Origin of the sequence: Bradyrhizobium lablabi (assembly GCF_001440475.1) — a bacterium.
In the GTDB taxonomy this organism is placed as follows: domain Bacteria; phylum Pseudomonadota; class Alphaproteobacteria; order Rhizobiales; family Xanthobacteraceae; genus Bradyrhizobium; species Bradyrhizobium lablabi.
In genome coordinates, this window is the sequence record NZ_LLYB01000118.1 from 1 (window position 1) to 88,808 (window position 88,808).

Consider the following 88,808-nt stretch of genomic DNA (forward strand, 5'->3'; position numbering starts at 1 on the left):
CGGGCCGCCGACGTCTCGACAAAGTGTCCGACATTAGTCCAGAAATAGGCTCCTGCAGCGCAGAGGCCAACGAGGACAATTACGAGCAGTAAAACCCACGGAACGCGTTTCGACGAGGTGTGCAATGACGACGGCAAGTCCGAACCGGTCGCTTCTTCCATCATCTCCATCATCCCTCGCTCGATATCAGCATTGGCTTTGCTCGCTGACGCGCTATGACACGATGGTCAAGAGCTGCAACGAGCCGCAACCATCGACAAGCCTTTCTCCGCAAGTTGCCCTCTTCGTTTTGCATCCCCGCCTAATGATCGGCGCGATCTGATACTCGTGGCGCATGGTCGGCTCCTACATCATAGCGCCACTGCAAAGCAATAGTTCTCGTCTTCGTCCGTCATCGCGCAGCATTTCCTCGCCATTCAGAAAAAGCCTGCAAACAATCTTCCATTTGCCGGCGCGCGTATGCGAACCAATCGTTGTTTCCTGAATTATCATTCCGACTCGTATCGAGCCAGGCATCCCCACTGCCCCTGGCCCGCAAGTCCATCCCTTGGCGAGACGCGCCACTTAGAGTTCTACGAGCTGGCAGCCGAGTCCAATCTTCATGCGCCGGAATAGTCGGCTCGTGCCCAAATACTCTTGAAGCTATCTGGCCGGGCGCAGTCGAATACGGAGCACAACGCCGTAGCTCAATTCCACAGCAAAAAATTGGAAACAAACCCGCTCGGCGGGTCCGGTGGTCGGCGTAAATCTGCAGGATCAATGACGTCGGTCCTCTCGCCTACGCGACCGGCTTCCTGTGGACGATCGTCAATCGTCACCCCAACGACGAACTCGGCCAAGTTCTTGCCTGGGCCTATCCGGGCAACCCTGAAAGCCATCGGCTGAGCACGACGTTAATGATGCAGATCAAAAAGTCGCGGTTCAGCTGCGTTTCCGCCGAGAGATGCGCGCGCAAAGAGCTGAACGGCTGCGGCGCTCGCGAGTGACCGACGCCCGATTTCCGGAATGATAGCAGCATGGGCAGAGTTCTTCTAGATGCCGAGGAGGCCTCATCCGAGCAGGCCACGATCCTGCATCGATAAGCAACGCCTTGCGACCTGGTCAACTACTAACGTTAGCAGTTGGTGGAGATGACGGACACATGGCAATCGGCGGTTAATGAAGGTCCGCGGCGGGGCACACTTTAAGGACTGAGATGCAACATAGAACTGGCCGCTCCAACGGCCCTGATGGATGTGCCAGCGCGTTTGTAGTCGTCAAATCGGCTCCAGTCGCGATCGCTCCCTTTTTGTGGTACCCATGATGCACTTTCTGGCGCGATCGCCGAGCGCACAGGTTGCAAAGGGGCTTTCGGCCTGTCAGTTGCCTCGTCTCTCGGTTAACGCGATGCCAGCGAAGTATCATGGAGCGAACGCGTGGTCGCTGGCGCGCGAGCCCTGTCTTCTGATTACTGCCATCTCTCGAAGGAGACGTCCTCTTCGCCGTCGAATGCCGAAATCCTCATGCTTGTAGTGGAAGAGGTGGGTCGCTCGCAGCGTATTGGTGGCGAGGACAGCAAGGCGCCGCCACCCGTCCTCACTATCTCGCGGAGCAAAGAGGTCGAATAAACCCGGCCGCTTTCGACACGGCGGCAGCGCAGCAGAACTGCCTTGGACCAGTCGACTAGCTCGGCCGCGTTATGGCGCACTCGACACGTGCGTCGCCGATCAGGCCAATAGCTCGCCGGCCGGTGAGGCTCGGGAGGCTCAGCGGGTTGACGGGCCGATTGCTGCCAAGCATCAGCCCCGCCTCCAGACACTAGAAGGTTAGGGGGCGCTCCGGGCAAGTTACGCCGGAGCGCAATCTATTCGAGATTAGCAATTCGGATGTGGAGTTCACTATGCATGGTTACTTTGTCGTGGCGACCGCTGTGACAGACGTTTTCAGCTTTCGATCAACTACGAAGCAAAGAGGGCTTGCTCTCGCACTCTCCCTAGCTGCGAGCCTCGTCGGCAGTCCGGCGCCGGCACAGAAGGCCAATGGGCTTAAGCCAGAACGCAACATTCCAGATGAGGTTGCTAAAAGAGGAATTGAGAGGGACTCTGATTGCGCCACAAAATTCCAAACCCGCCAGCTCAAACGAGCAACGCGTCTCGTCTCTAGCTCAGCGCTAGCACAAAATTCCAGTGTGCCTGCCGCAAAGCGCGGCAGTGCGGATGAAATTGCTAAGAACAGAACTCAAAAGGAGATCGACCCATTCGCAAAGTTCGAGAACCTCCGCGAAAAAGGTATGTGGCTCAATATCCCTGGTCCTGCCGATACGATAGATCAGGATAAAGCTGGCGTTAGATCCGCGCTGGCAGACGTCGGGATCGGCTACGTTGGGGGGACAGTAGTCAGCGTCATAGACAATCAACTGCCAAATGCAGCCAGAGCCACCACCGCCAATCAGCTATATATGGGCCAGAATCCGACATTTAGTACCGTAAGTTTCATGATAGTGACCTACGATCTCAGCCGCTTTGGAATTCCCGATGGTCAGATCATCGTGGGAGCCGAGCAGCAATACTGGACATGGAAACCCGGCGGGCCAGATAGAGCAGGTCTCAATACGTTGGCCTACTACCAGACGTTCTTCGACAGAAAACTCGAACTCAAAATGGGCTATCTCAGAAATGTAAATGAGTTCGCAGGCACATTGGTTGGAGGGAATGCAGGAGCAAGCGTTTTGGCGCCCTCGTCGAATATCCTGTATCAAGCTGGCATGAGCAACAATGCCGCGCCTACGCCAGCTCTCAACGTGAAGTACAATTTTAATGATCACCTATATGACAAGGTCTCAATCCAGCGTTCAATCAGTCCAGACGGTCAGTATGCGCAGATCATCGAAAATCCCACCGGCTTAAGCTGGAGCACCGCCAACACGGGCATTCTTTTGCTTGATGAAGTTGGCTACAAGAACAAGGCTGCTCCGGGCGTACCTGAGACCTGGTTGCGGGCGGGCGCCGGTTTCAATAACAGCAGCTACAAGAACTTGCAGTATCCGCAGCAATCGAGAGCCGAGGCGAACAGCGTCTACTACGTCGCAGCGGACAGGCAGCTCTGGCAGGCTGATGTACAGGGCTCGGCATCTCGTGGTATCTATGGTGGGTTCTCGGTAATGTGCGCTCCACCTGACTTAAACAAAGTCAGTCAATATTACGAGCTTCGTCTCTATGCGAAGGGACTGTTTGACAGCCGGCCCAGTGATCAGATTGCTATTGTTGCCACTAACACCGTCTGGAGCAACTTTGCAGTGGACGCTGCCTTGGCTAAAGGGAATCTCGTGCATCGCGACAGCACAGCGATCTTGGGTACCTATACCGCGCATCTGACACCCGGGATATATGCAAGTGTAGGACTGGCATACATCAACAACCCGACGAGCATTACACACACACGCCAAACGGGACATGCTCTGAATTTGTTGGTGTCTACCTCGATATTCTTCTAAGTCCTCAAGGCTAGTCGCGTGGCCCTAAAACCGAACTGTTCATGAAAGGCAACGATTATTGGTTCCGGCGCGATCTCGAATCTCATTCGGGAAGCGTTCTATGCGGCTGCTTGAGGNTTCGACACCCAGCGCTCTTCTGATCACAATCGTCGGATCCGCCCCGCGAGGCNCGACAGGTTCGAGTAAGGCCCATGAGCATCGGTCAAAGGCCAGCGCCAACACTGTCCGATTCACCCCAGAGAGTGTTGCAAAAGTCGAAAGTCGCAGGGTTCAGAAATTGTCGCGAAAAGCACTAAGCAGCGAGCGATCGCTGATCGTATGATCTCAACCGCATTATTGAAGTCGCCTGTGAAATCTTGCGTGATGCAGTGAGGTCCCTCACATTTGTATACGGAAGTCGCGCCCACGGCCTGCAGAATTGCGGTCATCTGCGAAGATCGACCTTTGCTACACAATCCCCCGCAGCGGACGCGCGTCCTTAGTGATGGTCTTCGGCTTGGGGCCAATAGCCGGCGTTCAGTTCACCCTAATCACGGGGGACCTGCCGCGGCTGAGGATTGTTGGCGGGGTTGGTATCGTACTTCGATATTCGCGTGACGAGCCCGCTAATGGTGAGCGGTTGCAAGTCCGCCTCCAGCGCGTCGGCAATCTCCTTGGCATAGATCTCCCGATCGTCTACGTAGAGTGCAAAGGATTTCAAATACTTTTCTTTATTCGCTGGATTCTTGATCGTCGCCTTTGTCCACTGGTAGAGCGGATAGTTTTCGATGCCGTGCTCTTCTGCCGCGGCGACATACTCCACAAAGGCATCGAACTGGCATTTCGGCGCGGCGCGATGCTTGGCAAGGATATTGAACAGCGGTGCCAGTGCCGGAGCAGGGAGCTTTCGGCCTACCGATTCCGCGGTGGCGGAATCATTCACATCGAACCTGACCTGATACTGCCAGTGAGAAGCCAGGCTATGCTCGCCTTCTGGTCGCACCCGATTTTCTCCTTTTGCCATCGCAAGGCGCTACCGCCTCCTCGCGAGCAGGTCCGGCGGCATGCATTGTGTCACAAGCTGCCGCAACGTCAGGCCAACCGTTGCGTTTGGAGCTCCTCATATTCACGGCTCTCGTTGGACGAACGAAAGTCAACCTCCTCCGGTTGATACGTGCCGCTGCCGATCTCCTCTGCCATCACTTGCCGGCACCTTGAGGCAACTCGCTTTCCCTCGAGTTGATTACCTCGGCCGTCGCGCATACGCGGTGGCCTAGCGCTGTACGTCCATTGCAGCGCCGACCGCGCTCTCGATGAGGCTCGCGAAACCAGATCTTCATCAGACCCGCACAGGCCGTTTGACCTCAACTAGTACAAGTCGAGAGCGCGGGAGCATAGTCTATAACGGCCGGATCTCCGTGAATGTGTGAACGCCTTATGGGCGGCTGCTTGGTGACCTTTACGCGCGTTACACTGCACCGGCCATCAATGCTGACGGGCACGTCACCCTCGATGGTGGCGCGACGAACGATGCGATGCTGGTCGCCGTAATCATTGACTGCATAATGGTGCGTGGCCCGGTTATCCCAGATCGCAACATCGCCCTCCCTCCAGTTCCAGCGCACGGTGTTTTCGGGCGCGGTGATATGAGACTGAAGTATATCAAACAGTTTTTGACCGTCATATTTGGGGATGCCAAGAAAACGCTGTACCAACGCGCCGAGCACTAGCGTCCGCTCTCCGGTCTCGGGGTGGACACGCACGACGGGATGCTCAGTCTCGAAGATGGTTCTGGTGAAGACCTCGTCAAAATGCTTTTTATCGACCTCGCGGACTCGGGCCATTCCGGCATAGTCGAAGACGTTGCTATGAACGGCCCAGAGCTCGTCTGCAAGCCGTTGCAGTGGTGGCGGCAGATCGAGATAAGCCGCGGCGGNTGTTCGACCACACCGTATCACCGCCGAATGGTGGGATCACAACGGCCCGCAGNAACCAAAATCTTGGGATAGGCATCGGCGAAGGTCCCATCGGCATGCCACACATCGGCCCGGCCACCACCGCGAGCGGAGTCAAGCTCGAGGAGCGATGCCGTTCCCTTGGCAACGCCGAGCATCGGATGCGGCACCAGCTTCCCGAAACGGGCGGCAAATCGCTCCTGCTCGGCGTCATCGAGATGACCTTGGTTGCGGAAGAAGATCACCTTGTGGTCGAGCAGCAAGCTGTTGATTGCAGCGATCGTCTGATCCGGCAAATCGCTCGAGAGCTTGATGTTTCTGATTTCCGCGCCAATGCGCGCTGCGCGTTTGACGACATCGGTACGCGGAATGACATTCTCGATTGAGATCGTTTCGTTCATGGGTGTTCCAGCCTTTTCGGTTTCTTCACCAAAGGAACTATTCAGCTGCGGGGCTGAATGGGGAAGGGCTGTATTGCTTAATCATCAGAACCCGCGGCAATCGGCGGCTTGGTGCGCTGTTCGTGCGACGCAAAATCGGCCGCGCACCTATCGTCCGTACCGTTGTCGATGGGATGCGCCCGAAACTCGCCGGTCTCCCGTGCTTCGGTGCAGAACTAGCTTGATTGAGGATCGACGTGCCGGCAGGTTCAAATTCGAAAGTTTCATCGAGACTGCCTTCGATCATTGGTTTGGTGAAACTTCTCTAGGATCGCGATAAGATCTCGTCCTTCCAAAAAGATACGAATCGCCTGGTGGCGTGCGGACCGCTGGTGACGTCACCGCAGACCTCGCATTTAGCGAGTGATCTCCAGCAAGCACCGTGCCAGCCGCGAAAACGGGGCCGCGAACGAGGCAAGAGCGCCAAAGAATCGGGAAAACCCGGCGCGACGGTCACCGGATTAGGCGATAATTCGACCAGATAGCTTGCTAGTCTCGATGGCAGCGCGCGCGAAGAAGCAGAGCCTAACGATACGTGAGGTGGGCGCCAACGCCACAGGGGCGTACGATCGTCAGCAATCCGTTCGGCCCAGCACGAGAGGCGATAGTCATCAGATGACCTTCCATCTTTCAACATCAGGCACGTCGGGTTCAAGACGGAGATGTCGGAGATCTGACAACCTGCAGCGTTGATCCAAAGGGATCTGGCGGCTGCGCGTGTTTTCTCTCGTGAAGCAAGGCGCACACCAAATTCCGGCACCATCGCGGCACCCCTGACCTCGATGCGGTGGCACCTGTCATTCTTCAGCTGCTCCGGCGATAGCCGACCGCTCGATGCGCGTAGACCATCGAGTTACGGGGTGCTGGTCGACAGTGCCGCCGGCACATTGTTTGCGCTCTCCGCGAGTGATCGAATATCGCGTCACGAGAACATCGCGATTCACGTTTGCTCAGGTTATTCTCGCGTGACCCCGCCTCGTTGCTAGTGTTCTGTCCCGCAACTTCGTAGCATGACTATTGCATGAATTCGGGGTATCCCGATGAAGGAGGTACCGATGCGCACCGAACGGGCGAAAGGCGATGCTGACTATTTCCAGCGACGAAGACACGCAGCTCACGGCCATAACACGGTCGCGCTCGCTGTCGCGGCGCTGACGCAGCGAACAGGGATCGTGCTGGCCTGCCAACGTGAGCCGAGCAACATCGTCTTGGCGACCCGGCTTGGTGGTCGGCCCCATAGGATCGGCAACTGGCCCAATGGCGTCATCGGAAATCACATCGCGATCATCTACGATGAGACGCCCACCAGTGGACCCGGCACGGTTGAGGATGAGGCTGTGGCCGAGCTGATCAGCAAGACACTTGCGCGCAGGCCTAAAGCAGCAATCCGTCGGAGTGTGCGCCCATCTAAAGGGACGGAAACTGCCAAAAAGTACCGTTCATTGCCTGTTCCAACTCTTCGGTCTGCGGCCTCGCTGTACCCGCAGCTTTAAACCCTCGACGGATGCTTTTTTGTCGAGAAGTCACGCTTCCGGAAGATTGGAAGGCGATAGAGGAGATTGCTCGCATGAGTGACGGGCTTCAAAAGGGCAATGATGCGGCCGCGATCGAGGAGCTGCTCCAACTGCTGATCGGCATCTTATCGTCAGCAACGCGACTTCCGCGCGGCCCAGAAAGCGATGCAACGTTACTGCAGATAGGGGAACTTCAAAGAAGTGTAGGCGTGCTCCTGCTTAAGCGGTTTTACGATGAAGCATAGCGAGATCTCATTGGTGTGGGGCAGGGGCTCCCTGCGGATAATCTGCTTCAACTTACGACGGAGCCGGAGGCCCGCAACGAGATGTCGGATCTCGCTGGTCGCTGATGGCTCCAGGCGAATCTACACCCAATCCATCGGCCGCCCAGAGGGGTGATAACCGAGATGGCGGGTCATCACCGATGGCGAGCTGTCCTATTCCAAAGAACTCTTCGATTTCTTGCATCATATGTCACGCACCGGGTGCCAAAATCCGAACAGTGCGCACTGTCGTGCTCCACGGGTCCTAGCATGACATGGAGTCGGCCCTTGAAGGAGCTCTTGCAGAAGCCCGAGCTGCACTCTCGCAGCGGCAGTCTCCGGCAGCCCTGACCAAGAGAGTGGAGGAGGCGGGCGGCTTAATCGAGCCGGCTGTGGTTCTCGGCAAGCCAAATATCAATTTCTTCTTCAACGTGCTGGTTTCTCAGATTCATAAAGCCGAAGCGAGGCGTGCAACTTCGGTTAGCTCGTGCAACCGAGGACTGGCCGGATGGCTTCATTGGAGACCTCAACAACAGTAGCTGATGCAGGCCGGCCGCAAGCAACGTGACGAATAGTGAACGAAGAATGTTAGCAAAAAAGCCCGATCGCCAAGGATTGCTGGCGAGTTGCGCTTGAGGCCGAGGTCCTCATCGACTTTGTGGTATGGCGAAGCGCGCGGTTCCGCGGCCCGCGCTCACAAAGCAGACCCGAACTTTGAGCAGACTGCGTGCTTATCGTCTCATGCGCTGGCTCCGCCGCGATGCTTATCCAGTGCAGTATCGAGGCACCTGATCAAGTGCTGTCCGGCGAAGGGCTTGGCCAGGAAGCAAATCGCTCCGGCGCTCAGCGCACGCGCGCGAACGCGATCATCGGGAAAGGCAGTGATGAAAATGAAGGGTGCACCGTAGCCATGGTCCCGCATATGTGCCAGCAGGTCCAAGCCGCCCATAATCGACATCTGCACATCCGCAATCACACACGATGTTCCGTTCAGGTGGGGCGAGCGCAAGAACTCCTCGGCCGACACAAATGTATGAACGATATAGCCGTGGGACTTCAAAAGGTTATTTATCGCAGCACGAACTGAACCATCGTCGTCGACGATGGCAATGAGCGGAGGCGTAGACAAGACGATCCCCTCTATCGCGGGAAAGGCGCTTGCCGAAGCACAGCCGCCTGGACAAAGGGTGCGCTTGCGGGATGAGATTGTAAACTCATACTTAGGCTTATTCGGGGTGGTTGGAACAAATTCCGAGGGCCTCAGCCATTCTGATTAAATCGGCCAGCGTCCGCGCGCCCATTTTCTTCATCACCCGCCCGCGATAGATCTTGACGGTAATTTCGGCGAGCTCGAGCTCTGCGGCTACTTGTTTGTTCATAAGCCCGGCGGCGACCAGTTTCATAACTGCCTGTTCGCGTGAGCTTAAGGTGTCGTACAAGGACTGCAGGTTCGCAACTGTCTTCTCAACCTCCCGCCTCTTGCGATCCCGTTCGGTCGCGGCGACGACGGCATCAAGCAGCTCCTGATCGCGAAACGGCTTGGTAAGGAAGTCGACCGCTCCACCCTTCATCGCCTTGACGCTCATTGGAATGTCGCCATGGCCAGTGATGAAAATAATCGGAATGTGAAGGTTCAACTTGGCTAGCTCGGTCTGCAGCTCGAGGCCACTCAATCCTGGCAGCCTGACGTCAAGGACGAGGCAGCTGGCGACCTCGGGAAGCTTGCCCTGCAACATTTCCTGAGCCGATCCGAACGCAGCAACGTCCAAGTTCACCGATTGAAAAAGATTCGAGAGCGAACGACGCATTGAGACGTCGTCATCGATCACGAACACGATCGCCCTTCCGCTGGGCTTCTCGACCTTTACGGTTTGGTGCGGCAAGTCGGAGCGCCCAGTCACGACACGACCTCCTTATGGAACGGTAGGACGAATTGAAACGTCGCGCCCGGCTCTTGCTTGCGAGCGATCGATAGGCTCCCTCCGTGAGCCTCCACAATCGAACGGCAGATCGAAAGCCCCATTCCAAGGCCGCTTGATTTAGTGGTAAAAAAGGGATTGAACACGCGATCCGCGTCGTCCTCGGTGATCCCTATACCGCAGTCAGTCACGGCGAGGTGCACGTGTCCCATATCGTCTCGAGATGACTGAATCATCAGTTCGCGCGGCCGGTCCCTGACCATTTGCATGGCCTCAATCCCGTTCATCACTAGATTTGTGATCACCTGTTGCAGTTGAACCCGGTCACCCAGGATCAGGGGGAGGGCCGGCGCCAACTCGGTCCGCAACTTCACCTGATGGCCGACAAGCTCCCGTGTCACCAGAGCGATTACCTCCTGGACGATGTCGTTGATATCGAGCGGCACCATCTCGATCTCGCCTTTCTTCGCAAGCGCGCGGATGCGGCGGATCACCTCGCTCGCCCGGATCCCGTCCTCGATGATCCACTCCACTGAGCGGCGCGCCGCGGAAAGATCAGGAGTTTCGCGACCAAGCCAACCCAGACAAGCCTCGCCATTGGTGACAATGGCGGCAAGCGGCTGATTTATCTCATGGGCGATGGAGGTTGTCAGCTCGCCGAGCGTCGTCACCCGCGTCACGTGCGCGAGCTCTGCCTGTGCCTTCCGCAGTTCTCGTTCGGCCTGATCTGCGCGGATGGTTGCGGTGATGTCGGTGCTGACGCCGCGATAGCCGAGGAAATTGTTGTCAGCATCAAAGAATGGCCTGCCGCTGGTTCGGACGTAAATTGGAGATCCCATCTGAGTGAGGGTGCGATAGATGAAATCGCGAAACGGAAGACGTGCATCGAGTGTCGCCCGATGCTGGTGCCACTTCTCGGGTTCTGCGTCGAAATCGCGCGCTATTTCCCAGCGAAGCAGTCCGACGACCTCTGAAGCCGGAAGGCCTGCTGCGCTGGTGTGCTCCGATAAAAGCGTGACCCGGTGGTCCGGCCCGGTCTCCCAGAGCCAGTCGGAGGCCGTTTCGGCGTAGTCGCGAAACCGCTGCTCGCTTTCGTGCAACGCAGCAAGAGCCCTTTCTAATCGTTCCCTAGCCGCATGTTGCTCGGTGACATCCATATGCGTTCCGATGAGCTCGCTGACGTTGCCGTCGCTGCCGACCACGGCGTGCGCAACGGAATGTATGCGCCTCATCGCGCCATCTGGAAGAAGGATTCGGAAATCATATTCGAAGTGTCCTCCATTGCCTATGATAGCCTGGCGCGGCACGTCCTGAAGTCGCGGCAAGTCGTCTGGATGGATACGCGACCGGATGGTCTCTATCGATACAGACTGTCCCGGGTCGAAGCCAAACAGACGATCGATTTCGGCGGAGCGATACACAAATTCGAGACGGTGGACGTCCCAGGACCAACTGCCCGTGTGGCTAAGATGCTGGGCTTCGGCCAGATAGGCCTCGCTACGACGCAACTGCTGTTCCGCCTGCTTTGCAGCCGTAATATCCGTCACTGCGCCGATAAACTCGATATCACCAAAGGCGGTTCTAGTGGCTCGTACCACCGCGTGGAGGTGCTTCACCGAGCTGTCCGGCATCAGCAGTCGGTATTCGTGCTCGAAATCCTCTTCGTTTTGGACCGCTCGTTCGATGGTCTCTCGCACGTCAGCCCGATCTTCTGGATGGGTTCGATCAACGACGAGTTGCGGCGTCGGTTTGGTCGACGGATCGTATTGGAAGATACGAAAGGTCTCCTTTGACCAGTGGACCTCGCCGGTGGCGACGTTCCAGCCGAAGCTGCCGGTGCGGCTCAATTCCTGCGCCTGGGCGAGATGGGCTTCGCTCCGCCGCAGGGCAGTTTCCGTCCGCTTTCGCTCGGTAATATCTTCGCAGGCAATGAGGACGACGAGCTTGTCGTCTGCCCCCTGCATAGCTTTGGCGCTCTCGCGCACCCACAGCACCGAGCCATCCTTCCTGATCTTCTGGATCTCCCAAGTGTGCGATTGGCCAACTGTTTCAATGCACAGACTGACGCGTTCGCGAACAAACGGACGATCGTCTTCCAGAAATACGTTCAACACGGAATGCCCGACAAGCTCCGAGGGCGCATAACCGAGCTGTGTGGCGCCGAACGTGTTCACGTTCAGGACCATTCCGGTGGTATTGACGATGAAGTGCATGACGGGGCTATGCTCGAAGATTTCGCGCCACTGTTTCTCCCGGTCGCGCAACTCAGCCTCGCCGTGCCGGAGCCTCGCTGCGGCCTCAAGCGCAACGTTCCTTTCTCGGCGGACCTTTTCGATTAGGTGCGTTCCGACAATTGAGACAACAACAAAGGCGACAATCACAGGAAGAGTCTGCGGATCGTCAACCCGTAGATTGAAAGGAGGCGGCGCAAAGAAGTAGGCCAAAACAGCGAAGGGGAAGACGAAAAGCATGGCAGATGCGATGAGGCTGCCCATCAGTGATAACACCAATATCATTTCCAAATAGCCGAACGCCGTCGCGGCGAAAGTGAAGGTACAACGAAGTTAGCGTCATCAACGCCCGCACAAAAAAACTGCGTGAGCTTGCGAACTTGAATCCAGTAAGCTGATCACCCATCAACCTAAACTAACGAAAGCAGCTAGAGAACTATACGAATGTTTTACGCTCTCTTGCGCTCGCACTGATTCAGCAGCTAGCGCTAGCATTGTCAGGCTGTCTCGGTACAATTAATCCATTTATATCAATGACTTGAGCGGAAGACAGGGTTCCGTGCTTTCGGGCTTTGATGACGCCGAAACAGACTTTCGTTTAAATGAATTGGCTGATCGAGGCGGCCATGAGGGCCCGTAGAACCCACACGGCAGTGCGCTTAGAACCAGTGGAGCGCGGCAGCCCGGCCGACACTTCGACCGAAAATAAGAAAATAAACCGAGCAACAATCAGGGAAAGCCTTGGGGGAGGTGTCTATCATTGGCCCGTCTAACTTAGGATTTGAAAAGGGCGTCGGCCAGGTGGCGTCGTCGACCTCACGGAGCCAGATCAGGACGCGATCCGGCGGCCTTGTTTCAATCCACGCGTGGATCTTGGGGAGGAGGCGCCTCGGCTTCGGGCCACACAAGGATCTCCACTCTTTTTTACCCCGAGACGTGCTGATGGACGCGTACAATCGAACTGCCATCGTGGGCCTTGACGACAGGATCCAGTCGGGCCGATCGCCCGATAGCGGCCTTGATCACAGGTTGACCCGATTGTAGGCGGTCGTGCACAGCCCATATCGTTCCGGTAAGTAAAGCCCGCTGCGCCGAATAGATTTCATCCAACATCGCCACGACAACGCGACCACCATAGTGAGCTCCGCTTCTGCATTGTTTGGTTTGATGGATTGCGCTCCGACCTGTTTGGCCCGCCCCTAGGCACCACGTCGCTACTAAGCGACTGATATCCAGAGCTATTCAGTGAAATCAAGCACTTGGGGCTACCCGATTGGCACACACGGGTGGTACACATGCCCCTTGCAATGGCTCGTCCCTGGAAGCACCCAAAGACAGGCATCTATTGGCTGCGAAAGCGCGTGCCAGATGATCTGCTACGTGTTGCCGGCAAGCGCGAAGAGAAACGGAGCTTGGGTACGCGCGATCCGGCGGCTGCCAAAGGTCTCCATGCTGCAGCTCTAGCCGACGTCGAGCTGAGGTGGTCAAACTTGAGATCGCCTCCAAAGGCTCTCAGCGAAAGAGAGGCATTTGATCTGGCTTTACCGCTTGGCGACTGGTGGATTGCTCAGCATCGAGATAATCCGAGCGCCCAAAAGACGTGGAAGACTGAATTCGGTGACAGGGTACTCGCACCACTGCCCGTGATCAAAGATGGCGACCTAAGTTCACTCGATAGGCCCTTGGCTGCGGAGGGCTACTTCGATGTTAGGCAGATGGAACAATGGTGCCTTCAGGGTGCATCCGAGCTTTCTGAAGCTCGCGGTTTGCAGCTCGATGAGACTGGTCGTCATTTGCTTGCCCGTTGCATTGCGCGAGTAATTCAGCGGGCGAGCCTTCGATTGAAACGGCTGGCAGATGGCGAACCATTCGAAGCCATTACACCGTTCGCGATACATCAGAGAGCGTCGCCCGCATCAAGCCGAGAAACGGTTTCTTTCTCCAAATTGGTCGAAGGATGGACCGGTGAGCGACGCCCAGGCCTGAAAACAGTTTACGAGTGGCAGAGGCTAATCAAGCACTTGGCCTCGTTTCTTGGAACGAGAACGCGTCTGCGTTGACTGCAGACGATTTGCTTAGGTGGAAGTCCTCCATGGTCGAAGCCGGATTGAGGCCAAAAACGGTTCGAGATGCAAAGCTCGCACCCGTGCGTGCGATACTGCAATGGGGAGTTCAGAAACTGCTTCTTGCTGAAAATGTAGCCGAAAAGGTCACTATTGATGTTCGTGCCAAGCAGGGGGAGAAAAAGCGGAGCTTCACGGACGAGGAGGACCGATTAATACTGCGAGCGGCGCTGAAGGAGAGAGACCCTGTCCGTCGATGGGTACCTTGGATCGGCGCTTAAGCGACTTCACCCTGCCGCCGAGCCAATAAGCATTGCCCTAGCTTCTCTTCCAATTCGACCTTATCTTTGAGCCAGTGCGTACCGTGGAGGAATGCGCCACCGCCGCCCGAAGTGATGAATTGTGTCACCCCGTCGTCACCGGCATAGCGGCTGTAATAGTGGGTATCTCCCGAAAGAACGATGGGCACTTTCATGTGATGCCTGGCCGCGCTCCACGCGATGTTGTCGACCACGCCAAAGGATTTCGAGCTCTGTTGCAGCGTGTAGAGCCACCCAGGCTCGGGACCACAAAGTATGACTCTTGAATCCTTCTCCATGCACTCGGCTATCTGATCAAAGTAGTCCTTCTGCGGCTGATCAACAGTGTCGTCGAGCTGGGCGTCCATTGCCCAGATCCACCATTTGTCAGTCAATTGCAGCGCAAAGTAACTCCTTCGTTGCCACGCACGCCAACCGCCAAGGTGCATGTGAGGAAAACGCCTAGTAAAGAATGCGAGAAGAGCACCAGTCCATCGTACCAGTCATGATTCCCGGGGATGGCGTATACCGGTGGGCCCTGCAGCAATTTGGGCGTCGGATCGGGGAACGCCCAATTGTACGGTTCGATCGGCTGTTCGCGATAGAACGTTGTCGGCGTGAGGGTAAGCCGTCATCATGGCGGCTGGGCGAGCTAAGAATGCTCGACGGAAAGATTTCGGTGAGCTTCGATGTTGTGGCGGAAACAGCAGATTGGCTTCGGCATCGCGCGGCGCTGCTCGGGGGGCGCCTTGGTGAAGCTATCAAGCGCTGGAAGCGCTGATTGCCTATCTCAAGCTCGAGATCGAGAACTGCGTCGCACTTTTTACTCGCGCGCTCCGAGCGGCGAAGTTGCGCTGGAGAGGGAATGATCACGAATTGGATGGGCAATCACCAAGCCGTCTCCGCTGACAGATTAGTGGCCTGTAGATAAGTCAAGAATTCGTGGCCAAGGCCGGTTATTTGAATCCGATCTCCAGATCGCCCGATCAAGCCGGCCGTCAGATGGTAGCGTATCACGCTTCAAACGTATTCTTCTCATAAAAATCTGGATGTTTGGCTTTGACCCCATNATGCGGACGATTCAGAAGGTGCGGCTTCACCGTTCGGTGCGGCGGCGAGTGCGGTCAATTCAGAGATCTGGCGCCAATAAAGTGCGATAGATTTGCTCGAAACCCGCCCCAAGCGAGCGACGGCTAGATGCCGTACTAAAATATCAATTTTATTCTCTGGATCAATTATGCCGAGCTCCGGGTGCAGCTCGGCTTCCTGTCATACCGAGTCGAGCCGCCCAAGACAGAAGCAGCCTTCCGGGGAACCTGGCCCTCGCCGTCCATCGTCCCCGGACGGCGAGGGCTTTGTATCAGGGGCGGAGCTGCGCGCGGGTGCGGTGCTTCAACACCACCACGAGCCCTCCCGCCATGCGGGCGGCTCTTCTCATGGCGTGAGAAGGGCGTTTGCCTGACACTGGCACCGTGGGGGAGCACGTCCTCTTCACCGTGCTCTTACGGAATCCACAGAGGCCGTGGAAACCACTAGGTTGGCTCCGCCGGGGGAGGCATTTCTTTACGGATCAATTTAGAAGGAGCGCTCACCAAGGCGGGATTGCTGAGCGCAAAGCGATGATCGACCGTAAGCACGATCTGTCGATCACAAAGCAGGCAGAGGTTTTCGGCGTCTCTTGGCCCGCTGTTGGCACGACTCTTGAGTGTCTCTCGCTCCACTTATCGTCTTGTTCAAATTTGCGGAGCCGACTCTGAGCCCGAGCCATCGGAGGCCCTGAAGGAGATCCGAAATTCGGATTCGAAAAGTCTGCCGTATGGTGATACAGGGTTTGAGCACAAATATTAGACAACAAATAATCACTTCTTGAGGTGCTTAGCCCCGTCGTCCATGTGTGAAATCGACTGAAAATGTCCATGTATCGCGGGCCGTTCCACATTTGCGAAAGATTCAGGATAGTGCCGAAAACCTCGGTATAGCTTTCCAATCCCTGCGTGTATTGGCTAATTACCTGAGTAGAATTGAATTGCTCTCATAAATCGCCTTAGGTTCGCGACGAAACGCGATTGGCGTATGCAGTCGGTGAACGCCGGTCAAGGCGTAGGAGGCGCAATTGAGTACCACGGTGTCCGATCCTGCAGGGGAAGGAGCGACGCGCCCACGAGTGCAGTGGAGGCTGCGCTGGGAGAGTCAGTTGACGCTTGCCGACCATACCGAACTCTCCGACTTCTTCCGAAACACTTACGGGCCGACCGGAGCATTCAATACGAAGTCATTTGAAGGCGCTCGCAGTTGGGCCGGTGCGAGGCCTGAGCTCCGTGCAATCGCCTACGACGATCGCGGTGTCGCGGCTCACATCGGCGCGCTGCGCCGCTTTATAAAAGTTGGAAAGACTGATTTACTGGTCGCTGAACTCGGATTGTACGGGGTGCGTCCAGATCTTGAGGGACTTGGAATCAGCCATTCCATTCGCGTCATGTACCCAGCACTGCGGGAACTCGACGTTCCGTTCGGTTTCGGCTCAGTCCGACCGGCGCTTCAGAAACATATCACAAGGTTGCTCGGCCGGCAGGGCTTGGGGAATATTCTGATAGGAGTTCGTGTGAAATCCACCCATCCGGATGTGTATCTGAACTTGCCGCCCACTCGGGTTGATGAGGACGTACTCGTCTTGGTTTTGCCAATTGCCCGGCCGATGGGCGAATGGCCGAACGGTACGATGATAGACCGGAACGGACCAGAACTGTGACACACCTGACCTACGTGTCCGAAGCGCCAATGGCTCCGGCGGATAGTGTTATCTGCCGGACCGGTGGTACGCCGCGAAGGGCCGGAGCTGATCCAGTGGATGGGCACAGAAGGGCACGAAATCGCAAACCACATGATGAATCACCCGAACCTACCAGATCCACCTAGCAGAAGTGGAACATGAACTCCTAACGGCGAGCGGCCATCGGCATGGCAAACTACGCTTCGTTACGGCACACATGCGTGCGCCGTATGGGAATTGGGCTGACGAAGTGCTCAACACGCCAGGGAATGCACTTCAATTTGGTAGGCCGCGGAGACTGGTCTCCGGCCCGGGGGAGGGGGCACTCAACAACAATGGCGCGGAGATGTCGCGTGGTTGTTTGAGGCCGATCACATCTGGCAGCGCATCGGCGCGGGCCAACTGTGCATTCTTCCGTAGACGTAGGTCGGGAATTCATGACTCCAGACAACAAGTATCAATCACTACAACAGGAACTGGCCTCCGATGATCGTATCCGTTCGGTGACGGCCGCCTTGCCGAGTGAGGCGTGTTGTTGAGAACTGTCCTTATGGACAGTGATAGGCGCAGCGCCCAAGTCGAACGGCTCGAAGTAGTGGACACAGGCCGACGGCGGCGCTGGTCCGAGGATGAGAAGCTCAAGATCGTCCTGGAGAGCTTACAGGCGCCGCGCCAGGTCGCGGCGACGGCGCGGCGATATGGCGTTTCGCGCTCATTGCTGCTCCGATGGCGACGGTCGTTTCGCCCCGAGAAGGATGCCGGCCATCAAACGGGCTTCGTACCGGCGATGGTGGTCGCGGAATCGGGGCCGACGGCTGGTCCGGTCGGGCCGGCCGGCGGCGGCGCGATCGAGATCGAGTTTGCGGCCAGGGCTCGGATGCGGATCACGGGCACGGTCGACGCGGCGACGCTGAAGGCCGCGGTCGCGGCACTGGCAGATGGACGGCCGCGGTGATCCCCGTTCCGCCCGCCGTACGGGTGTGGATTGCGACCGGCCACACCGATATGCGCCGCGGCATGAACTCGCTGGCCTTGCTGGTGCAGGAAGCCTTTAGGCGCGACCCGCACGGTGGCGACCTCTACGTGTTCCGTGGCAAGAGCGGCAAGCTCATCAAGATCCTTTGGCATGATGGGCTGGGCATGTCGCTCTATGCCAAGCGGCTGGAGCGCGGCCGCTTTCTCTGGCCGTCGTCGGCTGATGGCGTGGTGACAATCACCCCAGCCCAGCTTGGCTACTTGCTGGAGGGCATTGACTGGCGGATGCCGCAACACACGTGGCGGCCGCAGGCGGCCGGCTGATCGCTGTGATTTGAATCGACGGCGCGACCAGCAGCCCGGACAGAGACCGCGTCTTGTGATTCTCTGGTCGGCGATGGGCGCCGATGATTCTCTCCCCGACGATGTGACCACCCTGAAGGCGATGCTGCGCGCCGAGCGAGTGGCCCGCTTGGCCGCGGAGGCGGAAGCTCAGGCACGGACACTGCTGATCGAGAAGCTCAAGCTCACGATCAAGAAGCTGCGGCACGAGCAGTTCGGACAGTCCTCCGAGCGAGGCGCATTGCTGGACCAGCTCGAGCTGCAACTCGCCGACCTGGAGGAGAACGCGGCGCAAGCCGAGACCGCGGCGCAAATAGCAGCCGAGAAGATTGCGGTGCCATCGTTCGAGCGCCGCAAGCCAGCCCGCCGGCCGCTGCCGGAGCATTTGCCGCGGGAACGCCTTGTCTATCCGGTGCCTGCGACCTGGCCATGCTGTGGCGACAGCCGATTGCGCAAGATCGGCGAGGACGTCACCGAGACGCTGGAGCTCGTTCCGCGCCAGTGGAAAGTGATCCAGCACGTGCGCGAGAAGCTCGTCTGCCGGGCCTGCGAAGCGATCACCCAGCCGCCGGCTCCCTCGCACCCGATTGCGCGCGGGCGTGCAGGGCCCAAGCTGCTGGCCCATGTCCTGTTCGCCAAGTACGGCCTGCACCTGCCACTCAATCGTCAGAGCGACGTCTACCAGCGTGAAGGCATCGACCTCGATGTCTCGACGCTGGCAGATTGGGTGGGAGCCTCCGCCGCAACCCTGATGCCGCTGGTTGACGCGATCCGGAACCATGTCTTTGCGGCCGAACGCATCCACGCGGACGACACCACGGTGCCGGTCCTGGCCAAGGGCAAGACCCGAACCGGCCGGCTCTGGACCTATGTGCGCGACGACCGCCCGTTTGCCGGGCCAGATCCGCCAGCGGCCGTGTTCTTTTACTCGCCGGACCGTGGCGGTGAGCATCCGGAGCAGCATCTGGCGGGCTATGCTGGACTGATGCAGGCCGACGCCTACGCCGGGTTCAGCAAGCTCTACGAGACCAATCGCCAAGCAGGTCCGATCATCGAGGCCGCGTGCTGGGCGCACGGCAGGCGCAAGTTCTTTGATCTCGCGCGGCTCAGCAAGGCACCGATCGCGGCTGAGGCGGTCAAGCGCATTGATGTCCTGTTCGCCATCGAACGTGAGATCAACGGTCTTGCTCTGCAGGAGCGCCTGCGCGTGCGCCAGGAGCGTAGCCGCCCTCTGATCGTCGAACTGCAGGCGTGGTTGCGCGAACAGCGCGCCAAGCTCTCCAGGAACAACGATACGACCAAGGCAATCAATTACTGCCTCAGCCGCTGGCACGCATTTACCCGCTTCCTTGATGACGGACGGCTTTGCATGTCGAACAATGCCGCCGAGCGCGAGCTTCGGACTGTCGCCGTGGGCAGAAGAAATTGGACCTTCGCCGGCTCCGATGAGGGCGGCCGGCGTGCGGCTGCGATCTACACCCTCATCGCCACTGCCAAACTCAACGACATCGATCCACAGGCTTGGCTCGCGGACGTGCTGGCCCGCCTGCCGGATCATCCCGCCAAGCGCATCCACGAACTCATGCCCTGGAATTGGCGACCTCAGAACGTCGCTCACGCCGCATAAGCGCGGTCAGCCATCCGCTCAAGATGACCTAACCAGGGGCCGTCACCGGACGCGTACCGATGATCCGTGGGGCTCAACGGGAATCCATTCGAGCGCGAGCGTCACTCGCAAATGCTCAGGCTATCGCTTTCGCAAGGCGCGATTTCACACGCCCTCGAGGTCGGGTGCGCGGCCGGCGCTTTTACGGAAGTACTAGCACCTCACTGCAAGTGGCTCACAGTCATCGACGTTATGCCGCAAGCGATTGGTAGAGCTCGCCTGCGCACAAAAGAGTGGTCGCACATAAACTGGATGGTTTCGGACGTTCAGCAGTTTTCGACCACCAAGCCGTTTGATTTGATCGTAGTGGCCGAACTCCTTTACTATCTTGAGAACACGGTCGAGATGAGTGCGATCATTCGCAAGTTGGTGCAGATGCTGGCATCAGATGGACAGCTGGTTTTTGGGTCAGCCCGTGAATGCCACTTGCAGCCCTGGCCATGCCGCTGGAGCAGAGACTTGCATCGCCATGTTGAAGAAATCGCTAGTCGAAGTCGAGCGGGTTCAGTGCCAAGGTCAGTCGGCTAACGAAGACTGCTTGATCGCCTGCTTTCGGAAGCCGCATTGATCGTTAGCACTTGCCTCCTGAGCAAAAAGTCCATCAGAATGAAACGGGGCACAATTTCTGACACGAGGACGCTGGCCGGCCTTTGTGCTATGAATTTGCCTGCCGCGCCGATCGAGCGGAACGTCATGGCACCGGCCGCAGAATCTGTTCCGGAGCGGAGCTTGCGGCCGGTTACGGGTCGCAAATGTCGGCACCATATCTAACTCATAGCCGGTGCGGCCCCAGCCCAGGGTCCTTTCTCCCGGCCTGGTGTCGTTCGTTCTGCCGCAAGGGCGGAGCGGGCCCTCAGCCGGCGCCGATCGCGGCAGAGCGTGGTGCATCTGGCGCGCTCCGCCTCTCACCCGTTTTTCAGTGCTCGGTCAATGAGCGTCCGAACGCGTCGGACTGCGAGGAGGCCAAGCCTCGTTTGGACCGTACCGGACTTTACTTTATTGTCGAACGAGAATGAGTAATTCCAGCGGTCGATGCTTTCGCGTTCGAGGGTGTAAAAGACGCCGCGGTGAAAACCGCTATGGCTGGTTGATAAACTTGCGTCAGGCATGCACAGAGCTGAAGATACAATCGAGCGAGAAATCGCCGCAGAATAGTCAGTAAACGTGCTCACGCCGAGCTCGCATCACCACGGCCGTAGCCCCGGCTTGTCTGCATCAGGGCCGGGAGATGGTCAGGGTCGTTCTACGCGGCTGAGATGAGCGCCCGTAGTTGTCCAAGCTTGCGAGCTGCGGCCTCAGAGGCGGGCCGTCGTCTTGATGTACTTGTGCCCACACCACATCAACCCTGCGGCCGTTTTCTTCGACATAGAACTTCCATTCGTCGATCTTGATATCTTTGATAGCCTCACGATGGATCGCTTCCACAGCGTTCCGTCGGGGTTTAGTCCGCCGACATGTGTGATTCCTTCGTGAGTGTTCTTTCTGTTCGTCTTGTTGGTGCAACGAATGCGTGCGCGTTTGGCCATTCGAGTCTCCCCTAAATCTGCAAGCAGCTTAGACGAAGGCAGTCGATCAAGGCGGCCACCAATCCTGGTAGGTGCCCTGGAGTCCTTCTCCGTGATATAACTTGGCGGCACCCCGAGGATTACGCACCACCGCAAGTCCCGAAGGGCGAGGTGGTGAGCCTTGCTAATTCAAGGGCGAAGGCTGGCCACCAAGTTTGCGACGTGCGGTAGGACAGCGCTTTCATGGTCAATAGGCGAGCGCCGAGTCATCGCCGCTAACTTCGGTGGCAGCGCTGGCGTGGTAGGGACAGCGTTGGTTCTCGCTCACTCAAGGCGGCGAGTCACGTCCGCGCTGCCTCCGGCTCCGATAACGCCTGAGTCGCTGAGTCGGGAAGCAAAAAGACCCGGAAAATTCAGCCAAATGGCGTTCGGAACGGGAACGTTGCGGGAACGTTAACATGCCTCTAATAACGGGGTTCAAATCCGGGGTCTGGGTGATGGCAGCGGTCTTCGATGTGGCCAAGTACATAACTGAGCGCGCTGGCGAACTGTCAGCGATGAAGCTCCAGAACTCTCAAGCTTGGAGCTTCGTTTGGATGAGCAGCACCTATTGTCCAGCGATTTCAGGGCCTGCGCGAACGGCCCCGTATTGACGGAGCTGTACGCGCGTCATCGCGGCAGGTTCAAGGTTGATGCATCGCTTTTCGGGAAAGCGGATAACGGCCAACTCACACCTGACGAACGCGAGACCGTCAACAAGGTACTTGATTTCTACGGAGATAACACCGCGCACTGGCTCAGTAATCTCACGCATCAAGAGGCCCCTGGCTCGACGCTCCCGGCATACGCCTATCGGGCAAGCTTCCAATGCAATTATCGCGCAGGCGTGCCGTGCACGAATATTATTCGTCCCAGGTGGGTAAGAAGAGCGACGCACGCGCCCGAAAGAAGGCGCTTGCCCAAGAGAAGTTTGATTCTACCAAAGCCAAATTCGTTGCGAAGGTTAATGGCAGCAATCAGCCGAGGCAGCGCGCTGCAAATCTTCGAGACTGCGGTAATCACAAGCGAGAATGCGGGATAGATCTGAGCCATCTTGAACAAGATGGAGTTGCGATGAGCACCCAGTCTCAGAAAACAACTGCTGGATACTGATCGCCTCGGATAGCGCATACCCGAATGGATGCGTCTAACCGGCACGTCACGCCCACGCTCTGGCCTCAAGTCAAGCGCGGCAGGCGATGGATGTGAAGACGTTTTGGGACACCAAACTTAGCAAACAACTTCACAAGGCCTTTCACGTGCACGAGAAGTTCACGGCATATACCGGCGACCCGCGCGTGTTCACTTGGGAGAAGACCGTAGCCGATTTTCCTCCGAGCCATGCCGGTGCAGTCAAGGCACTTCCACTTGCGAATACGGGCATTGCCGCCGGAGCCAGGAGCGACGGCCGTGTCGGAGACGGCGCACTGATGATTGAGGAATGGCAATCCAGAAAGCCCGTCATATTGCATAACCATGAGGTCTACCAGCTCGCCACCGGCACGCTTGATCCGGTAGCGGGCTTGGGCGATCTCCTGATCGTGAGCAACTATGCTCTAATGACCCGTCACAGTCTCGTCGTCGCGGCCTTCGGCGACCACCTGTTGGCTCGGCGCTACGATGATTCGGACACGCATCCCGACATGGTCGTCCTGACCGGCCAAGCACTGGAGCCACCTGAACTGCCGCTTCCGGTACTCGCGCCAAGAGAAAAGCTAGTCCGGCGCAAAACGTCGGCACGCTTTTCGCAGACCATGCCGTGCCTGTGCCCGCAAAAGTTGCAGGCCGTGAGCTCGCGGCCGTGCCGGAGTTCGGGTTGGTGCAGTCACTGCTCAAAGATGCCAGGTTCCTCGAGGTCAAGGGTAGAAGCGCTGAGCCTATCGCGATGGAGGGGCAGTTCTCATAACGCGTCCGGCCCTGCCGGCCCGCCTGGTATTCGTCAACTCGATAGATAAGCGGCTTGTCGTCGCAATCGATAAGACGGGCGGGCGCTACTTCAAACGTCTTCAGGTCAAACAACCATTCGCGGTCCTGGAGAGTCTTAATCCTGACGGCACGACAGCCCCGGAACTGCTAAGCCTTGAACCACTCAGCCATTTCCCGAGTCGTCGGAGCTGCTCGAAGTGATTGGCGTTCTCTTTGAGCTGCCGGGTACTAGGAAGAAGAGCTGAAATCGGACCTGCAGGCCAAGTCGCTACCCGCTGTCTACTTTTACGGCGGAAACGGGCCGCCGGAGCGGTGCGGGTCCACTTGTCTTCAAGCTATAGAAAATCCAAATCGACATTCATTACCGGGTTGGGCAATGCCTTGCTCGACCCGCTGCACTAGGAACTCAGCCACACCTTCGGAGCTGTTCTTCTTGAAATAAGCCCATTCCACCCTCATCGAGTGACCCCGACCAATGCCCGCGGCGCGAGAGCCTCCCTGAGCGAAGGTAGCGCTGAAGGATCGCGACCTGGACTTGCATCCTACCAAAACAAGGAGGCGACAGCACGATTTGTCTCTGGCACAAACATCTTGTGAGCGTTTGTCGAAATCTTGTGAGCGTTTGGCGAATGAGCGTTTCGCGAAAATGCGCGTCCCAGTAGCGCTAGCAGACTCGCTTCGGTGCAGTCCGACACTCACGTCGGGATTGGCGGTACGCAGACATTGGCGGCAGCTTGATAAGCTTTAGCGTGGAGACGTATTACTTAACACTCGAGAAGGAGACGAGCATGACGCAGCAGCCGACGTATGGACAGGGCCAGGAAGCCGAAGCCCTCAAGGAAGCAATTCGCGAAGTCGCCGAGGCTCAAAAAGCAACGCAGCTTGCTGTCGTGAACGAGAAACTGACGCGAATCGCACAGTTGCTCGCCGCTGTCCAAGTCTAGATCGCATGTGAATTCATCCGGTCCCACCCTAAGGCTGGGCGGTGAGGCTCAGCCTTAGGTATATTTTTGTCGATTTATCAACGGGTGTTTTTATTGACTACCGACTAGCTATTCATTTGGACCTTCTGTGAGGGAGCATGTCATCTGTTGACGCTGATATCGTTGCTCGACGACTTCCTCATATCCTGGCTGCGCGAGAGCGACTTGAAAACCTCTGGGCTGCAGGTACCGATTACGCGCGGGATCTAGTCGAAGACGCGCGCTTGCATAACCGCCTGCTACATCTCGATATAGACTTGACTGGCGAATGCGAACTAAAATGCTTCTATTGCGATCGTACCTCTGATCGACATAGCGACATGCCTAATCGCGTTGAATTAAGCACTGCTGAACGACTTGATTTGATCGCACAGGCGCATGCGATGGGAGCCACAACAGTAGAATTCCCAGGCGCAGGGGAGCCGATGGCCGATCGCGAGTTTTGGCAAATCGTCGAGAGCGTGCAACAGCACGGCATGACTCCCGTAGTGTTCACCAGCGGATACCATTTAGATGGCGCGGCCGTAGAGCGCTTATTTCAGCTGAGAGCAACGGTGTTCATTAAGCACAATTCCCACGATGTGGCCATCCAGGATAAGATGGCGGGGGCGCGAGGATACGGCGCCAAATCCAATGCTGCCTTGCAGACGTTGCTCAAGCGGGGATTCAACCGATCAATTCCAACGCGAGTAGCGATCGATGCGGTGGTCACGCCGCAGTTTAACGAGGATTTTGCTGAGGTCGCGTCTCTTCATCGTTGGTGCCGTCTCAACAACGTTCACAACTATATAGTGCCATTGATTCCTGAGGGGCGAGCGGATCGATCTTCAGTGCTTATCGAGAGAACGCGTGCTGATCATATCAACAACATGATACGAAAGATTGACGAGGAGGAATTCGGTCTCTCGTATCGTCCGTCTCGACCCATGACTGGCGGTTACCGCTGCCGACAAGTCAATGTTGGGCTGTTCGTGAACCTCTTCGGAGAGGTGTACGATTGCAACGGCTTGGGGCGTTTTCTCGGTCATACCAAGTGCGACAGCCTTCAAACGATTTGGAACGCAACTTTTGCGAGGCACATCCGTGAACCGGTGCAGGACGGTTTCTGTCTCTTGCGGGAGCGAGTGTGGGATACCGTAAGCTCATCTGGCTTGGAACGTAAGCTGGAATTCTATCGGAACTTTGAAGCGAGCCATGGAGAAGATGAGGTGGTGAATCGTGGCCTCAAGCAGTTTCGGAAGGCAGCGATGCTCGCTTCAAAGGCATGATGAACGGTCCTTCATGAGTTTCTCGCGCGACCACCTACCTGTCGTAGTCGATTCGACAGTGCCTTGGATTCGGGATCGTTGGACGACCGACGCGACGCAGGTGCGCCATGAGCCGGCATTTGCCTTCATTAGCGTCCCGTTTGATTATGCAGTCAGCCATCGCCCGGGCTGTCGTTTTGGGCCCGAAAAGATTTTGCAAGCGCTTGATGCCAGTAGTACCTATTGCGTCGACAAGCGAGTTTCGCTCTCCGACGCCACCTTGGTACGGTGCAAACCCATAGATGTCGTGCATTCCCTAGAGCAGACCTATGGGAGCATCCGAGGAGCTGTTTCCAGCCTGCCAAGATGCGTTCGGCCGATCATTCTAGGTGGGGATCATTCCATCACTGATCCTGCAATCAGGGGTGTGTTGGATCGGTTGAGTGATGGAAAGCTAGGACTGATTGTTCTCGATGCGCACTTCGATATGCGGCTACCCGTTCCAGGAAAAGAGCATTCGGGTCACTGGATGAGAACCATTTCCGACGTCATCGATTATCACAACGTTGCTCAGCTCGGGATCAACGCTCCGATTTATTCAGAAGAGTATATGCGGTTGGCAGAAACAAACGGAATGCTTGTCCTGACACCTTACGATATCCGAAAAATGGGGTGGGAGGCCGCTGTTGGCGCCGCTCTCAAGCATGTCAGCGAGGGAGCGGATGGAGTGTATTTGTCGGTAGACATTGATGCTGTAGACCAGGCTCATGCACCGGGAACGAGCGTTCCAAATCCAGGCGGATTTCTAGCTTACGAAGTACTGGACGTAGTTTTTGAAATTGCTGCCAGAGCGCATTTGCTTGCTCTCGACATTACGGAGGTAAGTCCGCCGCTGGACCGCGACGAGATGACATCCAAGCTAGCGGCGCAGATCGCCCTTAACTTTATGGCTGGCGTAGTTCGAAGAGAGGCAAACCGCCTGCGGACGGCTACTGACTGAGCTCGTTGCACTATGGCCGAACATCTCATTCTGGCTTCCTCACAAACTGCCGAATTCGCAGCCCGGCGATTTCCTAGGCGCCCGTTGACGGTCATTCCGGACGCCATTGCCTTAGAGACGTTCTTGGCATCATGCCAAGCGTCTTCGCTCACCTTTTGCGGAACATGGCTGCAGCTTACCGTTGCTACGTCTAGATCTTTGGCTGAATGGGCCTGTCAAGATTCAACACGAGGCTGCGGGTTGTATTTGGCATCTGACGATCACTATTTGGATCAAAGTTACACGATCGATGGTAACGGTTCGGTTTGTGAGTTACTCGCTGGAGAAGTAGCTAGAGAATATCGGAGAGATGGCACGGCGGAATTCGTTATCGACGAGTTCCTAGCACATCTAACTGATGACAAACGGCCACGCCCCACTGGGACGGCTCTTACCGGTCACGGGGCGGAATATTGCGTCCAGTTTGGATCGAAATGGCTAAGTACGTTCAAAACGACATTTTTAAGCGGCCCCGTTATTCAACCGTGCTTTCAACTGGGAGCAGCGGTGTTTCTGAACTGTTGTTCGTCCATGCGACTTGGTGATTCCTGTGTCCCGCAACAATATTCGCTGGCCAGAACACTGTTCGCAGCTGGCTCTGTAGTAATCGGCAGTTTCAGAAATTTGCATATACTGCCCCAATACGGTGAAGCCTTTGCCCGGGCCTTGCTTGCAGGACAGCCGCTCGGCCATATCGTGAACAATCTGAATTTACAGGCGGACGCGTTGGAGCAGAGAGGCTGCGCTTTCCAACTTTTGGGAGACCCCTGTATTAGTTATCCTGCCAACTTGAGTTCATCTCAGGTTCGCCCTCCAACTGTGGCGTCTGCCAGCACTGCGCCCGCCGGTGTTTGTGATCTTGTTAGCAACGTTGCCTGGCTTGAACAGTTTGCAGACACCCTTTTGCATTGGATGCCTGAGAACCAACTGGTGACCGGGNTCCTATATACGCGTAACGCTTCTGACGAGCCGCGCCGGATGTATTGCCCATGNCCACGCGAGTTGGAGCGCTTCCGGCTAACGAGCTGAGCCTAGCTGTTCAAGACCTAATTGAAAAATTAGCCAAGATGCGCGCCGAGCTATTCGAGATCCTTACCCGTTTTATCCGCAAAGAAGGATGGATTCAGCTGCGATACGCAGCCCATTGTTGCCGGGGAGATACGGTTCGAGCTATTTGCGAGCGTTGTGGCGGAGTAAGTTACGTCACGTGCTATCAGCCGTTGGCCTCACACTTGCTGCCTATCGAACGGGAAGAGTGTGATCGATGTGGCACCACTAAGGAACACATCGGCGTAGAATGCCCACCGCACACTTTCCTCTCGCGCTTAAGCGAAGACCGCTTCACGATTAACCTATCGCAACTACCGGAGTTCGCGGAAGGAGCTATCTTCTTCCACCGGATACCGGATTTCACGGCAGTACCGTGGCCTCGTACGGGCGGCATCATATCAATCCCAACTGCGCGGCTGACCCTCAGGGGCCGCCTGACTTTGGTGGCTGCGGCTCTAGCGCCGCAGTTTGTTACGCTGCGGTATCACACGTTCTTCATCGATCCGAAACTGGATGAGTAGAGCCGCATTCCCAAGTCTTGCAGAGGGAACATGGGCCGCGCGATTATATTCGTTGAGGCGAGCACGACGGGAGCGGGAGCATGCGCCAATCAGCTGGCGCGTGCCGACGGCTTACATATTGTTCTGCTCACGCGCGAGCCGGGAAGGTATGGGCCCGAAATTCTGTCATTCGTCGATAAGATTTTGGTCTGCGACACGAATAACCCAATAGAGGTCTCGAACACAGCGCGGCAACAGAGCCAATCTTTCGATGTGGCTGCCGTCACCACAACAGCGGATATGTACGTTCCTCAAGCGGCGCTGGCTGCTAGGCTATTGAACCTCCCAGGGCTCAGCTATGAGGCCGCGCTCTCAGCCCGGAACAAACACCGCATGCGAATAGCTCTAGCAGAGCATGCAGCCGAGTACAATGTGCCGTTCTTTCTGGCACAGAGTCGAGACGATGCCATTTGCGGCGCGGCCCAGCTCGGCTTCCCGCTCGTGATCAAACCTCAGGAGGAAAATGATGGCTACGGCGTAAGGCGTATCAACAATCAACGCGAGCTTGAGGAGTATATAGAGATTGCGCTGGCTTGGTCGCGTAATGCTGCTGACCAACTAATGCCGAGGGGGGTCCTCCTTGAGGCCTATTGTTCGGGTACTGAGTTTAGCGTCGAAACGATCCAATATCCAGGCGGCCGCTGCCAAATCATAGGTGTTGCCAGTAAAGAGATGGTCGGCATCGATCGCAATCACTTCATTGAAGCGGGACATAGTTTTCCATATCTGGGTGCAGAGGCAATGGCGGCGATAGCAGCGACTCGGCGGGCGCTAGCCGCATTAAACATCGATCACGGCGCCGCGCACACCGAATGCCGGGTGAGCGGCAACGAAACACGCGTCATCGAAATTAATCCCAGGCTCGCAGGTGGCAAGATCGGCAGCCATCTTATCGAGATGGCAACCGGTCGGAGTGCAGTGCGTGCCGTTCTGGATGCGGCATTAGGTAAGAATCCTAGTTGGGCTCCTATGCGAAACAGCGGCGCTGCAATTCATTTCTTGTTTGCAGATGTTCCTGGCATTTTTCGCGGCATAGAGAATGTTGGTGAACTTCTGCGCATGCCGGGAATTACGACGGTTTCTCCGATCGCTAAACCAGGAGAGTATGTACATCCACCGAGCAGTAACCGAGACTACGTTGCAGAGATTCTATCGATTGGCCGTACAGCGACTGAGGCTCACGACCGAGTGATAGCGGCATTCCAGCGCACAAGGCTGCATATAGATTCGATCTAGTGTCGTTTCGGGATGCAACATTGCCGTGAGCCGGGGATACTGGGCGCACGGTTTCCGAATTAAGAGCGCGGAACGCACAGGCACTGCAAGCATTCTCGCGAGTGCAGTGGAGGCTGCGTTGGGAGAGTCCGTTGACGTTTGCCGACCATACCGAACTCTCCGACTTCTTCCGAAACATTTACGGGCCGACCGGAGCATTCAATGCGAAGCCATTTGAAGGCGGTCGCGGTTGGTCCGGTGCGAGGCCTTAGCTTCGTGCAATCGCCTACGACGATCGCAGTGTCGCGGCTCATATCGGCGCGCTGCGCCGCATTATTGAAGTTGGAAAGACTGATTTACTGGTCGCTGAACTGTAGGGGGCGTCCAGATATTGAGCGACTTGGAATTGGCCATTCAGTTCGCGTCATGTGCTCAGCACCGCGGGAACTGGCCGTTCCGTTCGGTTTCGGACCACTCGGCCGTAACGCACCGTCCTGGTCCCGAAGGGAAGCCTGGCGCCCTATCTCACACTTGGCGGATTGCGTATCTTACCGCAGATGATGGCTGTGTTTCAAACGATCCAACATCCGCCGTTCGCGTTTCTCGTCTTCGCCTGTGGTCGCGGGCATTCGATATCTCCCGGAAAGGATTGCTACGTACGGAGTGGTGCGCTGCTCACCTACGATCAGCGAGCTCAGAGGGTACCACGACCTTCAACATGTCATACCTGCCCCTCAAGGAACAATGTGATGTTCGCCAACGACTCTGGATGCAGTTGAAGGCCCGCAACTTGCTCGCGCATATACCTTGAAGACCACCGATATCCGTCGGCTAGCGTCTGCTGCCTCCAGGCGCCGCATGGACAGTCTCTGTCGCCATCCCGATCCTCTGCTGTCGGGCAAAAGACCAAGCTACCTTGGGTCGCAGACTGTCGGAGTGTCCGGCTCGCTGCCTCCGATCACGATCCGCTGGAAATAGCGATCACGATCTCCTGGAATGGTGATGACGATCGTCTGGAACGCACAGAGGGTGGGTTCGACGTCACGTCCGCTCCGTGCCCGCGGAGCGCGATTTTTGTCTCCCCGCATTCTTTCGTTAACCCAGAAATATCCGCAGAGTTGATCTTTTGACGTTCCGCCCGGCGATCCGGGACTGCATGCCGCGGATGTCACCATGGCCGACGGAGGCGACCGGGTTAACCGTGAACCTTGACTCAATATAGGCACTTGGCACGCCGTCGATCCAATCAGCGACAATCAGGGAGCGCTTGCGTCGCGCGTGACATTCTTTGTCGCCGCTTGTTCGCGTTCGGAGTGCGCTGGCAAATCTGTGGCCGAACCGCTGGCTGACTGCTTGCTGCCATCGCGGCTCGCCGAGCGTGAGAATCCCGGGAAGCTGCTGTGCGAAATTGCGCTTGACGAAGTCGCTGTTGTAGATGCAAGACGCGAGCGCGGGCCCTTTTCGCGCACTACGCGTAGGAGTCAGGATCGTTGATGCCGCACTCACCCGCGCGATTCTCAGCCCGGGCTAATCGTGATTCAAACGCGCCGCTATGGCGACGCTAGCCGCGGGGCGCACTTGGCGCGGCTCGTGCCGCCGCTTGCGGCCCCAAGCGTCGCGTGTGATAGATCGTCATCAAACACCAGCGTGTAGCGCATTTCCTCTCCCCCCCACACGCGAACAGCCCCCAAGTACGTTCCCGAGATGTTGTCGGAGACGAAGCGTCCGTCGATATAGAGGCCCAAGCGACCATTCCGTACGGTAAAATCTCCATCGCAATCGATGTAGGACAGCGCGACGCGTGCCTTTAGCGTCTCGTCGTCGTCAGTACGAACGGCCGGTTTGCGCGCCGCGCGCTCCATATTAAGTGCAACAAAGCACACACGTGGCGCATCGTTAGAGTTCGGCAACCACTCCGCGCAGATGCGATGCAGTTCGGAAGTGTCTTGCGGTAGCTTGGCCTCCTCGCCGTACACCGGCCGCGCGACGAGCACGAGCAGAATTGCGATGGTTCGGTTCATTTGCAGTTCCTTCAAAAGTCATCAGAGCGTATCGCGCCCGCAGGCCGGGAAGCGCCGGAGCCCCAAGCAAATTGACTAGTCGATATCGATCTCACGGCCAGTTTCGGCGAACTGCTACGTCTCCATGTCGTACCGGTCACCTACCTTATCTGGTAGGGCTCGCTATTCGATCTCGTTAAGCATGTGTTAACCACGTTTGCACGTGCCCGAGCGAGGGCGCCGCCCCGAAGTGATGGATGTCCCAATCGCTGTTGAACTAGCTAGGTCGGGCCGACGTTGCCAGAATGAACTTACGCCGCACTCGTAACGTGGGCAACGGGGTTGATCGTCATGCGATTGTGGTGAGCTTGGAGAGCCGCACGCAGAACCAACAATTGCTTATGCGCCTTCGATCGTCGGAAGCCCTTGTTGGCCTCGATCATGCCGGCCGCGACCGTTTGACTTGCATGTGACGCGAATGGTGCCCATCATGTTCTCGGCGGTCTTGGTACAGGCGAGCAATCGACGAAGCTCCTTCGGACGACAGTCAGGATTTCATCGAGGCCTTCGAGGAAGCTCGCCGCTACGCCGGGCCATTGCAGGTCCAGTCGATGCGCGAGATTGCGGATCAATTTCTCAGCCTTGTACGCCCGGCGGCGTGCCAGCGGATCTCAATAGCTTCATCAGCCGCTGCGCAGCGCGCGAGTTTCTTTGGGCGCAGGATCAAGACCTCGAGAACGAAGCCATTCTGGTCGACAGCGCGTCAGAGCCAATGTTGTTCGCCCGATCGCGATAACGACTTCGTCCAAATGCCGTTTGTCGCGGCGAGCGGGGGCGCGCTGGCGGATCCGATCGGAGAACGGCTGCCGAATTTCGGTTCCCGCAACGCCACGCCCCGCCAGCATGCGCAAGCTAAGTGAATCCGGAAATACAACCAAACGGCATAGCTGCTCACTTCCGGTGCGAGCGTTCGCGGCGATAAAGAGGGCCCGGGCGGTCGGCATGCCGGTCATCTATCCCTCGGCCGCTCCATTCCGTAACGTGACGGTGGCGACTTAACGAATCTCGGCGAGCGTCCGCTATATGTAGATCTGGGGCTGCCGCCTTGCCGACGCACTCGGCTAAACGTGGGTAATCGAAAGCTTCACCGGACCTCAACTATCAAGCAGGTCTTTCGCCACCTTGAACACTCTCATGCAAGCTATAGAGCCTCGTTACGAGGAGACAACCTGGCAAGGGCTTCAGGTCAATCGCAGGCAAAGCAGTCGATGCGCACGACATTGCGCCGCTGATCATGGGGGTCACTAGAATCCCCAATGGCTTATCCCCGAAGACAAACGCGGGGCCGTGCTTGCCATCGAGGCGGCCTTCTCAGCTTTTACGCTATAGCTATCGCTCGCCAAAAACTGCTGCAGCAAGTGCTGTTTGATCGTTGCAGCCTCCCGCTCTCCCTGTGAGTCTCCGCGATCTCCAGCGCAGAGCGCTGCTTCTGCCCGATGAACGTGGAGCTAGCAAGCACTTCATCAAGGACGTTGCGGAGCATGTGAACCGTAGCAGTGTCGTAGGCCATGTGCGAACATCCATCTCGATGAATCACCAAACAAAAAACATTGCGCTCCACTCCGAGCAGCAGCAATGGGTTGGATCGAATCGCTTAGCACGCTTTGATCGTATATTTATGACGGTTATCACCATGATTGCCGCCATACTACCGCCGGTGACGTTGCCTCAACGCCGCAGCATCAGCGCGACCGACGGGCTATTTCTATCCGCGAGCGCATGACCGTTTTGCCGGCCGGTCCGTCGGGCGGACCTTCCATGGACTGCCTTATTGCATGAGCAGTGCTGATGCACGCCCAAAAAGAAGCCTTCGGAGAGAGGAGATCACTAGGGAGAGGCGACTGACATGGCGCCGTCTCCTCGCGCTCTACCGATTGGTTTCGCGACTTGCCTGGCGAGCACGAGAAGCCTCTTCCTTTGCCACCGCCTCCGGTTCAAATCGTTTGCCGGAGAAGTTTGCTATTCTGTATGGTGCGCTGAGCGTCTTAGGCTTGCAGATCGCGCCAGATTTCCTGTGCCCACTCAGCACCTTCGCCATGCAAAGGTCTAACGTCTCGTCGGCTTCCAGTCCCCGAAAATTCATGAGACCTCATGAATGTCTCTGCACGTTTTGCATCCAAAAAATTCTAACGTCCCGCCGAAGCATTGCCCTGCGAGTTGTTCTCGAAGGTGTACGTTGCAAAATTTGAGATCGCGGATCACGCCACAATCGAGCATGTAGATGAGTCGTCCGCCATCAATCAAATTGCGCGCAAGACTGTCTGGCCCCCACGCGATAATCCCGTGAGCTGCTCTTTTCTCGATCTCAGCAAGCCATCACTTCGAATTATGAGCGACCAGGGGCTCTGGCGCTGGATAAATCTTCGTATATTCCGGGCGATTTCCATGTCAGATCTGTCGACGAAAGCTCGCTTCAACGTGGTCAACTGAGATTCGATTGACGCGACTGCCGATCTTTAGCTTCCGATGATCTCTGCCAGTCGATGAACTAAGGCATAAGTTATACTGGCTCGAACCAGGTTTAGTCTACCTCCTCGTAAAGAGGTCCTGGCCGGTCATTTTGTGAAAGTTCCAGTCCGATCCCACGTAGTACAGCTTCCATCGCGTTGGAATTTTGTCACCAGCCACACGGCCATTCCAGATCGTGATTGTTCTGCAGTTGGGAGCTGTGGGTGACGTCCAATTGACGTAGAAATCTATTTTGTTCGCCGCGACGTTGCCCGCCATAGCGTAAGGCTGTCCCCGGCAAGAAAATCCAGCCGCGTTGTTCACATAGGTTCCCGTGAAATTGCCTGTTGATGCGTCGATCGCCTGTATCGAAAGAATGGAGCCCCTTTGATTCACCCACGTAGAGGGGACTGCTAACTGCGCGTGAGCCGGTAGAGATACAAGGGCGAAGAGGAGCAGCACAAACAAGCGGGTCAAGGTGTTCTCCTGCAAATGCAACTGGCCTTGTTTAGTTATAGATCCGTTTCATGAAGAACACGTGACCAGTACAACACAATGGGAGAGATACACATTTGAGTCCGCCCACCTCCGACAGAACAGGATCGCCTTGGGTACGGCACAGCTGATCAGGCTCGCTATCTGCTGGATTGCGCCGGGCGGTCACCGACTCGTCCCTTGCTCTGCGGCTGAGCTCTGGAGTCGTCGATACGCTTTCCGAGCTTCAACTGCGCGACCAACCACCGCGGTTGCTTGCCTCGACCTGTCCAGGTCTCTGATGGCTGATCGGGATTCTGGTATTTTACCGGCGGATATGACCGACTCGGTGACGCCAACTGCCTCAGGCGCTCGTCTATACGCAGTTTTTCCTGCTGGATCTTTTGCTGCAAGAGTTGAGGGACCTCAACGTGCAACGTCCAGAGCTAGTCAACAGTCATCCGTTCCAGTTCGGCTCGTTTCACGACGTTCCTCCATCACGTCCAAGCTCGGCGACGATTCTAATGTATCACTCGGCGAGCTTTGGTCGCCGTCTGCTCCCGGTGAGCTTCGAATTCCGCTAGGAGCTTTCCGGATCTAGAGTTTCCGCCCGTCTGACCTGCTCTTGCAGCAAAAATAGCTCGGCAAACTGTTCGCCTAGATCGGGCGCGCACTGCTGCAATTTCAGCCGTTGTCTCTTCGTCCGGACGTTCTGCCTCACTTCTAAAACCTGCTCACACGCAACGATAGTATCGTGGCGTTTATACCCGTATAGTCCGTTTAACGAACTGACCAATGGCGGAGCTCAACCATTAAGCTCGGAAGGCGTCTTTACCTTGCCTGCCCCCCACGACGAGGGAGACGGAATGATCACAAATCACCAAGCCTTGTCCGCTGAGAGATTAGTGGCCTGCAGATAAGTCAAGAATTAGCAACCAAGATCGGTTATTCGAATCCGATCTCCAGATCGCTCGATCAAGCCGGCCGTCAGAGGAGGGCGTATCCACTCTTCAAACGTATTCTTCTCATAAAAATCTGGATGTTTGGCTTTGACCCCATNTGCGGACGATTCAGAAAATGCGGATTCATCGCTGGGTGCGGCTGCGAGTTCGGTCAATGCAGAGATCTGGCTGCTATATAGTGCGATAGATTTGCTTACCCGCCCCAAACGAGCGACGGCTAGATGCCTACTAGGACATCAATTTGCTTCTCTGGATCAATTATGCCGAGCTCCGCGTGCAGCTCGGCTCCGACCTTAGCTATCATAGGGCTTCGGTCTGGAAAGCCGGCCAGCTCCCGCAATTCTCGCGGTGACGCGCTCAGCACTTGCCGCGCAGGATCAAACTCCAAGCCGGTTGGCCCCTTAGGTATCGCCGCGTCGTTCGACCAATCCGAACGGGCCGCCTTGCTCGTTCGCATCGCCTTTCATCTCGTCGTATTCATCGATGAAGGCGAGCGCGGCGGGATCGGATTTCAGCGCGGCGGATGATCCGGCATGCGTCGAGACGAGCCGGCACGCCGGCCACTGGCTTTCGCGTTTTCGTCATCCGCTTGCCACGCGCGACTTTCGCGGTCAGCGTCGGCGCCTCGCCGAGCAGCGACATCACGCGTGGCTCAAACTGCTCGGTCAGGAACTGCTTTTTCGGTCCGCCATACAGGATAGGGCCCGGGCGCTGGTCGAGCAGCTGGCCGGCGCAATCGAGCGCCGCGTCGGTCTTGCCGGTCTGCACGCGCAACATGAGGATGACACGGCGCGAGGAGCCGCTGGCTACAACGCGCTCGGGCTCGATGACATAGGGCGCAAGCTTTGGATCACGCGGTCCCGGCACGCCCGCCGTTTGCGAATATATCCTGTTCTCCGCTGCTCATACGTCGGGCGGCATCTGCCGCGATGGCCTCGCTAACAGCGCGAGCCTCTGCCACAGCGCCTCTCCTTTCGGCGACAATATCTGCCACCCGTTCAATGATGGCAAATTAGAGCGATCTCGATTGTATTGCGGAACTGTAAGTCGCGCGTGACGCGCGCCGGCAGGCCGGCGGTCTCCGCGCGAAACAATCCGATCATGGCCTCGACGGTCGCTCGCCTCGTCGACCTCGATCAAGCGACTTTCGCGCACCGCGTTGCGCAACTCGATCTTGCGTGCCCTGGCGTCGCGGACTCGGCTATCGGCCGCCGTCTTTTGCGCGCGCCGGTCGCTGTCATTCCGAAAGCGGATGTAGTCCTGCACGACATCGACCAGAAAAAAACTGGTCGCGCCCGTGCTTCTCAATCCAGCCCTCCTTTGACAGTTGCCGGATGCGCTCGGGGCTCACCAAGAGGAGCCGCGCGGCAAGGGCAGATGTGATCAGTTCGCCAGATCTTCTCTGGCCAGGTTGAACAAATTGCGTCAGTCCGCTCAAAGATGTCGCATGAGCGCGGTCGGTGCTCACCGGATCTTCGGGATCGGATATGCGCTATCCCGGCTATGCTCGCCCGGCAAGAAGCCCTCTGTCCCGGATCCCCGATCAAGGTCGTGCGTCGGATTGATGCGTTGTTCGAGATCGAGCGCTCCCGGGCAAGAGCGCCGAAGGGTGTCTTAAACGCGCCAGACTGCTCAGGCGCGGCGGCCTTCGCCAAATGCATATGGCGGACAAGACCATAAGAGAGCTGCTTCAAGACAACAAACTGAAGACCGCTTCATCAGAGGCCCCTCTGCTTTCACGCTCGGTTACGTCAGCCCCTTGCTGTTACTGGCCGGGGGCTAGACGGGAGCGGAGACCCCCACGTGCCCGGGGGCGGGGTTATAGAGGGTCTTGCCCGAATGAACGGCGGTTGAGGATAGTCGCCGGTCTGGTCACGCGCTTCTGCGAAATGAAAGGAGATCGACGCGCCTGACGGCCGAGGGAAAGCGTGTCGCGCACCGCGAACAATGGAGGCGCCGGGTCGCTGTGCACGAGGCTAACGTTGTGCGGATGCTGACGCTGAACCCCTCAGTGCTTTTGCGATCTCGGTCGCTTGCACGTGCAGACGACCATTGTTCAGCGCTGCAAGCACAAACCGATTTATATCCTCAGCCCTAATCGAGCTGGGTCGATCGGCTTCTACGATCTGCCGTGTCGTGGCCAAAGCCTCTGCGAGTTCACCATCAATTCGGGCGAGGGTTGCTGAGAGGCCCGAGTCTTGATTGCGATCGTTTCGGTTTTCGGCGGAGCCATCGCACGATTTCATTGTACAGTCGTGCAAACGCGCTGCTCGACGGCGACAGACTGATGCACGCCACGGCGGCTTCGCGACTCGAAGGCCGCGACAGGTAAGTTCGTTCGGCCCCAGCATGGCGACGCAGGCGACGAGCTGCGATGGGTGAATGCCGATCCGATGGGCGATCCCCGATACACTCCCGCCGGGCTCCAGCGCCTCTGCCACGACTTGTGCCTTGAACTCATCCGACCAGCGTCGGCGAAGTTGTCGCGGGGCTCCCTCAAGACGCTCTGCGATCGCTTCGATCATATGGAAGGTTCTAGTTTCAGAACTAGGCGCAGACATAGAAGCTCACATCGGCTCACACACTCCGCAGCCGATAGCCGATCGCTCATCCGCTCCGCCAGATGGGATCTCTTTGCGCTTACCTTTGTCATAGGACTACTCCTAGTGCTTGCAATAGGAGTTGCAGCCAGCAGACCCTCTGAGCAAGGCGGCCCTCGCCGTAGTACAGCGCAAGTAGCTAGATCTCGTCGGGTCGAGAGTTCCGACAAAGGCATAAAATTCGGCAATACTAGTGACCGTGAACGATTGCGCGCGCCCTCAGGACATCTATGACGGCCTCCGCAAGTTGCTCGGGCGTCTGATCCATGGTCCTGAGATGAAATTCGGGTCTCATCGGTATTTCGTAGGGTGCATCGATACCCGTGAAGTTCCTGATCTTGCCAGACTTCGCCTTCGAATAGAGACCCTTGGGATCGCGCCGCACGCATTCTTCAAGCGGCGTGTCGACAAAGATTTCGATGAACTCCTCCCTAGCAACCAGGTTGCGCACCATGTCTCGCTCCGCTCTGTAGGGCGAAATGAACGAGCAAATCACGATCAGGCCACCGTCGGCCATCAACTTTGCGACTTCGCCGACACGTCGAATATTCTCGACACGATCGGCCTCGGAGATACCGAGGTCTCGGTTCAACCCGTGCCGCACGTTGTCGCCATCCAGCAGCATGGTGTGACACGACATTGCAAACAGCTTTTGATCGACGATGTTGGCGATTGTCGACTTGCCGGCACCGGACAGGCCGGTGAACCAGATGATGCAAGGCTTTTGATTCTTCAGGGCGGCCCGCTCGCTCTTTCCCACTGAAAGAGGTTGCCGAACAATATTGGTAGCCCGCCGCAGCGGGAACGCAATCATGCCGGCGCCAACGGTGCGATTGGTAAAGCGGTCAATGACAATGAACGATCCGGTCTTGCGATTGACCTCGTACGGATCGAAGGCCACGGGCAGTGCTGTCGCGACATTGCAGAAGCCGATCTCGTTGAGGCCAAGCTTTCTGGCTGCCAGGTGCTCACGTGTGTCGACGTCGATGCGATGCTTGATCGCGGTAATGCTACCGGCGACTCCGGTCCGAGTTCCAATGCGAAGGATGTAATTGCGTCCAGCAACGAGCGGATCGTTGTCCATCCAGATCAGATGGGCCGCGAACTGGTCGGTGACCTCAGGCCGCTCGTTTGGACGCGCCAGAAGATCGCCACGGCTGATGTCGATCTCGTCTTCGAGGGTAATGGTCACGGCATCGCCAGCGTCGGCGCGGGCAAGATTGCCGTCTTGGGTCACGATTCGCTTGACGCGCGTGGTCCGTCCAGACGCTGCGACAACAATCTCATCTCCCGCCGAGATGCTTCCGGAGGCGACTGAGCCGGCATAACCGCGGAAGTCCAGATTGGGCCGATTCACCCACTGAACCGGAAAGCGGAAAACCTGGCTCGCGACGTCGGATTGAATATCGATGCTCTCCAAATAGTCGAGCAGGCACGGCCCTTGGTACCACTTGGTTTTATCGGACTGGTTGATGACGTTGTCGCCGTACCGGGCGGAGATCGGGATCGGAACGACCGAGGTGAAGCCAAGACCGGCAGCAAAGGCCATATATTCGCCTACGATCCGATCAAATCTCTCCTTGTTGTACTTGACCAGGTCGATCTTGTTCACTGCCAGCACCACATGGCGGATACCTAGCAGCGAGCAGATAAAGGAGTGACGCTTGGTCTGGACCAACACGCCCTTGCGGGCATCGATCAGGATGATGGCGAGCTGGGCGTTCGAGGCGCCAGTTGCCATGTTGCGGGTGTACTGCTCGTGGCCGGGCGTGTCTGCCACCATGAACGATCGGCGCAGGATGGTAAAAAAGCGATAGGCCACATCGATCGTGATGCCTTGTTCCCGTTCAGCTTCAAGCCCGTCAACTAGCAGAGCAAAATCAACATCATTGCCGGTGGTGCCGTGCTTAGCGCTGTCGCGTGCCAGCGCCGCGAGCTGATCCTCGTAAATCACTTTGCTATCATGCAACAGCCGTCCGATCAGCGTCGACTTTCCGTCGTCTACCGAACCACAGGTGATGAATTGCAGCTGGTCCTTGCCGGCCTGGACACGGTCGATTGTTGCCTTGGAAGGCATTAAAAGTAACCTTCCCACTTCTTCTTCTCCATCGAAGCGGCTTCATCGGTATCGATCAAGCGCCCCTGGCGCTCAGATACGGTCGCAGTGTGCATTTCCGCGACAATGTCCTCAATTGTGGTCGCGTCGGAATCGATGGCCCCGCTCAGCGGATAGCATCCCAGCGTGCGAAAGCGGATCATGCGCATCTCCGGCGTCTCGTTGGATTGAAGACGCAATCGTTTGTCATCGACCATGATCGTTGCGCCTCTTCGCCGCACCACGGGTCTTTGCTTTGCGAAGTAGAGCGGGACGACCGGGATCTTCTCGAGCATGATATATTCCCAGATGTCGAGCTCGGTCCAGTTCGACATTGCGAATACACGCATGGTTTCGCCCTGGAGAAGTTGGGTGTTGAAGAGGTTCCAGAGCTCCGGCCGCTGGTTGCGGGGATCCCACACGTGCCCGGCTGAACGGAAGGAGAAGATCCGTTCTTTCGCGCGGCTCTTTTCCTCGTCACGTCGCGCTCCACCAAACGCAGCATCGAACTGATAGAGATCGAGCGCCTGCTTCAGGGCATCGGTTTTCATCACCCGAGTATGAAGAGCTGAGCCGGAATCGATCGGGTTAATCCCGCGCTCAAGGCCCTCTTTGTTCACATGGACGATGAGTTCGACGCCTAGCCGCTTGGCCGTCTCATCCCGGAAAGTGATCATCTCGCGGAATTTCCAGGTCGTATCGACGTGAAGGAGGGGAAACGGCAACTTCGCGGGATAGAACGCCTTGATTGCGACGTGCAGCATGACACTCGAGTCTTTACCGATCGAGTAGAGCATAACCGGATTCTTGAACCCGGCGATTACCTCACGCATGATTTCGATCGACTCAGCCTCGAGGCGACGCAAATGTTTCGGCAGCATATGGTTCTTCTTTGATACAGAATCGTTGTTCGTTAGATGCCGTTTGGCGCAGCGCTTCCGCTTGGGGTCCGATAATCCTGCCGCAGCAGCAAGCAGGACCGCACGACCGGAAGCCGCTTTGCTGCATATCGGTGCTAGTCAGGGGTAGGCATCGGCCTCGCTTTCAATCAAACGGAACTCGAGCGACCATCCGGACCGTTTCAATTCTTGCACCGCGTCTCCGTCCATCCCCGCTTTGGTGTTACGACTGGGAGCTGGCACCATAGACCGATCCAGCCGAGGGCATTCCCTCCTCAACAAGACCAATAATGACGGTGTGCTCGAGTTCTCGAGCTCCCGGGATCGGCCGCTTTCGCTTGCTCGCAAAGCTAGGGCCAAGTCGAGGATTGGCTCAACTGTACGAAGATAAACGGGCCGGCATAAAAAGGTTGGTAAAACCATACGGAGGTTTATTGGTAGTAAATGCCTACGCGACGTGAGCGACACTTGTCGCCCCGCGCCCGCGATGCTGCTTGCGTAGAGCATCGAACAAGCTGGCCCCATACGCCTTGGTTGGTGCTCGGCTTACAAATGAGAACCACCTCTTAGAGCGACGACAAAGCTTGATAGCCATCCTGATATGCCTGAGTTCTCTAAGGGCGTGTTCTCCTCTGCGGACTGAGATGTTCGAGCGCAAACGTGGCGGCGCTGCCTTGTTTCTTTCCAGCCGGATGAGATGCTGCGCTCGGTTGCCTAGCGCTAGAAGGGCCTGCGGAGATGGTTCCGGAATCTGGCGACGCGGAACAGCATTTGGCCCCCCCAAACGCGACATTCTGTTCTCTCCCGATCGCGGCGGTGGAGTTTTCTTGTTTGGTCGCGCAGGCGATAGCCGTCGCGAACGGTCCGGACCATATGGAGGCGATGGAGCAGGTGATCGAGCGTTGCAGCCGTCGTGCCGATCGTCCGCGGAGGCGTCCTGCCGCGCCTAAATTCAACTGGCTAGTCAGGATTATAGATGGTCGCAGGCTTGTTGCTGTGTTGGAAGAACAAGTTGGTGTTTGTCGACGGAGCGGCGCAACCGCAAGCGTCGAGGACGACGAGGCTTTTGGTGGTTGTCACTGCACGATCGTGCGACCTCCTGTGAGGAGCCAAAGACGCCGAGTTTGGTCATTTCAAAGAAGTTGGAAGCTGCGGTCATATTCCGTCTCGTTGACAACGCAGCGGCGATATACCGCCATTGCGCGATGTCTGGATAGCAGTGCCAGCTCTCATCCATCCACTGGAGCAGATCGATTTGTAAAGTCAATGCGATCCTTACTATTGGATGTGGTAGGGGAGGCTGCCTGCACTTTGAGATACTCTGTTCGCACCGACCCGCGCAACCCAAAATGTCACGGCAGCTCGAACCATGAATCGCGACCAGATCCGTATATCTCAAGAGACAACAATCTGGTCATGAAAGCGCGATTGGCGGACTTGAGAGCCGAGGATGTGTGTCAGATCTCGCTGAGCAATCTGGATGTAAGCGAAGCCAAGCGCTTTCAGGATGATAGCATATGGGGCTACTTCGAGCGGTTGCGAATGGAAGATCCCGTTCACTACTGTCAAGCCAGCCCTTATGGTCCATATTGGTCCGTAACGAAATACCGAGATATCGTAGCGGTAGATACAAATCACAAAGCGTTCTCGTCGGAGCAGGGTGTCGCTATTGTCGACGTGCCTGAAAAGCACTGGACTCAGAGTTTCATCAAGATGGCTCCTCCCAAACATGGCGAGCAGCGCCATACTGTAAGCCCGATCGTCGCGCCGGAAAACCTGATTAAGCTCGAAAGCTTGATCCGCCGACGGGTCAAGACGATTCTGGGCAGCCTGCCGCGCAATCATGACTTCAATTGGGTCGACATGGTCTCCATCGAGTTGACAACGCAGATGCTGGCCACGCTATTCGACTTTCCATTCGAGGATCGGCGGCTCTTGACCTATTGGTCAGACGTAGCTGTTGCAATCCCGAAAACGGGCCACGCGATCGACAGCTGGGATAAGCGAAGCACGATCTTGTCCGAGTGCCTGGAGTATTTCACGCAGCTTTGGAACGAGCGCATCAATGCCGAGCCGCGCATGGACCTGATTTCCATGATGGTGCACTCGCCTGCAACTCGACACATGGAGCCGAGCGAGTTTCTCGGGAATCTGATTCTGCTGATCGTCGGGGGAAATGACACCACGCGTAATTCGATTACCGGGGGCCTCCTGTTCATGAACCAGCACCCCTCCGAGCTGCGAAAACTACGCGATAATCCCGAGCTGGTATCGAGCGCGGTGTCCGAAATTATTCGGTATCAGACTCCCATCGCACATATGCGCCGCAACGCCGCGACCGATATGGTCGTAGGTGGGAAACAAATCAGGAAGGGCGACAAGGTCGTCATGTGGTACATCTCTGGTAACCGCGACGAAGAGGCCATAGAGAACGCCGACAGATTTCTGATCGACCGCAAGAACGTCCGGCAGCATCTCTCGTTCGGATTCGGCATCCATCGCTGCCTTGGTCGACATCTTGCCGAACTGCAGCTGAAAATCCTCTGGGAAGAAGTCTTGAACGCGCGGCTCGAAGTCGAGGTTGTCGGCGAACCCGATCGAATTGCATCTAACTTTGTGCACGGTTATTCCGCTCTTCCTGTGCGGATTAAAGCTTAGGCTGTGATGCGCTTGGGCCGTCAGGCCATGAAGATGAGGTTTGCGCCCGACCTGAATGAGCGGATAGCTTTCGTCGAAAATGAGAGCTTGGTCCTCGCGCCGCTATGCAGAACTCATTTTCATTGAAAAAGCAATGCTCGTAGATCGATCGTTTGCATCTCCGCGACCGAGAGACGATAGGTTCTGTTGTCGCGTGGGGAAGGCCGAATTGCTTCCTGGATGTTAGCTTCGGTTTCTAACCGGCGACCTACGAACAACTTTGACAAGCCACGCCTTCTCCGATCGCCAATGCTGCACGGTTTTTGAACGATTGTACGATAGCCAAGCACACGTGTGCCCATGCGTGCCGGGCGACCTCGATAGGACTTCGATAGAACGCATCTCGGCCGGGGCAAGACGCGCGCCGACGTCCAAAGTCCCGAGCTATCGTCCCCACTGCAATCGGATTGGCAATCTTTGGCAGCATTATCGCCGCGACGGAGTGTGGGGCCCATCCTCGTCGGGTGTCCGATAAAGGGCAATATCAGCAAGAGCACGGGCGAGCGCATCTATCACTCATCGGGGCAGGAGTATTACACTCAAACTCGGATTATCTGGCTCTCAGGCGAACGATGGTTTTGCTCGGAGGCAGATGCGCGGCCCGAAGCTGACAGCATTTGGCGTCTGAAACGGTCCGCAGCGGCGCTTTGCAGCAGTGTTATCGTCTACGGTGTCGCTTAGGCCGCTCGGCGATGCCGTCTTGCTCGGCAAGGAACGCCAAGCTCGCATGGAAGATGAAAGTTGCCACCAGCGGCTTCAGTTGGATGTGTGGAGGATTGGCCAGATGCGTCAGAGCGCGCCCAATCAACTACCAAATTCAGCAATTGATGGAACTGGCGGACACATGGCAACAGGATCAAGGACCCCGTGCGGCGACCGAATCAGGGAGGNTTGGATGCAACATATTAAAAGCTTTAATGCAATGCCTTTTCAGGATTGCGCGNTCATTGCCAGGGATGGAGTGAAGTTTGGTCAAAGTAAGAGCGACGACAAAGTCGCGGGTTGGAAAGCCCACGCTTTCCGCTCCTGACGATGATCCCTATCTGTGGTTGGAACAGATCGAAGGCGCGCGGGCGCTGAAATTTGTCGAGCGGCAGAATAGCAATACTCTGCAGGTGTTAGGCGGCGCCGCATTCGAGCGGGATCGCGATGCGCTGACCTCGATTTATGACCGACCGGACAATATCCCCTATGTCAGCCGGTGCGGCGACTATCTCTACAATCTCTGGAAGGATGCCAATAATCCACGCGGCCTTTGGCGACGAACTACTCTGGAAGAATTTCGTACGCCGAAGCCGTCGTGGGAAGTTCTGCTCGACATCGATCAGCTCGCTAACAGCGAAGGCCAAGACTGGCTTCTGAACGGGACGGCCTCACTGGCCGGGGATCATAGACGGACGATTTTGAGTCTGTCGCGCGGCGGCAGCGATGCCGTCACCTTGCGTGAGTTCGATACAGACGCGAAGGCGTTTGTCAGTGATGGCTTCGTCTTGCCGGAAGCCAAGGGAGCGGTCGAATGGCTCGATCCCGATACGCTGGTGCTGTCGAGCTCGCATGGGCAGCGCATGGCGACGACCTCCGGCTATGCGCGCACGGTGAGGCTGTGGCGGCGCGGTACGAAGGCGGATCAAGCGCCAGCGATCTTTAAAATCGCAGCCGATCATGTCGGAGTCGGTTGCAATGTCGACCACACCGTTGCGCCGCCGAGAATGTGGTTCGTCGATGGGGTGGACGCCTTCAATTTTGCCATCTGGCTCGGTGACGAATCCGGTCCCAAGACCAAAATCAATCTGCCAAGCAACATCTGGATGCTCCCCCATCGCGATTGGCTTGCCATCAAGCCGCGCGAGTCCTGGTCTGTGGCGGGGCGGACCTATGTCGCCGATACGGTGCTCGTCATCTCGTTGGCGGCATTCCTTGAAGGCAACCGTCAGTTCGAGGTTCTTTTCGAACCAGGCCCCCGCCGCGCTCTGCAGGGTTTCTTTTGGAGTGCCGGCAAGCTTGTGCTTTCCATTCTCAACGAGCTGCGGCCGTTCTTCGAGATCTGCACGCCATCCGACAAGGGCTGGAGCCGCGCGCAGCTGCGCGACCTTCCCAACAGCGGGGTCGTCGACCTCCGGCCCCTTGATTGCGATCCATCCGAAGACAATGGCGACCTGCTCGCCGGGAGCCAGGATCCGCTCACGCCAGCTTCGCTTATGCTGATCGAGAATAACGTCGGCAGTCCGATCGTGCTCAAGCAGGCGCCCAAGACCTTTACCGCGGATGGGCTGGTGGTCACCCAACACGAAGCCATTTCGATTGATGGAGAGCGCATCCCCTATGTACAGACCGGTCCGGCCGACGAGACGGGCGATGCGCCCGTCTATATGAGCGGCTACGGCGGCTTTGGGATCTCCGTGAGGCCGTACTACAATTCAGCGCTTGGCAAGCTTTGGCTCGAGCGCGGCGGCACCACGGTGCAGGCGAATTTACGCGGCGGCGGCGAGTTCGGTACGCGCTGGCACGATGCCGGCCGGCTCGGTGGTAAGAAATTGTCGCACGACGACTTCGCTGCCGTTGCCGCCGATCTCGTGCGTCGTGGGGTGACGGTGCCGAAGCGGATCGCAGCCCAGGGAGGATCGAACGGCGGCATCCTCATCACCAATATGCTGACGCGCTATCCGGAACGCTTCGGCGCGCTGTTCTGCACGATCCCGCTGATCGACATGCGCCGCTACACCAAGCTTCTGGCAGGAGCAAGCTGGATTGCAGAATATGGGGACCCTGACAAGCTCGACGACTGGGAGTGGCTCAAGACCTATTCCGCGTATCATGCCGCCAAGCGCGGCCAAAAATACCCGCCGATCCTGATTGCCACTACGCGGCGGGACGATCGTGTTCATCCCGGACACGCGCGAAAAATGGCCGCGAAACTCCAGGCGATGGGCTACGAGGCCTATTTCTACGAGCCGGCGGCTGGCGGCCATGGTTACGGCCGGGACAACAGGGAGCGCGCCGGCTTCGAGGTGCTGGGCTTTCGATTCCTGAAGTGCAAGATCGGCTGGCTTGACGGCGAGGCTTAGGCCGGCGTTTGTTATCCGACAACCTCCGGCGCGATTGTTGCATAACATTTCAGCGGTAGGCGATTGGAAAGAAGCTCAGCTTGACCAGCCCTTTCTGAGGCCTACGCCGTCCAGCGGCATAGGGGGCAGCCTTTCCATTTGGTTGCGCAGCCGCCAATTTCGAGGCCGCAACCTCAACAACGGTCATGGCGAGCTGGCTTGGCTGAGCTAGGCGCCCGTTCGCCCCACAAAGGAGAAACAAGATGAATCAGCGCGATGTCGCCGAAGTCAATCTTCACACCTACAAGTCTCGGATCCGCTGATTGGGAAATGCCAGCACTTAGTGAGGGAAGTGGCGATTCCCTATCAATGTGACGCGCTGAACGACCGCCATCCCGAAAGGACACCGATCCACGCGGTAGAGAACTTCCGTATTGCCGCCGGACGTGCGAAGGGAAAGTTCTACGGCCCGGTTTTTCAGGACAGTGATGTGGCAAAATGGCTAGAAGCGGTTGCTTAGTCGCTGTGCCAGATACCCAATCCGGACCTGGAGAAAGCCGCCGATGAGCTGATTGAATTGATTGCGGCCGCCCAATGCGGCGATGGCTATCTCAACACCTATTTCATGCGAAGGCGCCTCAGGACCGCTGGAGCAACCGAGCCGAATGCCATGAGCTTTATTGTGCCGGGCACTTGATGAAGCGGGTATCGCTTTCTTTCTGGCTACTGGCAAACGACGCCTGCTGGATTCGTTTGCAAGGTTGCTGACCACCTCGACACAGTTTTCGGCCCAGACCGCGGTCAGTTACACGGCTATGATGGCCATCCAGAAATTGAACTTGCACTGACGCGCCTCTACGAAGTGACGCAGGAGCCGCGATATCTGACGCCAGCCAATTATTCGTGGAGCAACGCGGCACAGAGCCGCACTTCGATGACATAGAATACGAGAAACGCCGGCATCTTGCCACGTCAGACAATCTGGCAGGCCCTGTTTGGTAAGAAATAAAGCCTATAGCCAGGCGCACCTGCCAGTTCGGAACAGCGGACCGCAACCGGTCATGCGGTACGGTTTGTATACCTCATGACTGCGGTCGCTCATTTGGCGCGTCTGCGCCAGAACCAGCAGCAACGCCAGGCTTGCCTGCGGTATAACATGGTGCAGCGCCAGATCTATGTCACCGGCGGTATCGGCTCGCAAAGCTTCGGCGAAGCGTTCAGCATGCCGATCGATACAGCGTACGCGGAAAGTTGCGGGTCGATTGGCCTGATGATGTTCGCGAGCCGTATGCTGGCGATGGAAGTGGACAGTCGCTATGCCGACGTGATGGAGCGCGCCTTATACAATACGGTCCTGGGCAGCATCGCTTTCGATGAGCGTCACTATTTCCATGTTAACCCGATTTCTATATTAACCCGCTCGATGTTCATCCCAAACCGCTGCGGTCAGATGGCATCTACAGTCATGTCACGGCGGTGCGGCAACGCTGGTTTAGCTGCGCCTGATGTCCGCCGAACATCGCACGCATTTTCACATCAATTGGTCATTACATGCGCCATGCTCCGACGCGCTCTATATCAATCTCTATATTGGCAACAGAGTGGCGGTATCGGTCGGCGGGCATACGCTGCAGTTGCTCATGAGCGGCAACTATCCTTGGAGAGACGAGGTGGAAATCGGTGTGGAATCTGCACAGCCAATCGTCCACACGCTCGCCCTGCGCCTGCCGGAATGGTGCAGCGCCGGAGACGACCCTGAACGGCGAACCTGTCAATTGCGAGTCGCGCAAGGGCTATTTGCATATTCACCGCACGTGGCGGCAGGGAGATCGGGTCAAACTATCGCTGCCGAGGGAAGTACGCCGCATATACGGCCATCCGCAACTTCGCAATTTAGCGTGCAAGGTGGCTATCCAGCGTGGCCCTTTGATTTATTGTCTCGAAGAGGCCGACAACGGGACCGAGTTACACAACGTGTGGCTTCCTGGGGCCCGGTTGCAACACACGCATTCTGAAGAAAGCGCGCTTTATCATTAGGACAAATTGGCAGGACAGCTACAACCGCAGCGGCTGACATTCATTCCGTGGTTCAGCTGGGCTAACCGCGGCGAAGGCGAAATGCAGATTTGTATCAATGAGCTTTGACGCGAACGCCTGAGTGGCGCGTCAAGCTGCGATCAAGTTTGGCCGTGATGATGCCGTATCGTCCCCGCAGCGGAGCTCACCCTTGCTTTCTTGACGGGCGGACCATCTTGCAGTGCGCCAGCCGTGTTCGGATTATCTACGCTGGCTGTCCGATACTCAGCTAGATTGCCGCCCAGAAACAAGACCTCGGTCTCCTCGGTCGGTATTCCCCTCATCCAAACTCGCAATTCCTCATCTCCAGGAGCATGACCGCGCTCTAAAATGCCGTTGATTTTTTTTGGTCGGCCAAGCGGTGACACTCGGTACCGTGTAGGTGTGTAACTTCTTAGCGTTCTCTGCAATTGCCTTTGCGCCGTGCTCGGTCTCGTCCCTTGAAAGGAGCAGTCGTGAGGGGTCCTCGCACAATGACACAAAAGCACTCTCTGTAACGCCTTGGGTGTGCAATGCAGCGAGGCGCGCCATATCAATTTCGTCCTCCCTTTCGTCGTCCGAGCAGATAGAGGCCTTAGCAACATGCGGGCTAGCGTGAGCACGCAAATCCGCTAAGGAACGCACATGCGCGATGGCACTCACCTCGTTATCTAGGAGCGGCTCGCAATCGATTTCCTCGTTCTGAAAACGATGTAGCGGCAGATACGATGATGCCAACACCTCCTCGAGAATGCGGTCGCCATCGATACTGCCCGCGGAATATCCGGTTGTTCTCGGCCACTGTGCTGTTCGCTGCTCAGCCAGCCTGATCTCGTTCCTGAGCGCCTCAACGTTCGCTCCGGCCAGTGATGCGGCAAGTTCGGCGCGCCCTCGGATGAACGATAGGGCTGGGCACAGTTCGCTTTCCTGGATAGCGCACGCTCCCAGATTGCCTTTCTTCATGATCGAGGGCGATCCAACTTCGGAATCTGTCAAAGCGGTGGCTGAATCAGACGTTTGGTGGATTGGCCGAACGTCACTTAGCTGCTGCTCAAATTTCGCTTGGCCCGCAGCCGGGTGTGCTGGTGACCTGGTTTGTCCGCTCAGGTCGCACGGCTGTTCCGGCGCCCGTTGATGCTGCCGCAGGAGACCGTAAGCTTGAGCGGAGTCTTCTGCCGTGTTCGGTGTATCGATATTCATTATGTTCCCCGCGAGCATAGGTCATCAGATCTTCTTTTTATAGGGGGGAGCGGCTTTCGAGAAGCTGACAAGTCAGAGAAGTAATGCCACTGACGCCCAAACTTTTCGACCGCTTCTCGCTCAGCTGCCATCACTGCGGAGGAGAGCGCCCCACGAACCTGCATCGGCGGCGCGGGTCCACCCTCAGCCCGCAACAGCACCACCACATGATGTCAGAGCCGTGCGGGCGAGAGGGCTCTCTCGTCTCCAGTCGCGCTCGGCGTCGTGGCTCGCTGTGGCGCCTGTGCCCAGGCACCCGCAAGATCTATCGAGCTCAGCCGCAGCGCAAGCAGCGGCCGGGCAATGCGGCATTGTAAAACGATGCGGAGAAGATCCGCGGATTGAAATCCAGCGGCCGGTGACCTTTTCTCCACGGGAAATTTGCTTCGCTCCAGGCCTGGAATGTTGACTTTTCTCTACGCGCGCTCAGTTTGGCGATGATAGTGCGCCGCAAACGATTTCGTCGCGGGGCTTTGCCGATAGCCCCTTGGTTGAGGTGCTCGCTTGAAGGGTTCTGAGGGAACTCCGCCGGTCGAGCACAATGAAGTGCATCGTGTCTCATGGATCCCCGCCATTATCGCTGCGTCATTATTCAATGGTCATTCCTCGATCTTGGGCTCAGTCTTCTCCAAAAATGCCAGTGCGGTCTTGATCTGCTGAAGTTGACGTCCGATCTTGGCTCGCTCGTCAGCGTCTTCGGTGACGCCCAGTTGCTCCATGAGCTTCTGTTTGCGCGCGAGCAAATTCTTGACGACTATGATCACCGAAACAGCGCCTTCGAAGGGCGGGGCCACCGGACGCTACCGAGCACGTGCAAAGTCCGCCCCATCACCGCCCCCTCATGTGTCGTCGTGCATGAACGAAGCAAGCAGCGTGCCGATTTGAAAACTCGAGGTTCTACAGCTTCGTACTGGGTGTACGTAGCGTCAATTTTTAGACATTGGTCTCAAAGCTGATAAAGCGGCGCCGTTTGTGTCCGATTCTTCGCAAAGTTTGAAAAACGGTGGATGCACCGGGCGTCGGCAATGACCGGTGCCGTCTCGGCGCAGCAGCCTCCAGTTCACCGATGCGCCGCGGTACATATTGGCTCACGCTGATTCGTCTAGTCAACTTCTCGAAAGCTAGCGCTCCTAAATGAGAAGGTGGTGCTCCAGACGGCGACTGCCGTCAGACCGCAAGGCCAATGGACGTAGGAAGACCGGATGTCTTGGACTCACTGGAAATCGGGGTCGCCAGACATCTACAGCGGTCTTCAGTCACTGGTTAATCTGAATGCGCACACAGCGCAAGTTGCGTGACGATCCGACTCTGCGCCGATCTGGACGCCGCCAAACCGGCCGTACGTCGTCCGGAATCGTCCCACCCGATAGCGGTTCAGAGGCATGTCACGCAGCGACCCGATTCTGTTTCGTCGTCTCCTGCAGGACTTTCACCCGCACATACCCAGCTGCCGGACGCGGGCAGGGGAGGGCGATTGGTCGGCGTCAAGCCAGCCGCGAGCTATCCGACAATTTTGGTTCGACATGGATGGTAATCCACTAAGAGGCTTCGAATTTGCATGAGCGGTTTAATCGGCGCGAATGCGGGAGGACTGCGTCGCTGATCAATCAATGCGGCAGAACCCACCTGACAGTGAGATCTTCTGTCGCCAGCACTCGCGTGCATATTGTTGATGACGAGCTTTGAAATTCTGCCGGCAGGACACGATTTGAACTTTAAGGCCCCGTACCCAAGACCAAAGCGACCTTGAGGACCCAGGAAATCACACCATCGCTATTGCGGCAAGGATCATTCAGCCTTCGGCCGCCAGTGCAGCAGTTCAAGTGCCCGCGCGATACGCAAGATGTTGCGCGCAGGTCACCATCCTTCACATCCGTAGCAGCTACGACAGGATTCCTGCACTGTCCGCACCGCTACACGCGCCAAGATAGTTGGATCCGATTCACCCCCTGCGGCCAAAATTAAGATCTTCTCAGCAAGGCATGCCTTCAACGAAGAGGTCCGCCTCGCTTCGGGCACCATCCGGACAGCATGCTCCAGAACACCCCTCAAGTCAGCACACACGTTATTTTGTGAGGATTTTGCAGGCGTCATGATGCTACTCCACAAAATGGAACCTGTTCATGGGGACGCGGCCTACCAGCCAGTGTTCCCGAAATACCTAGCACTCTGTAACTGATGGCCCCTTCCGCCGAGTGAGTGTGGCGGTCGGGTTGGCAACGGTCACACCGATGAATACAAGAGATATGATGAGCTGATGTGACACTTGGACCAAAGGATAACTGTGGCTCGCTTCGATGTAGTGCCACTCGGTGCTGCGACCCGCGCAATGTTGCCATGCTGGTGAGCTCCTTGCCGCTATCAGGGACGATCATCGCCGGAACAAACGCGCAATGCAATCACAGCATTGAGCTCGCCCCGACCCGCAAGCCTGGCGGCCAACGTATCAAGGATAAGCAAGAAATTCGCGCGTGAAGTCATCGACAATGGCCAGGATGCGGAAGCCAAAACAGATCTCAACTTCTAACTGGTCGAGGGCGTCCGGGCTCGCATCGCGCTCTTGGGGAGCTCAGTTTATTGAGCGGGGAAGCGCTCCAGCACCCTGGGGCGGCGCGCAGCCGGCCAAGGAATCGCTTGAATGCTCTTTTTGATCGCGTCCCGATCAGCCAACAGCTTACCTTCGTCCACCACCAGATCGTCGTCTCGTCCATCCCGATAACAGTCCAGAGAAGAATTCGATGCGCTGGCTGCCTCCGCCTCGTTCTACGTGCAAGCTTGCGCCACAACCGGTTGCCGCTCACCACACCTAGCCCAAATCCACCCGCCATCGCACTACTGTTCACCCGAAGATGTGCTCGATGCCTCCTTTAGGCATACGAGAAGCACGTAATCGTATCGTCATAAGCCTTGGATAGTGTGATCAAATCTCCCTGGCGCTTCAGCGAGGTAACGGCTATCCTGCACAGATTGTGTCTGGACGAGGCGTTCTATCGACAGAGACGCTGCGATGAGNTGGCATCGATCGATACAAACCTCGCGCACAGCAATCATTCGAGATGGAGGCGNCAAGGCAAATATACGGTAGCTCCCTGAAGAATGGCACGATTGGTTAGTTTTCAAAGGTAGGTTCTAAACTAAGTATTGGGATCCGGGATGACTTCGATTGATGCTAGCTTAAGTGAGGTCAATCCGTGCGGAACGACATTTGGCGTGTTCGTAGTTTGCTTCAAACCGAGCTTCCTGATGCGGAGCGAAAAATCGTTGAGAAGCGACCTGCTTGAACACCGTTCCGCCTTTAAACGGCTCTTAGCGACCATACTTCCCTTGACGTTGAGGCTCCAAACTCAATTCGGAGCCTGTGCCGCTCAAAACGTGACTAAACGATTTGAACGTCTTGTTGACGGAGAGCAACTCGCGACTGGGACTGGCTTGTATGCGGCCCCCAAAAAGGAGATTGGTCTGCCGCTGATGAGGCATGGGTAGACCGCGGATCGCAGAATTAATCAAACGCGCGGAAAGCAAGACAGAACGGTCGTGCATTGAGCTTCGCTACAGCTGCGGCCGAACCCGGACGAGACCGCGGAGCATTTGGGACGGCGCGAAAATGACCGACCGCGACCACGTTACGACGGCCATGGAGAAGTCGGGCTGAGTGCAGGCGGGAGGCGATTCGCTTTTCGGGCTAACCCACGCCGGCTGCGCGCTCAAGAAGTGCGGCCTCCAGATCAAGCGTCTGTGAGCCGAGTGTCGCGGTCGCGACACGCTGTCTGGCCCAGGACATGCACAGGAGGGAAAATAGCGGAGATAAATCAGCTCGGCGTTTGGCACGAGCTTTGAAGGGAAGAAAGATGTCCCGTCGCCTGCCCAAGGAATCGGAGTTTATGGCCTACAAGATAATCGCCTCCCAGTGCACCGTCTGCGGCGCATGTGAGTTTGAATGCCCGAACGCAGCAATCAGCCTCAAGAACGACATATATGTAATCGATCCGAAGAAGTGCACTGAATGCGAGGGGCATTGCGACACGCCGCAATGCGCCGTTATCTGCCCGGTGCCCGGCACGTGCGTGCAGGCATAAGGAGCGGCCCATGAGCGGGTCCGCTGCGCGCAGCAAGATTGAAACATTATCCGCGGCGTTTCTGATTGGCGGCCTCGCTGGTGCCAAGCTGCGTGTGACTTATGCGATCGCCCATGCAGCGAAGAGGGCGCGCCGCCGTCGTCGGACATGGTCGGAGTTCATGAACAGCGCGCCGATGTCGCGAGTGCTTCACGGCATCGATCAGTCCCCTGCGTTGCCGGGCGCCGGCTGATTCCGGGAAGACGTACAAATAACAAGTCGAGATCCCTACATAAAGGACCTAGACAAACACAAAGAAGCGAGCAGCAAAGTTCAACGCGATCATCAACGCCGGGATGAGTTCGAGCGCGCCGACCACAACCGCAAGAAGTTGCTTCGTCGGCATCCGGTCGCGCACTCAAGCGGCGCGGTGTAGGCGCGAATGCCCCGTAAAACTTAGTCGCGATGAGATCGGCGGGTCTGCTGTAGTCTCCGTGTAGATGGACAGGCCGCGAACAGAACTCTCCCGAAGGTAGCGAATGCTGGCTGGTGGACAACACTGCCTTGCGAATGCGGGAAGAGCGGAGGGAGGAGTGGAATGATTATGGTCGTTCCGCTCTCCGAGATTAAATCGAAACTGTCTGCGCCCAGAAGGCGACGCCTTCAATTAGCCAAGTTGCGGGCGGCCGGCGCGCTCCTGGGCCTCGACGGCGGCGACCGCCGTCATGTTGAGGACGCCGCGCGCGGTCACCCCGGGCGTTAGGATATGCGCCGGCCGCGCCGGACCGATCAGGATCGGTCCGACCGGAAGCGCATCCGCCAGGACCTTGATCGTCTGATAGGCTATGTTGGCCGCATCCAGCGTCGGCATGATCAGGATGTTGGCCTCGCCTTCCAACCTCGATTGCGGCAACACTATCCGTCGTGCAGCGGCCGACAGCGCGGTGTCGCCCTGCATCTCGCCGTCGGCCTCGAGCTCTGGGTGCTTCTCCTTCAGAAGCTGGGTCGCGCGGCGCATCTTGTGCGAGGAATCAGTGTCATAGCTGCCGAAGTCGGAATGCGACACGAACGCGACCTTCGGCTTGAAGTTGAAGCGCTGGACGTGCAGCGCCGCCAGCGACGCCATTTCCGCCAGTTCCTCCGCGCTTGGGCTGGGACGCACCTGAGTGTCGGCGATGAAATAGGAGCCCTTCCTGGTGATCATCAGCGCCAGCGCCGCATAATCGCTGGTCCCCGGCAAGAAGCCGATGATCTCGCGCACATGGCGCAGGTGGCTCATGTACCGCCCCTCGACGCCGCATAGCATGACATCGGCTTCCCCACGCACCACAGCGAGCGCCGCGATTACCGTATTGTTGGTGCGCACCACCGTGCGCGCCGCATCTGGCGTGGCGCCGCGGCGCCCTGCGATGTCGATATAGGACTGCACATAGGAGCGATAGCGCGGATCGTCCTCGGGATTGACAAGGTCAAAATCCTCGCCTGCCTTGATCGAGAGGCCAAACCGGTTGATGCGGGTTTCGACCACCGAGGGCCGCCCCACCAGGATCGGCCGCGCCAGCTTCTCTTCGAGCACCACTTGCGTGGCGCGCAGTACGCGCTCGTCCTCGCCCTCGGCGTAGATGACGCGAACCGGCTGCGTCTTGGCCTTGGCGAACATCGGCCTCATGACGAGGCCGGAGCGGAACGCAAACCGCTCGAGGAGTCCGCGATACTCGTCGAAATTCTTGATGGGCCGCGTCGCAACGCCGGAGTCCATCGCAGCCTTCGCCACCGCCGGCGCGATGCGCAGGATCAGGCGCGGGTCGAAGGGGCTCGGGATCAGCGATCCCGGCCCAAAGCCCTGCGTCTCGTTGGCATCGCAACCGCAAGCCACCGCGTCCGACGGAGGATCGCGCGCAAGCTGCGCGATTGCATCGACCGCCGCGTGCTTCATCTCCTCGTTGATCTCGGTGGCGCCGACATCGAGCGCGCCGCGGAAGATGAAGGGAAAGCACAGGACGTTGTTGACCTGGTTCGGGAAGTCCGAACGTCCCGTGCAGATCATCGCGTCGGGACGGCCCTTGCGGGCCTCGTCCGGCATGATCTCCGGCACCGGGTTAGCGAGCGCCATCACCAGCGGCTTGTCGACCATCTGCTTGACCATTTCCGGTCTCAGCACGTTCGGCGCTGACAACCCCAAGAAGATATCCGCACCGGGGATGACATCCGCAAGCACCCGCGCATCAGTGGTCTGCGCATAGACGGCCTTCCAGGGATCCATCGAGGTATTGCGGCCTTCGTGGACAACGCCATCGATGTCGCAGACCCAGATGTTCTTGCGCTGCGCCCCCAGCGACACCAGCAGGTTGAGACAGGCGATCGCGGCCGCGCCGGCGCCGGAGCAGACGATCTTCACGTCGGGCAGCTTCTTGCCGTTTAGAAGCAGCGCGTTGACGATCGCAGCGCCCACGATGATGGCGGTGCCGTGCTGGTCATCATGGAAGACTGGGATCTTCATGCGCTCCTTCAGCTGCGCCTCGATTGAAAAGCATTCCGGTCCGCGGATATCTTCGAGATTGATGCCGCCGAAAGTCGGCTCCAGCGCCGCCACGGTGTCGACCACCCGCTCGATCGTGTCGGCCTTGATCTCGATGTCGAACACGTCGATGCCGGCGAACTTCTTGAACAGCACCGCCTTGCCTTCCATCACGGGCTTGGACGCCAGCGGGCCGATATTGCCGAGGCCGAGCACGGCGCTGCCGTTACTGACCACGGCGACCAAATTGGCACGCGCCGTCAGCGAGGCGACCTCAGCGGGGTCTTTGGCGATCTCATTACAGGCGGCGGCAACGCCGGGGGAATAGGCGAGCGCAAGGTCGCGCTGGTTGACGAGCGGCTTGATCGCCTGGATTTCGAGCTTACCGGGTCGCGGCAGCCGGTGATAGGCCAGCGCCGCCGAAAGGAGATCTTCAGAATGGGATGACATGCTACTCTCGTGTTTCCTGACCCCACGCTTCTAGTTCTATGCTCGTCTAACCAAGGTCAGTTGTCCGGTGGATGGAGCCGGATGTGAAGCACGCCCGGCAGCCTGGATGCAACATCGGATCGTACCCCCATCTACAGGCCCCATGGCTTCAAGGCACATCAGCTAGGGCGGTCTGCGACGCGCATGCAGAAGACCATAGAGCGGAAATCGCACGAGCGCTGTGGCTTGAAGTGGTCAGGCAATCGAACAACGCCTGCGGGACGGCCGCGGCGATCTCTCTGGCTGGTCGGCCCAAGAGGATTGGGATCAGAATAGCGAGGGAGGTCAGGCGCAATGTGCGCACGCACCAGCGTCGCCAAGAGCTGAGCAGCGGTCAGGCTTCGCGACGATGGTGATTCACACCGGCTGGCCAGCCTTGCAGCTGGGGCGCCTCAACACGTGCCAATTCCGTCAGCGGGCCCCGTGTCGCAATGTTTTCGCGGTCTTGTGGGGCAAATGCGATGCAATATCACGCGCGCCCGACCTTATTTTTGTTTCGAACAGGATCAAACGAGAACGGTAGACACGCTCGATGTCGGGTTTGCAACAACAGTCCGGTTACCCGCGCGAACGTGGCTATGTACTTTCAACTGCGTTGTTTTTTTGCGCTCACGCGCGGCTGGCACGGTCGTTGCAAAACTCTTGGCGGAGAGCCGCCGTCGCAACAGGAAACTTAAGGATATCAGCATGAGTCTCGCCACGTCCCAGGGCATCGCAGAAATCAAAGCCCGCAACAAAGAGCTGATTCAGGAGGTGCTGAAGGTCTATCCGGAGAAGACCGCAAAACGGCGCGCCAAGCACCTCAATGTTCACGAGATCGGCAAGTCGGACTGCGGAGTCAAGTCTAACATCAAATCCATCCCAGGTGTGATGACGATCCGCGGTTGCGCCTACGCGGGCTCCAAAGGTGTGGTCTGGGGACCGATCAAGGACATGATCCATATCAGCCACGGTCCGGTCGGCTGTGGACAGTACTCGTGGGGCTCGCGGCGTAACTATTACGTCGGCACGACAGGCATCGATAGTTTCGTGACCTTGCAGTTCACATCCGACTTCCAGGAAAAGGATATCGTGTTCGGCGGCGACAAGAAGCTCGTCAAAATCATTGACGAGATCCAGGAGCTGTTCCCGCTCAACAACGGCATCACCATCCAGTCGGAATGCCCGATCGGCCTGATCGGTGACGACATCGAGGCGGTCTCCAGGGCAAAATCGAAGGAATATGAGGGCAAGACCATCGTGCCGGTCCGCTGCGAGGGTTTCCGCGGCGTGTCACAGTCGCTCGGCCACCATATTGCCAACGACGCAGTGCGCGATTGGGTCTTCGACAAGGTCACGCCCGAGAGTAAGCCGACGTTCGAGCCGACGCCCTACGATGTCGCGATCATCGGCGACTACAATATCGGCGGCGACGCCTGGTCATCCCGAATTCTGCTTGAGGAAATGGGCCTGCGCGTGATCGCGCAGTGGTCCGGTGACGGGTCCCTGGCCGAGCTAGAGGCAACGCCAAGGGCGAAGCTTAACGTGCTGCATTGCTACCGCTCGATGAACTACATCTCGCGTCACATGGAGGAGAAATTTGGTATTCCCTGGTGCGAATACAACTTCTTCGGGCCCTCCAAGATCGTGGAGTCGCTGCGCAAGATAGCCGGTTATTTTGATGACAAGATCAAGGAGGGTGCCGAGCGGGTGATCGAAAAATATCAGCCGCTGGTGGACGCAGTGATCGCTAAATATCGCCCGCGCCTGGAGGGCAAGAGCGTGATGCTGTTCGTTGGCGGACTGCGTCCGCGCCACGTGATCGGCGCCTACGAGGACCTCGGCATGGAGGTCGTCGGCACCGGCTACGAGTTCGGCCACAATGACGACTACCAGCGCACTGCCCAGCATTACGTCAAGGACGGCACGTTGATCTACGACGACGTCACCGGCTACGAGTTCGAACGCTTCGTCGAGAAGATCCAGCCTGACCTGGTCGGCTCAGGCATCAAGGAAAAATATGTCTTCCAGAAGATGGGCGTGCCGTTCCGCCAAATGCACTCCTGGGACTATTCGGGTCCGTATCATGGCTATGATGGATTTGCGATCTTCGCGCGCGACATGGACATGGCCATCAACTCACCGATCTGGAAAAAGACCAAAGCGCCGTGGAAAAACGTCTCGAAGCCGAAGCTGATGGCTGCCGAATAACCCAGAGTGGCCCGGCTCTCTGCTGAGAGCGCGAAGCCAAAATTGATCACTATTTTCGAAAGGATCCTACCAATGGCGCAGAGTGCAGAACACGTGCTCGATCATTTCGAGCTGTTCCGCGGTCCGGAATACCAGCAGATGTTGGCCAACAAGAAGAAGATGTTCGAGAATCCCCGCGATCCCGCGGAGGTGGAACGCGTCAGGGAATGGTCAAAGACAGCCGAATATCGCGAAAAGAATTTTGCGCGGGAAGCGCTCACGGTAAATCCAGCCAAGGCGTGCCAGCCGCTAGGCGCGGTGTTCGCCTCAGTTGGTTTCGAGGGCACGCTGCCCTTCGTGCACGGCTCTCAAGGCTGCGTGGCCTATTACCGCAGCCATCTATCGCGGCACTTCAAGGAGCCAAGCTCCTGCGTCTCCTCGTCGATGACGGAGGACGCTGCGGTATTCGGCGGGCTGAACAACATGATCGATGGGCTCGCCAACAGCTATAATATGTATAAGCCCAAGATGATCGCGGTCTCCACCACCTGTATGGCGGAGGTGATCGGAGACGACCTCAACGCCTTCATCAAAACGTCCAAGGAAAAAGGCTCGGTGCCAGCTGATTTCGATGTACCGTTTGCGCACACGCCAGCCTTCGTGGGCAGCCACGTCACCGGGTACGACAATGCTCTCAAGGGCATTTTGGAGCATTTCTGGGACGGCAAGGCCGGGACAGCCTCGAAACTCGAGCGCGCGCCCAACAAGAAGATCAACCTCATCGGCGGCTTTGACGGCTACACGGTCGGCAACATCCGCGAGATCAAGCGCATTTTCGAATTGATGGGCATCCAGAACACCGTTCTTGCCGATAATTCCGATGTGTTCGATACACCGACCGACGGCGAGTTCCGAATGTATGACGGCGGCACGGCTTTGGAAGACGCCGCCAACGCGGTTCACGCTAAGGCAACGATCTCGATGCAGCAGTGGTGCACGGAAAAGACGCTGCCGTTCATCGCCGATCATGGCCAGGAGGTCGTGGCCTTCAATTATCCGGTGGGCGTGTCCGCAACGGATGAGTTTCTCATGGCGCTGTCGCGCATCAGTGGCAAAGACATCCCGGAGGAACTGGCTCGAGAGCGCGGCCGCTTGGTCGACGCGATGGCCGACTCTAGCGCGCATATTCACGGCAAGAAATTCGCGATCTATGGCGATCCAGATCTCTGCTATGGGTTGGCTGCCTTCCTGCTCGAGCTTGGCGCCGAGCCGATCCATGTGCTGGCCACGAACGGCAACAAGGCCTGGGAGGAGAAAATGCAGGCGTTGTTTGGGAGCTCGCCATTTGGGCAGAACTGCCATGCCTATCCGGGGCGAGACCTCTGGCATATGCGCTCGCTCTTGTTCACCGAGCCGGTCGACTTCCTGATTGGTAACACTTATGGCAAGTATCTGGAGCGCGACACCGGTACGCCGCTGATCCGGATCGGTTTTCCAATCTTCGATCGGCATCACCATCATCGCTCTCCGCTGTGGGGCTATCAGGGGGGCATGAACGTGTTGGTGAAGATTCTCGACAAGATCTTCGACGAGATCGACAAAAAGACCAACATTGCCGGCAAGACCGACTATAGCTTCGACATCATTCGTTGATGACGAACGGCGCACGCCATCGTCGGCAAACGTCGGCGATGGCCTAAGCGCAGGATGGACTGATCTTCGCGAACAAGCGCGGTTGAGAGGAGAGACGGATGAGTTCGCTATCGGCCACGATCCAGAAGATCTTCAACGAGCCGGGCTGCGCCAAGAACGCCAACAAATCGGATGCCGAGCGCAATAAGGGCTGTGCCAAGCAGCTGCAGCCGGGCGGTGCCGCAGGCGGCTGCGCCTTCGACGGTGCCAAAATTGCGCTGCAGCCTTTTACCGACGTCGCCCATCTCGTGCACGGTCCGATCGCCTGTGAGGGTAATTCCTGGGATAACCGCGGTGCGGCGTCGTCTGGCGCCAGCATCTGGCGTACCGGATTCACCACTGACATGAACGAAACCGATATAGTATTTGGGGGCGAGAAGCGTCTCTACAAAGCAATCAAAGAGATCATCAAAAAGTACAACCCGCCGGCCATTTTCGTCTATCAGACCTGCGTTCCCGCCATGATCGGCGACGACATCAATGCGGTTTGCAAGGCGGCTTCGCAAAAGCTTGGCAAACCGGTCATTCCCATAAATTCGCCGGGCTTCGTCGGCCCCAAGAACCTCGGCAACAAGCTCGCCGGCGAGGCCTTGCTCGAGCATGTCATCGGCACGGAAGAGCCGGACTACACCACGCCCTACGACATCAACCTGATTGGCGAATACAACCTCTGCGGCGAGCTTTGGCAGGTCAAGCCGCTGCTTGACGAGCTCGGGATCCGCATCCTCTCCTGCATCTCGGGGGACGGCAAATACCGCGAAGTCGCCTCTTCGCACCGGGCCCGCGCTGCCATGATTGTATGTTCGAAGGCGATGATCAATGTCGCGCGCAAAATGGAGGGTCGTTACGGCATCCCGTTTTTCGAGGGCTCGTTCTATGGCATCCAGGATTCTAGCGATTCGCTGCGCCAGATTGCTCGTCTGTTGGTCGAGCGCGGGGCGCCTTGCGAACTGATCGAGCGCACCGAGTCGGTAATCGCGCGCGAGGAGGCACGCGCCTGGGCGACGATCGAACTGTACAAGCCCCGCTTTGCCGGTAAGAGGGCACTACTGATCACCGGTGGTGTCAAATCCTGGTCCGTCGTGGCGGCGCTGCAGGAGGCGGGGCTCGAGCTGGTCGGCACCAGCGTCAAAAAATCCACCAAGCAGGACAAAGAGCGCATCAAGGAGCTCATGGGGCAGGATGCCCTCATGATCGGGGACATGACGCCGCGCGAGATATACGAAATGCTGAAGGACGCGAAAGCAGATATCATGCTCTCCGGCGGCAAATCGCAATTTGTTGCGCTGAAAGCGGCGATGCCCTGGCTCGACATCAACCAGGAACGCTGCCACGCCTATATGGGCTACATCGGTATGGTGAAGCTGGTCGAGGAGATCGACAAGGCGCTGTTCAACCCGATGTGGGAGCAGCTGCGTCGACCAGCGCCGTGGGAGGAGGTGGCCAAGAATAGGCAGACCAACGGGATGGCGCAGATCGACGTCCAGGCTGTCGATGTCGCCGCCGATCCGGAGACGACCCGGCGCGCGAAAAAGGTCTGCTTCTGCAAGGAGGTCGATCTCGGCACCCTCGAGGATGCGATCCGCTCCCATGGCTTGACCAGCGTCGAGGCAGTCAGGCAGCACACCAGCGCGTTCGGTGGCTGCTGCAAGAGGCGTATCGAGGACATCCTGACGAAAATGCCGGTGTCCTCGCCGCCTGCCATGCTGCAGGCCGCGGAATAGGCCGGCGTCATGGCGATCGTCACCACGCCGAAGAAGGCCTGCGCGGTCAACCCGCTGAAGATGAGTCAGCCGATTGGCGGCGCATTCGCCTTCATGGGTTTGCGTGGAGCGATGCCGCTTCTGCACGGCTCGCAAGGGTGCACATCTTTCGGGCTCACGCTGTTCGTGCGGCATTTCAAGGAGGCGGTGCCGCTGCAGACGACTGCGATGAGCGAGGTGGCGACCGTGCTCGGCGGTTATGAAAATGTCGAGCAGGCTATCCTCAACATATACAATCGTGCCAAGCCGGAGATCATCGGGATCTGCTCGACCGGAGTGACCGAAACCAATGGCGATGACGTGGACGGCTACATCAAGCTGATCCGCGAGCAGCATCCGCAGCTCGCAAAATGTCCTTTAGTCTTTGTCTCGACGCCCGATTTCAAGGACGCGTTCCAGGATGGCTGGGCAAAGACAGTGGCATGCATGGTCGAGGTACTGGTGGAGGCGCCTCCGGTTGGGGTGGAGCGCGATCCCGCGCGGGTGAATGTCCTCCCCGGATGTCACCTGACGCCGGGTGACCTCGACGAACTTAGGACGATCCTTGAGGATTTCGGCCTGAAGCCATCCTTCCTGCCTGATCTCGCGGGATCTCTGGACGGGCATATCCCGGACGAGTTTACGCCAACGACCATTGGTGGCATCGGGGTTGACGAAGTAGCGGGCATGGGCCGGTCCAGCTGGACCATTGCCATCGGTGAGCAGATGCGGCGGGCGGCAGAAGCCATACAGGCCAAGGCTGGGGTGCCGTTCCGCCTGTTCGAGCGGCTGTGCGGCCTCATCCCCAACGATGAATTCATCGCTTTCCTGAGCGACATCAGTGGCCGCCCTGTGCCAGCTAAATATCGGCGCCAGCGCGGCCAGCTCAGCGATGCGATGCTGGACGCGCATTTCCATGTCGGCGGCCGCAAGCTCGCGATCGGTGCCGAGCCTGACCTCCTGTTCGACCTGTCCAGCATGCTTCACGAGATGGGCGCGCAGGTGACGGCGGCCGTGACGACCACGCAGTCGCCGGTGCTGGAGCGGATCGGAACCAACGAGGTGCTGATCGGCGATCTCGAGGATCTGGAAGAGCTTGCTAGGACGAGGAATTGCGACCTGCTGATTACGCATTCGCATGGCCGCCAAGCGGCGGCGCGGCTGAAGATTCCGTTTTATCGCGCGGGATTTCCGATGTTCGATCGAATCGGCGCGGGACACCAGCTATCCGTCGGCTATCGCGGCACGCGCGATGTGATCTTCAGCATCGCCAATCTCGTGATCGCCGACCGCGAGGAAAATCATCAGCCGGCGCCCGATAGCTGGCGGACCTCGAGACGGTCCTTAAAACCCGGCCGCCGCAGCTTCGTTGACGCAACAGAGGGTTCGATGGCATGAAGGTCGCATTCGCTACCCAAGACTTGAGGCGCGTCGATGCGCATTTTGGCTGGGCCAAGTACATCGCAATCTATGATGTTGGGCCGGTCGGGCACGTATTTCTGAAGGCAATTGAATTCGACGGCGATCTCAAGGAAGACGGCAACGAGGACAAGCTCGCGCCCAAGATCGAGGCAATCAAGGATTGCGCCATCCTCTATGTCGGGGCCATCGGCGGCTCCGGTGCCGCGCGGGTAGTGGCGAACAATATACATCCGATCAAGGTGAACAAGCCCGAGAACATCCTGGTGCTGGTCGAGAAGCTTCGGCACGTGCTGAAGGGTACGCCGCCACCCTGGCTGCGCAAGGCGTTGGCAAAGGACCAGAAGCGCACGCTCGATTTCGAAGAATGAGGACGACATGACTGAAGCCGCGGATATCGTGCAGACCGATCGCGCGCTCGGTGCGCCATTCGTGAGGGAACTGATCAAGATCTGGCGCGCCCAGGACGTCCATGGCGCGTGGGACGGTAAGAGCGATCTCGATTTGCTCGAACCGTATATTCTGGACAAGGAGAAACGGCGCGCGCTGCCGATCGTCGGCGATCCGGATCCGGATACGGTCTGGCGGCTGGAGCTGTTCTTCAATGCAGTCGCGCTCTCGATCGAGAAGGCGACGGGTGTGATGATCCAGCCGATGCTGAGGATGCACCATGAAGGCTTTGGCCGCATGGTGCTGATCGGCGGCCGGCTGATCGTGATGAACAAGCAGCTGCGCGATGTGCATCGCTTTGGCTTCGACAATCTCCCACAGCTCGCCGCCGAGGGTGGCAAATACGTCGAAGGCGGCATCGAGATGACCCGGAAATTTCCCGACGTGGCTAACTATTGAGAGCAGCTCATGAGCGACCTTGAAATGCTTAAAGCGGAAATAAGAAAGCTATCGGTCAAGGCGACGAAGGCCAAGATGGATCTGCACGATTTGTCGGAGGAACTTCCCGTCAACTGGACCTCGATCATGGCGGTAGCGCAGAAGGCGCACGATGCCTTTGCCGAACTCGAGCGTAAGCGCGAGGATCTCAAGGCGCTGGAAAGGGCCTAAAGGGTATCCGATCATGTCATTTGCAACGCGCGATGGCCGCGACTGGACGCCGAACTACCTGATCTCAATCGATCCCAAGAAGTGCATCGGTTGTGGCCGCTGTTTCAAGATCTGCGGCCGCGACGTCATGACATTGAAGGGGATCAATGAGGAGGGCGATCTTGTCGACCTCGACGATGACGATGAGATCGAAAAGAAGATTATGGTGATGAATGACCAGGGCGCTTGTATCGGCTGCGGCGCCTGCGCCCGGGTTTGTCCGACCAACTGCCAGACCCACCAGCCCGCCGCAACGGAAGCCGCTTGACAGCGCCTCTGTCCGCCAGTCTCGCGGGCAAGCGCGACTTTAACGGAAAAGCCTCGCTGGGAAGGGACTCTTCCATGTGCTGCGCTCGGGATAGAGCCCCTCGGCGCCGATCCATTCCCGCCAGCTTGCGGGTGCCGAGCCGACCCCAAGTTAGAATCATGTTCTCGTCGCCCGCAGGTATCGAAACTCGAATCGAAAATGCCGGCTCGGATGGCTCAACATCTGCGGCATATGGAACCGGATATCGCCCACTCTTAACTTCATTCCGCTGTCGCGAACGAGCCGTGTCCAATCCGTTTTGCTCGTAAAGGTCCTGCCGTTCTCTTCGGCCTCACCCACGCTCGTTCCCAGCCGGGGTGGCTCTTGGTCCGTGCCGTATGGTTCCACCACACCATTTCCGACCGAGATGGTAGCGGATCCAGCACTTTGGATTCTATCGCACTTGACTCGGCTTTGGCGGTTCGGGCGGAGGTTGATCTTTTGGCACGAATACTTTGCAGGAAATAGCAATGCTACCGCCTCGTACCGCATTCAGGGTAATGGTTGTGTCGGTGCTCGGATCTCGTCTGATAAAAGATGTTTTGGTCCCGATCAATATTCTCGCGCCGCGAGCGAGTCTTTCTGAGGTGCTGCCGCGGTGAACCGTGAATTCGGTTATCACTGGGAGGGCGACATCGTAGCTGTGATAGCTTACGGTGAAACTTATTCCAGCTTTTTGGCGACGGCCGGTGCACTGCAACCCATCGCGGCTTGCTATACATTTTGCCCAGTTTTCGGCGACTCCCGGACCGAGGTACTGCTCGGAAAGAAAACCTGCTGCCGTTTCGTTGTGCTGACGATCAGTCCTTAGGCAGTTCAGCCGCTTCCAGGCATCGATTTCGTCGGTGTTACTATGATCGGCGACTAGCGTGCTGTGCGAGCCTTGTATGGTGACACCCGCGTAGCCACCGCCTTCGCTTGCCTCAGTTTGCCGGGTTTTTGACATTTGAAAGTGACGCTGAATTTGGCTGCTGCTGGCGCTGCACGCCCAATAATGCTCTGCGGCTTGATAACCTCGGTCGTTTGTACCAACCTGCTTTGTTAGTAGTGCATCGGACAATATGGCGTTGCAAGTATCCACGCCTTCAGCCTGTAACGCAGTTGGATAGGCGGTGAGCAAAAAACAAAGCGAGGCCGCGTTGAGACAATAGGCTGAGGTGCCATTTCTCGCTCTCACAGAACTGCGGAATTCGTGAGTATTGATCGGAGCAGCGGACGCTCGTCGAGCGAGCCGACCAGCGCCGCGATTACGTCCATCAGCGTGATCCGCTGCCGCTCTATGTCGCTTGCGAACAGGTCTCTTGCATCGGAGGCTCGTCCAATGAACCGACTGTGACACAGGTCAGCGGATGTCGCGGCGCAACTACCACATGCATCGAATGATTTCCTTGTAAGGCCGACCTGCTCGGGCGTCATTGATCAGACTAGCAAGCTGGTAAAGAACGGTTCTGTGATCTCAGTGACTGGCGGCTCCTTCTCGTCAGAAGTGAGGACGGTGACAAATTCGTTTTTGCAGTTCCAGCAGCGCCAAAGATGGTGGATTTCCTGTCCATTGACGCGTTCATACCACTCGAGGTGGACTAGTCCAGAGCCACACTGAGGGCATTTTTCGTGATGTGCTATTGAGCCCGGTACCATGTGGAACGTCCCTCATTTTCCAGGTGGAGAATACGATTCCTGGTAGTCTCGGGAAATGATCTACATCAACGATTTGCTCTTTTTGGGGCACGCGCAGCGCGCCAGGAATATCCGGGTGTCAGCTCCGGAGCGAATTTCGGATTCAACTCGGCCATTCCCGAACTCGCAGAAGGGGCATTCGCGTCGATTTTGCTGCTTCTCGGCCATGGCCGTCTAGCGACAGAAGACATTCAGACAGGCGCACGAGAAGTCGATCGATATGAGCCAACTGCGGATATCAACTCGCGCGACGGGCAAAGACTAGCGTAGCTCCCAGTGCGCACATGATGACNACCCGACACCTGTCGCATCTTGGCAAGGATTAACGGTCGAAGGCCGGCTCTCNGCTCTCGCAGCCAAATGGGTCGCAACCAAATCGACACTGGTGTTGAGTGCAACCGAGATGAGCCCAAGGACGATGAACTGCGCGGCGACGTTCGCGGATGGGTCGACAAACTGGGGAATGAAGGCGAGAAAGAATGCGGCCGTCTTCGGGTTTAGTGCCTCGACGATGATGCCGTCGCGGAAGGCCCGACGCACCCCGGTCGTCTGCATCTCGGTCGGCTCGACGATGCGCGCTTCGCGCCAGGTCTTGAGCCCGAGCCAGATGAGATACAGGGCGCCCGCGATCTTCAAAAAAGTGAATGCCTCGGCGCTTGCGATGACGAGCGCTGATATGCCGACGGCGCCGCCGAACACGTGCACAAGGCCGCCGAGACCTAGGCCAACACTCGATGCCAACCCTTCCGTTCTGCCGCCGACAAGCGTTCGCGCCACGATATAGAAGATTCCTGGCCCCGGCGTGATCGCCACAAGCAGCGACGCTGCCAAGAACAGGAAGAACGTCTGGAAGTCCAGCATCGCCCACCCCTCTAATCGCGTCAACCAGTTCGTCTAGGGCCGGTCTTCGCACACGATGACTGCTAACCTCAGGCCGGAATCGGAATGAGGGAAGCCACTTCCCGATCTTGCGGCTTTTCGTAAGCCGCAAGGCCGGCGGCGACGCCGATGCGGTCAGCCTCCGGCCGGTTCTGGCTCATCTTGCGCTTGCCCTCGAACCTGGTGACCGGAATGCGTACTCCGATGATCCCTCGCAGCTGGGAGGCAACGAAGTCGGTGGGGGCATCGCTGACGGCCCAGGGCTTCGCGCGCGACTTCTCATGGGTGTTCGTTAGCAACGTGACCACCTCGAGCAGACGTTCGGGCTCATGGAAGAACTCAACCGGCCCGTACGCGTGGACGGCGATGTAATTCCATGTCGGCACTACCTTCCCGGTTTCTTGCTTGGTGGCGTACCATGAGGGTGTCACGTAGGCTTCCGGACCCATGAAGATGGCCAGAGCTTCGCCGGTCGGAGCCGAACGCCATTGTGGATTGGCCTTCGCCAAGTGCCCGTACAGCACTCCGTGCTCTCCTTCGGTCTCATCGAGGAAGAGCGGCAAGGGCGTCGCTATCGGCCCGTCCGCGGTGGCCGTGACCAGGTTGGCGAGGCCGGCGGACCAAATGGTCGCTCGGATGCTTTCGACCTCGTCATCTTTAAAGGCGGGGGGCACATACATGGCGGTTCTCCTCTTTCGGTCCTGGGATAGACCCAGCCTGGTGCGGTTAGAACTGCCAGTTATTACTGATTTTGATGGTCCAGTTGGAGGGGCATGGCGACTAGGACAATCGCCGCGAACGAAGCTGATCGACCGCCTGAGCCAGAAGCTGACAGCCGCGCTCAATCTGGCGCGCCTCCAGTGCGGCGTAACCCATGACAAGCCCGATAACGTCCGGCCGCTGCCGGCGGCTAGGATGGGGGTGAAAGAGTGGGGCGACCGGATAGATGCCGACGCCTTTGACGCGAGCAGCCTCGATCAACGCTGCTTCGGACGTTTGGGGCAGATCGCGAAACCAGACCACCACATGCAAGCCGGCGGCTGCGCCGTCGATTTGGACTCGATCGCCAAATCTGCGGCGCAAAGCGTCGAGCAGGACTTGCCGTCGCTCGCCGTTGCGCCGTCGGACTCGCCTGACGTGCCTGTCGTATGCACCGGTCTCGAACATCGTCGCGAGCGCTTCCTGCTCGATCAGCGGCGTGTGCCTGTCCATGATCTGCTTGGCCGCGGCGAACAGGGACTGGAGTTGAGAGGGCACCACCAGATAGCCGATCCTCAGCGTAGGCGAGAGCGTCTTGGAGACTGTCCCTAGATAGATGACGTCCTGGCTAGCTGCGAGCGCATGCAGCGGGGGGACCGGCTTAGTGTCGTATCGGTACTCACTGTCGTAGTCGTCCTCGATTACATAGGCGTCGAACTTTCTTGCCCAGGCGAGCAACTGGTGCCGACGCGCGATCGGCATGACGCCGCCCAGCGGAAATTGATGCGACGGCGTCACGTACGCGAGCCGCGCTTCGGTCTTCGCAAGCTGCTCCGTGTCCATTCCGTCGACGTCGACTGGAATCGGCACGGCGGCAGCCCCGTTCGCCGCAAAGACGTGCCTTGCCATCAGGTAGCCAGGGTCTTCCATGACGAACCGATCGTCGGAGTTGAGCAGCAGTCGCGCACACAAATCGAGCCCTTGCTACGAACCGTTCACGATGATGATTTGATCAACGTCGCATCGCACGGTCCTCGAACGCCAGAGATAGGCCTGCAGCGCCATCCGCAGCCGCCGGGAGCCGCAAGGATCGTTGTAGGCCAATCTCGCGGGCCGCCGTGTCATTGCAGCGACCACGGCTCTTTTCCACGCGAGCACGGGGAAATCCGATGGTGAGAGGTCACCATATCGAAAATTTGCGAGGAGGTTGCGAGATTGCTCCTCCGAGCGCGGCGCGACCTGTCTCAAACGCTCACCGTACCCCGACAGTCGCACCTTCCGTGACAACGGCCGCGACGTAGTGCGCACGCGTCCCCTCTCGATAACAGCTTGTGCAACGCGCGGTCGTGCGCCATGGCGGATCTCGATGAAGCCTTCCGCCGCGAGTTGCTCATAGGCGATCGTCACCGTACCGCGAGATACGCCGAGTTCCGCGGCGAGGGCGCGGGACGACGGCAGCAGCCCATCGGCGCCGTACACGCGCCCCAGGATCTGATCCCTAAGCGCTTCGTAGATCTGACGCGCTCCCATTCGCGGGGTGCGGTGCCCAGGGGGCGCCTTGATCTGTGCCATCGAAAGTTCGCATAACTAGGCTTGCTTGATAAGCCACTCTCTAGCTATTCGCCTTTAATGCCAAGCTGTTCTGAGGAGTTAGTGGCGCAGGCAAGCCGGGGGGCGCTATTCCGGGGGGGTGCCTCAGAATCCAATCCAGCGTCTTCGTTTCGGCGACCACTTCGTGCGTACTAGTCAACGGCGGCCGGTGCGGTTGCAAGCGCCATACGGCGCAAATGCAGTTCGCCCCCGGTAGCAAATCGTAATCTTTCTGCTAGTGCACTTTCAATGAACTCAGGCGCTGCATAGCGGCGATTTTCACCGAATTATGGATTGCCTCGGGAAAGCCCTTTGGCAGGTCGCTTTCAATTCTGCCGAGCGCAGCTTGAGCGGTGAAGGCGACACGTTCAATTGATTCTTGAACAAGCGTTTTCGGTACGCCCGCGGCTTCGCCTATCTGCAAGAAATGCCGGCCGTCTACTTGGGCAATCTTGTAGTGAATGTTTGTCCCTACCGACATCGCGAGCTTCGTCTGCTTGCGCTGAATTTGACCGGCGTCCAGACGCGGCTGTGCCGTGAGCACGTCGTAAAGCGTGTCAGATGATAGCGCCGCCGGCGTGATGAAGATGCTGAAATTCTTCGCATAGTCATCGCTCGCGACGATCAGCCAAGAGAAGATTTGCGCTCTGAGCAGCGCCGCCTGATCATCCGCTCCTGGCCACGACCAGCCTGCTAATCGGACAGCAGCGACCGGCTGTGGGCTATCCTGGCCGCTGCGATACGCCCACATGTACGATTTGGTCCGCGCGTCCCGTCCGTCTCCCTAACCTGAGTAGCGCCTGGCCGTCAGCTTGGGATCAGCTTTTCTGACTATCATTCGGAGCACCCCTGAGCAGCTTGGTGTTGCGATGGGACTTGCGCTGAAGGAAAGCGAACGGCCATGTATGATCGGATCAGTAACTTATCCACACCGCCGACCCAAGCTGTCGAACCGAGTCAGTCGGTGGACAGTGACAGCTTTATGGAAACAGTTGCGGATCTCGCGCTGCGGCGGAGCCCGCTGCCTGGGGACTTGCCCGACATGGGGTGCTGTGTCAGCAAGCCCGATGTCTCGGAATCAAACAACCCGAGTACATCCGGTCCAGTGAGGCCGAATGACCCACTGTTCGACTACAGGGTGGCCGAATTGGCGGACGCGAATGTAGACGGCATATGCGTTGGGCTGGCTGCGGAATGGCTCGGCAATCTCCAGTACAGCCCAAGATCCCGAATGACTACGCTAACGCCCGGATCGGACGGGCACGACTCAGCGGCTGTGTGGCAGCAGCGCTATCAAGATATCAGGGAGGACTTGCGAAACGAAGGAGCAGAACCTCCTCAGGCCAACAGTGACGCAAAATACGCCATGTTTCAGGAAGCAGGTTTGCGACCATCCCACAAAGAGAAGGTTTACAGCTTCGACGACCCTGCGAGTATCTCGAGCATGTTGGGCAAACTCACTGCCGACGGATCGAGGTATTTGCTTAGTTTGAAGTTCGTCGAAGGTGGCGGACACACAGTTGCGACGTCGACCTTCGATGGAAGGACCACGCTCTTCGATCCAAACTATGGAGAGTTCAGTGTTACATCAGACCAGGTGGATACCTTGCTCCAACGCCTCGCGGACCGATATATCGACCCCAACGGGCTGTATTTGGAATCAATTGCCACACGAAAAATGTCTTGAGCCGGGCCTTCAGGCCACAGCCGATTGGCGCCCGCGCGGCCGAATGGGCCGATCGTGCTGATACCGACTTTTCCCGATGATGCCCCGTTGCGGCCGCCGTGGGTTTTCGAGTTCCGGATGGGGGCTCCGAAAGATGCCGGCTTGACCTGCCAAGCGGCTCGTTCACGCGCATTCCGATGATCTCGCCCGGGTGTCTCCCATTTGATCTCGCCCACGTTTGAACGAACCCGCTGGACGGGAGTGGGGCAACCCTGCTGAACTGAGGTGTCCTATCTGAGAGGATGTTGGTCTTCGCACCACCCTCTCAAGACAGAAGACCCAGTGGCCACGATGAGCCCTCTTCTGCACCGAATGATCGAGGACATGATGGTCCGCAATCTGTGACCGTGGACTCGACAATCCTACATCTGCGCGATTGCAAATTTTAGCCGACATTTCGGCTGCGCCCCGGACCGCTAGTTTCGGGCAGGTCCGGGCCTACCGAACCGCATCTCATCAGCCAAAAACGTTTATGGTCCCACATCAATCAGGTTGCCAGCGCGCCGCGCCTTTCTACGGCACACGGGCGGGGCGCTGGAAAGCGCTTCACCACTTGTTTGGTGCGGTCATTGCACGCGACAACAGGGAGCAGGTTCGTGCTGTAGAATCCCCCTTCCTGTGGGCCTGGAAAGGTGACGAAGGAGAGTTATGGAAACAGATTGAAGGGCTTGAGCGCCGCAACGGCGCTGAGCGACCATCTCCTGGCGTTGTTTACCGAGTGGAGGGCTTACGCCTGACGTCGCGCTGCTGTTTGAGCGTTTTGAAAGGCTGGGCTCGTTCATCTTGAACGATACCGGAAAGCGGATGTTCAGCAGAGAGATCGAGGCGCTTTACAAAGAGGCGGGTCAACGACATCCTCTTTCACAAAGAATCCTAGTCTGCCTCGTCCGTCCGGACCGAGCCCTACTCGCCGCGTTCCCGGCGCCGCCGTTGCCGTCTCTGCCATCCGGTAACGATCACTGGCGCAGGTCTGCAGAAAGAGCCGAAAGCTGTTATGCTCAGGCATGCGCTACGGTGAAACCGCGCTTCAGATGCTCCAGCGGCATGTGCGGGACGGGGAGACGACCCTCGCTCGGCAGCGCAGGCTGATTGAACGCATGACCGACGCCGGACAATCTACCGAGGAGGCCGAGAGGCTCCTGGCCAGCTTTATCTGAAAGATGAGCACGTCGCCGGAAGCGTTTCGTGACGCAGTCTGAACGGCCAGCCTCCGGCTGACGTCGGTTCCGTTGCTTTGGGGCCTGCGGCCCCCATGCACTTCCGCGCTGCTGCGGGCGGAAAACGGCGGCCGCAGGTGTTTTCCATCAGCGGCATCTGCTCGCCCATCGGGATGGATCGGTGGATGCCGACGACATCGCCAGAACCGGCGACGCCAGCTACCGCGAACGCCAGCGACTGGTCATCCGCGAGAGCGCGTTACGCGACGGCGTCACACTCGTTGAGCGACTGGCGGCGGGTCTTGCGCCAGATGCAGCGTGATTGATGAAGCCCTGACCTGCCAGCTTATACTTTCAATGAACGCAGGCGCTGCATAGCGGCCGCTTTCACCGAAGTATGAATTGCCTCGGGAAAGCCCTTTGGCAGCTCGCTTTCGATTTTGGCGAGCGCAGCTTGAGCGGCAGCGGCTACCCCTTCGATTGACTCCTGCACGAGCTTTTTCGGTAGGCCCGCCACTCGGCCGGTCTGTACGAAATGCCGACCCTGCACCTTGGCGATCCGGTAATGGTTGTTCGTCCCTACCGACATTGCGAGCTTCATCTGCTTGCGTTGGACTTGGCCCGTGTCGAGGCTGGGCTGTGCCGTGAGCACGTCATAGAGCGGTGTCAGATGATAGCGGCCGCCCGGTGTTATGAAGACGCTGAAGTTCTTCGCGTGGCCGTCGGTTGCGCCGATCATCCAAAAGAAAATCTGTGCCTTCAACAGGATCGCCTGATCCTCGGAGGGGTTATCGCTGCCTTTGAGCAGACCAAGAAGCTTCCCCATGCCGGGGCCGCCATCGCTCTGGTACTTGCGCGTCGGCGGTACCGACAGAGCCTGACAGCAATCCTCTTGCGGAAGGCGGAGCAGACGGCCATCCCGGGTCCACCGCCGGTCGAAGCGCTCGATCACGAGCGCCGTTGTCTTGCCGAAAGTGGCAATCTCGGCTTGGTTCACCGGCAGGCCGAAGGCGGCGGCAAGTTTCAGGCAGTAGTATTCGTTCTCGACGCTGTTCGAGAGGTTGATGCCGCTGGGCAGCTCCCCGATTTGCGTCTTGAAAATGTGGGTGGTCGGCGTTGTGCCGCGCGGCTTCAGCCATTTGCCGCCGTTCCGCAGCAGGGCCGTCTTCTCCTGCGTGCCTGCCAGCGAATCCGGAAATCATCGTCGCGCCTGAGCCCGAGCGGAGCCTGGGTAAGCCCCTTGAGAAGCTTTTCGATCGCTTCGTCGTCGACGGCGTCGCCGACGATAGTGTGACCATCGCCATGGCGATCATCATCGTCGGCGACGAACTGCAGGGCGCCCACGCAGTCCCTGCCGATCGCAGCGAGCAGGCTGTAGGCATCGGTCCCGGCGGCGCCGACCTTTTGCGCCACCCGGCGGCGCAGGGCGTCCGAGTCGGGGAGGAGGTTGTCGAAGACAGCCGTAACGGCTTCGCCTCGGAAGGCATCCTCGCGCAGCGGCAGCGACAGCGAGACGGGAAGGGCATGTTCCCACCCGAGCCAATCATCCTCGTACCGGAATTGAATAGCACCGCTTGCCGCCTTGGTGAGGTGGCCAACAAGTCGGTTGTTGAGGAGCACACGCAGCGGTGCATGGCGAGGACGGCGGCCCATCAGAAGATTTCCTCGATTCCGCCGGGCCAGCCTTGCGACGGGCCACAATGCGAAATTCAAGGTCGAGACCGGCCAGCACAGCGAGGATAGTCTCGAGCCTTGCGGCCGGGTTGCCGGTCTCGATCAGGGAAATGGTCTCCTGCCGCACTCCCGCCTGGTCGGCGAGTTGCGTCTGGCTGAGGTCGCGCTTTTTGCGGGCGCGGCGTACCAGATTGCCTATCTGCTGCGGTGTTCTTGCGAGATCGGTCATGGCTCACTCTCCGGCCCCGTATTCGCTGAACCCGATAAAAGAGCAATATCGTATCTGGCGCATAAACAAAAGTTATGCGCCCGATCGCATAAAATCAATTTATCGGAAATGTCGCATAGACTACCATTTTGGCGCCGGCCCCTGGATGGGCGTAATGATCCGATGCGCCGCAGTGCGCGAAAGCACCCGCCGACGCGCCCCCAATTGCTTACACGGCCGGTTGGTCGGGCGGGTTGACCGCGACGGTCTCGCTAGCAATGCGAGACGCTGCCACAGCGCGTCCCGTTCGGCGGTAATATCCGCGACCTGTTCGAGGACTGTCTTGCGGAATTGCAGATCGCGCGTCACGCGCAACGGGAGCCCGACGGTCTCTGCTCTAAAAAGCCCGGTCATCTGCTCGATGATCGCCATCGCTTCGTCGATCCATTCCGTAGATAGATCCGATCAAGAGAATGTATTTTACCAATTGTGCGGTCGTCATCTAAGACTGTTGAGGGCAGCTGGGGCCAATCTAAGGAAGCGAGTCTCGAATGAAAAAATTGCTGTTTGTTACTGCGAGCGCCGTCGCGCTTGCAGCGGCGGTACCGACTTTCGCCGCTGATGGTGCCGCACCACCGGTCGACACCAAGGTACTCGTAGCCAATACGTCATATCCTGAATGCGATGAGGACCCGTTGAATGGCATCTGCGATCTCTTTTTTTGCTTAACCGACCCGGCGTGCTTCGCGCGCTAACAACGTAAAACAACTAAGCAGAAAATGGGATAGAGTCTCAGTACACCGGCGCTTGCCGGGACGGCGGTAACGTCCTCATTGCGTGCGGATAGGCGGCCATATGGTACAAGGGGCGCCGTCTTCGGTGTTCTCTCGGGCGACAATTCAGTCAGAGCAAGTCCACAACGTGGGGTGAGGGCGCTGTGCAAGCAGCGCTTGCGGATACTGCCTTCACCCTCGCCCACACCCAAAGGAGTTGACATAGCAAATGCTGGGTCAACGACGATGATCGACGAGCCCCTTGCTCACATGCGCACGCATCGCAACAACATTCGCCGCTACCGGGCGGGCGAGCGCCCTTCGGCGCTGCCCGCCCGATACGCGCAGCGCGCAATTGCTTCAAACCAAGCTGACGGAGCTGGAGAGACAATAGGTCCAGCGACGGCCGTCGGAAAAACGGTCGGCGCTCGATGCCCTCGCCAACGCCACCCTTCCGTTCAGCTTTCCCTCGCCGAGGCGACTTCCCGAGCGCGTGAGCACAGCAATTGAACTGACGCCTCGCTAAGGTGCCGGTCCCGCCGAACGCGGCGGGGCGTGACATGCGTTCCTCGGACGGGAGCCGAAAGGATGACGAAAGATCACAGTCTACGCGTCGCGTTCTATATATTCAGAATGTTGAGATAGTGCAGCTCGCGGCGCTGGTTCACTCGTGCAGGCGCCGATCGAGTGAGAGGCATTGCTTTGGAGCGGGAGGCCGATTCCGGCGGCAGGTAACAACATAGACCCTTCCGGCGAGGGGGCGGTGGACCACGAAAAACCTCAGGCAGGCTCTGCCGGGACATTCGAAAATATCATCAGCTGTCAGAATACCATGGATTAAGGCCAGAGAACGCAATTATTTGCTGCGAACATTTCTTATTACGAAGCGGTTCACATCCGGATAGCGGCTGTGGAAAGCCGCGAGAGCTTCTCTTCCAACATGTGCTGCGTTCCGGTGCAGTCATGTTCTTGATGAACTGATGGCTTGGTTTGAGCGAGCCGGTGGTGGCCGACTTCTATAAGCTTCTCGTCTACGAAACCGGCGGCTTCTTCGTCGACCATTGCGATACCGCGGAATCTCGGCACACGATGGTGCTCCTGCTGCCTTCGGACCATCGTGGCGGCGAACAACGTAGATAGAGTCTTGCTTTACGTGGTCGAGCGCGCCGCTTTACGATCCGATTCCTAAACAGCCAAGAGGTGCCTGATCCCACAAAGCTCGTTGGTCCGATGATCGAGCGGTTCTCGTTTTGCGACGACGCGCGTCGGACTCCCAAGACAGGTAGGGCGATCCGGAACTTTGCGCGATTCTTGCAAGAGTCATCGCAGGATGATCAGTTGAAGGTTCTCTTGTCATGAACGAGCGGCGGACGCAGTCGAATATCGCCTACGCAATCTGCGGCTTCAACGATATTCCAAGCCAGCGCGCCATGGGCTTCCACCTCATGATAGTGGACGAAGACGGCGGTCACAGGCCGTGGCCCATTGTCGTGGTGCGCTGGGGCAAGCGGGTGTTTGCCTATCTCAACAAATGCCCGCACACTGGCGTCAATCTCGACTGGGAACGCAACCAGTTTTTCGATCCCCTCGGTATACGGCTGATGTGCGGCAAACACGGCTCGACCTTCGAGCTCGGCACGGGCCGCTGTGTGGACGGCCGGTGCAAGGGCAGCAGTCTCACGCCGGTCGCTTTGACGGTGCTGGACGGCGATATCTGCGCGACCGGCGTGCGGCTTGTCCAGGAGGAGGATTCCTCTGGCTAAGTTGAAGTCGGTGCTCAGACCGGCCGGTTCTCGTTACGGTTTCTTACTGGTTCCATCCTCTTCAGGCCGTCTTCGTAAGAGATTTCATCATAGGACGCATCGACACCCTTGCTTGCGTCGAGCAGGTAGTCGAGCTTGCCGGGCGCGTCGAGCTTCTTAATGTCATTTTTGTCGACCCCGACCAGGTCCATCATCTCCTTCCAAACGGTGGATTCATCGCACGGCAGCACGTTGAAGGTGATACCGCGGAGCTTGATTCGATATTTCGCCAACAGGTCTATGTTGTTGCAAAACATGAAGTAGCTGCCATCAGGACTTAGCGCGCCGTCAAGAACATTTGCGACATCAGCAAGATAAGCGAAGCAGTGCAGATAGCCGGCAAGCACCGAAATGCTGCGTTCGCCCTGCTGCACGACCGTCAGTACCTGCTCGATCGAATAGTGGGGCGGCCGCTTCTCGTCGGCGACCTGGGCCTGGAATTTTAGGGCGATATCGCCGCGAAAGCCGAACCGGCCCTCCTTGGTGGTCCCGCCCTTGAATATGGCATTGAGCAGGCGTCCCTCGTTCTCCAACCGGCCTAGCGCGGTGTTCTCGATTGCAGTCATAAAAAATCATCCCTCGATCCAAGACAATCGCCGGACACTCCGGCGGCAGAAGACGCAATGCAAATTGTTTGCCGTCGCGTTCGTAACGCTTCATCGGCTAATCCATAAAGAAGACGCCCAAAAGCTTCCGCGATACCTCGAAAACCTTTGTCAGCAACCCGACACACGTCGCAAAGCCAACAGGCGCGATTTTGAAAAAAGTAAGCATTGTCAGGCTCGTGCGCGCTGGCATGCGACTTGCCAATTCTCATGCAAACGAGTTGGGAAAATATGGGTGCCATGATCAATCTGACGAATTGCGCAGTGAATGCGCTCAAGAGCGCGATCTCGGCTTCGGCGCAGCCGACGAGCGGCCTGCGCATCATGGTCGAGACCGGCGGCTGCGACGGATTCAAATACAAGATGGGTTTTGCCGACGAGGCAAAGTCCGACGACACCGTCATTGAGCGCGACGGGATCAAGGTGTTTGTCGACAATAAGAGCCATGAGCACCTCGCCGGCACGACGATCGATTTCGTGGTGGCGCTGGAGGGATCGGGCTTCACCTTCGACAACCCAAACGCCAGCTCGAGCTGCGCCTGCGGAAAATCCTTCGGTAGATGAAAAGAGAAATCGAAGCATGCTGGTGGAACCAGAACAACTAAAGCAAGCGCCGATCATTGAGAGCGATCGGGAGCAACTCATTCGCGCTGTGATCGAGGAGATCCGGCCCAATCTGCAACGCGACGGCGGCGATTGTCAGCTGGTCGGGACCGAGGGCAGCAAGATCATGGTCAAGCTGACTGGTGCCTGCGCATTCTGCAAGCTTTCAAGCGTGACGCTAGAAAGCATTCAGGCGCGGCTGGTTGAAAGGCTCGGCGAATTCGTTCGCCTGATCCCGGTCGCCGGCGTCGGCAATACGCGGCATTGAACGAGGTGTTTGTGCCGATCTATCTCGATAACAATGCGACCACACGGACAGATCCGTGCGTCTTGCAAGCCATGCTACCGTTCTTCACAGAGCGGTTCGGTAATGCCTCGTCCAGCCATGTCTTCGGCAGCGAGGTCGCGGGCGCGGTGGGGAAGGCGCGCCGCAGCCTGCAGGATTTGCTGGGAGCCGCCCACGATCATGAGATCGTCTTCACCTCCGGCGGGACCGAGTCCAACAATACCGCCATCCTTTCTGCGCTTGCGACCCAGGAAGGGCGCGACGAGATCGTCACCACTTCCGTCGAGCATTCCGCCATTCTAGCTATGGTGGAGCAATTGGCGACAAGGGGCATCAAGACGCACGTGATCCCGGTGGATTCGCGCGGACGACTTGACGTCGAGGCCTTTCGCTGGGCGCTTGGACCACGCACGGCGATCGTGTCGGTTATGTGGGCCAACAACGAGACCGGTACGATTTTCCCGGTGGAGTTTCTGGCTGGGTTGGCGCGTGCGGCGGGCGCGTTGTTTCACACTGATGCGGTACAGGCCGTAGGCAGGGAGCCCATCGACTTGAAAGACAGTGCTATCGACATGCTGTCGCTGTCGGCACATAAACTGCATGGCCCCAAAGGGATCGGAGCGCTCTATTTACGCAAAGGCACGAAATTCAGGCCGCTGATCTGGGGCGGCGCACAGGAACGACGACGACGCGGCGGAACCGAGAACATCCCGGGCATCATTGGTCTTGGAAAAGCTGCAGAGCTTGCGGCCGAGCGGCTCGAGCCGGAGCGCGTTCGAATTGGTGCGTTGCGCGATCGCCTGGAGCAGGCGATTTTGCACAACTGCCACTGCATGGCGCTCGGCGATGTCGGCAATCGGCTGCCGAATACGGTTAACATCGCCTTCGAAGATCTCGAAGGCGAAGCAATCGTCCATCATCTCAAGCGCGCGGGCATTGCCGCTTCGCAGGGATCAGCTTGCAGCTCGTGCTACATGAAGCCGTCTCATGTGCTGCGCGCCATGAACGTGCCTGCGAGGAGCCTGCGCGGCGCGGTGCGCTTTTCCTTGTCGCGTGAAACCACCGTCGAAGAAGTCGATCAGGTCGTCCTAATAATGTCCGGCATCGTGGCTCACCTGCGCACCATGTCTCGAGAGCATCCCAATCACGCCGCCAATTCGCCCTGATACACGAGTTGATCTGATGAAAATCATGATTCGCCGCTCTCCGGAGGCGGGCCTGTCGATTTACGTGCCGAAAAAAGATCTCGAGGAGCCGATCGTTGAATCGGAGCACGAGATGTTGTGGGGCGGCTGGATCAAAATAGCCAATGGCTGGGTGCTCGATCTGCCCGAGATGGCCAGCGATACGCCGCTCCCGATCACGGTCAATGCCAGGAAGCGTGGCGAGGGCGCGGACGAGTGATGAAGACGCTGCCGCAAATCGACTTTGTTGACGCTGCCGATGCGGAGGCGATTCTCACTGACGTGGCGAACCGGCTGCGTTCCGGCAGCATTGTTCCCTATCTCGGACCTGGCCTGGCCGGTTCGTCCAATCCGGATGCGCCGATGAATCCGGAGACCTTGGCTGCCTTCTTTGCCACCAAGGTCGCTCTGCCGCGCCGGGCCAAGTGCAATGTCTGGGCGTCGGCGCAGTATATCGAGAGCAACAAGCATCGTTCTACCGTGACCGCATTGATGGTGCAGGCCTTTGCTGCACCGGTCGAGCCGATGCCACTGCATCATCATCTCGCCGCGTTGTCCCTGCCTCTCATCGTCGATGCCTGGTATGATAGCGCGATGCGTACGGCGCTTTGCAAGCACGAGGGATGGGGCGAGGTGCAGGGCATCACCCGCGCCGGCATCTGCGAGGAGCGCTGGTATCGCTTCTATAATGCGGAGGGCAGAGAGATCGATCGTGCTGCGGCGCAGAGCTGGACCACTGTCCTCTACAAGCCGCACGGCAGCGTACTGCCTGCGAGGAACTTCCTGATCTCGGACGCTGACTATGTCGAGGTGCTGACCGAGATCGACATTCAAGCGCCGATCCCCGATGTGGTGAAAGAGCGGCGCAGTGGCCGAAGCTTTCTCTTCATCGGTTGCCGCTTCAACGATCAGCTGCTGCGAACCTATGCGCGGCAGCTCATCAAGCGCTCGAGCGGTGTTCATTACACCATCGTGGAACCGGGTGTGCTGTCCAGGAACGAGCTGCGCTTTCTGGTCGAACAGGGGCTGACGCCGCTTGCGATCCCGCTCCCGCGCGCGACCGCGATCCTGCTCGCTGCCTGACAGACCTTGCATATGGGGCGATGTTGCTCGCTTGCCGGCGCACGTAAGTTATCCTGAATTTCGCGCCTGGGGTTGACTGCGCTCACTGTCAGGATCGAGACGCCTTGTCACGCTTTGAACATTTCTAATCTCGTGCAGACGGCTTTGCTTCCACGGCCGACCGCGGCAGGCGGCTCACTTTTGGCTTAGATCAAAATTCCTCGCCATTCCCGGCCATGGCACGCGAGTTGCAAATCGTCTTTTTAGTTTCCGCCTGCAGGGGAGAATCGAAGGATGGACGTATCAGCGCTGGACGAAGCAAGCTCGGCAGCAAGCGCCGTCGAGATCGGCGAGATCAGGCAGGTGATCGCCGAGCACAAGGGCTGCGGCACGTCCGGCGCCAGCGGCAAGGCGAGCTGCGGCTCGCAAGCCAGCCAGGCTAAGCTGCCGACCGAGATCTGGGAGAAGGTCAAGAACCATCCCTGCTACAGCGAAGAAGCGCATCATCACTACGCCCGCATGCATGTTGCAGTCGCGCCTGCCTGCAACATGCAATGCAATTACTGCAATCGGAAATATGATTGCGCTAATGAATCGCGCCCGGGCGTGGTGAGCGAAAAACTAACGCCGGAGCAGGCGGCGAAAAAGGTGCTGGCGGTCGCCTCCGCCATCCCACAGATGACGGTGCTCGGCATCGCAGGACCCGGCGATCCCCTGGCCAATCCGAAAAGGACGTTCAAGACCTTCGAGCTGGTGGCCAAGGCCGCTCCCGACATCAAGCTGTGCCTGTCGACCAATGGCCTGATGCTGCCCGACCATGTCGACACGATCGCCCGCTTCAAGATCGACCACGTCACCATCACCATCAACATGATCCACCCTGAAATAGGCGCCAAAATCTATCCTTGGATTTTCTACAATCACACGCGCTACACGGGCCTCGAAGCCGCAACGATCCTAAATGAGCGCCAGCTGCAAGGCCTCGAGATGCTGACGAAGCGGGGTATTCTATGCAAGATCAATTCGGTGATGATCCCGGGCATCAACGACCATCATCTGGTCGAGGTCAATAAGGCGATCAAATCGCGCGGCGCGTTCCTACACAACATCATGCCACTGATCTCCGCGCCCGAGCACGGCACCGTATTTGGTCTCAACGGCCAGCGGGGTCCGATCTCGCGAGAATTGAAGGCGCTGCAGGATGTGTGCGAAGGCGAGACGAACATGATGCGGCACTGCCGGCAGTGCCGCGCCGACGCTGTTGGCCTGCTCGGCGAGGACCGAGGTGCGGAGTTCACTACCGAGAAGATTATGGCCATGGACGTCAATTATGATCTGGAGATGCGCAAGGCCTATCAGGCCAAGGTCGAGGAGAAGCGCGCCGCCAAGGTTGCCGCAGCGCAGGAGGAGCTCGCCGAGCTCGCCAGCGAAATGAGTGGCATCAAGCTCCTGGTTGCTGTGGCGACGAGGGGCTCGGGCCTCATCAACGAGCATTTTGGGCATGCCAAGGAGTTCCAAGTATACGAACTCTCCACTACGGGTGCCAAATTCGTTGGCCATCGCCGCGTCGATCATTATTGCCGAGGCGGTTATGGCCAGGAGGAGAACCTTTCCACCATCATCCGCGCCATCAACGACTGCCATGCGGTGTTTGTAGCCAAGATCGGCGGCTGTCCGAAAAGCAATCTGTTGAAGGCCGGAATCGAGCCAGTCGAACACTACGCCTATGAGTTCATCGAAAAATCAGCAATCGCCTGGTTCAAGTCATATCTCGACAAGGTGCAAAGCGGCGAGATCCAGCATGTCGAGAAGGGCGAGGCGGCGATCCGGCAGGGCGCGATGATTTCGGCTGCTTAAGGGAGACGTCATGCCGTTCAAGATCATTGCCTCGCAATGCACGAGCTGCTCGGCTTGCGAGCCGGAATGTCCGAATGTCGCTATCTCGGAGAAAGGCGGGGCGTTCGTCATCGACCCGAAGAAATGCACCGAATGCATCGGCCATTTCGACGAGCCGCAATGCGTCGCGGTGTGCCCGGTCGATAGTACATGCGTCGTCGACACCTCATTGCCGCGCTACCAGGCACCGGCGTAAAGAGGCTCGAGCCTATGACTTTCACGCTGGGGGCCACCGCTGAAAAACTCACGAGTTTCGTGCTGCGCGCCGATTGCACCGCTGGCGCCAGCGTCCGGCTCGCCATCACGGCAGATGGTTGCCAGGACTGTACCGGCGATATAGGTCTTGCCCCGGCACCGCGGCCCGTTCAGCAAGGACTCGACCCGCAACAGCCCGAAGTTGCTTCTCCATGCCGAGAACCAGCCAATGCTGGTCGTCTCGCGACCGATCTGACCGACACCGCTGCTAAGACCGAGCTGATCTTCCCAGGATTGGGTGTGCTGCTCCAGCAGCACCGCAAAGGCTGCCCGTTCGAAGAGGAAAGCTGCCGATGAACCTCGATGGGACAGGCAATCCGCTGTTCGAGAGGAAGGGGGCGCTCACCGCGCACACGCTACTCGGAAATGGCCTGCCGCGCGAAGCGGAGGATCATCTGTGGCAGGCCGGGCAGACCTACCACCTGGACGAGATCGCGGAAAAACACCTGCACGAAGCGCAGGCGCTGGCGCCGGGACACGCCGCCGTCCTGATCGGACTCTATCGCTTTTATTTCTACAAGGCTCGCTTGGCCGAGGCGTTGGAGCTCGCAAAGCTCTGTATTTCTGAGGCAGCGCGTGAAAACGGTCTCTCAGACGACTGGCGGCGGGTCAGCGCGACCGATGCTGCTTTCGATTGCTATGAGAATAGCTTGCCGCGCTTCTATTTATTTTCACTGAAAGCCTACGCCTACCTGCAGATGCGGCTCGGCAATCTTAATGAAGGGCACGCGGCCGCAGCTCGACCCGACCGACAAAATCGGCGCCAAGGTACTCCTAGACGTGGTTGAGCGGATAGGACAAGACGATGATCGATGACATCGATGAGGCCCGCGACTGGCTTGGCAATGAGATCGACTGCGGCACCTGCAGGCACCTCGGGCTCAGGGCCACTGGCGGCTGCTGCTTGACGCAAGCCTGCGTCAACGACCGTTATGCCCAGCGCATAGACCGCTTCTTCAACTGGAATCCGCAGCTAGCCGACGCTTACATCACACATCCGCATTTCGAGGTGCGCGCGATCGCGGCCAGACACGCCAACCTGTTCCTACTGCCGATGCTGCTCGAGGACGCCGAGGAAACCGTGCGCTGGAACGCGGTGCGCCGACTTCCCAAGCGCTTTGTGCTGCGGCTACGCAGCGACCCGCATCGGGATGTGAGGATGCGGGTTGCGACCTTGCTGGAAGGCGAGGAGCTGGCGCCAATGATGTCGGATCAGGACTATTACGTTCGCCTGGTGGTGGCGAGCCGGATCGCATCGGCGCTGCTTGGGCGTCTCATGAACGATGACGAGCCCAAGGTGCGCCGCGTGGTTGCGCTCCGCATTCCCTATGACTGGCTTCTGGGCATGGTCAATGATCACGATTCGAGCGTGCGGCTCGAGATCGCACGGCGGCTATCTCCGGATTCGCTTAGCGTGCTGCGTCGCGATCCAGATTGGCGCGTCCGTTATGAGGTGGCAAGCCGCATTAGAGCGGCCGAACTGGCTGAGTTGACCGAGGACGATGACGCGATGGTGCAGGAAGTCGCCCGCGGGCGCGTGGCGATCCGGCCCGAACGACCGAGAGAGAGTGGGACATGAGCAACATCGTTCGCGACAGTGAGGATGTCGAGCTGACCGGGCCGCCTTTCTTCAGCTTCGGCGAAAAGGTGCGGGCGAACCGCGCCATCCACAATGATGGAACTTATGCCGGCAAGGAAGTTGGCGAGATCCTCGCCAAAAAGGGAGAGGTGGGTTACGTCGTCTCAATCGGCACTTTCCTGCAGCAGTTCTACATTTATGGCGTCGAATTTCTCGAAAGCGGCAACCGCGTCGGCATGAAGCGCAAGGAGCTCGAGCCGGTGGTGGCGCGCGAGGAGCTTGAGGACCTGCCGTTGCCGGAAGAGGCCGCCCCGTGACCGACCCGAGGCTGCCGAAGTACCAATGGGGCCAGCGCGTCAAGGCGGCGGTCGACCTCATTAACGACGGCTCCTTTCCGGACGCACCGGCGAACGGATTCTTGATCGGCGCCGGAGCGATCGGCGAGATCGTGCAGGTCGGAAGGCATACCTTAGCGAACGTGCCAATCTATCTCGTCGAGTATGGCGAGCGGCTGGTCGTCGGCTGTCTTGAAGAAGAAATCACAGTGCTTTGAGGGGAGCCGTTCGCAATGAATGCCGCGGTAATGAGAAAAGTAGGGATCGGGATTAATCCTCATCCGAACGAGCTCGATTGCAAGCGGATCGAGCGCGCCTTGAGCTCGCGCCAGCGCTATCGCTATGTCTCGCCGAATGTGAAACCGGTGAGGGGTGGCTATCTGATCGAGAGTCCCTGCTGCTCTCACAATATCGATAAGGACGGCGGCCTCATCGACGTCGCGCTAGTCCACCATGACACGGTGAACGGGATGTGGAAGCTGTTTCGAAAGAACCACGCAAGCGGACTCTGGGAGTTTTATAGCATCTACTACCGCCTGACCTCCGCAATCGAAGAATTGAACACCGATCCCGAGCGGCTGTTCTGGCAATGAAGCTGATTTTGGAACCAATTATATGGGAGCCGCGATGCCGCTTGGCACAGACGAACTGATCGAAATCGAACGCGTGCTTGCGGAAGCGAAGCTTGATGCTAGCTCACTCTCCGAGCTGCGGCGCCGCTTTCCGCAGCTCGCCGTGACGCGCTGTGATGCCTCTGACGTGACGGAGCGGCCGTTCAGGAGTTTTCCGCATTTCGACCTGCATCTGATCGATGGCTGCGATCGCTGCGTGCAGATCACGACTGATCCTGCGCGGGCGATTGGCATCCTGCTGGCGGCAAGGAGTACCGGACCGTGACCGGCGTTAGAGTCGCAGGGCGTCGCAACCATGGCGCAGACGCGGCTGATGCTTCCTTCATTCCGCTCTCCGATCCCGATATAACCTCCGCCGAGCTCTCTGCCGTTGAAGCGCTGCTGTGTTCGCCGCGAGTCTCCAATGGACCCATCACTGACGTCTTCGAGAAAGCCTTTGCCGCCTATCTTGGCCGCAAATATGCCGTTGCCGTCCCCAGCGGCACGATCGGGCTCTTGCTTGCGCTAAAAGCGCTCGGCGTCGGACCCGGGCAGGAGGTGATTGCCTCGCCTTATTCGTTTCGCGAGACGGTGCATGCTATCAGTCTAGTGGGCGCGCGGGCCGTGTTTGCCGACGTCGACTATTGGTCGGGAGCCTTGGCTCCGGCGAAGGTCGAAGAGCGTGTCACGGCCAACACGCGGGCGATTATAGGTGGCAACCCGAATGGCCATCCAGCGCCATGGTCGGAGCTGCGCGCGATCGCGCAGCGCCATCAGCTGCCGCTCCTGGAGGATTCGACCGAAGCGATCGGTTCGAGATACAAGGGCGAGCTCGTCGGCCGCTTTGGCGATATCGCCGTGTTCGACTTCGCCCAGCCACTAGCCTTGACCTGCGGTGAAGGCGGCATGGTGGTGACCGACGACATCGACTTGGCCGTTGGCCTACGTCGCCATCGCGCACATCGACTGGATGAGCGCTTCTCCGTTGTCATCAGCAGCGCAGCGCCCCACCAGGCCGGCATGAGCGATCTCACAGCTGCGCTAGGCCTTGCGCAGCTAAGGCGCCTCGGGGAAATCCTGGAGCGGCGCCGGCTCGCCGAACAGCTCTACAATGCGCATATGCAATCCTTTGAGGGTATCAAGCCGCCCTATGTGGCTCCCGATGCGACCGGCGTGAACTGGTTCCTCTATCTTGTCCATCTCGGGACGCGCTTCACGCGCTCCAGCCGCGATGCCATCGTCGATGACCTGCGCACCGAGCAGGTCGAGGCCGCCGCCTATTGCTATCCGTTGCATTTGCAGCGGCATTATTTTGATGTCGGCTATCGGCATGGCGATTTCCCGGTCACGGAAAAGATCGCCGATCGCGCCGTGGCACTGCCATTTCACACCCATCTGACCAGCGACCAAATTGAGTTCATCGTGGAGACGGTGAAGGATGCGTCAATCAACATCGGCGCTGGCGCAGCAATTTATTAGAGCATTCAATGCGACGCAAAGGGAAGGCTTGAATGACAGTCACGGTCTCATATTGGGACAAGATAATGGAGATCATTCAGGCTACATCACTGTTGGCGGTGCTGCAGAACCCGAATACTCCAGACAAATGCAGGCGGCAGACTAGGGGCCAACGAGGCCGCAAGGAACTTTCGATGGCAAGCGCGAAGAGCGAGCGAAGAGAATGAGAAGCTCGAAAGCGGCCCTTCCGGCTCGCCCGCGAGCCCAAGGCGCTCGTAACGAAAACATGAATCGAGCCCTTGGGCTTCGGCTCGGGTTTGTTCAGGCTCGGGGTTAAATAGCAGAGAAGGCAAATGGATTTCGCAATAGATCATTGTTCCTGAACGGGACAGCGGTGGAGATTGGTGAGCCCCGGCCGGCTTCGCGGCGCACTTTGGTTCTGGCATTCTCAGCGCGCCGTCGATGCCTGCCAGGAGCTGGCCGGTGGATTTTGGCGCGCTTCGGCTGACCCGTGCCGTCGTCGACGCCTTCAGGCAGGAAAGCGTGACGAGCATGAGCCAAGGGAGCATCGCGACATGGGCAGCCAAGAGATTGAGGTGTTCGCCATTTGTCACGCCGATCTAATCGAGCGGGGCGGCGCGAAGGGCTTTAGCCTGTCGCGGATCGATGAAAGCGGCGAGAGCCGGCCGTTTCCGATTGTCGTGGTGCGGACATTCGGAAATGCCTACCACGGCTATGTCAACCGCTGCCCGCATGACGGCGTCTGGCTCAACATCGGCGCCGGAGGATTTTTCTCGTCGGACCGCGCCTTTATTAGATGCGGCCGGCACGGTGCGACGTTCGAGATCGATAGCGGGTTTTGCATCGATGGCCCCTGCAACGGAAAAGCCCTTGAGCCGGTCGCGCTCGCCGTGATCGACGGCGAGGTCTGCCTGTGTGGCGTGAAGCTGGTAGAGGACAAGGGGTTTGCCGATCCGTTTGAGGACAGCGACGAAACCATGGACATTATGATCCATCCGGATTAACAGACATGATCTCATGACCTTGGCTGAGCAGTCTTTTGGGAAAGCGCCGTCGTTCTCATGAAGATTCACCAGGCCTGCGCCTGTCGCTGCTTTCGAACGGGTGAGAGATCATGGCCCGGGCACGCTCGCGGAGTCATGCGCTGCGCGTACGAAGCACAAGTAGTCGTCCGTGAAGAGCGGCTAAGCGATTGAGCTAGAATCGCATTTGTC

Annotated in this window: 75 protein-coding genes and 12 pseudogenes; 55 read left to right on the forward strand and 32 right to left on the reverse strand. The window is 58.1% G+C overall.

The features are described 5' to 3' along the window. Positions 1 to 1,879: 1,879 nt before the first annotated feature. Entirely contained in the window at positions 1,880 to 3,472 is a 1,593-nt protein-coding gene (locus CQ14_RS42825) for a carbohydrate porin (protein WP_082650146.1), read from the forward strand. Between the two features lie 526 nt (positions 3,473 to 3,998). Here CQ14_RS42825 and CQ14_RS32870 read toward each other — a convergent pair. From CQ14_RS32870 to CQ14_RS47185, 3 genes and pseudogenes are all read right to left on the reverse strand, one after another. After that, positions 3,999 to 4,430: a hypothetical protein gene (locus CQ14_RS32870; RefSeq protein ID WP_057861996.1), complete on the reverse strand. Its 432-nt coding sequence runs from the start codon at positions 4,428 to 4,430 to the stop codon at positions 3,999 to 4,001. A 469-nt stretch (positions 4,431 to 4,899) separates the two neighbouring features. Beyond that, positions 4,900 to 5,387, reverse strand: a pseudogene (locus CQ14_RS47180) (TauD/TfdA dioxygenase family protein); the annotation flags it as partial. A gap of 54 nt (positions 5,388 to 5,441) precedes the next feature. After that, a pseudogene (locus CQ14_RS47185) lies at positions 5,442 to 5,807 on the reverse strand (TauD/TfdA dioxygenase family protein); the annotation flags it as partial. 1,094 nt (positions 5,808 to 6,901) lie between these two features. Between CQ14_RS47185 and CQ14_RS32880 the strand changes: the two are divergent. Next, positions 6,902 to 7,339 carry a hypothetical protein gene (locus CQ14_RS32880; RefSeq protein WP_156435713.1) on the forward strand — a complete coding sequence of 146 codons (438 nt, stop codon included), beginning with the start codon at positions 6,902 to 6,904 and terminating at the stop codon, positions 7,337 to 7,339. A gap of 74 nt (positions 7,340 to 7,413) precedes the next feature. Beyond that, positions 7,414 to 7,605 carry a hypothetical protein gene (locus CQ14_RS32885; protein ID WP_057861931.1) on the forward strand — a complete coding sequence of 64 codons (192 nt, stop codon included), beginning with the start codon at positions 7,414 to 7,416 and terminating at the stop codon, positions 7,603 to 7,605. A 757-nt stretch (positions 7,606 to 8,362) separates the two neighbouring features. On the opposite strand, the gene CQ14_RS32890 is transcribed toward CQ14_RS32885, so the two are convergent. From CQ14_RS32890 to CQ14_RS32900, 3 genes are all read right to left on the reverse strand, one after another. Beyond that, positions 8,363 to 8,752: a response regulator transcription factor gene (locus tag CQ14_RS32890; protein ID WP_057861932.1), complete on the reverse strand. Its 390-nt coding sequence runs from the start codon at positions 8,750 to 8,752 to the stop codon at positions 8,363 to 8,365. A 97-nt stretch (positions 8,753 to 8,849) separates the two neighbouring features. Further along, positions 8,850 to 9,524, reverse strand: coding sequence for a response regulator transcription factor (locus tag CQ14_RS32895; RefSeq protein WP_057861933.1), 675 nt, complete (start codon positions 9,522 to 9,524; stop codon positions 8,850 to 8,852). Beyond that, positions 9,521 to 12,037 carry a PAS domain S-box protein gene (locus CQ14_RS32900; protein WP_245320712.1) on the reverse strand — a complete coding sequence of 839 codons (2,517 nt, stop codon included), beginning with the start codon at positions 12,035 to 12,037 and terminating at the stop codon, positions 9,521 to 9,523. The genes CQ14_RS32895 and CQ14_RS32900 overlap by 4 nt, the downstream gene beginning before the upstream one ends. 1,031 nt (positions 12,038 to 13,068) lie before the next feature. Between CQ14_RS32900 and CQ14_RS44955 the strand changes: the two genes are divergently transcribed. Next, on the forward strand, positions 13,069 to 13,833 hold the full coding sequence (locus CQ14_RS44955) for a DUF6538 domain-containing protein (RefSeq protein WP_199805672.1): 765 nt from the start codon (positions 13,069 to 13,071) through the stop codon (positions 13,831 to 13,833). A 32-nt stretch (positions 13,834 to 13,865) separates the two neighbouring features. Beyond that, the gene (locus tag CQ14_RS32915) at positions 13,866 to 14,117 is read left to right on the forward strand and encodes a hypothetical protein (RefSeq protein WP_156435715.1); all 252 of its coding nucleotides are present in this window, start codon (positions 13,866 to 13,868) and stop codon (positions 14,115 to 14,117) included. Here CQ14_RS32915 and CQ14_RS32920 read toward each other — a convergent pair. Then, positions 14,114 to 14,503, reverse strand: a complete 390-nt coding sequence (locus CQ14_RS32920) for a hypothetical protein (protein WP_057861937.1) — start codon at positions 14,501 to 14,503, stop codon at positions 14,114 to 14,116. The genes CQ14_RS32915 and CQ14_RS32920 overlap by 4 nt on opposite strands. Before the next feature lie 290 nt (positions 14,504 to 14,793). Here CQ14_RS32920 and CQ14_RS47720 point away from each other — a divergent pair, with 290 nt between their 5' ends. From CQ14_RS47720 to CQ14_RS42850, 15 genes and pseudogenes are all read left to right on the forward strand, one after another. After that, positions 14,794 to 14,916 (forward strand): hypothetical protein, encoded by a 123-nt coding sequence (locus CQ14_RS47720; protein WP_283807300.1) that lies wholly within the window; start codon positions 14,794 to 14,796, stop codon positions 14,914 to 14,916. Between the two features lie 1,332 nt (positions 14,917 to 16,248). Continuing rightward, positions 16,249 to 16,884 (forward strand): NodA family N-acyltransferase, encoded by a 636-nt coding sequence (locus CQ14_RS32930; RefSeq protein WP_057861939.1) that lies wholly within the window; start codon positions 16,249 to 16,251, stop codon positions 16,882 to 16,884. A 616-nt stretch (positions 16,885 to 17,500) separates the two neighbouring features. Further along, positions 17,501 to 17,860: an IS66-like element accessory protein TnpA gene (gene tnpA, locus CQ14_RS32935; protein ID WP_245320713.1), complete on the forward strand. Its 360-nt coding sequence runs from the start codon at positions 17,501 to 17,503 to the stop codon at positions 17,858 to 17,860. Beyond that, a complete protein-coding gene (gene tnpB, locus CQ14_RS32940) occupies positions 17,857 to 18,204 on the forward strand; it encodes an IS66 family insertion sequence element accessory protein TnpB (protein ID WP_057861941.1) in 348 nt (115 codons plus the stop codon). The genes tnpA and tnpB overlap by 4 nt, the downstream gene beginning before the upstream one ends. A 73-nt stretch (positions 18,205 to 18,277) precedes the next feature. After that, the gene (tnpC, locus tag CQ14_RS32945; RefSeq protein WP_057861942.1) at positions 18,278 to 19,849 is read left to right on the forward strand and encodes an IS66 family transposase; all 1,572 of its coding nucleotides are present in this window, start codon (positions 18,278 to 18,280) and stop codon (positions 19,847 to 19,849) included. A gap of 111 nt (positions 19,850 to 19,960) precedes the next feature. After that, a pseudogene (locus CQ14_RS32950) lies at positions 19,961 to 20,254 on the forward strand (SAM-dependent methyltransferase); the annotation flags it as partial. Between the two features lie 22 nt (positions 20,255 to 20,276). Next, positions 20,277 to 20,456, forward strand: coding sequence for an SAM-dependent methyltransferase (locus CQ14_RS47725; RefSeq protein ID WP_283807301.1), 180 nt, complete (start codon positions 20,277 to 20,279; stop codon positions 20,454 to 20,456). Between the two features lie 1,529 nt (positions 20,457 to 21,985). Next, complete coding sequence (locus CQ14_RS48430) at positions 21,986 to 22,474, forward strand: Panacea domain-containing protein (RefSeq protein ID WP_199805673.1); 489 nt, start codon at positions 21,986 to 21,988, stop codon at positions 22,472 to 22,474. Positions 22,475 to 22,631: 157 nt separating this feature from the next. After that, positions 22,632 to 23,387, forward strand: a complete 756-nt coding sequence (locus CQ14_RS32965; protein ID WP_057861945.1) for a hypothetical protein — start codon at positions 22,632 to 22,634, stop codon at positions 23,385 to 23,387. A 759-nt stretch (positions 23,388 to 24,146) separates the two neighbouring features. Next, positions 24,147 to 24,302 (forward strand): hypothetical protein, encoded by a 156-nt coding sequence (locus tag CQ14_RS32970; RefSeq protein WP_156435719.1) that lies wholly within the window; start codon positions 24,147 to 24,149, stop codon positions 24,300 to 24,302. 137 nt (positions 24,303 to 24,439) lie between these two features. Further along, positions 24,440 to 25,609: a radical SAM protein gene (locus tag CQ14_RS32975; protein WP_057861947.1), complete on the forward strand. Its 1,170-nt coding sequence runs from the start codon at positions 24,440 to 24,442 to the stop codon at positions 25,607 to 25,609. A 13-nt stretch (positions 25,610 to 25,622) separates the two neighbouring features. Beyond that, a complete protein-coding gene (locus CQ14_RS42845) occupies positions 25,623 to 26,588 on the forward strand; it encodes an agmatinase family protein (protein WP_082650144.1) in 966 nt (321 codons plus the stop codon). 240 nt (positions 26,589 to 26,828) lie between these two features. Next, positions 26,829 to 27,566, forward strand: a pseudogene (locus tag CQ14_RS45380) (hypothetical protein); the annotation flags it as partial. Positions 27,567 to 28,228: 662 nt separating this feature from the next. Beyond that, on the forward strand, positions 28,229 to 29,473 hold the full coding sequence (locus CQ14_RS32985; protein ID WP_057861949.1) for an ATP-grasp domain-containing protein: 1,245 nt from the start codon (positions 28,229 to 28,231) through the stop codon (positions 29,471 to 29,473). Positions 29,474 to 29,556: 83 nt separating this feature from the next. Then, positions 29,557 to 29,923, forward strand: a pseudogene (locus CQ14_RS42850) (GNAT family protein); the annotation flags it as partial. Positions 29,924 to 31,002: 1,079 nt separating this feature from the next. Here CQ14_RS42850 and CQ14_RS32995 read toward each other — a convergent pair. The 11 genes and pseudogenes from CQ14_RS32995 to cysD all read right to left on the reverse strand — a co-directional run bounded on the left by CQ14_RS32995 (position 31,003) and on the right by cysD (position 41,101). After that, positions 31,003 to 31,473 (reverse strand): hypothetical protein, encoded by a 471-nt coding sequence (locus CQ14_RS32995; RefSeq protein WP_057861951.1) that lies wholly within the window; start codon positions 31,471 to 31,473, stop codon positions 31,003 to 31,005. 290 nt (positions 31,474 to 31,763) lie between these two features. Next, positions 31,764 to 32,102: pseudogene (locus CQ14_RS42855) on the reverse strand (IS256 family transposase); the annotation flags it as partial. Further along, positions 32,098 to 32,456: pseudogene (locus CQ14_RS42860) on the reverse strand (DDE-type integrase/transposase/recombinase); the annotation flags it as partial. The pseudogenes CQ14_RS42860 and CQ14_RS42855, both read right to left, overlap by 5 nt. A 1,582-nt stretch (positions 32,457 to 34,038) precedes the next feature. Beyond that, complete coding sequence (locus CQ14_RS48435) at positions 34,039 to 34,422, reverse strand: avidin/streptavidin family protein (protein WP_430650237.1); 384 nt, start codon at positions 34,420 to 34,422, stop codon at positions 34,039 to 34,041. A 173-nt stretch (positions 34,423 to 34,595) separates the two neighbouring features. Then, positions 34,596 to 34,871 carry an H-NS histone family protein gene (locus tag CQ14_RS42865; protein WP_347337173.1) on the reverse strand — a complete coding sequence of 92 codons (276 nt, stop codon included), beginning with the start codon at positions 34,869 to 34,871 and terminating at the stop codon, positions 34,596 to 34,598. Between the two features lie 926 nt (positions 34,872 to 35,797). Continuing rightward, entirely contained in the window at positions 35,798 to 35,911 is a 114-nt protein-coding gene (locus CQ14_RS47730; protein WP_283807303.1) for a phage terminase large subunit family protein, read from the reverse strand. Next, positions 35,874 to 36,263 (reverse strand): phage terminase large subunit family protein, encoded by a 390-nt coding sequence (locus tag CQ14_RS33020; RefSeq protein ID WP_057861956.1) that lies wholly within the window; start codon positions 36,261 to 36,263, stop codon positions 35,874 to 35,876. Before CQ14_RS33020 ends, CQ14_RS47730 begins: the two co-directional genes overlap by 38 nt. 36 nt (positions 36,264 to 36,299) lie before the next feature. After that, on the reverse strand, positions 36,300 to 36,662 hold the full coding sequence (locus CQ14_RS44960; RefSeq protein ID WP_199805674.1) for a hypothetical protein: 363 nt from the start codon (positions 36,660 to 36,662) through the stop codon (positions 36,300 to 36,302). A gap of 710 nt (positions 36,663 to 37,372) precedes the next feature. After that, positions 37,373 to 37,957, reverse strand: a complete 585-nt coding sequence (locus CQ14_RS47190) for a transposase (RefSeq protein ID WP_347337174.1) — start codon at positions 37,955 to 37,957, stop codon at positions 37,373 to 37,375. Positions 37,958 to 38,186: 229 nt separating this feature from the next. Beyond that, positions 38,187 to 40,073, reverse strand: coding sequence for a sulfate adenylyltransferase subunit CysN (gene cysN, locus CQ14_RS33030; protein WP_057861958.1), 1,887 nt, complete (start codon positions 40,071 to 40,073; stop codon positions 38,187 to 38,189). Further along, positions 40,073 to 41,101 (reverse strand): sulfate adenylyltransferase subunit CysD, encoded by a 1,029-nt coding sequence (gene cysD, locus CQ14_RS33035; RefSeq protein ID WP_347337176.1) that lies wholly within the window; start codon positions 41,099 to 41,101, stop codon positions 40,073 to 40,075. Before cysD ends, cysN begins: the two co-directional genes overlap by 1 nt. Before the next feature lie 1,305 nt (positions 41,102 to 42,406). Between cysD and CQ14_RS33040 the strand changes: the two genes are divergently transcribed. The 6 genes and pseudogenes from CQ14_RS33040 (at position 42,407) to CQ14_RS48445 (ending at position 48,876) form a co-directional block, all read left to right on the forward strand. After that, a complete protein-coding gene (locus CQ14_RS33040; RefSeq protein WP_057861960.1) occupies positions 42,407 to 43,648 on the forward strand; it encodes a cytochrome P450 in 1,242 nt (413 codons plus the stop codon). Positions 43,649 to 44,131: 483 nt separating this feature from the next. Beyond that, positions 44,132 to 44,368 (forward strand): sunset domain-containing protein, encoded by a 237-nt coding sequence (locus CQ14_RS48590; RefSeq protein WP_488230451.1) that lies wholly within the window; start codon positions 44,132 to 44,134, stop codon positions 44,366 to 44,368. A gap of 287 nt (positions 44,369 to 44,655) precedes the next feature. Then, complete coding sequence (locus tag CQ14_RS33045) at positions 44,656 to 46,752, forward strand: prolyl oligopeptidase family serine peptidase (protein WP_057861961.1); 2,097 nt, start codon at positions 44,656 to 44,658, stop codon at positions 46,750 to 46,752. 331 nt (positions 46,753 to 47,083) lie between these two features. Then, on the forward strand, positions 47,084 to 47,251 hold the full coding sequence (locus CQ14_RS44965) for a hypothetical protein (RefSeq protein WP_199805675.1): 168 nt from the start codon (positions 47,084 to 47,086) through the stop codon (positions 47,249 to 47,251). Between the two features lie 243 nt (positions 47,252 to 47,494). Beyond that, positions 47,495 to 48,127, forward strand: a pseudogene (locus CQ14_RS48440) (beta-L-arabinofuranosidase domain-containing protein); the annotation flags it as partial. A 109-nt stretch (positions 48,128 to 48,236) separates the two neighbouring features. After that, a pseudogene (locus tag CQ14_RS48445) lies at positions 48,237 to 48,876 on the forward strand (hypothetical protein). 231 nt (positions 48,877 to 49,107) lie between these two features. Here CQ14_RS48445 and CQ14_RS33050 read toward each other — a convergent pair. Together CQ14_RS33050 and CQ14_RS44985 are read right to left on the reverse strand one after the other, a co-directional pair. Beyond that, positions 49,108 to 49,986: a hypothetical protein gene (locus CQ14_RS33050; RefSeq protein ID WP_199805677.1), complete on the reverse strand. Its 879-nt coding sequence runs from the start codon at positions 49,984 to 49,986 to the stop codon at positions 49,108 to 49,110. 638 nt (positions 49,987 to 50,624) lie between these two features. Beyond that, entirely contained in the window at positions 50,625 to 50,819 is a 195-nt protein-coding gene (locus CQ14_RS44985; protein ID WP_057861963.1) for a hypothetical protein, read from the reverse strand. A 3,087-nt stretch (positions 50,820 to 53,906) separates the two neighbouring features. Here CQ14_RS44985 and CQ14_RS33060 point away from each other — a divergent pair. Then, positions 53,907 to 54,101 carry a 4Fe-4S binding protein gene (locus CQ14_RS33060; protein ID WP_057861997.1) on the forward strand — a complete coding sequence of 65 codons (195 nt, stop codon included), beginning with the start codon at positions 53,907 to 53,909 and terminating at the stop codon, positions 54,099 to 54,101. A gap of 646 nt (positions 54,102 to 54,747) precedes the next feature. On the opposite strand, the gene CQ14_RS33070 is transcribed toward CQ14_RS33060, so the two are convergent. After that, entirely contained in the window at positions 54,748 to 57,048 is a 2,301-nt protein-coding gene (locus CQ14_RS33070) for an NADP-dependent malic enzyme (RefSeq protein ID WP_057861965.1), read from the reverse strand. Between the two features lie 726 nt (positions 57,049 to 57,774). On the opposite strand from CQ14_RS33070, the gene nifD reads away from it, so the two are divergent. The 8 genes from nifD (at position 57,775) to fdxB (ending at position 65,475) form a co-directional block, all read left to right on the forward strand. Beyond that, on the forward strand, positions 57,775 to 59,277 hold the full coding sequence (gene nifD, locus CQ14_RS33075; protein WP_057861966.1) for a nitrogenase molybdenum-iron protein alpha chain: 1,503 nt from the start codon (positions 57,775 to 57,777) through the stop codon (positions 59,275 to 59,277). A gap of 72 nt (positions 59,278 to 59,349) precedes the next feature. After that, on the forward strand, positions 59,350 to 60,909 hold the full coding sequence (gene nifK / locus CQ14_RS33080) for a nitrogenase molybdenum-iron protein subunit beta (RefSeq protein WP_057861967.1): 1,560 nt from the start codon (positions 59,350 to 59,352) through the stop codon (positions 60,907 to 60,909). A gap of 98 nt (positions 60,910 to 61,007) precedes the next feature. Further along, positions 61,008 to 62,672: a nitrogenase iron-molybdenum cofactor biosynthesis protein NifE gene (gene nifE / locus CQ14_RS33085; RefSeq protein WP_057861968.1), complete on the forward strand. Its 1,665-nt coding sequence runs from the start codon at positions 61,008 to 61,010 to the stop codon at positions 62,670 to 62,672. Between the two features lie 9 nt (positions 62,673 to 62,681). Continuing rightward, positions 62,682 to 64,088 (forward strand): nitrogenase iron-molybdenum cofactor biosynthesis protein NifN, encoded by a 1,407-nt coding sequence (gene nifN / locus CQ14_RS33090; RefSeq protein ID WP_057861969.1) that lies wholly within the window; start codon positions 62,682 to 62,684, stop codon positions 64,086 to 64,088. Further along, complete coding sequence (nifX, locus tag CQ14_RS33095) at positions 64,085 to 64,480, forward strand: nitrogen fixation protein NifX (RefSeq protein ID WP_057861970.1); 396 nt, start codon at positions 64,085 to 64,087, stop codon at positions 64,478 to 64,480. Before nifN ends, nifX begins: the two co-directional genes overlap by 4 nt. Positions 64,481 to 64,487: 7 nt before the next feature. Continuing rightward, positions 64,488 to 64,958: a NifX-associated nitrogen fixation protein gene (locus tag CQ14_RS33100; protein WP_057861971.1), complete on the forward strand. Its 471-nt coding sequence runs from the start codon at positions 64,488 to 64,490 to the stop codon at positions 64,956 to 64,958. A gap of 9 nt (positions 64,959 to 64,967) precedes the next feature. Beyond that, positions 64,968 to 65,168 (forward strand): CCE_0567 family metalloprotein, encoded by a 201-nt coding sequence (locus tag CQ14_RS33105; protein WP_057861972.1) that lies wholly within the window; start codon positions 64,968 to 64,970, stop codon positions 65,166 to 65,168. Between the two features lie 13 nt (positions 65,169 to 65,181). Beyond that, a complete protein-coding gene (fdxB, locus tag CQ14_RS33110; protein WP_057861973.1) occupies positions 65,182 to 65,475 on the forward strand; it encodes a ferredoxin III, nif-specific in 294 nt (97 codons plus the stop codon). Between the two features lie 433 nt (positions 65,476 to 65,908). Here the strand turns inward: fdxB and CQ14_RS44155 are convergent, their stop codons facing one another. The 5 genes and pseudogenes from CQ14_RS44155 to CQ14_RS33130 all read right to left on the reverse strand — a co-directional run bounded on the left by CQ14_RS44155 (position 65,909) and on the right by CQ14_RS33130 (position 71,110). Continuing rightward, entirely contained in the window at positions 65,909 to 66,634 is a 726-nt protein-coding gene (locus tag CQ14_RS44155; RefSeq protein WP_156435721.1) for a hypothetical protein, read from the reverse strand. 903 nt (positions 66,635 to 67,537) lie between these two features. Beyond that, positions 67,538 to 68,052, reverse strand: a pseudogene (locus tag CQ14_RS33115) (LysE family translocator); the annotation flags it as partial. A gap of 68 nt (positions 68,053 to 68,120) precedes the next feature. Next, positions 68,121 to 68,750 (reverse strand): FMN-binding negative transcriptional regulator, encoded by a 630-nt coding sequence (locus tag CQ14_RS33120; protein ID WP_057861975.1) that lies wholly within the window; start codon positions 68,748 to 68,750, stop codon positions 68,121 to 68,123. 100 nt (positions 68,751 to 68,850) lie between these two features. Then, a pseudogene (gene pdxR / locus CQ14_RS33125) lies at positions 68,851 to 70,341 on the reverse strand (MocR-like pyridoxine biosynthesis transcription factor PdxR). 253 nt (positions 70,342 to 70,594) lie between these two features. After that, positions 70,595 to 71,110: a HipA domain-containing protein gene (locus tag CQ14_RS33130; RefSeq protein WP_057861976.1), complete on the reverse strand. Its 516-nt coding sequence runs from the start codon at positions 71,108 to 71,110 to the stop codon at positions 70,595 to 70,597. A 150-nt stretch (positions 71,111 to 71,260) separates the two neighbouring features. Here CQ14_RS33130 and CQ14_RS33135 point away from each other — a divergent pair, with 150 nt between their 5' ends. Further along, a complete protein-coding gene (locus CQ14_RS33135) occupies positions 71,261 to 72,046 on the forward strand; it encodes a YopT-type cysteine protease domain-containing protein (protein WP_057861977.1) in 786 nt (261 codons plus the stop codon). A gap of 1,377 nt (positions 72,047 to 73,423) precedes the next feature. Then, entirely contained in the window at positions 73,424 to 73,564 is a 141-nt protein-coding gene (locus CQ14_RS44160) for a hypothetical protein (protein WP_156435723.1), read from the forward strand. Positions 73,565 to 73,588: 24 nt separating this feature from the next. Here the strand turns inward: CQ14_RS44160 and CQ14_RS47950 are convergent, their stop codons facing one another. The 4 genes from CQ14_RS47950 to CQ14_RS33145 form a co-directional block, all read right to left on the reverse strand. After that, positions 73,589 to 74,428 (reverse strand): HipA domain-containing protein, encoded by an 840-nt coding sequence (locus tag CQ14_RS47950; RefSeq protein ID WP_347337177.1) that lies wholly within the window; start codon positions 74,426 to 74,428, stop codon positions 73,589 to 73,591. Continuing rightward, positions 74,374 to 74,895: a HipA N-terminal domain-containing protein gene (locus CQ14_RS47955; RefSeq protein ID WP_347337175.1), complete on the reverse strand. Its 522-nt coding sequence runs from the start codon at positions 74,893 to 74,895 to the stop codon at positions 74,374 to 74,376. Before CQ14_RS47955 ends, CQ14_RS47950 begins: the two co-directional genes overlap by 55 nt. Next, positions 74,786 to 75,145 (reverse strand): helix-turn-helix transcriptional regulator, encoded by a 360-nt coding sequence (locus tag CQ14_RS42885; protein ID WP_199805678.1) that lies wholly within the window; start codon positions 75,143 to 75,145, stop codon positions 74,786 to 74,788. Before CQ14_RS42885 ends, CQ14_RS47955 begins: the two co-directional genes overlap by 110 nt. Positions 75,146 to 75,265: 120 nt before the next feature. Then, positions 75,266 to 75,556, reverse strand: coding sequence for a hypothetical protein (locus tag CQ14_RS33145; RefSeq protein WP_057861978.1), 291 nt, complete (start codon positions 75,554 to 75,556; stop codon positions 75,266 to 75,268). Positions 75,557 to 75,675: 119 nt separating this feature from the next. On the opposite strand from CQ14_RS33145, the gene CQ14_RS33150 reads away from it, so the two are divergent. Continuing rightward, positions 75,676 to 75,879 carry a hypothetical protein gene (locus CQ14_RS33150; RefSeq protein WP_057861979.1) on the forward strand — a complete coding sequence of 68 codons (204 nt, stop codon included), beginning with the start codon at positions 75,676 to 75,678 and terminating at the stop codon, positions 75,877 to 75,879. Between the two features lie 909 nt (positions 75,880 to 76,788). Here CQ14_RS33150 and CQ14_RS44165 read toward each other — a convergent pair. Further along, the gene (locus CQ14_RS44165) at positions 76,789 to 76,959 is read right to left on the reverse strand and encodes a hypothetical protein (RefSeq protein WP_156435725.1); all 171 of its coding nucleotides are present in this window, start codon (positions 76,957 to 76,959) and stop codon (positions 76,789 to 76,791) included. A 293-nt stretch (positions 76,960 to 77,252) separates the two neighbouring features. On the opposite strand from CQ14_RS44165, the gene CQ14_RS33155 reads away from it, so the two are divergent. Further along, on the forward strand, positions 77,253 to 77,660 hold the full coding sequence (locus CQ14_RS33155) for a Rieske (2Fe-2S) protein (protein ID WP_057861980.1): 408 nt from the start codon (positions 77,253 to 77,255) through the stop codon (positions 77,658 to 77,660). 14 nt (positions 77,661 to 77,674) lie between these two features. Here the strand turns inward: CQ14_RS33155 and CQ14_RS33160 are convergent, their stop codons facing one another. Next, positions 77,675 to 78,265, reverse strand: a complete 591-nt coding sequence (locus tag CQ14_RS33160) for a hypothetical protein (protein ID WP_057861981.1) — start codon at positions 78,263 to 78,265, stop codon at positions 77,675 to 77,677. A gap of 279 nt (positions 78,266 to 78,544) precedes the next feature. On the opposite strand from CQ14_RS33160, the gene CQ14_RS33165 reads away from it, so the two are divergent. The 16 genes and pseudogenes from CQ14_RS33165 (at position 78,545) to CQ14_RS33240 (ending at position 88,598) form a co-directional block, all read left to right on the forward strand. After that, the gene (locus CQ14_RS33165; RefSeq protein WP_057861998.1) at positions 78,545 to 78,868 is read left to right on the forward strand and encodes a HesB/IscA family protein; all 324 of its coding nucleotides are present in this window, start codon (positions 78,545 to 78,547) and stop codon (positions 78,866 to 78,868) included. Positions 78,869 to 78,884: 16 nt separating this feature from the next. Continuing rightward, positions 78,885 to 79,175 (forward strand): NifU family protein, encoded by a 291-nt coding sequence (locus tag CQ14_RS33170; RefSeq protein ID WP_057861982.1) that lies wholly within the window; start codon positions 78,885 to 78,887, stop codon positions 79,173 to 79,175. Further along, positions 79,172 to 80,359, forward strand: coding sequence for a cysteine desulfurase NifS (gene nifS / locus CQ14_RS33175; RefSeq protein WP_057861983.1), 1,188 nt, complete (start codon positions 79,172 to 79,174; stop codon positions 80,357 to 80,359). Before CQ14_RS33170 ends, nifS begins: the two co-directional genes overlap by 4 nt. A 16-nt stretch (positions 80,360 to 80,375) precedes the next feature. Beyond that, positions 80,376 to 80,597, forward strand: coding sequence for a putative nitrogen fixation protein NifT (nifT, locus tag CQ14_RS33180; RefSeq protein WP_057861984.1), 222 nt, complete (start codon positions 80,376 to 80,378; stop codon positions 80,595 to 80,597). Then, complete coding sequence (locus tag CQ14_RS33185) at positions 80,597 to 81,460, forward strand: SIR2 family NAD-dependent protein deacylase (RefSeq protein ID WP_057861985.1); 864 nt, start codon at positions 80,597 to 80,599, stop codon at positions 81,458 to 81,460. Before nifT ends, CQ14_RS33185 begins: the two co-directional genes overlap by 1 nt. 273 nt (positions 81,461 to 81,733) lie before the next feature. Next, positions 81,734 to 83,296, forward strand: a complete 1,563-nt coding sequence (gene nifB / locus CQ14_RS33190) for a nitrogenase cofactor biosynthesis protein NifB (protein ID WP_057861986.1) — start codon at positions 81,734 to 81,736, stop codon at positions 83,294 to 83,296. 10 nt (positions 83,297 to 83,306) lie between these two features. After that, positions 83,307 to 83,531, forward strand: coding sequence for a 4Fe-4S binding protein (locus CQ14_RS33195; protein WP_057861987.1), 225 nt, complete (start codon positions 83,307 to 83,309; stop codon positions 83,529 to 83,531). A gap of 14 nt (positions 83,532 to 83,545) precedes the next feature. Next, positions 83,546 to 83,887 carry a hypothetical protein gene (locus CQ14_RS44170; protein WP_156435729.1) on the forward strand — a complete coding sequence of 114 codons (342 nt, stop codon included), beginning with the start codon at positions 83,546 to 83,548 and terminating at the stop codon, positions 83,885 to 83,887. Next, positions 83,884 to 84,406: pseudogene (locus CQ14_RS33205) on the forward strand (hypothetical protein). Before CQ14_RS44170 ends, CQ14_RS33205 begins: the two are co-directional and overlap by 4 nt. Further along, entirely contained in the window at positions 84,396 to 85,169 is a 774-nt protein-coding gene (locus tag CQ14_RS33210) for a 4Fe4S-binding leucine-rich repeat protein (protein ID WP_057861989.1), read from the forward strand. The pseudogene CQ14_RS33205 and the gene CQ14_RS33210 overlap by 11 nt, the downstream one beginning before the upstream one ends. Then, the gene (locus CQ14_RS33215) at positions 85,166 to 85,486 is read left to right on the forward strand and encodes a nitrogen fixation protein NifZ (protein WP_057861990.1); all 321 of its coding nucleotides are present in this window, start codon (positions 85,166 to 85,168) and stop codon (positions 85,484 to 85,486) included. Before CQ14_RS33210 ends, CQ14_RS33215 begins: the two co-directional genes overlap by 4 nt. Beyond that, a complete protein-coding gene (locus CQ14_RS33220; RefSeq protein WP_057861991.1) occupies positions 85,483 to 85,722 on the forward strand; it encodes a nitrogen fixation protein NifZ in 240 nt (79 codons plus the stop codon). Before CQ14_RS33215 ends, CQ14_RS33220 begins: the two co-directional genes overlap by 4 nt. Positions 85,723 to 85,737: 15 nt before the next feature. Continuing rightward, a complete protein-coding gene (locus CQ14_RS33225; RefSeq protein ID WP_057861992.1) occupies positions 85,738 to 86,097 on the forward strand; it encodes a DUF3024 domain-containing protein in 360 nt (119 codons plus the stop codon). A gap of 34 nt (positions 86,098 to 86,131) precedes the next feature. Next, positions 86,132 to 86,401 carry a DUF6129 family protein gene (locus CQ14_RS33230; RefSeq protein WP_057861999.1) on the forward strand — a complete coding sequence of 90 codons (270 nt, stop codon included), beginning with the start codon at positions 86,132 to 86,134 and terminating at the stop codon, positions 86,399 to 86,401. Then, the gene (locus tag CQ14_RS33235) at positions 86,398 to 87,594 is read left to right on the forward strand and encodes a DegT/DnrJ/EryC1/StrS family aminotransferase (protein WP_057861993.1); all 1,197 of its coding nucleotides are present in this window, start codon (positions 86,398 to 86,400) and stop codon (positions 87,592 to 87,594) included. The genes CQ14_RS33230 and CQ14_RS33235 overlap by 4 nt, the downstream gene beginning before the upstream one ends. A 554-nt stretch (positions 87,595 to 88,148) precedes the next feature. Then, on the forward strand, positions 88,149 to 88,598 hold the full coding sequence (locus CQ14_RS33240) for a Rieske (2Fe-2S) protein (RefSeq protein ID WP_057861994.1): 450 nt from the start codon (positions 88,149 to 88,151) through the stop codon (positions 88,596 to 88,598). The last annotated feature ends 210 nt before the right edge of the window (positions 88,599 to 88,808 follow it).

Coding starts and splice junctions, on each gene's coding strand:
- CQ14_RS47725 (WP_283807301.1), top strand. CDS start 20,277: ATGGACAGCTGGTTTTTGGGTCAGCCCGTGAATGCCACTTGCAGCCCT.
- CQ14_RS33230 (WP_057861999.1), top strand. CDS start 86,132: ATGCCGCTTGGCACAGACGAACTGATCGAAATCGAACGCGTGCTTGCG.
- CQ14_RS33070 (WP_057861965.1), bottom strand. CDS start 57,048: ATGTCATCCCATTCTGAAGATCTCCTTTCGGCGGCGCTGGCCTATCAC.
- CQ14_RS33135 (WP_057861977.1), top strand. CDS start 71,261: ATGTATGATCGGATCAGTAACTTATCCACACCGCCGACCCAAGCTGTC.
- CQ14_RS32965 (WP_057861945.1), top strand. CDS start 22,632: ATGGATGTGAAGACGTTTTGGGACACCAAACTTAGCAAACAACTTCAC.
- CQ14_RS47720 (WP_283807300.1), top strand. CDS start 14,794: ATGCTCGACGGAAAGATTTCGGTGAGCTTCGATGTTGTGGCGGAAACA.
- nifN (WP_057861969.1), top strand. CDS start 62,682: ATGGCGATCGTCACCACGCCGAAGAAGGCCTGCGCGGTCAACCCGCTG.
- CQ14_RS33240 (WP_057861994.1), top strand. CDS start 88,149: ATGGGCAGCCAAGAGATTGAGGTGTTCGCCATTTGTCACGCCGATCTA.
- CQ14_RS33100 (WP_057861971.1), top strand. CDS start 64,488: ATGACTGAAGCCGCGGATATCGTGCAGACCGATCGCGCGCTCGGTGCG.
- CQ14_RS33165 (WP_057861998.1), top strand. CDS start 78,545: ATGATCAATCTGACGAATTGCGCAGTGAATGCGCTCAAGAGCGCGATC.
- CQ14_RS33050 (WP_199805677.1), bottom strand. CDS start 49,986: ATGAATATCGATACACCGAACACGGCAGAAGACTCCGCTCAAGCTTAC.
- CQ14_RS33060 (WP_057861997.1), top strand. CDS start 53,907: ATGGCCTACAAGATAATCGCCTCCCAGTGCACCGTCTGCGGCGCATGT.
- CQ14_RS33185 (WP_057861985.1), top strand. CDS start 80,597: ATGAAGACGCTGCCGCAAATCGACTTTGTTGACGCTGCCGATGCGGAG.
- CQ14_RS33105 (WP_057861972.1), top strand. CDS start 64,968: ATGAGCGACCTTGAAATGCTTAAAGCGGAAATAAGAAAGCTATCGGTC.
- CQ14_RS33150 (WP_057861979.1), top strand. CDS start 75,676: ATGAAAAAATTGCTGTTTGTTACTGCGAGCGCCGTCGCGCTTGCAGCG.
- CQ14_RS32880 (WP_156435713.1), top strand. CDS start 6,902: ATGCGCACCGAACGGGCGAAAGGCGATGCTGACTATTTCCAGCGACGA.
- CQ14_RS33130 (WP_057861976.1), bottom strand. CDS start 71,110: ATGTGGGCGTATCGCAGCGGCCAGGATAGCCCACAGCCGGTCGCTGCT.
- CQ14_RS33210 (WP_057861989.1), top strand. CDS start 84,396: ATGATCGATGACATCGATGAGGCCCGCGACTGGCTTGGCAATGAGATC.
- CQ14_RS33155 (WP_057861980.1), top strand. CDS start 77,253: ATGAACGAGCGGCGGACGCAGTCGAATATCGCCTACGCAATCTGCGGC.
- CQ14_RS42845 (WP_082650144.1), top strand. CDS start 25,623: ATGAGTTTCTCGCGCGACCACCTACCTGTCGTAGTCGATTCGACAGTG.
- CQ14_RS33215 (WP_057861990.1), top strand. CDS start 85,166: ATGAGCAACATCGTTCGCGACAGTGAGGATGTCGAGCTGACCGGGCCG.
- nifE (WP_057861968.1), top strand. CDS start 61,008: ATGAGTTCGCTATCGGCCACGATCCAGAAGATCTTCAACGAGCCGGGC.
- CQ14_RS42885 (WP_199805678.1), bottom strand. CDS start 75,145: ATGACCGATCTCGCAAGAACACCGCAGCAGATAGGCAATCTGGTACGC.
- nifK (WP_057861967.1), top strand. CDS start 59,350: ATGGCGCAGAGTGCAGAACACGTGCTCGATCATTTCGAGCTGTTCCGC.
- CQ14_RS32920 (WP_057861937.1), bottom strand. CDS start 14,503: ATGGACGCCCAGCTCGACGACACTGTTGATCAGCCGCAGAAGGACTAC.
- CQ14_RS32900 (WP_245320712.1), bottom strand. CDS start 12,037: ATGGGCAGCCTCATCGCATCTGCCATGCTTTTCGTCTTCCCCTTCGCT.
- tnpC (WP_057861942.1), top strand. CDS start 18,278: ATGGGCGCCGATGATTCTCTCCCCGACGATGTGACCACCCTGAAGGCG.
- CQ14_RS44955 (WP_199805672.1), top strand. CDS start 13,069: ATGCCCCTTGCAATGGCTCGTCCCTGGAAGCACCCAAAGACAGGCATC.
- CQ14_RS33195 (WP_057861987.1), top strand. CDS start 83,307: ATGCCGTTCAAGATCATTGCCTCGCAATGCACGAGCTGCTCGGCTTGC.
- CQ14_RS47190 (WP_347337174.1), bottom strand. CDS start 37,957: ATGTCTGCGCCTAGTTCTGAAACTAGAACCTTCCATATGATCGAAGCG.
- CQ14_RS33120 (WP_057861975.1), bottom strand. CDS start 68,750: ATGTATGTGCCCCCCGCCTTTAAAGATGACGAGGTCGAAAGCATCCGA.
- CQ14_RS33225 (WP_057861992.1), top strand. CDS start 85,738: ATGAATGCCGCGGTAATGAGAAAAGTAGGGATCGGGATTAATCCTCAT.
- CQ14_RS47955 (WP_347337175.1), bottom strand. CDS start 74,895: ATGGGCCGCCGTCCTCGCCATGCACCGCTGCGTGTGCTCCTCAACAAC.
- CQ14_RS33040 (WP_057861960.1), top strand. CDS start 42,407: ATGAAAGCGCGATTGGCGGACTTGAGAGCCGAGGATGTGTGTCAGATC.
- nifB (WP_057861986.1), top strand. CDS start 81,734: ATGGACGTATCAGCGCTGGACGAAGCAAGCTCGGCAGCAAGCGCCGTC.
- CQ14_RS33160 (WP_057861981.1), bottom strand. CDS start 78,265: ATGACTGCAATCGAGAACACCGCGCTAGGCCGGTTGGAGAACGAGGGA.
- nifT (WP_057861984.1), top strand. CDS start 80,376: ATGAAAATCATGATTCGCCGCTCTCCGGAGGCGGGCCTGTCGATTTAC.
- CQ14_RS33170 (WP_057861982.1), top strand. CDS start 78,885: ATGCTGGTGGAACCAGAACAACTAAAGCAAGCGCCGATCATTGAGAGC.
- fdxB (WP_057861973.1), top strand. CDS start 65,182: ATGTCATTTGCAACGCGCGATGGCCGCGACTGGACGCCGAACTACCTG.
- CQ14_RS32985 (WP_057861949.1), top strand. CDS start 28,229: ATGGGCCGCGCGATTATATTCGTTGAGGCGAGCACGACGGGAGCGGGA.
- CQ14_RS32915 (WP_156435715.1), top strand. CDS start 13,866: ATGGTCGAAGCCGGATTGAGGCCAAAAACGGTTCGAGATGCAAAGCTC.
- cysN (WP_057861958.1), bottom strand. CDS start 40,073: ATGCCTTCCAAGGCAACAATCGACCGTGTCCAGGCCGGCAAGGACCAG.
- nifX (WP_057861970.1), top strand. CDS start 64,085: ATGAAGGTCGCATTCGCTACCCAAGACTTGAGGCGCGTCGATGCGCAT.
- CQ14_RS32970 (WP_156435719.1), top strand. CDS start 24,147: ATGACGCAGCAGCCGACGTATGGACAGGGCCAGGAAGCCGAAGCCCTC.
- CQ14_RS32885 (WP_057861931.1), top strand. CDS start 7,414: ATGAGTGACGGGCTTCAAAAGGGCAATGATGCGGCCGCGATCGAGGAG.
- nifD (WP_057861966.1), top strand. CDS start 57,775: ATGAGTCTCGCCACGTCCCAGGGCATCGCAGAAATCAAAGCCCGCAAC.
- CQ14_RS42825 (WP_082650146.1), top strand. CDS start 1,880: ATGCATGGTTACTTTGTCGTGGCGACCGCTGTGACAGACGTTTTCAGC.
- CQ14_RS44170 (WP_156435729.1), top strand. CDS start 83,546: ATGACTTTCACGCTGGGGGCCACCGCTGAAAAACTCACGAGTTTCGTG.
- CQ14_RS32975 (WP_057861947.1), top strand. CDS start 24,440: ATGTCATCTGTTGACGCTGATATCGTTGCTCGACGACTTCCTCATATC.
- CQ14_RS33145 (WP_057861978.1), bottom strand. CDS start 75,556: ATGGCGATCATCGAGCAGATGACCGGGCTTTTTAGAGCAGAGACCGTC.
- CQ14_RS32995 (WP_057861951.1), bottom strand. CDS start 31,473: ATGAACCGAACCATCGCAATTCTGCTCGTGCTCGTCGCGCGGCCGGTG.
- CQ14_RS44165 (WP_156435725.1), bottom strand. CDS start 76,959: ATGGTCGACGAAGAAGCCGCCGGTTTCGTAGACGAGAAGCTTATAGAA.